Annotated in this window: 100 protein-coding genes and 2 pseudogenes (1 of these 102 running past the window's edge); 46 read left to right on the top strand and 56 right to left on the bottom strand. The window is 66.6% G+C overall.

Features of this window, described 5'->3' with window-relative positions; genetic code table 11:
- The first annotated feature begins 82 nt into the window (after nt 1–82).
- Together FEZ61_RS18440 and FEZ61_RS18435 are read left to right on the top strand one after the other, a co-directional pair.
- Complete coding sequence (locus tag FEZ61_RS18440; RefSeq protein ID WP_173149877.1) at nt 83–493, top strand: helix-turn-helix domain-containing protein; 411 nt, start codon at nt 83–85, stop codon at nt 491–493.
- The gene (locus FEZ61_RS18435; protein WP_017641696.1) at nt 477–1478 is read left to right on the top strand and encodes an LLM class flavin-dependent oxidoreductase; all 1002 of its coding nucleotides are present in this window, start codon (nt 477–479) and stop codon (nt 1476–1478) included. Before FEZ61_RS18440 ends, FEZ61_RS18435 begins: the two co-directional genes overlap by 17 nt.
- A gap of 428 nt (nt 1479–1906) precedes the next feature.
- On the opposite strand, the gene nfsB is transcribed toward FEZ61_RS18435, so the two are convergent.
- From nfsB to FEZ61_RS18420, 3 genes are read right to left on the bottom strand one after another with little or no spacing between them, the layout of a single operon-like run.
- The gene (nfsB, locus tag FEZ61_RS18430) at nt 1907–2554 is read right to left on the bottom strand and encodes an oxygen-insensitive NAD(P)H nitroreductase (RefSeq protein ID WP_064309162.1); all 648 of its coding nucleotides are present in this window, start codon (nt 2552–2554) and stop codon (nt 1907–1909) included.
- A gap of 18 nt (nt 2555–2572) precedes the next feature.
- Entirely contained in the window at nt 2573–3721 is a 1149-nt protein-coding gene (locus FEZ61_RS18425; RefSeq protein WP_173149875.1) for an L-dopachrome tautomerase-related protein, read from the bottom strand.
- The gene (locus FEZ61_RS18420) at nt 3721–4728 is read right to left on the bottom strand and encodes a zinc-binding alcohol dehydrogenase family protein (protein WP_173149873.1); all 1008 of its coding nucleotides are present in this window, start codon (nt 4726–4728) and stop codon (nt 3721–3723) included. The genes FEZ61_RS18425 and FEZ61_RS18420 overlap by 1 nt, the downstream gene beginning before the upstream one ends.
- Nucleotides 4729–4833: 105 nt before the next feature.
- On the opposite strand from FEZ61_RS18420, the gene FEZ61_RS18415 reads away from it, so the two are divergent.
- A complete protein-coding gene (locus FEZ61_RS18415; protein ID WP_017641700.1) occupies nt 4834–5742 on the top strand; it encodes a LysR family transcriptional regulator in 909 nt (302 codons plus the stop codon).
- Between the two features lie 50 nt (nt 5743–5792).
- Here the strand turns inward: FEZ61_RS18415 and FEZ61_RS18410 are convergent, their stop codons facing one another.
- Together FEZ61_RS18410 and FEZ61_RS18405 are read right to left on the bottom strand one after the other, a co-directional pair.
- Nucleotides 5793–6209 carry an organic hydroperoxide resistance protein gene (locus FEZ61_RS18410; protein ID WP_064309165.1) on the bottom strand — a complete coding sequence of 139 codons (417 nt, stop codon included), beginning with the start codon at nt 6207–6209 and terminating at the stop codon, nt 5793–5795.
- Between the two features lie 146 nt (nt 6210–6355).
- A complete protein-coding gene (locus tag FEZ61_RS18405; protein WP_064309166.1) occupies nt 6356–6790 on the bottom strand; it encodes a MarR family transcriptional regulator in 435 nt (144 codons plus the stop codon).
- Nucleotides 6791–6878: 88 nt separating this feature from the next.
- Here FEZ61_RS18405 and FEZ61_RS18400 point away from each other — a divergent pair, with 88 nt between their 5' ends.
- The gene (locus tag FEZ61_RS18400; protein WP_017641703.1) at nt 6879–8396 is read left to right on the top strand and encodes a sigma-54-dependent transcriptional regulator; all 1518 of its coding nucleotides are present in this window, start codon (nt 6879–6881) and stop codon (nt 8394–8396) included.
- Nucleotides 8397–8543: 147 nt separating this feature from the next.
- Here FEZ61_RS18400 and poxB read toward each other — a convergent pair whose 3' ends face one another.
- Nucleotides 8544–10268, bottom strand: coding sequence for a ubiquinone-dependent pyruvate dehydrogenase (gene poxB, locus FEZ61_RS18395; protein ID WP_173149871.1), 1725 nt, complete (start codon nt 10266–10268; stop codon nt 8544–8546).
- A 339-nt stretch (nt 10269–10607) separates the two neighbouring features.
- On the opposite strand from poxB, the pseudogene vapB reads away from it, so the two are divergent.
- The 5 genes and pseudogenes from vapB (at nt 10608) to gcvT (ending at nt 15764) form a co-directional block, all read left to right on the top strand.
- Nucleotides 10608–10834 (top strand): annotated as a pseudogene (vapB, locus tag FEZ61_RS18390) (type II toxin-antitoxin system VapB family antitoxin).
- Nucleotides 10786–10920 (top strand): annotated as a pseudogene (locus FEZ61_RS24710) (VapC toxin family PIN domain ribonuclease); the annotation flags it as partial. The pseudogenes vapB and FEZ61_RS24710, both read left to right, overlap by 49 nt.
- A 330-nt stretch (nt 10921–11250) precedes the next feature.
- Entirely contained in the window at nt 11251–11619 is a 369-nt protein-coding gene (gene gcvH / locus FEZ61_RS18385; protein ID WP_173149869.1) for a glycine cleavage system protein GcvH, read from the top strand.
- 7 nt (nt 11620–11626) lie between these two features.
- Nucleotides 11627–14482, top strand: a complete 2856-nt coding sequence (gene gcvP, locus FEZ61_RS18380; RefSeq protein WP_173149867.1) for an aminomethyl-transferring glycine dehydrogenase — start codon at nt 11627–11629, stop codon at nt 14480–14482.
- Between the two features lie 172 nt (nt 14483–14654).
- Nucleotides 14655–15764 (top strand): glycine cleavage system aminomethyltransferase GcvT, encoded by a 1110-nt coding sequence (gcvT, locus tag FEZ61_RS18375; RefSeq protein WP_173149865.1) that lies wholly within the window; start codon nt 14655–14657, stop codon nt 15762–15764.
- A 136-nt stretch (nt 15765–15900) separates the two neighbouring features.
- Here the strand turns inward: gcvT and FEZ61_RS18370 are convergent, their stop codons facing one another.
- Nucleotides 15901–16515 (bottom strand): glutathione S-transferase, encoded by a 615-nt coding sequence (locus FEZ61_RS18370; RefSeq protein WP_173149863.1) that lies wholly within the window; start codon nt 16513–16515, stop codon nt 15901–15903.
- 155 nt (nt 16516–16670) lie between these two features.
- Here FEZ61_RS18370 and FEZ61_RS18365 point away from each other — a divergent pair, with 155 nt between their 5' ends.
- Complete coding sequence (locus FEZ61_RS18365) at nt 16671–17576, top strand: LysR substrate-binding domain-containing protein (RefSeq protein WP_173149861.1); 906 nt, start codon at nt 16671–16673, stop codon at nt 17574–17576.
- An 18-nt stretch (nt 17577–17594) separates the two neighbouring features.
- On the opposite strand, the gene FEZ61_RS18360 is transcribed toward FEZ61_RS18365, so the two are convergent.
- Nucleotides 17595–17786 (bottom strand): hypothetical protein, encoded by a 192-nt coding sequence (locus tag FEZ61_RS18360; protein WP_133860042.1) that lies wholly within the window; start codon nt 17784–17786, stop codon nt 17595–17597.
- Nucleotides 17787–18029: 243 nt separating this feature from the next.
- On the opposite strand from FEZ61_RS18360, the gene FEZ61_RS18355 reads away from it, so the two are divergent.
- Nucleotides 18030–19982 (top strand): DNA topoisomerase III, encoded by a 1953-nt coding sequence (locus FEZ61_RS18355; protein ID WP_173149859.1) that lies wholly within the window; start codon nt 18030–18032, stop codon nt 19980–19982.
- A gap of 191 nt (nt 19983–20173) precedes the next feature.
- Here the strand turns inward: FEZ61_RS18355 and FEZ61_RS18350 are convergent, their stop codons facing one another.
- The 6 genes from FEZ61_RS18350 to phoB form a co-directional block, all read right to left on the bottom strand.
- Nucleotides 20174–20482: a hypothetical protein gene (locus FEZ61_RS18350; RefSeq protein WP_017642364.1), complete on the bottom strand. Its 309-nt coding sequence runs from the start codon at nt 20480–20482 to the stop codon at nt 20174–20176.
- Nucleotides 20483–20657: 175 nt separating this feature from the next.
- Complete coding sequence (locus FEZ61_RS18345) at nt 20658–21965, bottom strand: MFS transporter (protein ID WP_017642363.1); 1308 nt, start codon at nt 21963–21965, stop codon at nt 20658–20660.
- A gap of 171 nt (nt 21966–22136) precedes the next feature.
- Nucleotides 22137–23471 carry a sigma-54 dependent transcriptional regulator gene (locus tag FEZ61_RS18340; RefSeq protein WP_173149857.1) on the bottom strand — a complete coding sequence of 445 codons (1335 nt, stop codon included), beginning with the start codon at nt 23469–23471 and terminating at the stop codon, nt 22137–22139.
- A 154-nt stretch (nt 23472–23625) separates the two neighbouring features.
- Nucleotides 23626–25392 carry an ATP-binding protein gene (locus FEZ61_RS18335; RefSeq protein ID WP_173149855.1) on the bottom strand — a complete coding sequence of 589 codons (1767 nt, stop codon included), beginning with the start codon at nt 25390–25392 and terminating at the stop codon, nt 23626–23628.
- A gap of 55 nt (nt 25393–25447) precedes the next feature.
- Nucleotides 25448–26737 carry a phosphate regulon sensor histidine kinase PhoR gene (gene phoR / locus FEZ61_RS18330; protein WP_178121633.1) on the bottom strand — a complete coding sequence of 430 codons (1290 nt, stop codon included), beginning with the start codon at nt 26735–26737 and terminating at the stop codon, nt 25448–25450.
- Nucleotides 26738–26779: 42 nt separating this feature from the next.
- Nucleotides 26780–27469, bottom strand: coding sequence for a phosphate regulon transcriptional regulator PhoB (phoB, locus tag FEZ61_RS18325; RefSeq protein ID WP_007159925.1), 690 nt, complete (start codon nt 27467–27469; stop codon nt 26780–26782).
- Nucleotides 27470–27628: 159 nt separating this feature from the next.
- Here phoB and FEZ61_RS18320 point away from each other — a divergent pair, with 159 nt between their 5' ends.
- From FEZ61_RS18320 to FEZ61_RS18290, 7 genes are all read left to right on the top strand, one after another.
- The gene (locus FEZ61_RS18320) at nt 27629–28423 is read left to right on the top strand and encodes an IclR family transcriptional regulator (RefSeq protein WP_064309175.1); all 795 of its coding nucleotides are present in this window, start codon (nt 27629–27631) and stop codon (nt 28421–28423) included.
- Complete coding sequence (locus FEZ61_RS18315) at nt 28420–29373, top strand: 2-dehydro-3-deoxygalactonokinase (protein ID WP_173149851.1); 954 nt, start codon at nt 28420–28422, stop codon at nt 29371–29373. The genes FEZ61_RS18320 and FEZ61_RS18315 overlap by 4 nt, the downstream gene beginning before the upstream one ends.
- Entirely contained in the window at nt 29366–29986 is a 621-nt protein-coding gene (locus FEZ61_RS18310) for a 2-dehydro-3-deoxy-6-phosphogalactonate aldolase (RefSeq protein WP_173149849.1), read from the top strand. Before FEZ61_RS18315 ends, FEZ61_RS18310 begins: the two co-directional genes overlap by 8 nt.
- Nucleotides 29987–30104: 118 nt before the next feature.
- Nucleotides 30105–31253 (top strand): galactonate dehydratase, encoded by a 1149-nt coding sequence (gene dgoD, locus FEZ61_RS18305; protein ID WP_173149847.1) that lies wholly within the window; start codon nt 30105–30107, stop codon nt 31251–31253.
- Nucleotides 31254–31732: 479 nt separating this feature from the next.
- Nucleotides 31733–33058: an MFS transporter gene (locus FEZ61_RS18300; RefSeq protein WP_017642355.1), complete on the top strand. Its 1326-nt coding sequence runs from the start codon at nt 31733–31735 to the stop codon at nt 33056–33058.
- A 93-nt stretch (nt 33059–33151) separates the two neighbouring features.
- The gene (locus FEZ61_RS18295) at nt 33152–34204 is read left to right on the top strand and encodes an SMP-30/gluconolactonase/LRE family protein (protein ID WP_173149845.1); all 1053 of its coding nucleotides are present in this window, start codon (nt 33152–33154) and stop codon (nt 34202–34204) included.
- Between the two features lie 109 nt (nt 34205–34313).
- Nucleotides 34314–35714: a sugar porter family MFS transporter gene (locus FEZ61_RS18290; protein ID WP_173149843.1), complete on the top strand. Its 1401-nt coding sequence runs from the start codon at nt 34314–34316 to the stop codon at nt 35712–35714.
- Nucleotides 35715–35759: 45 nt separating this feature from the next.
- Here FEZ61_RS18290 and FEZ61_RS18285 read toward each other — a convergent pair whose 3' ends face one another.
- Nucleotides 35760–36197, bottom strand: coding sequence for a hypothetical protein (locus FEZ61_RS18285; protein WP_093255132.1), 438 nt, complete (start codon nt 36195–36197; stop codon nt 35760–35762).
- A 233-nt stretch (nt 36198–36430) separates the two neighbouring features.
- On the opposite strand from FEZ61_RS18285, the gene FEZ61_RS18280 reads away from it, so the two are divergent.
- Nucleotides 36431–37639 carry an aldose 1-epimerase family protein gene (locus tag FEZ61_RS18280; protein WP_201973628.1) on the top strand — a complete coding sequence of 403 codons (1209 nt, stop codon included), beginning with the start codon at nt 36431–36433 and terminating at the stop codon, nt 37637–37639.
- Between the two features lie 18 nt (nt 37640–37657).
- Here FEZ61_RS18280 and FEZ61_RS18275 read toward each other — a convergent pair whose 3' ends face one another.
- Entirely contained in the window at nt 37658–38059 is a 402-nt protein-coding gene (locus FEZ61_RS18275) for an acyl-CoA thioesterase (protein WP_026083995.1), read from the bottom strand.
- Nucleotides 38060–38546: 487 nt separating this feature from the next.
- Between FEZ61_RS18275 and FEZ61_RS18270 the strand changes: the two genes are divergently transcribed.
- The 5 genes from FEZ61_RS18270 (at nt 38547) to gltP (ending at nt 44431) form a co-directional block, all read left to right on the top strand.
- Nucleotides 38547–39854 carry an MFS transporter gene (locus FEZ61_RS18270; protein ID WP_338547509.1) on the top strand — a complete coding sequence of 436 codons (1308 nt, stop codon included), beginning with the start codon at nt 38547–38549 and terminating at the stop codon, nt 39852–39854.
- A 311-nt stretch (nt 39855–40165) separates the two neighbouring features.
- Nucleotides 40166–41365 carry a formaldehyde dehydrogenase, glutathione-independent gene (fdhA, locus tag FEZ61_RS18265; protein WP_007159913.1) on the top strand — a complete coding sequence of 400 codons (1200 nt, stop codon included), beginning with the start codon at nt 40166–40168 and terminating at the stop codon, nt 41363–41365.
- A 144-nt stretch (nt 41366–41509) separates the two neighbouring features.
- Nucleotides 41510–41872 (top strand): hypothetical protein, encoded by a 363-nt coding sequence (locus FEZ61_RS18260; RefSeq protein ID WP_173149841.1) that lies wholly within the window; start codon nt 41510–41512, stop codon nt 41870–41872.
- A gap of 67 nt (nt 41873–41939) precedes the next feature.
- The gene (locus tag FEZ61_RS18255) at nt 41940–42770 is read left to right on the top strand and encodes an aldo/keto reductase (RefSeq protein ID WP_173149839.1); all 831 of its coding nucleotides are present in this window, start codon (nt 41940–41942) and stop codon (nt 42768–42770) included.
- Between the two features lie 311 nt (nt 42771–43081).
- A complete protein-coding gene (gene gltP, locus FEZ61_RS18250) occupies nt 43082–44431 on the top strand; it encodes a glutamate/aspartate:proton symporter GltP (protein WP_093255125.1) in 1350 nt (449 codons plus the stop codon).
- A 51-nt stretch (nt 44432–44482) separates the two neighbouring features.
- On the opposite strand, the gene FEZ61_RS18245 is transcribed toward gltP, so the two are convergent.
- Nucleotides 44483–45328 carry an NAD-dependent epimerase/dehydratase family protein gene (locus FEZ61_RS18245; RefSeq protein ID WP_093255123.1) on the bottom strand — a complete coding sequence of 282 codons (846 nt, stop codon included), beginning with the start codon at nt 45326–45328 and terminating at the stop codon, nt 44483–44485.
- A gap of 151 nt (nt 45329–45479) precedes the next feature.
- Here FEZ61_RS18245 and FEZ61_RS18240 point away from each other — a divergent pair, with 151 nt between their 5' ends.
- The 3 genes from FEZ61_RS18240 (at nt 45480) to FEZ61_RS18230 (ending at nt 49954) form a co-directional block, all read left to right on the top strand.
- Entirely contained in the window at nt 45480–46412 is a 933-nt protein-coding gene (locus FEZ61_RS18240) for a hydrogen peroxide-inducible genes activator (protein ID WP_007159908.1), read from the top strand.
- A complete protein-coding gene (gene recG, locus FEZ61_RS18235; protein WP_017642345.1) occupies nt 46409–48484 on the top strand; it encodes an ATP-dependent DNA helicase RecG in 2076 nt (691 codons plus the stop codon). Before FEZ61_RS18240 ends, recG begins: the two co-directional genes overlap by 4 nt.
- 75 nt (nt 48485–48559) lie before the next feature.
- The gene (locus tag FEZ61_RS18230; protein WP_026083994.1) at nt 48560–49954 is read left to right on the top strand and encodes an aminoacyl-tRNA deacylase and HDOD domain-containing protein; all 1395 of its coding nucleotides are present in this window, start codon (nt 48560–48562) and stop codon (nt 49952–49954) included.
- A gap of 97 nt (nt 49955–50051) precedes the next feature.
- Here FEZ61_RS18230 and rpmG read toward each other — a convergent pair whose 3' ends face one another.
- Nucleotides 50052–50207, bottom strand: coding sequence for a 50S ribosomal protein L33 (gene rpmG / locus FEZ61_RS18225; protein WP_007159904.1), 156 nt, complete (start codon nt 50205–50207; stop codon nt 50052–50054).
- 11 nt (nt 50208–50218) lie between these two features.
- Entirely contained in the window at nt 50219–50455 is a 237-nt protein-coding gene (gene rpmB, locus FEZ61_RS18220) for a 50S ribosomal protein L28 (protein ID WP_007159903.1), read from the bottom strand.
- Between the two features lie 391 nt (nt 50456–50846).
- On the opposite strand from rpmB, the gene FEZ61_RS18215 reads away from it, so the two are divergent.
- Nucleotides 50847–52424: an ABC transporter substrate-binding protein gene (locus FEZ61_RS18215; RefSeq protein WP_017642341.1), complete on the top strand. Its 1578-nt coding sequence runs from the start codon at nt 50847–50849 to the stop codon at nt 52422–52424.
- A gap of 38 nt (nt 52425–52462) precedes the next feature.
- Here FEZ61_RS18215 and FEZ61_RS18210 read toward each other — a convergent pair whose 3' ends face one another.
- The 10 genes from FEZ61_RS18210 to FEZ61_RS18165 all read right to left on the bottom strand — a co-directional run bounded on the left by FEZ61_RS18210 (nt 52463) and on the right by FEZ61_RS18165 (nt 65736).
- Nucleotides 52463–52792, bottom strand: a complete 330-nt coding sequence (locus FEZ61_RS18210; RefSeq protein WP_093255117.1) for a Na+/H+ antiporter subunit G — start codon at nt 52790–52792, stop codon at nt 52463–52465.
- Nucleotides 52793–52806: 14 nt separating this feature from the next.
- Nucleotides 52807–53076 carry a K+/H+ antiporter subunit F gene (locus FEZ61_RS18205; RefSeq protein ID WP_007159900.1) on the bottom strand — a complete coding sequence of 90 codons (270 nt, stop codon included), beginning with the start codon at nt 53074–53076 and terminating at the stop codon, nt 52807–52809.
- Nucleotides 53061–53558 carry a Na+/H+ antiporter subunit E gene (locus FEZ61_RS18200; RefSeq protein WP_026083993.1) on the bottom strand — a complete coding sequence of 166 codons (498 nt, stop codon included), beginning with the start codon at nt 53556–53558 and terminating at the stop codon, nt 53061–53063. The genes FEZ61_RS18205 and FEZ61_RS18200 overlap by 16 nt, the downstream gene beginning before the upstream one ends.
- Nucleotides 53555–55054, bottom strand: coding sequence for a monovalent cation/H+ antiporter subunit D (locus FEZ61_RS18195; RefSeq protein ID WP_173149837.1), 1500 nt, complete (start codon nt 55052–55054; stop codon nt 53555–53557). Before FEZ61_RS18195 ends, FEZ61_RS18200 begins: the two co-directional genes overlap by 4 nt.
- Nucleotides 55051–55380 carry a Na+/H+ antiporter subunit C gene (locus FEZ61_RS18190; RefSeq protein WP_017642337.1) on the bottom strand — a complete coding sequence of 110 codons (330 nt, stop codon included), beginning with the start codon at nt 55378–55380 and terminating at the stop codon, nt 55051–55053. Before FEZ61_RS18190 ends, FEZ61_RS18195 begins: the two co-directional genes overlap by 4 nt.
- 1 nt (nt 55381) lies before the next feature.
- Entirely contained in the window at nt 55382–58189 is a 2808-nt protein-coding gene (locus FEZ61_RS18185) for a monovalent cation/H+ antiporter subunit A (protein WP_173149835.1), read from the bottom strand.
- 430 nt (nt 58190–58619) lie between these two features.
- Nucleotides 58620–60053, bottom strand: a complete 1434-nt coding sequence (locus FEZ61_RS18180; protein WP_173149833.1) for a TolC family protein — start codon at nt 60051–60053, stop codon at nt 58620–58622.
- Nucleotides 60050–63226 carry an efflux RND transporter permease subunit gene (locus FEZ61_RS18175; protein ID WP_173149831.1) on the bottom strand — a complete coding sequence of 1059 codons (3177 nt, stop codon included), beginning with the start codon at nt 63224–63226 and terminating at the stop codon, nt 60050–60052. The genes FEZ61_RS18180 and FEZ61_RS18175 overlap by 4 nt, the downstream gene beginning before the upstream one ends.
- A 174-nt stretch (nt 63227–63400) precedes the next feature.
- On the bottom strand, nt 63401–64618 hold the full coding sequence (locus FEZ61_RS18170) for an efflux RND transporter periplasmic adaptor subunit (RefSeq protein ID WP_017642333.1): 1218 nt from the start codon (nt 64616–64618) through the stop codon (nt 63401–63403).
- 197 nt (nt 64619–64815) lie between these two features.
- Nucleotides 64816–65736, bottom strand: a complete 921-nt coding sequence (locus FEZ61_RS18165; RefSeq protein WP_017642332.1) for a LysR family transcriptional regulator — start codon at nt 65734–65736, stop codon at nt 64816–64818.
- Nucleotides 65737–65886: 150 nt separating this feature from the next.
- Between FEZ61_RS18165 and FEZ61_RS18160 the strand changes: the two genes are divergently transcribed.
- Complete coding sequence (locus FEZ61_RS18160; protein ID WP_017642331.1) at nt 65887–66903, top strand: zinc-dependent alcohol dehydrogenase family protein; 1017 nt, start codon at nt 65887–65889, stop codon at nt 66901–66903.
- A 69-nt stretch (nt 66904–66972) separates the two neighbouring features.
- Here the strand turns inward: FEZ61_RS18160 and FEZ61_RS18155 are convergent, their stop codons facing one another.
- The gene (locus FEZ61_RS18155; RefSeq protein ID WP_017642330.1) at nt 66973–68034 is read right to left on the bottom strand and encodes an acyltransferase; all 1062 of its coding nucleotides are present in this window, start codon (nt 68032–68034) and stop codon (nt 66973–66975) included.
- A 304-nt stretch (nt 68035–68338) separates the two neighbouring features.
- The gene (locus FEZ61_RS18150) at nt 68339–68635 is read right to left on the bottom strand and encodes a YciI family protein (RefSeq protein ID WP_017642329.1); all 297 of its coding nucleotides are present in this window, start codon (nt 68633–68635) and stop codon (nt 68339–68341) included.
- 197 nt (nt 68636–68832) lie between these two features.
- Between FEZ61_RS18150 and FEZ61_RS18145 the strand changes: the two genes are divergently transcribed.
- Nucleotides 68833–69786, top strand: a complete 954-nt coding sequence (locus FEZ61_RS18145) for a sulfonate ABC transporter substrate-binding protein (RefSeq protein WP_173149830.1) — start codon at nt 68833–68835, stop codon at nt 69784–69786.
- Nucleotides 69787–69791: 5 nt separating this feature from the next.
- Here the strand turns inward: FEZ61_RS18145 and znuB are convergent, their stop codons facing one another.
- From znuB to FEZ61_RS18130, 3 genes are read right to left on the bottom strand one after another with little or no spacing between them, the layout of a single operon-like run.
- The gene (znuB, locus tag FEZ61_RS18140; protein WP_173149828.1) at nt 69792–70577 is read right to left on the bottom strand and encodes a zinc ABC transporter permease subunit ZnuB; all 786 of its coding nucleotides are present in this window, start codon (nt 70575–70577) and stop codon (nt 69792–69794) included.
- Complete coding sequence (gene znuC, locus FEZ61_RS18135) at nt 70570–71340, bottom strand: zinc ABC transporter ATP-binding protein ZnuC (protein ID WP_017642326.1); 771 nt, start codon at nt 71338–71340, stop codon at nt 70570–70572. The genes znuB and znuC overlap by 8 nt, the downstream gene beginning before the upstream one ends.
- Nucleotides 71337–71822: a Fur family transcriptional regulator gene (locus FEZ61_RS18130; protein ID WP_017642325.1), complete on the bottom strand. Its 486-nt coding sequence runs from the start codon at nt 71820–71822 to the stop codon at nt 71337–71339. Before FEZ61_RS18130 ends, znuC begins: the two co-directional genes overlap by 4 nt.
- 65 nt (nt 71823–71887) lie before the next feature.
- Here FEZ61_RS18130 and znuA point away from each other — a divergent pair, with 65 nt between their 5' ends.
- The 4 genes from znuA to FEZ61_RS18110 all read left to right on the top strand — a co-directional run bounded on the left by znuA (nt 71888) and on the right by FEZ61_RS18110 (nt 75990).
- On the top strand, nt 71888–72889 hold the full coding sequence (gene znuA / locus FEZ61_RS18125; protein WP_173149826.1) for a zinc ABC transporter substrate-binding protein ZnuA: 1002 nt from the start codon (nt 71888–71890) through the stop codon (nt 72887–72889).
- 518 nt (nt 72890–73407) lie between these two features.
- Entirely contained in the window at nt 73408–74085 is a 678-nt protein-coding gene (locus FEZ61_RS18120; RefSeq protein WP_017642323.1) for a response regulator transcription factor, read from the top strand.
- The gene (locus FEZ61_RS18115; RefSeq protein ID WP_026083992.1) at nt 74082–75476 is read left to right on the top strand and encodes an ATP-binding protein; all 1395 of its coding nucleotides are present in this window, start codon (nt 74082–74084) and stop codon (nt 75474–75476) included. The genes FEZ61_RS18120 and FEZ61_RS18115 overlap by 4 nt, the downstream gene beginning before the upstream one ends.
- Before the next feature lie 61 nt (nt 75477–75537).
- Entirely contained in the window at nt 75538–75990 is a 453-nt protein-coding gene (locus FEZ61_RS18110; RefSeq protein WP_017642321.1) for a thioesterase domain-containing protein, read from the top strand.
- A 251-nt stretch (nt 75991–76241) separates the two neighbouring features.
- On the opposite strand, the gene FEZ61_RS18105 is transcribed toward FEZ61_RS18110, so the two are convergent.
- Nucleotides 76242–77945 carry a penicillin-binding protein 2 gene (locus tag FEZ61_RS18105; RefSeq protein WP_017642320.1) on the bottom strand — a complete coding sequence of 568 codons (1704 nt, stop codon included), beginning with the start codon at nt 77943–77945 and terminating at the stop codon, nt 76242–76244.
- Nucleotides 77946–78074: 129 nt separating this feature from the next.
- Between FEZ61_RS18105 and FEZ61_RS18100 the strand changes: the two genes are divergently transcribed.
- Nucleotides 78075–78389 (top strand): YkgJ family cysteine cluster protein, encoded by a 315-nt coding sequence (locus FEZ61_RS18100; protein ID WP_017642319.1) that lies wholly within the window; start codon nt 78075–78077, stop codon nt 78387–78389.
- Between the two features lie 605 nt (nt 78390–78994).
- Here FEZ61_RS18100 and FEZ61_RS18095 read toward each other — a convergent pair.
- A complete protein-coding gene (locus FEZ61_RS18095) occupies nt 78995–79399 on the bottom strand; it encodes a YkgJ family cysteine cluster protein (RefSeq protein WP_160924246.1) in 405 nt (134 codons plus the stop codon).
- 3 nt (nt 79400–79402) lie between these two features.
- On the bottom strand, nt 79403–79975 hold the full coding sequence (locus tag FEZ61_RS18090; RefSeq protein ID WP_173149824.1) for a xanthine phosphoribosyltransferase: 573 nt from the start codon (nt 79973–79975) through the stop codon (nt 79403–79405).
- Between the two features lie 180 nt (nt 79976–80155).
- On the opposite strand from FEZ61_RS18090, the gene FEZ61_RS18085 reads away from it, so the two are divergent.
- Entirely contained in the window at nt 80156–82213 is a 2058-nt protein-coding gene (locus FEZ61_RS18085) for a methyl-accepting chemotaxis protein (RefSeq protein WP_173149822.1), read from the top strand.
- A gap of 52 nt (nt 82214–82265) precedes the next feature.
- Here the strand turns inward: FEZ61_RS18085 and FEZ61_RS18080 are convergent, their stop codons facing one another.
- The 11 genes from FEZ61_RS18080 to FEZ61_RS18030 all read right to left on the bottom strand — a co-directional run bounded on the left by FEZ61_RS18080 (nt 82266) and on the right by FEZ61_RS18030 (nt 93069).
- Nucleotides 82266–82532, bottom strand: a complete 267-nt coding sequence (locus tag FEZ61_RS18080) for a hypothetical protein (RefSeq protein ID WP_173149820.1) — start codon at nt 82530–82532, stop codon at nt 82266–82268.
- Nucleotides 82533–82621: 89 nt separating this feature from the next.
- Complete coding sequence (locus FEZ61_RS18075) at nt 82622–83734, bottom strand: hypothetical protein (protein WP_173149818.1); 1113 nt, start codon at nt 83732–83734, stop codon at nt 82622–82624.
- Nucleotides 83735–83811: 77 nt separating this feature from the next.
- A complete protein-coding gene (gene bioD / locus FEZ61_RS18070) occupies nt 83812–84483 on the bottom strand; it encodes a dethiobiotin synthase (RefSeq protein WP_173149816.1) in 672 nt (223 codons plus the stop codon).
- Between the two features lie 112 nt (nt 84484–84595).
- Entirely contained in the window at nt 84596–85429 is an 834-nt protein-coding gene (bioC, locus tag FEZ61_RS18065) for a malonyl-ACP O-methyltransferase BioC (RefSeq protein ID WP_173149814.1), read from the bottom strand.
- A complete protein-coding gene (locus FEZ61_RS18060; RefSeq protein ID WP_173149811.1) occupies nt 85410–86135 on the bottom strand; it encodes an alpha/beta fold hydrolase in 726 nt (241 codons plus the stop codon). The genes bioC and FEZ61_RS18060 overlap by 20 nt, the downstream gene beginning before the upstream one ends.
- Nucleotides 86136–86142: 7 nt before the next feature.
- Entirely contained in the window at nt 86143–87318 is a 1176-nt protein-coding gene (gene bioF / locus FEZ61_RS18055; RefSeq protein ID WP_064309207.1) for an 8-amino-7-oxononanoate synthase, read from the bottom strand.
- A gap of 83 nt (nt 87319–87401) precedes the next feature.
- Complete coding sequence (bioB, locus tag FEZ61_RS18050; protein ID WP_007159868.1) at nt 87402–88451, bottom strand: biotin synthase BioB; 1050 nt, start codon at nt 88449–88451, stop codon at nt 87402–87404.
- A gap of 389 nt (nt 88452–88840) precedes the next feature.
- On the bottom strand, nt 88841–90391 hold the full coding sequence (locus tag FEZ61_RS18045) for a phospholipase D-like domain-containing protein (protein ID WP_173149809.1): 1551 nt from the start codon (nt 90389–90391) through the stop codon (nt 88841–88843).
- Nucleotides 90388–91668 (bottom strand): FAD-binding oxidoreductase, encoded by a 1281-nt coding sequence (locus FEZ61_RS18040; protein ID WP_173149807.1) that lies wholly within the window; start codon nt 91666–91668, stop codon nt 90388–90390. Before FEZ61_RS18040 ends, FEZ61_RS18045 begins: the two co-directional genes overlap by 4 nt.
- A 36-nt stretch (nt 91669–91704) precedes the next feature.
- Nucleotides 91705–92514, bottom strand: coding sequence for a class I SAM-dependent methyltransferase (locus tag FEZ61_RS18035; protein ID WP_173149805.1), 810 nt, complete (start codon nt 92512–92514; stop codon nt 91705–91707).
- 66 nt (nt 92515–92580) lie between these two features.
- Nucleotides 92581–93069 (bottom strand): Lrp/AsnC ligand binding domain-containing protein, encoded by a 489-nt coding sequence (locus FEZ61_RS18030; protein ID WP_007159864.1) that lies wholly within the window; start codon nt 93067–93069, stop codon nt 92581–92583.
- 157 nt (nt 93070–93226) lie between these two features.
- Between FEZ61_RS18030 and dadA the strand changes: the two genes are divergently transcribed.
- The 4 genes from dadA to FEZ61_RS18010 all read left to right on the top strand — a co-directional run bounded on the left by dadA (nt 93227) and on the right by FEZ61_RS18010 (nt 96749).
- The gene (gene dadA, locus FEZ61_RS18025) at nt 93227–94525 is read left to right on the top strand and encodes a D-amino acid dehydrogenase (protein WP_173149803.1); all 1299 of its coding nucleotides are present in this window, start codon (nt 93227–93229) and stop codon (nt 94523–94525) included.
- Nucleotides 94500–94856: a RidA family protein gene (locus FEZ61_RS18020; protein WP_059313211.1), complete on the top strand. Its 357-nt coding sequence runs from the start codon at nt 94500–94502 to the stop codon at nt 94854–94856. Before dadA ends, FEZ61_RS18020 begins: the two co-directional genes overlap by 26 nt.
- A gap of 90 nt (nt 94857–94946) precedes the next feature.
- Complete coding sequence (alr, locus tag FEZ61_RS18015) at nt 94947–96017, top strand: alanine racemase (protein WP_173149801.1); 1071 nt, start codon at nt 94947–94949, stop codon at nt 96015–96017.
- 177 nt (nt 96018–96194) lie between these two features.
- Nucleotides 96195–96749 carry a cupin domain-containing protein gene (locus FEZ61_RS18010; RefSeq protein WP_064309213.1) on the top strand — a complete coding sequence of 185 codons (555 nt, stop codon included), beginning with the start codon at nt 96195–96197 and terminating at the stop codon, nt 96747–96749.
- A 225-nt stretch (nt 96750–96974) separates the two neighbouring features.
- On the opposite strand, the gene FEZ61_RS18005 is transcribed toward FEZ61_RS18010, so the two are convergent.
- Complete coding sequence (locus FEZ61_RS18005) at nt 96975–97526, bottom strand: DinB family protein (RefSeq protein WP_173149799.1); 552 nt, start codon at nt 97524–97526, stop codon at nt 96975–96977.
- A gap of 148 nt (nt 97527–97674) precedes the next feature.
- On the opposite strand from FEZ61_RS18005, the gene FEZ61_RS18000 reads away from it, so the two are divergent.
- Together FEZ61_RS18000 and FEZ61_RS17995 are read left to right on the top strand one after the other, a co-directional pair.
- Complete coding sequence (locus FEZ61_RS18000; protein ID WP_231357184.1) at nt 97675–98652, top strand: glycosyl hydrolase 53 family protein; 978 nt, start codon at nt 97675–97677, stop codon at nt 98650–98652.
- A gap of 284 nt (nt 98653–98936) precedes the next feature.
- A complete protein-coding gene (locus tag FEZ61_RS17995; protein ID WP_017641704.1) occupies nt 98937–101549 on the top strand; it encodes a cellulase family glycosylhydrolase in 2613 nt (870 codons plus the stop codon).
- 290 nt (nt 101550–101839) lie between these two features.
- Here the strand turns inward: FEZ61_RS17995 and rep are convergent, their stop codons facing one another.
- Together rep and FEZ61_RS17985 are read right to left on the bottom strand one after the other, a co-directional pair.
- Complete coding sequence (rep, locus tag FEZ61_RS17990) at nt 101840–103849, bottom strand: DNA helicase Rep (RefSeq protein WP_064306874.1); 2010 nt, start codon at nt 103847–103849, stop codon at nt 101840–101842.
- A 61-nt stretch (nt 103850–103910) separates the two neighbouring features.
- Complete coding sequence (locus FEZ61_RS17985; protein ID WP_173149797.1) at nt 103911–104603, bottom strand: hypothetical protein; 693 nt, start codon at nt 104601–104603, stop codon at nt 103911–103913.
- Nucleotides 104604–104776: 173 nt separating this feature from the next.
- On the opposite strand from FEZ61_RS17985, the gene FEZ61_RS17980 reads away from it, so the two are divergent.
- A complete protein-coding gene (locus FEZ61_RS17980) occupies nt 104777–105361 on the top strand; it encodes a flavin reductase family protein (protein ID WP_064306872.1) in 585 nt (194 codons plus the stop codon).
- Between the two features lie 38 nt (nt 105362–105399).
- Here FEZ61_RS17980 and FEZ61_RS17975 read toward each other — a convergent pair whose 3' ends face one another.
- The 5 genes from FEZ61_RS17975 to FEZ61_RS17955 form a co-directional block, all read right to left on the bottom strand.
- Nucleotides 105400–107325, bottom strand: a complete 1926-nt coding sequence (locus tag FEZ61_RS17975) for a methyl-accepting chemotaxis protein (RefSeq protein WP_173149795.1) — start codon at nt 107323–107325, stop codon at nt 105400–105402.
- A 137-nt stretch (nt 107326–107462) separates the two neighbouring features.
- The gene (locus FEZ61_RS17970; protein ID WP_173149793.1) at nt 107463–107792 is read right to left on the bottom strand and encodes an Arc family DNA-binding protein; all 330 of its coding nucleotides are present in this window, start codon (nt 107790–107792) and stop codon (nt 107463–107465) included.
- Nucleotides 107793–107821: 29 nt separating this feature from the next.
- Nucleotides 107822–108463, bottom strand: coding sequence for a LysE family transporter (locus FEZ61_RS17965; RefSeq protein WP_027597438.1), 642 nt, complete (start codon nt 108461–108463; stop codon nt 107822–107824).
- Between the two features lies 1 nt (nt 108464).
- On the bottom strand, nt 108465–109235 hold the full coding sequence (locus FEZ61_RS17960; protein WP_007159850.1) for a 2OG-Fe(II) oxygenase: 771 nt from the start codon (nt 109233–109235) through the stop codon (nt 108465–108467).
- A 35-nt stretch (nt 109236–109270) separates the two neighbouring features.
- Nucleotides 109271–109909, bottom strand: coding sequence for a hypothetical protein (locus FEZ61_RS17955; protein WP_064306870.1), 639 nt, complete (start codon nt 109907–109909; stop codon nt 109271–109273).
- Nucleotides 109910–110004: 95 nt separating this feature from the next.
- Here FEZ61_RS17955 and FEZ61_RS17950 point away from each other — a divergent pair, with 95 nt between their 5' ends.
- The 3 genes from FEZ61_RS17950 to FEZ61_RS17940 form a co-directional block, all read left to right on the top strand.
- Nucleotides 110005–110988, top strand: coding sequence for a LysR family transcriptional regulator (locus FEZ61_RS17950; protein ID WP_064306869.1), 984 nt, complete (start codon nt 110005–110007; stop codon nt 110986–110988).
- Between the two features lie 200 nt (nt 110989–111188).
- Nucleotides 111189–112589, top strand: a complete 1401-nt coding sequence (locus FEZ61_RS17945) for a sugar porter family MFS transporter (protein WP_064306868.1) — start codon at nt 111189–111191, stop codon at nt 112587–112589.
- Between the two features lie 78 nt (nt 112590–112667).
- Nucleotides 112668–113110 carry the 5' portion of a UPF0158 family protein gene (locus FEZ61_RS17940; protein WP_173149791.1) on the top strand. 46 nt of this gene lie beyond the right edge of the window, so the window shows 443 of its 489 coding nt (coding positions 1–443); the start codon lies at nt 112668–112670; its stop codon lies beyond the right edge, outside the window.

The following is a 113110-nucleotide window of genomic DNA, read 5'->3' as shown; positions in this document are numbered from 1 at the left end:
AGTGCCAGTCCTGACAGGTGGTTACTTTTAATAACCGCCCGAAAGGCGTAGGCTGGGAACCAGTTCTGCTTCGAGGATCGCCATGGACGCCGTGGTCAGTCGTATCTCCAGCCGTCGCCGCCTGCATGCCCATGCCTGTCCGATCAGGGATGTGCTGGACCGCATCGGCGATGCCTGGTCCTTGCTCACGCTCTTCACCTTGGAACCCGGTCCGCTGCGCTTCAACGAATTGCGCCGGCGGGTCGAGGGCATTTCCCAGCGCATGCTCAGCGTGACCCTGCGTCAACTGGAGCGCGATGGCCTGGTGTCCCGCACGGTGACCCCGACCAAGCCGCCCCAGGTGGAATACGCCCTCACCGAATTGGGCCAGAGCCTGATGGTACCGGTGGGTGCCCTGGCCGCCTGGGCCTCCGCGAAGCAGCCTCTCATTCAGCGCCACAGGGCGGCCTACGATCAGGCCGCCGAGGAGAATCCTGATGACCCGTCTCTCTAAGACCGCCCTGTCGGTCCTCGACCTGGTCCCCATCCGTGACGACGGCGATGCGACCCAGGCGCTGCACAATGCCCTGACCCTGGCGCGCCATGTCGAGCAGCTCGACTTTTCCCGCTACTGGGTAGCGGAGCACCACAACATGGACGGTATCGCCAGTTCCGCGACCAGCGTGTTGCTGGGCTATCTGGCCGCCGGCACCAGCACCCTGCGGCTGGGCTCGGGCGGCATCATGCTGCCCAACCACGCGCCGCTGGTGGTGGCCGAGCAGTTCGGCACCCTGGCCTCGCTGTATCCGGGCCGCATTGAACTCGGCCTGGGCCGCGCGCCGGGCTCGGATCAGCGCACCGCCTATGCCCTGCGCCGTGACCGCCTGGGCAGTTCCGACGACTTCCCGCGGGATGTGGAAGAGCTGCAGCACTATTTCGGGCCGCAGCAGCCGGGGCAGGGCGTGATCGCCATGCCAGGCGTGGGCACCGAGGTGCCGATCTGGCTCCTGGGTTCGAGCTTGTTCAGTGCCCAGCTGGCGGCGGCCAAGGGTTTGCCCTATGCCTTCGCCTCGCACTTCGCGCCGCGCTATGTGCATGAGGCGATCCGCCTCTATCGCGAGAACTTCAAGCCGTCCGCGGTGCTCGATCGTCCCTATGTGATGCTCGGGGTACCCCTGGTGGCGGCCGACAGCGACGACGAGGCCAATTACCTGGCCACCACCGTCTACCAGCGCATCCTGGCGCTGTTCCGCGGCGACAGCCTGCGCCTGCAGCCGCCGGTGCGCAGCATGGAAGGGGTGTGGTTGCCCCATGAGAAGGAATCGGTGTCGAGCTTTCTCGGCATGGCGGTGATCGGTGGACCGGACAAGGTCCGCGAGCGCCTGGAGCTGCTGCTGGAGAAGACCGACGCCGACGAGCTGATCTTTACCTGCGACGTCTACGAGCAGGCGGACCGGTTGCGCGCCTTCTCGATCCTGGCGGATCTGAAGGGCGGTTGATCGGGGATTGGGTCTGTTGGGCTTCGCTGCGCTCAGCCCAACCTACGTGTGCGCAGCGTTATCCACGTCGATGAGCCGTAGGTTGGGTTGAGACGGCTTCATCGTCGAAGCCCAACAGGCCCAAACGAAAAAGCCGACCCTTGCTAGCGGTCGGCTTTTTCTTGTCCAAGGAAGGGCAACGCTGCCGCCTTTGTTGGGCTTCGCTGCGCTCAACCCAACCTACGTGTGCGCAGCGTTATCCACGTCGATGAGCCGTAGGTTGGGTTGAGACGGCTTCACCGTCGAAGCCCAACAGGCCCAAACGAAAAAGCCGACCCTTGCTAGCGGTCGGCTTTTTCCTGTCGAGGAAGGGCAACGCTGCTGCCTTTGTTGGGCTTCGCTGCGCTCAGCCCAACCTACGCGTGCGTAGCGTTATCCACGTGGGCGTTCTACAGGAAGGTGAAGACCCGTTCGCGGGGCAGGCGGGACTTGGGCAGGGCGGCGTTGAAGTCGCTTTCGCCGCGATAGCCCAGGCCGACCACCACCAGGGCGGTATAACCCTGTTCGCGCAGACCCAGTTCCTGGTCCAGGCTGTTGGCGTCGAAGCCCTCCATGGGAGTGGCATCGATACCCAGCGCGGCGGCGCCCAGCAGCAGGGTGCCCAGCGCCAGGTAGGTCTGCTTCTCCATCCAGTGCTGCACATCCTGGCGCTCATGGCGATGCAGGTCGACGAAGTGGCGGCGGGTGCCGTCCTGGGTGGTGCGCGCCTCGGGTTTGGCGAAGCGGCCGTCCTGGGCTTCCTGCTCCAGCACCTGGGCCAGATGGCCTTCGGTCATCTCCAGGCGAGTGCAGAGCACGATGACGTGGGAGGCCGGCAGCACCTTGGGCTCGTTGTAGGGGCTCTGCATGCCACGGGCGACGCGCGCCTTGGCCTCGGCGCTGGCGGCGACCACGAAGTGCCACGGCTGGGAATTGACCGAGGAGGGCGCCTGGCGCAGCAGCTCCAGCAGTTCTTCGATCTGTTCGGCCGGGATGCTGCGGGAGCCGTCGAAGGCCTTGGTGGTGTAGCGGGTACGGGCGATCTGGGACAGCTGCATGGATAACTCCTGATCGGATCAGTGGGTAGGGGCCGGCTGGGCGTCGATCTTGACGCGGAACAGGCTGTAGGGTTTCTGGCGCAGGTCCTGGCCACCGTGGAACTGGGCCTGGCGATGGAGCTGATTGGCGGTGAAATAGAGATAGCCGTCCGGACCGATGCTGAAGGTGTCAGGCCAGAGCACACGCGGATCGTGGACCAGGGTCTTCCAGCTGCCGTCGGCCTGGCGCTGGCGTACGGCGTTGTGCTCGTAGTCGCCGGCATAGACGCGGCCCTGGGCATCGGCTTCGAGTCCGTCGGACGCGCCCTTTTCGCCGAGATCCTGCACCCCGGCGCGGACCTGGGCCTCGCTCGCCTTGGCATCACGCAACAGGGCGGTGGGTACGGCATAGAGATGACGACTGGACAGCGGGCTGAAGTAGAGGGTGCCGCCGTCCGGCGACAGGGCGATGCCGTCGCTGGCGATGGCCGGTCGGACCTTGCTGCCATCGGGGCGCTGCATCAGCAGCGGTTCGCCTTCCACTACCGGGACGAAGCTGGGATCGACGTTGGCCTGGGGCGCGCCGGTCAGGCGGCGCTGGGCCTGGCCGGTGGCGAGGTCGAGGATGATCAGTCCGCCCGGCGGCGCCGAGTCGGTGACATAGGCCACCCCGGCGCGACCGACGCGAAAGTCGAAGCGCACGTCGTTGACGTAGCTGTTGGGTTCGAGCACCGCCGCGGGGAAGACCAGCGTCCTGGCGACCTTGTTGGTTTTGAGATCGATGGCCACCAGCTTGACGCCGCCGGCCTTGGGCGCGGCAAAGCCCGGTGCGGCGGTATCCAACACCCAGAGGTGCCCGCGCCCATCGGCCACCACGCTCTGCACGCTGATGAAACCCTTGCCCGGCTGACCAGGCGTTTCCACGTTCAACGCGGCGTCCGGATAGGGTACCGCCTTGCCGTCCTTGAGTTCGGCCACGGTGAAGGGCACCGCATCGCCCCAGCGCGGATAGTTGACGAAGATCCGCCCGGTCTCGCTGACGGTGGCCCCGGTGGGCATGGCGTCCTGGAAGGCGAACACCGGCTCCAGCTGGCCCAGGGTGCGCTCCTGGGGCAGCGGAGCGGCCTGGGCGGTGAGGCTAGCCACGGCCAGGGCGACGGCGAGGGTCAGGGCACTGCAGCGAGGCATCAGAAACCCTCCAGCACGAGCTTGCCACGCGCCTGGTGACTCTCCAGCAGGGCATGGGCGCGGCGCAGGTTGGCGGCGTCGATACGGCCGAGGTGTTCACCCAGGGTGGTCTTGAGGATGCCCTGGTCGATCAGCCCGGCGACGCGTTCGAGGATCTCGTGCTGACGCACCTTGTCCGGGGTCTGGAACAGCGAACGGGTGAACATCAGTTCCCAGTGCAGCGACAGCGACTTGGCCTTCATCGGCACCACGTCCAGTTGCGCCGGATCGTCGATCACGCCGAGACGGCCCTGGGGCCGCAGGACATCCACCAACTGGGTGAAGTGCTCATCGGTGTGGGTGAGGCTGGCCACCAGGGTCACGCCGTCCAGACCCAGGGCTTCGAGCTGGGGCCGCAGGGGCTGGTGATGGTCGATGACGTGATGGGCACCCAGCTGGCGCACCCAGTCCTGGGTTTCCTGGCGCGAGGCGGTACCGATCACGGTCAGTTCGGTGAGCTGGCGGGCCAGCTGCACCAGCACGGAACCGACGCCGCCCGCCGCGCCCATCACCAGCAGCTGCTGGCCGGCGCCGCCGCCTTCGGTCGCACCGAGACGGTCGAACAGTAGTTCCCAGGCGGTGATGGCGGTCAGCGGCAGGGCCGCGGCCTGGGCATGGTCCAGACTCCTGGGCTTGTGCCCGGCCAAGTGTTCGTCGACCAGGTGCAGCTCGCTGTTGCAGCCAGGGCGGAACAGCTCGCCGGCGTAGTAGACCTCGTCACCCACGGCGAAGCGGCTGACGGCGCTACCCACGGCCCGCACCACACCGGAGACGTCCCAGCCCAGCACCTTAGAGTCACGCTGTACCAGGCCCTGACGCACCTTGGTGTCGACCGGATTGACCGACACGGCGCGGACTTCCACCAGGAGGTCATGGGCCTCGGGCGTGGGATCGGTGAGTACGGCGTCCTGCAGGGCGCGGGGATCGCTGGCGGGGAGGGTGACGTCACCATGGATGATGGCTTTCATGGACGGATTCCTTTGTACGATAAGAAGACATGGGCCCATGGTCGTCTTCATGCTCGACCGGAAAAAGCGGCAGAATCGGATAGCACCTTCACTGCAGGAGTGAAAATGATCCGCTTCGACGATCTCGGCCTCTTCGTCCGTTCCGCCGCCCTGGGTAGCTTTTCCCGCGCCGCCCGCGAGGCCGACCTGTTGCCAGGCCAGGTAAGCGCCGCCATCGGCCGGCTGGAGCGGGAGCTGGGTATCCGCCTGTTCGCCCGCTCGACGCGCAGCCTGAGACTGACCGCCGAAGGCGAGGCCTACCTGCCTTATGCCCGGGAGGTGCTGGAGACCCTGCGCGAAGGGCGCGAACGGCTGCAGGGTGAGAGCCCCGAGCTGCGCGGGGTGTTGCAGGTGGCGGCGCCGTCCGACCTGGGGCGCAATCTGCTGCTGCCGTGGCTGACCGAATTCCGTCAGCGGCATCCGGGGCTGACGCTACGGCTGTTTGTGTCGGACCAGCAGGCGGACGTCTACCGCGATCCCGTGGATATCGCCCTGCGCTACGGGCGCAGCCAGGACGACAGCCTGGTGGCCCTGCCGCTCGCCCCGGACAACCGCCGGCTGCTGGCGGCGGCGCCGGCCTATCTGGCCCGTCAGGGTACGCCGCGCAGCCTGGATGACCTGGGCAGGCACGCCTGCTTGCTCTACCAGCTGCATGGGCGCACCCATGACAAGTGGAGCTTTCCACAGGCCGACGGTGGCCTGCGCCAGGTGGCCGTCGGCGGACCCTTGCAGAGTGACGATGCCGAGGTGGTGCGGCGCTGGGCGGTGACGGGGGAGGGCATCGTCTACAAGTCCTGGCTGGACATGCGCGACGATCTCCAAACCGGTCGGCTGGTACGGCTGCTGCCCGAGCAGCCCGGCGAGCCGTTGCCGCTGCAGCTGTTCTGCCCGCACCGCCGGCAATTTTCGCCAGCCGTGCGGCAGCTGCATGGCTGGCTGGCGGAGCGCTTCTCGGCGTTGGGCGGACAGCCATGAAAAAGGGCGCGCATCCCTGGGGATGCGCGCCCGCTATCCAACTCCCGGACTCAGGCCAGGGTCAGGCGCACGTCCACATTGCCGCGGGTGGCGTTGGAGTAGGGGCAGACCTGGTGGGCCTTCTCGACCAGGTCTTCGGCCACGGCGCGCTCCAGGCCCGGCAGGCTGATGACGAGCTCGACGTCCAGGGCGAAGCCGGTGGGGATGGGGCCGATGCCGACCTGGGCGGTCACGCTGACGTCCGCCGGCACGGCGATCTTTTCCTTGGCACCGACGAACTTGAGCGCGCCGATGAAGCAAGCCGAGTAACCGGCGGCGAAGAGTTGCTCGGGATTGGTGCCGGCACCCCCGGCACCGCCCAGCTCCTTGGGCGTGGACAGCTGCACGTCCAGGGCCTTGTCGCTGCTGATGGAACGACCGTCACGGCCGCCGGTGCTGGTGGCGGAAGCGGTGTAGAGGATGTTCATGGCGTGCTCCTTTTTAGGTATCGCGATAACTGTTTGATCGGGCTTGGATCGCAAGGATTGCCCAGGTACGGATTTAAGTTATCGCGATACTTGTTATCGCGCAAATATATTTTCAGGGGCAGCCGACCAGCGGCGGTGGGGCGGGATCAGCGCTCCAGTTTGGCACGCAGGGTCATCAGGTTTTCCCGCAAGGCATTCATTTGCGCATCGCCCAGTGCGCAATAGCCGCTGATGGTGCCGTTGATCTCCCGGGCCCGCTCGCGCAGGGCCCGGCCAGCCTCGGTGAGCTCGATGGACAGGTTGCGCTCGTCCTCGGCATTGCGCTGTCGGGTCACGTAGCCCTCGGCTTCCAGGCGCTTGAGCACCGGGGTCAGGGCGCCGGAATCCTGGTGCAGCCGCCGTGCCAGCTCCTTGAGCGGCAGGCGGTCGTTTTCCCAGAGCACCAGCATCATCAGGTACTGCGGGTAGGTCAGGCCCACCTCCTCGAGCAGCGGCTTGTACACCTTGGTCATGGCCAGCGAGGTGGAGTACAGCGCGAAGCACAGCTGCTGATCGAGCAGAAGAGGGTCTTTGTTGGTCATGGCGGTCCCGCCTGGGTAAATGAGAAGTGATTCTACCCCGAGCATTTGGGTAGCATTAGCCCTTTCGCTTTCAGACCCCAGGGTTTCCATGCGTATCCATGTGTCGTTCATCGATCGTGTCGGCATCACCCAGGAAGTCCTGGCGCTGCTTGGGGCGCGCAATCTCAACCTGGACGCCGTGGAGATGGTGCCGCCCAACGTCTACATCGATGCGCCGACCCTGAGCGCGGCGGTGCTGGAGGAGTTGCGCGCCGCCCTGCTCACCGTGGTAGGGGTCGAGGCGGTGCGGGTGGTGGACATCCTGCCCGGCCAGCGGCGTTCCCTACAGCTCGATGCCCTGCTTGCCGCCATGGCCGATCCGGTGCTGGCGGTGGACGGCGAAGGGCGCATCCTGCTGGCCAATCCGGCCTTTGCCGCCTTGGCCGGTGAGGGCGCCGGCAATACCCTGGCCGAACTCTTCAACGATAGCGAATTGCCCAGTGAACTGCTGGACCAGGGCTTTCGCCTGCCCCTGCGCGAGGTGGTGCTGCGCGGCCAGGCGCTGTTGCTGGACGCCACCCCCATCGGCGAACCCGTGGGCGGACTGGCCGGCGGGCTGCTGACCCTCTATGCCCCCAGTCGCATCGGTGGCCGCCTCTCGGCGCTGCGCCACGACACCCCCGAGGGCTTCGATTCGCTGCTCGGCGACTGCGCCGCCATCCGCACCCTCAAGGCCCGGGCCCAGCGCCTGGCGGCCCTGGAGGCGCCGTTGCTGATTTTGGGCGAAACCGGTACCGGCAAGGAGCTGGTGGCGCGCGCCTGCCACGCCGCCAGTGCCCGCCGCGAGGCGCCCTTTCTGGCGCTGAATTGCGCTGCTCTGCCGGAGAGCCTGGCCGAGAGCGAACTGTTCGGCTATGCCCCAGGGGCCTTCACCGGCGCCCAGCGCGGCGGCAAGCCGGGCCTGCTGGAGCTGGCCGACCAGGGCACGGTGTTTCTCGACGAGGTCGGCGAGATGTCGCCCTATCTGCAGGCCAAGTTGCTGAGATTTCTCTCGGATGGCAGCTTTCGCCGCGTTGGCGGGGCCCAGGAAACCAAGGTCAATGTGCGCATTCTCGCCGCCACCCATCGTGACCTGCAGGCCATGGTCGCGACCGGCACCTTTCGCGAAGACCTCTTCTATCGCCTCAATGTACTCAGCCTGCAGGTGCCGGCCCTGCGCGAGCGCGGCCAGGACATCCTGCTGCTGGCGCGGCACTTCCTGCAGCAGGCCTGCGCCCAGATCGGTCGACCGCCGTGTCGCCTGGCGCCGGCCACCTATGGCGTGCTGCTGGGCAACGCCTGGCCGGGCAACGTCCGGCAATTGCAGAACATCCTCTTTCGCGCTGCCGCCATCAGCGAGAGCGGCCAGATCGATGTCGACGACCTCGACCTGGCCGGCACGGCGGTGGCGGGGCAGGTCGAAACCGAAGTCAGCACCCTGGAAGCCGCTGTCCAGGGCTACGAGGCGGCGCTGCTGGAGCGGCTCTATCCGCAGTATCCGTCCAGCCGCCAGCTGGCCGCGCGCCTGCAGACGTCCCACTCGGCCATCGCCATGCGCCTGCGCCGTTACGGCATCCCGCGGCGTTAAAGTTCTAGAGCCTGTTTAAAGGCTCGCGAGCTAGAGACAAGCAAGGCGAAAATGGCTGAGGAAGCGGAGTTTACGAGTGGTAAATGAGCATTCCGAAGCCATTTTCAACGCAGTTTGGCCGACGCGCAGCAGCCTTTAAATAGGCTCTCAGCGCAGGACGTTGGTCTTGGCCAGGTCCACCACCTCGCTACCGCGACCACTCATCACCGCGCGCAGCATGTAGAGGCTGAAGCCCTTGGCCTGGGCGGCCTCGATCTTCGGTGGCAGCGACAGCTCCTGCTTGGCGATGCGCACGTCCACCAGCGCCGGGCCGGGGTGGGCGAAGGCCTCCTCCAGGGTGGCGTCGAGCAGACTGGCCGATTCCACCTTCCAGCCGCGCACGCCGCAGGCCTCGGCGACCCGGGCGAAATCGACCTCACCCAGATCCGTGGTCTCGTCGAGCATGCCGGCGGCCTTCATCTCCATGGCGACGAAGCCCAGGGTGGCGTTGTCGTAGACGATGACCTTGACCGGCAGCTTTTCGCTGGCCAGGGTCGCCAGTTCGCCGAGCAGCATGGACAGCCCGCCATCGCCGGCCAGCGCCACCACCTGGCGATCGGGATAGGCCGCCTGCAGGCCCATGGCCTGGGGCAGGGCGTTGGCCATGGAGCCGTGGCTGAAGGAGCCAGCCAGCTTGCGTTCGAAATTCATCGCCAGGTAGCGCGCCGCCCACACCGTGGGGGTGCCGACATCGCAGGTGAAGAGGGCATCCGCCGCGGCCAGCTCACTGACCCGGGTGGTGAGGTACTGCGGATGCAACGGCTCGCCATCGGCGGTAGCGGTAGCCAGTTCGTCCAGCTCGGCGCGGGTCTTGCGGTAGTGCTGCTGGGCCTTTTCCAGGAAGCGGCTGTGGCTGTTGGGCGCAAGGCGCGGCAGCAGGGCGTCGAGGGTGGCGCGGACATCACCCACCAACCCCTTGAGCAGCGGGGTACGCACGCCCAGGTGGGCGCCCCGCACGTCGATCTGGACCACCCGGCCGTGCTCCGGGAAGAAGTTGCGATAAGGGAAGTTGCTACCCAGCATCAAGAGCAGGTCGCATTCCTTGAGCGCGTGATAGCCGGAGGAAAAGCCGATCAGTCCGGTCATGCCCACGCCATAGGGATTGGAATACTCGATATGGGCCTTGCCGCGTAGCGCATGGACCACCGGCGCCTGCAGCCGCTCGGCCAGGGCGACCACCTGGGCATGGGCACCGGCGCAACCGGCGCCGCAGAGCAGGGTGATGCGCTTCTCGCCAGCCAGCAACTCGGCCAGGGCATCCAGCTCGGCTTCCGGCGGGACCACCACCGGACGCACCGGCTCGCTCCACTGGGCTTCCTTGAGCGGCGCCTCGGCCAGGGCCACGTCGCCGGGAATCACCACCACCGACACCGAGCGATTGAGAATGGCCGAGCGCATGGCGGTCTCGAGGATGCGCGGCAGCTGCTCGGGATGGGACACCACCTCGCAGAAGTCGCTGCAGTCGCGGAACAGCCGCTCCGGGTGGGTCTCCTGGAAATAGCCCAGACCGATCTCGCTGGAGGGAATCTGGGCGGCGATGGCCAGGACCGGTGCGCCGCTGCGCTGGGCGTCGAACAGGCCGTTGATCAGGTGCAGATTGCCCGGACCGCAGGAGCCGGCGCAGACCGCCAGACGCCCGCTGGTGTCGGCCGCGGCACTGGCGGCGAAGGCGGCGGCTTCTTCGTGCCGCACGCCGCGCCAGCGGATGCGATCGCGCTTGCGCAGGCTTTCGGTGAGGCCGTTGAGCGAATCGCCCGGCAGGCCCCAGATGGTGTCCACACCAGCCGCTTCGAGGGTGGCGACGAGCAGATCGGCAACGGTTTTCACAGCCATGACAAAGACTCCAGGCAAGGGTGGGGGAGGGCAAAGCCGCTTGGCAGAGGTCTTGTTGTGCTTTCTTGGTCCGACAGAGCGGGACGGAAGTTCGCCTTGGGTGCTCCTGTCTGAATCTGGCATCCGGCTCCGCTGATGTTCCCGCCTCCAGCGTTCTTGCCCAAGCTTCGCTAGGTGGCATCCGCGAGCAGAGCGCTCTGCCAGCTGCGTCGCCCGCTGCCGAGAGCATGCCGATTGACAGATCTGGCCTTGCTCTCAATATGGGATATACAGCCGATACGTTCCGGGAGGCCGAGCTTGGATCAAGGTGCCGTGTTTCAGAGCAATCGCAGTTAGGCGGTGAGACTGCCCAAGGCGGTTGCCCTGCCCGAAGACGTGAAGCGTGTCGATGTGGTCGCCGTTGGCCGCGCGAGGATCATCGCTCCGGTCGGGGAATCCTGGGATTTCTGGTTCGAGGGGAGGGTGTCACGGCGGATTTCATGGCGGAACGTGGCCAGCCCACCGAGCGGGGGCGTGAGCCTTCACTCGACACCAGGGGCAGTTGTGCATCAGTACGATCACCCTGATGGAGCAGATCTAGGGCTTCGCCGTACGTCTGGACGTGTTGAAGTACGGTCAGGAAGCCGCGGCGCACACCAGGCAACGGCGTGCTTTGAAGACTGGCTACTGCCTAAGGGAATGGGTCGGCAAGGGCGTTCACGCTGGCCTTGTCTATCCTGTATGGATAAGGGACAGCAGCCTGCAACGCGTTCAGCCTGGCTGTCAGATCCAAGAGCCCAGCTAACATTGTAATGATTTCGATACGATGTTCGAAAATCGATACGGCTGCAGGCGGCTAATCTGTCAATCGTAACGATTTCGTTACAGAACGCCGTTATCTGACCTGCTAAGTCCCTGAAAATACTGAATTTTGTTCCTGGCATCGCCCTTGCACTAGCAGACCCATCTATCCAACAGGACAAAGGTCCGCAGGAGTCTGGCAATGGGTCTGCGCTATACCGAAGAACACGAATGGCTGCGTCAGGAAGCCGATGGCAGCATCACCGTTGGCATCACCGACTATGCTCAGGACTCGCTCGGCGACCTGGTCTTCGTGCAACTGCCGGAGCTGCGCAGCTACGCCCAGGGCGATGAGGTGGCGGTGCTGGAGTCGGTCAAGGCCGCCAGCAACATCACCATGCCGCTGGACGGCGAGGTCCTGGCCGTCAACGAGGCGCTCGACGATGCGCCCGAGACAATCAACAGCGATCCGCTGAACGCCGGCTGGTTCTTTCGCTTCCAGCCCGCCAATGCCGAAGCCTTCGCCGCGCTGCTCGACGAAGCCGCCTATCAGCAACTGATCAAGGGGTAAGACCGCCATGTCGCTGCACGACACCCTCAGCACCGCCGACGAATTCGTCCCGCGCCACATCGGTCCGCGCGAGCTGGACGAGATCGCCATGCTGAACCTGCTCGGCTACGAATCCCTGGACGCCATGACCGCCCAGGTGATCCCCGAGAGCATCAAGGGCACTAGCGTGCTGGACCTGCCCGCCGGACTGTCCGAAGCCGACGCCCTGGCCGAGCTGCGCACCATCGCCGGCAAGAATCGCCTGCTCAAGAGCATGATCGGTCAGGGCTACTACAACACCCATACCCCGGCGCCGATCCTGCGCAACCTGCTGGAAAACCCGGCCTGGTACACCGCCTACACCCCCTACCAGCCGGAGATCTCCCAGGGTCGCCTGGAAGCCCTGCTCAACTTCCAGACGCTGATCGGCGACCTCACCGGCATGCCGGTGGCCAATGCCTCGCTGCTGGACGAGGGCACCGCCGCCGCCGAGGCCATGACCTTCTGCAAGCGCCTGGCGAAAAACAAGGCCGGCGCCTTCTTCGCCTCCGTGCACTGCCATCCGCAGACCCTGGACGTCCTGCGCACCCGCGCCGAGCCCCTGGGCATCGAGGTGGTGGTGGGCGTGGAAACCGAAATCGAGGACCACGGCCGCTTCTTTGGCGCGCTGTTCCAATACCCGATGACCACCGGCGAGATCCGTGATTACCGGGAAAGCATCCAGGCCTTTCAGGCGGCCGGTGCTCTAGTGGCCATGGCCGCCGACCTGCTGGCCCTGACCCTGCTCACCCCGCCCGGTGAACTGGGCGCGGACGTGGCCATCGGCACCGCCCAGCGCTTTGGCGTACCGCTCGGTTTCGGCGGCCCCCATGCGGCCTACTTCGCCACCCAGGACAAGTACAAGCGTGACATGCCCGGTCGCGTCGTCGGCGTTTCCATCGACCGCCACGGCAACCCGGCCTATCGCCTGGCGCTGCAGACCCGCGAGCAGCACATCCGCCGCGAGAAGGCCACCAGCAACATCTGCACCGCCCAGGTGCTGCTGGCCAACATCGCCAGCATGTACGCGGTCTACCATGGTCCCGAAGGCCTGACCCGCATCGCCACCCGGGTGCAGCGGCTGACCAGCCTGCTGGCCGCCGGCCTGCAGCGCCTGGGCCACGAGACCCAGCACACTGCCTTCGACACCCTGACCCTGGTGTTCGGCGCGCGCACCGCCGCCCTGCACGAGGCCGCCCGTGCCCGTGGCTACAACCTGCGCGAGGTCAGCGCCGAGGCCCTGGGCGTGTCCCTCGACGAGACCAGCACCCTGGCCGACGTCCAGGCGCTGCTGGAGATCCTCGCCGACGGCAAGGCCGCGCCCCAGGTCGCCGAGCTGGGCGATGCCCAGGGCGTGGAAGTGCCCGCGGCGTTGCGGCGCCAGTCGGCCTTCCTGACCCATCCGGTATTCGCCAGCCATAGATCCGAGACCGAGCTGATGCGCTACCTGCGCAAGCTGGCGGACAAGGACCTGGCGCTGGATCGCACCATGATCCCGCTGGGCTCCTGCACCATGAAGCTCAACGCCGCCAGCGAGATGATCCCGGTCACCTGGGCCGAGTTCGGCGGTATCCACCCCTTCGCCCCGGCCGACCAGACCGAGGGCTATGCCCAACTCACCACCGAGCTGGAGGCCATGCTCTGCGCCGCGACCGGCTACGACGCCGTCTCCCTGCAGCCCAACGCCGGCTCTCAGGGCGAGTACGCGGGCCTCCTGGCCATTCGCGCCTATCACGCGAGCCGCGGCCAGGGTGAGCGCGATGTCTGCCTGATCCCGGCGTCGGCCCACGGCACCAACCCCGCTACCGCCAGCATGGTCGACATGCGCGTGGTGGTGGTGGCCTGCGACAAGCGCGGCAACGTCGATCTCGACGACCTGCGCGCCAAGGCCGAGCAGCACAGCGAGCGCCTGGCCGCGCTGATGATCACCTATCCCTCCACTCACGGGGTGTTCGAGGAAGCCATCCGTGAGATCTGCCAGGTGGTCCATGACCATGGTGGCCAGGTCTACATCGATGGTGCCAACATGAACGCCATGGTCGGCCTCTGCGCCCCGGGTCAGTTCGGCGGTGACGTCTCCCACCTCAACCTGCACAAGACCTTCTGCATTCCCCATGGCGGCGGCGGTCCGGGTGTCGGCCCCATCGGCGTCAAGGCGCACCTGGCGCCCTTCCTGCCCGGCCATGCCCGGCTGGAACGCAAGGAAGGCGCGGTCTGCGCGGCGCCCTATGGCAGCGCCAGCATCCTGCCGATCTCCTGGATGTACCTGAAGATGATGGGTAGCGCCGGTCTGACCCGCGCCTCGCAGATCGCCATCCTCAGCGCCAACTACATCGCCCGCCGGCTGGAAGAGCACTATCCGGTGCTCTACAGCGGCACCGGGGGCCTGGTGGCCCACGAGTGCATCCTCGACCTGCGCCCGCTCAAGGACAGCAGCGGCGTGACCGTGGACGACGTGGCCAAGCGCCTGATCGACTTCGGCTTCCATGCCCCGACCATGTCCTTCCCGGTGGCCGGCACCCTGATGATCGAGCCCACCGAGAGCGAGTCCAAGCAGGAACTGGATCGCTTCTGCGACGCCATGATCGCCATCCGCGAAGAGATCCGCGCTCTGGAGGCCGGTACCCTGGATCCCCAGGACAACCCGCTGAAGAACGCGCCCCATACCGCGCGCGAGGTGGCGGGCGAGTGGACTCACCCCTACAGCCGCGAGCAGGCGGTATTCCCGCTGCCGAGCCTGGTGGACGGCAAGTACTGGCCGCCGGTGGCGCGCATCGACAACGTCTACGGCGACCGCAACCTGGTCTGCTCCTGCCCGCCGATCGAAGCCTACGGCGAGGCCTGACCCTCACCCCCGGCCCCTCTCCCCCTGGGAGAGGGCTAGAGTGAGGGCAAGCCCGAATCACCCAAGTCGCGCCCGCTTCCAACAGCAGGGCGCGATCAACCAGATCACCGCTTCCCCGTTCGTCCTCGCTGAACAGAGGACCAGAGCGAGAAAGCCGACACGGAGCCCCACCATGTCCCTGCTCAAGACTTCGCTGCACGCCCTGCACCTGGAACTCGGCGCCCGCATGGTGCCCTTCGCCGGCTACGAGATGCCGGTGCAGTACCCGCTCGGCGTGCTCAAGGAGCACCAGCACACCCGTGCCCAGGCCGGGTTGTTCGATGTGTCGCACATGGGCCAGGTCCTGCTCGAAGGCGAGGAAGCCGCTGAGGCGCTGGAGACCCTGGTACCGGTCGACATCATCGACCTGCCCAGCGGCATGCAGCGCTATGCCCTGCTGACCGACGACAACGGCGGCATCCTCGACGACCTCATGGTCGCCAACCTGGGTGACTGCCTCTACCTGGTGGTCAACGCCGCCTGCAAGGAAGCCGATCTCGCCCACCTGGAAAAGCACCTGGGCGACCGCTGCCAGGTGCTGCCGCAATTCGACCGCGCCCTGCTGGCCCTGCAGGGCCCCGCCGCTGCCGCGGTGCTGGCGCGACTGGCGCCGGAAGTGGCCGAGATGACCTTCATGCAGGTCCGCCGCGTCAAGCTGCTGGACCAGCCCTGCATCGTCAGTCGCAGCGGCTACACCGGCGAAGACGGCTACGAGATCTCGGTGCCGAGTGCTGCCGCCGAAGCCCTGGCCCGCCGCCTGCTGGCCGAGCCGGAAGTCGAAGCCATCGGCCTGGGTGCCCGGGATTCCCTGCGCCTGGAAGCGGGCCTCTGCCTCTATGGCCACGACATGGATGCCGGCACCACGCCGGTGATGGCCAACCTGGGGTGGGCGCTGTCCAAGGTGCGCCGCGAAGGCAACGGCCGCGCTGGCGGTTTCCCTGGTGCCGAGCGCATCTTCACCGAGCAGCGTGAGGGTGTGACGCGCAAGCGCGTCGGCCTGCTGGTGCAGGAGCGGGTGCCGGTGCGCGAGGGCGCGGAGCTGGTGGATGCCAATGGCGCCAGCATCGGTCGCGTGACCAGTGGCGGCTTCGGCCCGACCCTGGGGGCGCCGGTGGCCATGGGGTATGTCGACAGCGACTTCGCCGCCCTGGATACCCAGCTGTTCGCCGTGGTGCGCGGCAAGCAGGTGCCGGTCAAGGTCGCCAAGACGCCCTTCGTGCCGCAGCGGTATTACCGCGGGTAAGTAGTTGCCAAGAGCATCGCGGCCATGGGCCGCTCCTACAAAAGCATCACCCTCTGTAGGAGCGGCCCATGGCCGCGATAAACCGGTAAGACGTAGGAGCAGTCGCCTCGGCGTACCGCCATGGCCGCGATGCTCTTTAGGCCACCGGATAATCCCGAAACACCGACAAGGCCTCCGCTTCGGCAGTCAGGGCCTCCAGCGTCGGGTAGTTACGCCGCTCGATCAGTCCCGGCAGGGCGAAGTGCAGGAAGGTCCAGGCCACGGCGGTGTCGATGGCGTCCTGGCCGATGCTGTCCTCGCCCAGCGGCGGACGCGGGCCCAGCCAGGCCTTGTCCAGGGCGCCACAGGCCGCGCGCAACTGCCCCTCCACCCGTTGCTGCCAGGGCGCATGGCGCTTGTCTTCCGGCCGCAGGTCGCGCTCGTACACCAGCTGCACCGCCTTCTCGGACAGGGCCAGCGCCAGGCCGCTGCGACTGAGGGCGGTCGCCCGCGCGGCATGGCCAGCGGGTCGCAGTTGGCGACTGCCGCAGGCGAGATGCTGGGCGTAGTCCAGGATCAGCGACGAATCCATCAGCCGCTGGCCGTCCAGGCAGATCAGCGTGGGCGCCTTGAGCACCGGGTTGAAGCTGCGAAAGCGCTCGACTTCGCGAAACAGCGACACTTGGCGCAGTTCGAAAGGCAGTACCAGCAGGCGTAGGGAGATCGCGACTCGCCGCACATAGGGGGAGTCGAGCATGCCGATGAGTTGCATGGGGGCATCCTGTCAGAAAGAGTGAATCCTGTTTCACGTGGAACGTCACCCTTGTCGTGTGTTTCACACTGGGTGCCGCTCTGGACAGGACATTAAGCATTCAGCGAAGCTGCCACCAGCGAGAAATTCTGACCGGATCGTTAAGGAAAACTTACATGTCCCGCGTGCCGCCCTTGAATGCCCTGCGCTGCTTCGAAGCGGTTGCCCGCCTGGGCAGCGTGACCCGCGCCGCCAATGAATTGCACCTCACCCATGCCGCGGTCAGTCAGCAGGTAAAGGGGCTGGAGCATCAACTGGGCATGGTGCTGTTCGAGCGCCAGGGGCGCGGGATCGAGGTCACCGGCGACGGTCGCGTCTATGCCGAGCAGGTCCGCCAGTTGCTCGACGATCTGGGCGAGGCGACTCGGCGCCTGCAGGCCCGCCCGCGGCGCAACGAGCTGGTGTTCGCCACCTTTCCCTCCTTCGCCACTCACTGGTTGCTGCCGCGACTGCCACGTTTTCGCGCCCTGCACCCGGAATACCGCATCCGCATCCAGACCAGCCTGGATTTCCAGGATCTGCGCCAGGGCATGGTGGATATCGGGGTGCGCATGGGGGAGGGACAGTGGGATGGTCTGACAGCGTTACGGCTGTTTCAGGACGATGTGCTGCTGGTAGCGGCGCCTGGTTACAACGGTGGGCAACTGCCGCGCAGTCTAGACGAGGCCCTCGCGCAGCCGCTATTGCACACGGAGGAAACCTGGCAGCACTGGGGCGAAACGGCTGGTCTGGGCGAAGCGGCGCCCAATCGCGGCATTAGCGTGAACGACTCCAATGTGGTGCTGGAGGCGCTGCGCCTTGGACAGACGTTGGCGCTAGAGCGGCGCAGCCTGGTGCAGGCCGCCCTGGACGAAGGTCGCCTGGTTCAGCTCAGTCCGGTGGTGGCGCCTTATCCCTATGCCTACTGGCTGGTCTGGCCGGAACGCGCCGAATCGGCGGAAAAGCAGGAGCGCTTCACCACCTGGATCCAGGCCGAGGTCGCGACCTATCTGGCCGCGCTGGAGGCGCCGACGCCCGCTTAGGGCGTCGGGCGGAGCGTCTTAGCGCAGCAGCAGCTTGCGACGGCCGTCCGGCCAGACTTCCCAGAGTTGATCGTTGATGCGCTGCACCTGGCTAGTGGTCCGGCGCATGGCCGAAATGCTGGCGCGCAGGGCCTGGCCGCTGGCGGTGTCGACGAAATTTCCGGCGCCGGTGCTCTCGGCCGTGGCGCGATCCATAGCTACAGTGTTCATTGACGCCTCCCAGAGCTCGGCTAAAGACGGCGAAAGTGCCGTAGCCCAAGGACCGGCCGTCACGGGCAAGATTCCGCTCCCCCGGTAGCAGCCGTTCAAGCTGTGATCCACGTCCTAAGGGCGCTGTGGCCTGTTGGGCGAATTTGCGCCAAGACCGTTTTCTGTACGGATGTACAGATTAGTTCTTGCGCAGGTCGCGCAGGCTTTGCATCCTGTGGCGATTCCCCTCGCGTGACGCCCGCCATGCAGCTGTATCTCTGCGAAAAACCTTCCCAGGCCAAGGACATCGCCCGTGTCCTCGGCGCCACGCGCCGTGGCGAGGGCTGCCTGCAGGGGCAGGGTGTGACCGTCACCTGGTGTATCGGTCATCTGCTGGAAACGGCGCCACCGGATGCCTATGACGCCCGCTACAAGCGCTGGTCGCTGGACGACCTGCCCATCGTCCCTGAGCAGTGGAAGCTGCAGGTCAAGAAGACCACCGGCAGCCAGTTCAAGGCGGTCAAGCGCCTGCTCGGCGAGGCCAGCGAATTGGTGATCGCCACCGATGCCGACCGCGAGGGCGAGATGATCGCCCGCGAGCTGGTGGAACATTGCCGCTATCGCGGGCCGATTCGCCGGCTGTGGCTGTCGGCGCTGGACGACGTCTCCATCCGCCGCGCCCTGGCCGCGCTCAAGCCCGGTGCCGAGACCTATGGGCTCTATCAGTCCGCCCTGGGACGCTCGCGCGCCGACTGGTTGATCGGCATGAACATGAGCCGATTGTTCACCCTGCTGGGGCGTCGCTCCGGCTACCAGGGCGTACTCTCGGTCGGGCGGGTGCAGACCCCGACCCTGCGCCTGGTGGTGGACCGCGACCGCGCCATCGCCGCCTTCGTGCCAATGCCTTTCTGGACCGTGGAGGCGACCCTGGAGGCCTCGGGCAGTCGCTTTCAGGCCCAATGGCAGCCGCCAGAGGACGTCTGTGACGACCAGGGGCGCTGCCTCAAGCCCGAGGTGGCCCAGACCGCGGCGCGGGCCATCGAGGCGGCCGGGCAGGCACGGCTGGTCAAGCTGAAGACCGAACGCATCCGCGAGGCGGCGCCCTTGCTCTTCGACCTGGGCACCCTGCAGGAGGTCTGCTCCAAGCGCCTCAACCTGGGCGCCCAGCAGACCCTGGACGTGGCCCAGGCGCTCTATGAGAAGTACAAGCTGATCACCTATCCACGCAGCGACTGCGGCTACCTGCCGCTGTCCCAGCACGCCGAGGCGCCGGCGCTGCTGGCCGCCTTGCTGGGCGCCGACAACAGTCTCGCCCCCCTGCGCGATCACCTGGACGCCAGTCGCCGCTCGCGGGCCTGGAACGACGCCAAGGTCAGCGCCCACCACGGCATCATCCCGACCCTGGTGACCCGCGACCTGGGGCGTTTGAGTCCGCAGGAGCGCAACGTCTATGGCCTGATCCGTGCCCGTTACCTGGCGCAGTTCCTGCCGCAGCACGAATTTGATCGTACCCAGGCCGACTTCGAGGCCGGTGGCGAACGCCTGCGCGCCACCGGCAAGCGGCTGGTGGAACCGGGCTGGCGGCGCGCCTTGCCCGAGTCGCTCACGCCGCCCAAGGGCCGCGAGGCGCCGCCGCCCCAGGCGCTGCCCGAGTTGCGCGAGGGGGAGTCCTATCCGGTGGTCGAGGTGCGCTGCCGGGATCAGCTGACCCAGCCGCCCAAGCCCTTCACCGAGGGTGATCTGATCAAGGCGATGAAGAACGTCGCCAAGCTGGTGGAGGATCCGGCCCTCAAGCAGAAGCTCAAGGACACCACCGGCATCGGCACCGAGGCGACCCGCGCCAGCATCATCCAGGGCTTGCTGGACCGCGGCTATCTGGTCAAGCAGGGCAAGGCCCTGGCGGCGACACCGGCGGCCTTCGGGCTGATCGACGCCGTGCCCCGGGCCATCGCCGATCCGGGCACCACGGCGCTCTGGGAGCAGGCACTGGATCGGGTGCAGGAAGGCGAATTGAGCCTCGCGGAATTCGTCACCAAGCAATCGGCCTGGATGGGCAAGCAGGTGGAGCGCTGCCTCGGCCTGACCCTGACCATCAGCGGTCCGCCGCCCGCAGGCAAGGGCGCGCCCTGGAAGAAGAAGCGGCGTACGGGCGGGGCCAAGGCCAAGCCGGGTGGCGCACCAGCGCGGGTGCGCAAGCCGAGGGTCAAGCCTGGCTGAGGGCGGTGTGGAGATCAGGAGGTATAGTCACCGGAGCTGGTCTTAGCTTGGGTATCGCTAATCGCTATCGCGGTAACACTGGAACAACATCGAGGCCCATGTCTGGAGGAAGAGCCCACTACCGCTCCAGACCGCCCCCTCTCCCCAGGGGAGAGGGTTGGGGTGAGGGCGCAAAGCCCCGTGCCCGCGTCTTATTTCTTCTCGAACGCCGCTGCCGCCGTGGCGTAGGCCGCTTCGTGATAGTCGAATTCGGCGGACTGCACCAGCAGGGTTTCCTCGTCCTCGGTGAAGGCGATCACCGGGCGATAGGAGAGGCCGTCGGCCTTGATCTCGGCTTCATCGATGAGCTTGGAGAGATCGAAGGCGAAGTCACCGCAGATGGCCTTGGCCTGGGCGTCGGTGATGCCGTGCTTCTTCAGGGCATCGCGCAGCAGGGTGCTCCACTGGTATTGAAACTGGATACCCAGTTTGGCGTAGCTGGGACCGTAGTCGATTTCCATGAGTGTGTAACCGGGGCTTGGGAGGAGGGGACGAACTCGCCACAGCGGCCAGCGAAATGACCGTTGTGAGCGCTGCCGGTGGCACTACGATGGCGTGCCCCAAAGCCCAGGCAAAGGGGGGCGGGCCGGACGGCCAAATCTAATGACCGAGAGGCCCGCACCCAGGGACGAGCGGTTATTCGTGGACGATGCGCGAGTGGTCGCGGGTGTCCTTCATGAAGACGTAGACCAGCAGCGAGCAGGCGATGCAGCCGGTCACGTACCAGTAGTAGCCGCTCTCCATGCCGATGCTCTTGAACCACAGCGCCAGGTATTCGGCGGTGCCGCCGAAGATGGACACGGTCAGGGCATAGGGCAGGCCGACGCCCAGGGCGCGGATCTCGGTGGGGAACAGCTCGGCCTTCACCACGGCGTTGATCGAGGTGTAGAAGCTGACAATCACTAGCGCCACCATGATCAGGCCGAAGGCGCCCCACCAGCTGGTGACGCTGCCCAGGGCGGTCAGGATCGGATAGGTGAACAGGGTGCCGAGCACGCCGAAGGCGATCAGCACCGGGCGCCGGCCGACGCGGTCGGAGAGGGCGCCAACGATGGGCTGCAACAGCATGAACAGGAACAGCGTCGCCGCCGAGATGGAGGTGGCGTCGGTCTTGCTCATGCCCACCGAGTTGACCAGGTACTTCTGCATGTAGGTGGTGTAGGTGTAGAAGGCCAGGGTGCCGCCCATGGTCAGGCCGACCACGGTGAGAAACTCCTTGGGATGCCGCGCCAGAGTGCGCATCAGGGATTCCTTGGGCTTCTCGGCCTTCTTGAAGGAGCTGGTCTCTTCCATGCCGCGCCGCAGGTAGAGTGCGGTCACGGCACAGGCGGCGCCGATCAGGAAGGGAATGCGCCAGCCCCAGCTTTCCAGCTGTTCGACGGTGAGGGTCTGCTGCAGCACGATCAGGGTGGCCAGGGCCAGCAGCTGGCCGGAGATCAGGGTGACGTACTGGAAGCTGGAGTAGAAACCGCGGCTTTCCTTGGTCGCCATCTCGCTCAGGTAGGTGGCGGAGGTGCCGTATTCACCGCCCACCGAGAGGCCCTGCAGCAGCCGCGCCAGCACCAGCATGATGGGCGCGGCGACGCCGATGGTGGTGTAGCTGGGGGTGAGGGCGATGATCAAGGAGCCTGCGCACATCATGATCACCGAGACCATCAGCGCGGATTTGCGGCCGGCCTTATCGGCGTAGAGGCCCATCAGCCAACCGCCGATGGGGCGCATCAGGAAGCCCACGGCAAAGATGGCGGCGACGTTGAGCAACTGGGCGGTCTGGTCGCCCTTGGGAAAGAAGGCCTTGGCGAAATACAGCGAGAAGGCGGCGTAGACGTACCAGTCGTACCATTCGACCAGGTTGCCGACGGAGCCGCTGAAGATGGACTTGATGCGCTGCGAGGTGGTCTTGGGCGCGGTCTGGCCGGCCGCGAGGGTAGCGGTGCTATCCACAGGGTGTTCCTCTCTTGTCGTTGTTATTAGGGCGCTCGGGGCGTCGACAAGGGCTATAGCAGGGCGCGTGCCAGGTCGCGAAGCCGCATTCTGACTGGGTTTTGCCAGGGACGATCGGCGAAAGATCGCCGAAAGCCGGTGGGTAATGAGCGGATTTCCGCCTATGGCCGGTCAGTCATCCTCGAGACTGTCGCGGAAGTCGGCACGCACCAGGCCGTGACGCTGCATCTTCTCGTTGAGGGTACGCCGCGGCAATTGCAACTCGTCCATCACCGCCTTGATCTCGCCACCATGACGGGCCAGGGCGGCGCGCAGGCACTGGGCTTCGAAGGCTTCCAGCTGATCGGCCAGGGAATTGCCCTGGGCGGTCGGCGGCGCGCCCAGGCCGAGGACCTCGCGTTCGGCGGCGTTGGCCAGTTCGCGGACATTGCCCGGCCAGCCGTGACCCAGCAGCTGGGCCAGTCGCGCCGCGCCGGGCGGGGTGACCGGGCGCCCCAGGCGGGCGCCGGCCTCGGCGAGAAAGTGATCGAACAGCAGCGGGATGTCTTCGCGTCGCGCCCGCAGCGGCGGCAGGTGCAGCTCGGCGACATTGAGGCGATAGGCCAAGTCTTCGCGAAAGCGCCCGGCGCGCGCCTCTTCCAGCAGGTCCGGCTTGGTGGCGGCGACGATGCGCAGGTCCAGGGCGATGCTCTGGTTGGAGCCGAGGCGCTCCAGGCGTTGCTCCTGCAGCACCCGCAAGAGCTTGACCTGCTGCGCCAGGGGCATGCTTTCGATCTCGTCGAGAAACAGGGTGCCGCCGTTGGCGTATTCCAGCTTGCCGATGCGCCGGCCCTGGGCACCGGTGAAGGCGCCGCTCTCATGGCCGAACAATTCGCTCTCGAACAGCTGCTCGGGGATGGCCGCGCAATTGAGCGCGACAAAGGCCTTGCCGGCCCGGGGACCGAAGTCATGCAGGCAACGGGCGACCAGTTCCTTGCCGCTGCCGGTCTCGCCGCGCAAGAGCACGTTGACCGGGGTCGGTGCCAGGTCGAGGATCTGCTGGCGCAGGCGGACGATGCCGGGCGAGACGCCGAGCAGCCGACGGGCGAGGGCGCTCTGGTCATCGACCCGGCGGTGCAGCTGGCGGTTCTCTAGCACCAGCCGGCGCTTTTCCAGGGCGCGGCCGAGATCGCCGAGCAGTGCCTCGGGGCTGAAGGGCTTTTCCAGGAAATCGTAGGCGCCCTGACGCATGGCGCTGACCGCCAGAGCGACGTCGCCATGGGCGGTGAGCAGGATCACCGGCAGGTCGGCATCCAGGGCCTGCAGCCGGCCCAGCAGGGCCAGACCGTCCATGCCGGGCATGCGCACGTCGCTGACCACCACGCCGGCGAAATCCGGGGTCACGGCCGCCAGGCAGTCCTCGGCGCGGGCGAACAGCCGCACCTGATGCCCCGACAGCTCCAGCCACTGGCGCACCGCTTCGCGGATGCTGGCTTCGTCGTCGACCAGATAGACCTGGGCTTGCATGGGGGCGTCCTCTCGCGGCCGGTGCGCGGTTACCTTGCCCGAACGGCACGGGGCGGTCGAGTCATCCGAAGGAATGAACGTAGCGGGCAGCGGAACAGACCCGAGGGGCTGCTCAGTGATTTCAGCTTGGGCCAGTGCGGCAAGCCGCAGGCGACTAGGGGGAGGGAGACGCTTCTTGGCCGCAGTAGGCTACCGGCAGCCGAAGCCTGAAGACCGCGCCTTCGGTATCGTTCGCGGCCGTCAGGCTGCCGCCCTGGGCCTGGACGATGGCCGAGGACACCGCCAGCCCCAGCCCCAGGCCTTCGCCGATCGGCTTGGTGGTAAAGAAGGGATCGAATACCTGGCCCAGGTGTTCAGCGGCGATGCCGCCACCGTTGTCGGCCACCTCCAGCAACCAGCTGTCCCCCTCTTGCACGAGGCTGACCGCAACCTGCGGCTTCGGTCGTTCGGCCACGGCGTCCAGGGCATTGCGCAGCAGATTGACCAGCACCTGCTCCAGGCGAATCGGATCGCCCAGCAGCCAGGCCGGGCGCGGCAGTTCCAAGTTCAATTCGACAGCCAGCTCGGCGCGCCGCGCCTCCAGCAACTCCAGCGCCTGATCCACTACCCGGGCCAGATCGACCCGCTCGCGCAGACCGGCAGGGGTCTTGCGGGCATAGGTCTTGAGGTGGGCGGTCAAGCCGCTCATGCGGGTGAGCAGGCCATCGAGGCGTTCCAGGGCGGCGCGGGCCTCGTCCAGCCGGCCGTGGTCCAGCAGCAGCCGCAGACTGGCCAGGTGCATGCGCTGGGCGGTGAGCGGCTGGTTGAGTTCATGCACCAGGGCTGCCGACATCTGCCCCAGGGCGGCCAGCTTGGCGGCCTGCACCAGGCCATCCTGGGCGGTGCGCAACTCGGCGGTGCGGGCTTCCACCAGTTGCTCCAGCTCCAGTCGACTGCGCTGGCGCAGGCGTAGCAGCCGCCGCCGCTGCACCAGCAGCAGGCCGGCGCAGACCAGCAGCAGCCAGGCGCAGCCGGCGGCCAGGGCGGCGCCCAGGCCGCTGCCCTGCAGCTCCCGGGTCGGTCTGATCAGGTGCAGGGTCCAGCCTTCGCTGGGCAGCGGCAGGCTGTCCCAGAGGTAGTCGGCGCTGCCTTCGGGCGCCTCGATACGGGCCACCTGGCGCTGGTCGTCCAAGACCACCTGTTGGCTATGAAGCAGCGGTTGCAGGGTGCGTCTGTCGTACTGCCGGGTGGTGGCCAGTTCGGCGCGTTCGGCGGGCGTCAGCTCGCGCAGCAGGCGATAGCGCCAGGCCGGCCGGTTGGCGGCAAAGACCACGCCGCGCGCATCGCTCACCAGCAAGACCTCGGGGTGCTCGCCCCAGCGCGCCTCGATGGCGGGAAATTCCAGCTTGACCACCACGGCGCCGAGAAAGCGGCCCTGGGCGTCCAGCACCGCGTGGGAGAGGAAATAGCCGGGAATGCCGGTGGTGACCCCCACGGCATAGAAGCGGCCGCTGCCGCCCGCGAGGGTCTCGCGGAAATAGGGCCGGAAGCCGTAGTTATGGCCGACGTAGCTGGTGGGCAGCCGCCAGTTGCTGGCGCCGATGGCCAGGCCGCTGCGATCCAGCACCTCCAGGGTCGACGACTGGGCAGCGGCATTGAGTCGTTCTAGCTTGAGATTGAGGCGCTCGGTGGCAGCGGCATCGGGTGGCGTGGTGAGGGCGGCGATCAGCTCGGGATCCTGGGCCAGCACCGCGGGCAGGGCGCGAAAGCGATCGATCAGGGTCTGCAGGCTGCTGGCATGCAGGCGCAACTGTTCCTGGCCGAGCAGGCTGGCCTCGGCCAGGCTCGCCCGTTCGGCGCGCTGCCAGGCCAGCACGCTGACCAGCAGACCGCCGAGCAGGGCGAGCAACAGGACCGGCAACAGGCGCAGGGCAGGGGGCATGGCAGGAGACCGTGGCAGGAGTGGCCGGACGATAGCATGGCTGCGCGGGGGCAGCTCAGGCCGAGGCAGCGGTGCGCGTGGCGATCTGCTCGGGCTGGAAATGGCAGGTGAAGCAGCTGCCCTCGCCGGGCACGCTGTGGATGTCCAGGCCGCCGCGGTGGCGGATCAGCACGTGCTTGACGATGGCCAGGCCCAGGCCGGTGCCACCGGTGCTGGAGGCGCGGCTGGCGTCGATGCGATAGAAGCGTTCGGTCAGGCGCGGCAGGTGGCGGGCATCGATACCGGGCCCGGTGTCCTGCACCGCGACGTGGGCGCCTTCGGCGTCCTGCCAGGCGCGTACCCGCACCTCGCCGCCCTCGGGGCTGTACTTGACCGCGTTGAACACCAGGTTGGAAAAGCAGCTGCGCAATTCCGTCTCGCTGCCCAGCAGCGCCAGGTCCGGGGCGCAGTCCAGGCTCAGGCGGTGGCCGATGGCGCCGGACAGGGCGCGGCCGTCCTGCAGGATGGAGGCGAGCAGGGGTTCCAGGGCTACCGGGCGATTGTCAGCGGGGTAGTCGGTGGCTTCCAGGCGGGCCAGCAGCAGGAGGTCGTCGATGGTGTGCTGCATGCGCCCGGCCTGCTGCTGCATCTGTCCCAACGCCCGGCGCCAGCGCGGGGTGGCATGCTCGGCGTTGTCCAGCAGGGTTTCCAGGTAGCCGGTGATCACCGTCAGCGGGGTGCGCAGCTCATGGGAGACGTTGGCGACGAAATCCTTGCGCATCTGTTCCAGCTGGTGGATACGAGTCACGTCACGCACCAGCAGCAGGCGATCGCCCTCGCCGAAGCGGGTGATCAGGATGTGCAGGTACTGGTCGTCGTTGAGCGGCGAGGCCAGTTCCAGCGGCTCGCCATAGTCGCCGCCGAGAAAGTAATCGGAAAAGCGCGGATGGCGCACCAGGTTGGTGATGGGTTGGCCGAGGTCCTGGGGCTGGCGCAGACCCAGCAGGGTTTCCGCGGCGCGGTTCCACCATTCCAGGTTGCCATGACGATCCACCAGGATGATGGCATCGCGCAGGGCCTCGGTGGAGGCCTGGGCGCGGCCGATGACGGCGAGCAGTTCTTCACGCTGGCGCTGCTCGTGGCGTTGCCGGCGATAGAGCCGATCCAGGACATCGCCCCACAGGCCTTCGGCTTCGGGTGGCGCGCCTGGCGCCTCGCTCAGCAGCCAGGCATGCAGGCGCAGCAGGTGTTTCAGGGTGACCGCCAGATAGACCGCCAGTCCCAGGGCCACCGCCAGGCCGACATGGCCGAAGGGCCAGCCGGCCAGGGCGCAGCCGCCGACCACGATCGACAGCTGGGTGGCCAGACGGGAGCGCCAGTTGATGTTCACGGCGGCGGTGATCCCGCGTCAGAGTTTGGTGGAAAAGCGATACCCGGTGCCGCGCACCGTCTGTACCAGATTCTCGTAGGTCTCGCCCAGGGCCTTGCGCAGGCGACGGATGTGCACGTCCACGGTGCGTTCCTCGACATAGACGTTGCCGCCCCAGACCTGGTCGAGCAACTGGCCGCGGGTGTAGGCGCGTTCCTGGTGGGTCATGAAGAACTGCAGCAGGCGGTACTCGGTGGGCCCCATCTCGGCGGGCGCGCCATCGATGGTCACCCGGTGGCTGATCGGATCCAGGATCAGGCCGTTGACCTCCAGCGGACCGTCGTTCTCCAGGTGGCCGGTACGGCGCAGCACGGCTTTCAGCCGAGCCACCAGCTCGCGGGGCGAGAAGGGCTTGGTGATGTAGTCGTCGGCACCGGTCTCCAGGCCCTGGACCTTGTTGTCCTCGTCGCCCTTGGCGGTGAGCATGATGATGGGAATGGCGTCGGTCAGCTCGTCGCGCTTGAGGCGCCGAGCCAGCTCCAGGCCGGAGGTGCCGGGCAGCATCCAGTCGAGCAGGATGAGATCGGGCTTGCGATCGACGATCAGGGCGTGGGCGTCCTTGCTGTTGTCCGCCTCCAGGCATTCATAGCCCGCCATTTCCAGGGCCACGGCGATCATTTCGCGAATGGGGGCCTCATCGTCGACGATCAGGATGGATTTACCCGTCATGGAGCGCTCTGCCTCTCGAGTCCTTGCAATGTGCCGTGCATTAGATAGCGCCAATATTGCAGCTATGTGACAAGGCTGTCATATCTAACTTCAATCCCACAATATGGGATGACGTATCACATATTGAGATTTGCCAGCGAGGCTTCTAGAGTGAAGGCCATGAACGACAACAATTCCAACAAGGGCGAAGCGCCCAGCGGGGCCCAGGCGCTGTTTCGCGGCCTGGCGGTGCTCGAAGCCGTGGCCGCCGGGGCCGACAACCTGGCCCAGGTCGGCGCCGCCATTGGCTGCACCCGCAGCACCACCCATCGCCTGGTCGCCGCCCTGACCCAGGCCGGCTACCTACGCAGCGATGGCGGTCGACTGATCTTGGGCAGCCACCTCATCGCCCTCGGCTACCAGGCCCGCGAACAGCTGCCGCTGACCGGCGTGGCCCGGCCCCATCTGCAACGCCTGGCCCAGCACTGCGGTGACACCGTGCACCTCGGCGTGCGCGAGGGCGGCGATGTCCTCTATCTGGACAAGCTGCCGGGCAGCCGGGGCCTGGAGATGAGATCCCGGGTCGGCCTGCGCATGCCGCTGGCGCTGACCGGGGTCGGCAAGGCGCTGATGCTGGATCTCGCCGAAGTCGAGTGGGAAGCCCTCTATGGCGAAGGCGTGGCGCGGCGTAGCGGCCAGCCCGGCCTGCGCGAGGACTTCCTGCCCTGGGCCGACTATTGCGCGCGCCTGCGCCGCCATGCCGCCGAAGGCTATGCCCTGGATCTGGAAGAGAACGAACTGGGCATCCGCTGCGTGGCCGCGCCCATCCGTGGTGCCGACGGCGCCATCGTCGCGGCCCTGAGCGTGGCCAGTGCCATCCCCTATATGCCCGAGGCGCGGCTGCACGAGTTGCAGCCCGAGGTCAGTGCCTGCGCCCGGGCCATTTCCCGCGAACTCGGCTGGAGCCCTGCATGACCGCCACCCCGCACCTCATCGGCCTCGACTGGGGCACCTCGTCCCTACGCGCCCAGCTGTTCGACGCCCAGGGCGCCGTGCTGGAAACCCGCAGCCGGCCCTGGGGCATCATGCATGTGCCCGATGGCGACTTCGCCGCGGCCTATCGCACCCTGGTGGGCGACTGGCGCGAGGCCCAGCCGGACCTGCCCGCCATCGCCTGCGGCATGGTCGGCAGTCGCGGTGGCTGGCGCGAGGTGCCCTATGCCGATTGCCCCGCCGACGTCCACAGCCTGGCTGCCGGTCTGCTGCGCCTGGACAGCGGCTGCGGCGAGCTCCATCTGGTCCCCGGCGTGATGCAGCGCGGCGCCTTGCCCAACGTGCTGCGTGGCGAGGAAACCCAGGTGTTCGGCGCCCTCGAACTGGAGCCGGACCTGGCCGCCGAGGCCCTGCTGGTGCTGCCCGGCACCCACAGCAAGTGGGTGCGGGTGCGTGACGGTCGCCTCACCGATTTCGCCACCTACATGACTGGCGAGCTGTTCGCCGTCCTGCGCGAACATTCCATCCTGGGGCGTCCGGCCACCGAGGCCGGTCCCGAGGCCAGTGCCGAGGCCTTCCGCCTGGGCCTGGTCACCGCCCGCGACGCCGGGGCCGAGGGCCTGTTCGGCCGGCTCTTCACCGCCCGCAGCCGGGTGCTGGCCGGCGAGCTGGGCGCGGCGCACAGCCTCGACTACCTGTCCGGTCTGCTGATCGGCGAAGAATTGCGCAGCCAGGTCGCCGCGCTCAAGGGCGCCCCCTGCCCACCCCTGGTGCTGATCGGCGACGCGGCGCTCTGCCAGCGCTATCGCGACGCCCTGGCGCTGTTCGACATCCACCAGGTCCGCCTGCTGGAGCAGGCCACCCGGGCCGGGCTCTGGCGCCTGGCCCAGGCCGCCGGCCTGCTCCCCACCTCTGGAGGCTCCCATGCTTGATACCTACCTCAAGGACCTGCCGCTGATCGCCATCCTGCGCGGCGTCACCCCGGACGAGATCGTCCCGGTCGGTCGTGCCCTGTACGACGCCGGCTTTCGCGTCATCGAGATCCCGCTCAACTCGCCGCAGCCCTTCGAAAGTATCCGCCGACTGACCGCGGAGCTGGATGAAAGCTGCCTGATCGGCGCCGGCACCGTGCTCACCGAGGCCCAGGTGGCCGAGGTGGACGCCGCGGGCGGCCGGCTGGTCGTCTCGCCCAACGCCAACCTGGCGGTGATCCGCGCCAGCAAGGCCGCTGGCCTGGTCAGCGCCCCGGGCGTGGCCACTCCGTCGGAAGGCTTCGCCGCCCTCGACGCCGGGGCCGACAGCCTCAAGCTGTTTCCCGCCGAGCAACTCGGCCCGGCGGTGGTCAAGGCCTGGCGCGCGGTCTTCCCCAAGGAGCTGGCGCTCCTGCCGGTGGGTGGCATCACCCCGGACAACATGGGCCCCTACGTGGCGGCCGGCGCCAACGGCTTCGGACTCGGCTCGGCGCTGTATAAGCCGGGCCTCACGGCGGTCCAGGTGAGCGCCAACGCCCAGGCGTTTGCGGCCGGGTGGCGGTCCGTTTCCTAATTCAATCGCGGTCATGGACCGCTCCTACAGATACCCGGTGCCTCCGTAGGAGCGGTCCATGACCGCGATTTGCCCAATCCCCCTCGATTCCAATAATTACTGTCGAGATTTCCACACCATGAAGATCACCAAACTCACCACCTATGTCGTCCCGCCGCGCTGGTGCTTTCTCAAGATCGAGACCGACGAGGGCATCCACGGCTGGGGCGAACCCGTGCTGGAAGGTCGCGCCCACAGCGTGGCGGCGGCGGTCGAGGAACTGGCCGACTACCTGATCGGCAAGGACCCGCGCAACATCGAAGACCATTGGACGGTGCTCTACCGGGGCGGCTTCTATCGCGGCGGCGGCATCCACATGAGCGCCCTGGCCGGCATCGACCAGGCCCTGTGGGACATCAAGGGCAAGGCCCTGGGCGTACCGGTGCACGAGCTGCTCGGCGGCCAGGTGCGCGACAGCATCCGCGTCTATTCCTGGATCGGCGGCGACCGCCCGGCGGAGACCGCAGCCCAGGCCCTGGAGCGTCAGGCCAAGGGCTTCACTGCGATCAAGATGAACGCCAGCGAAGAGATGCAGTTCGTCGATACCTACGACAAGGTCGACCAGGTGATCGCCAACGTCGCCGCCATCCGCGACGCCTGTGGTCCGCACTTTGGCATCGGCGTTGACTTCCATGGCCGGGTGCACAAGCCCATGGCCAAGGTGCTGGTCAAGGAGCTGGAGCAGTTTCGCCTGATGTTCATCGAGGAGCCGGTGCTCAGCGAGCACCATGAGGCGCTCAAGGAAATCGCCCTGATGAGCAACACGCCCATCGCCCTGGGCGAGCGGCTCTACTCGCGCTGGGACTTCAAGCGCATCCTCCAGGAAGGCTACGTCGACATCCTGCAGCCCGATCCGTCCCACGCTGGCGGCATCACCGAAACACGCAAGATCGCCAACATGGCCGAGGCCTATGACGTGGCCATCGCCCTGCATTGCCCGCTCGGCCCCGTCGCCCTGGCGGTCAACCTGCAGCTGGACGCCAACTGCTACAACGCCTTCATCCAGGAGCAGAGCCTGGGCATCCACTACAACCAGGGCAACGACCTGCTGGACTACATCAGGAATCCCGAGGTGTTCGACTACGCGGATGGCCACGTGAAGATTCCTCAGGGGCCAGGACTGGGCGTCGAGGTCAACGAGGAATTCGTCAAGGAACAAGCCGCTATTGGCCACCGCTGGCGCAACCCGATCTGGCGGCACAAGGACGGCAGTTTCGCGGAGTGGTAAATCTTCGATTCAACGCTGCTGCGCTTGCCGGAGCGGCGTTGAAAGCCGGTTCGAAATGCTCATGCACTCGATGTGCACTCCGCTTTCTCACCGGCTTTCGCCTTGCTCCGCCTGCGCTCGCGACGCGTTGCTTTCGAAGATTGGCGCCGCTGCTCCCTCACCCCAACCCTCTCCCCAAGGGAGAGGGGGCAAGAGCAGGAGCTCCGGCCCCGACGCTCGCACTGACCGTCCCCTCTCCCTCTGGGAGAGGGCCAGGGTGAGGGAAAAGCAACGCCACTGTTAATGGCCAGACACACCGCTGGCCCCTCACCCCAACCCTCTCCCCAAGGGAGAGGGGCAAGAGCAGGAGCGCGGGACTCGACCTCCGCACCGACCATCCCCTCTCCCCTTGGGAGAGGGCCAGGGTGAGGGCCGCCACGGCGCCCTGACCCCTAGACATCGACAACGCTCGCCACAACGTCAATTACAGGACCCGAGCCATGCCAACCCCTACCCAGGCCTCCCCGGCGGCGGCCACGGTTGCCCCGACCCTGGCCAAGCCCAGCCGGGCGCGCTTCTTCATCATGATGCTGCTGTTCGTCACCGTGGTGATCAACTACCTCGACCGCAGCAACCTCTCCATCGCCGCCCCGCACCTGGCCCAGGACCTGGGCATCGAACCGGTGCACATGGGGCTGATCCTCTCGGCCTTCGGCTGGACCTACGCCGCCATGCAGATCCCCGGCGGCTGGCTGGTGGACAAGGTCGCTCCGCGCATCCTCTATCCGGTAGCCATCGCGCTCTGGTCGCTGGCCACCATCGGCCTGGGTTTCGTCGGCAGCTTCATCGGCCTGATCATCCTGCGTCTCGCCGTGGGCGCCCTGGAGGCACCGGCCTATCCGATCAACAACCGGGTGGTCACCACCTGGTTTCCCGAGCGCGAGCGGGCCACCGCCATCGGCTTCTACACCTCCGGCCAGTTCGTCGGCCTGGCCTTTCTCACCCCGGTGCTGATCTACCTGCAGCAGACCTTTGGCTGGCACATGGTCTTTGTCGTCACCGGCGGTGTCGGCATCCTCTGGGCCGCCATCTGGTATCTGGTCTATCGCGAACCCAAGGATTTCCGCGGCGCCAATGCCGCCGAGGTCGCGCTGATCCAGGAGGGTGGCGGTCTGGTCGATCTGGAGCAGAAGAACCGCAGTCGCGCCGCCTTCCAGTGGCGTGACCTCTGGAGCGTGCTCAACAAGCGCAAGCTCTGGGGCATCTACATCGGCCAGTTCTGCCTCAATTCCACCCTCTGGTTCTTCCTCACCTGGTTCCCCACCTACCTGGTGAAATACCGCGGCATGGACTTCATCAAGGCCGGCTTTCTCGCCTCGTTGCCGTTCCTGGCCGCCTTCCTCGGCGTGATCTGCTCGGGCCTGCTGTCGGACTGGCTGGTCCGTCGCGGCGCCTCCGTGGGCCTGGCGCGCAAGCTGCCGATCATTGGTGGCCTCTTGATCTCCACCAGCATCGTCGGCGCCAACTTCGTCGACTCCCCGGCGCTGATCATCGCCTGCCTGGCGCTGGCCTTCTTTGGCAACGGCCTGGCCTCCATCACCTGGTCGATGGTCTCGGCCATGGCGCCGGAGCGGCTGATCGGCCTCACCGGCGGCATGTTCAACTTCATCGGCAACCTCTCGGCCATCTGCGTGCCCATCGTCATCGGCTTCCTGGTCAAGGACGGCAGCTTCGCCCCGGCCATCGCCTTCATTGGCGTGACCGCACTGATCGGTGCTCTCTGCTATGGCCTGGTGGTGGGCAAGGTGGAACGTCTGCCCGAATAAGGGCGACTAAGGAAGCACCGCGTGCCTGTCCCGGTACGCGGCGCTCTGCCACCGGCCTTGCCGGACCCATAACGACAACAAAGGAGTCTCCCCATGCCGCTCGCCCGTCGCACCTTTCTCGGCGTGTCCCTGGCCGCTTCGGCCGGTCTGGTCGCCAGTCGCGCCCTCGCCGACGACAAGTTCGGTCTCACCCGTAACTGGGAGGGCAAGCCGCCCATCGTCATGCCCGATCCCGCCTGGGAGATCCATGACCAGGCCTTCAAGGGCCGCCTGGGCAATGCCTTCGTCGAGCGCCTCTGGTCCGGTGGTCTGTGGACCGAAGGGCCGGTGTGGATGGCCGACTGGCGCTGCCTGCTGTTCAGCGACATCCCCAATGCCCGGGTGATGCGCTGGAGCGCCGACGACGGCCACGTCAGCGTCTATGACGACCAGTCCCACAACGCCAATGGCCACACCCGTGACCGCGAGGGCCGGTTGATCAGCTGCGAGCACGACAGCCGCCGCGTCACCCGCCGCGAGTTGAACGGCAGCGTCACGGTGCTGCTCGACCGCTTCGACGGCAAGCCACTGAACGCCCCCAACGACGTAGTGGTCGGGGCCGATGGTGCCATCTGGTTCACCGATCCCGGCTACGGCATCCTCGGCGCCTACGAGGGCCACAAGGCCGAATTCGAGCTGCCTACCAACGTCTATCGCATCGATCCCCAGGGCAAGGCCACGGTGGCGGCGGGCGACTTCGGCCGGCCTAACGGCCTGGCCTTCGCCCCCGATGGCAAGCGCCTCTACATCAGCGACACCGCTGGCGGCGGCAATCCCGGCAAGCCCAACCATCTGCGTGCCTTCACGCTGAAGGACGACGGCACCCTGGGCGGTGGCGAGGTGCTGATCGATGCCAAGGAGCAGGGCGTGATCGACGGTTTCCGCGTCGACAGCGACGGCAACCTCTGGTGCAGTTGGGCCGGCTCGGCCGAGCAGAACAGCGTGCGGGTCTTCAATCCGAGCGGCCAGCCGCTGGCCACCCTGCACCTGCCGGAAACCGTGTCCAACGTCGAATTCGGCGGCCTCAAGGGCAATCGCCTATTCATCACCGGCGGCGGTTCGCTCTATGCCACCTATGTGAACGCCCAGCCGGCGCGGCTCTGGTAAGGGCCTCTCATCGGCCGAACCAAGGGTCGTTAGACGGGTCTGTAACAAGCGGATACGGAACGACCTGCGACAACAAGATCGCCCACAAGGCGAGCGAGGAGCCTCAGTCATGAGCAACACCACTACCAACGCCGACGGTCACGTCACTGAAAAGGCCCAGCCCAAGGCAATCTTCGCCTGTTTGATGGCCGCCCTGGCCGGTCTGATGTTCGGCCTCGACATCGGCGTCATTTCCGGCGCCACCAAATTCATCCAGCAGGAATTCCAGATCTCCGATCAGGTGATCGAGTGGATCGTCTCCAGCATGATGGCCGGTGCTGCCCTGGGCGCTCTGGGCGCGGGTTCGCTGTCGGCCAAGCTGGGTCGCAAGAAATCGCTGATGCTGGGCGCCATCCTGTTCGTGATCGGCTCGATCCTCTGTGGCCTGGCCACTTCGCCGACCATGCTGATCTTTGCCCGCTTCCTGCTCGGCCTGGCCATCGGCATCGCGTCCTTCACCGCGCCGCTGTACCTGGCCGAGGTCGCTCCGGAAAACATCCGTGGCTCGATGATCTCGCTGTACCAGTTGATGATCACTGCCGGCATCCTGCTCGCCTTCCTCTCCAACACCGCCTTCAGCTACTACGAGGCCTGGCGCTGGATGCTCGGCATCATCGCCATCCCCGGGGTGCTGTTCCTGATCGGCGTCTTCGCGCTACCCGACAGCCCGCGTTGGCTGATCATGGCGGGTCGCCGCGAGGAAGCGATCAAGGTCCTGCACCGGCTGCGCGGTGACGAAAAGGTCATCCAGCAGGAAGTCGCCGAGATCGAAGAGCAGCTCAAGGTCCCGCAAAAGGGCTGGTCGCTGTTCAAGGAGAATGCCAACTTCCGCCGCTCGGTAGGCCTGGGCGTACTCCTGCAGGTGGTGCAGCAGTTCACCGGCATGAACGTGGTGATGTACTACGCGCCGCGCATCTTCGAAGGCATGGGCTACGACACCGCCGCCCAGATGTGGTTTACCGCCGCGGTCGGTCTGACCAACGTGCTGGCCACCTTCATCGCCATCTTCCTGGTCGACAAGTGGGGCCGCAAACCCATCCTCTATACCGGCTTCGTGGTCATGGCGGTGGGCCTGGGCGTGGTCGGCACCATGCTCGGCATGGGCAACCTGAGCCACGGCCAGCAGACCTTTACCGTGGTCATGCTGCTGATCTTCATCGTCGGCTTCGCCATGTCGGCCGGTCCGCTGATCTGGACCCTCTGCTCGGAAGTGCAGCCGCTCAAGGGCCGCGACTTCGGCATCGGCTGCTCCACCTTCACCAACTGGATCGCCAACATGATCGTCGGTGCCACCTTCCTGACCATGCTGGGCACCCTGGGACAGGGCACCACCTTCTGGATCTATGCCGGTCTGAACGTGGTGTTCATCTTCCTGGTGTTCCTGCTGGTGCCGGAGACCAAGGGTGTCACCCTGGAACGCATCGAACGCAATCTGATGCAGGGCAAGCGCCTGCGCGATCTCGGTCAGTAGCTTCGCGCGCAACAAAAAAACGCCCGGCAATGCCGGGCGTTTTTATTAGCGATCCCAGCGCTTATGTCTGTGCTTGGCGTGCTTCCAGCCCTTGCCGGGATGGTCGCGATAGCGGCGATCGTCGCGGCCGCTGTCGCCCAGATTGTTGCCCAGGGCACTGCCGGCACCGCCACCCAGGGCCGCGCCGACCAGGCCACCGGTGCTGCCACCGACTCTATTGCCGATCACGTTGCCGCCCGCCGCGCCCAGACCGCCGCCGATGGCGGCCTCGGTCCGATTGCGCCGGTCAGCGCCCAGTACACCACCTGCTGCACCGCCCACGCCGGCACCGATGGCCGCACCGGTACTGCCGCCGACCTGCTGGCCGACCAGGGTACCGAGTACGCCACCCACGGCGCCGCCGAGTCCGGCTTCGGTATTGCCCGCATAGGCCGGGGCAACGCCCGCCAGGGCAAGCAACAAGAACAGGGCTGAAGGTTTCATGGAGTCCACTCCGTGGTAGAGACGAGCCGATCCTCGGCAAAAATCGCTGCCCTGGCAAGTACCGAACGGTCGTTTGAATGGTAAAGGTTGTCTTTACCCATTCCTTTGATTTCCTTGAACAAACCTATACGGGAATAAGGGGTCTTGTCCCTCTGGTCGCGTCTGGAGCGGGGGTCTGCAGGCCGGCGCGGGCTGGTCTAGACTCAGGTCGACCGCGCTGCCAAGGGGACTTCATGATCCACGCTCGTCTGTTGTCTGGCTGTCTCCTGCTCCTTGCCAGTGTCAGCGCCTCGGCCTGGGAATACACCCTCATCGCTCCCGACAAGCCGGTGCAGAACTGGAGCATCAGCAGTGACCGCCTGGGTCTGCGCGATGGCCTGGCCTTCGCCGTCGGTGTGCATCGCCTGAGTGGCGGGCGCCAGGAGGGTTCGGTGCTGATCGAGATCGATACCGGCGCCCTGCAGCTGACCGTGGTGGCCACCCGAGGCATGAACGTCCTGCGCGCCCAGGCCGGCACCCTGCGACTGGGCTGGGATTCTCCGGTACGCGAGGTGGTCAATCCGGCCTTCGTCAATCTGGAAAGCCGTAACGGGCTGGGCTGGCTGGAAGGCTTCAACGAGCTGGTGGCGCGCGCCGGCTTCGAGTGGGTCGGCCACCCGGGAATGGACCGGGGGCAACTCCTGACCCTGCACGGACGGGCCAGTTATTTGCCGGCCAGTCAGGTGGTGCTGACCATCGACGAACAGCCGCCGCACCGCATCAGCCTCAAGGGCGTGCTGCACGAAGAGGCCTTCAAGCAGGCCAACTTTCGCATCGACACCGAACTGGTCACCCACGCCGGGGCCACCGGCTTCACGCTGCACGACCGCTTGACCAACCAGGGGGCGCATACCGCCGAGTACCAGGTGCTCTATCACAGCAACTTCGGTCCGCCGCTGCTCGGCCAGGGCTCACGGTTCGCCGCTCCGGTGCGGGAGGTGTCACCCTTCGATGCGCGGGCGCGTCAGGAACTGGGCGAATGGCAGACCTATCGCGCACCCACGCCGGGCTATGGCGAGACGGTCTACAACCTCTACCCCTGGGGCGACGATCAGGGGCGCAGCCTGGCGGTACTGCACGATCACAGTGCCCACCAAGGGGTGGCGCTGGCCTTCAATGTGCGGGAATTGCCGGTCTTCACCCTGTGGAAGCACACCGATGCCAAGGCCCAGGGCTACGTCACCGGTCTGGAGCCGGGCACCAGCTTTTCCTACAACCGCAGCCAGCAACGGGCCCTGGGACTGGTGCCGCGCATCGAGGCGGGCGGCACGCGCGACTTCACCCTCGACTATCGGTTGCTGGCCACCGCCGCGGAGGTCCGGCAGGCGCTGGAGCAGGTCGAAGGCATCCGCTACGGCCGACCGACCAAGATGCGCGAGGCGCCGCTGGCCCAGGAGCCTTAGTGGCCTGGCGAGGCCGCGCTAGCGCCGCGCGGGCAACGGGCGGGTGCGACCGCTACCGTCGATGGCGACGAAGACGAACACCGCCTCGGTGACCTTGCTCCACTCGCTGGACAGCGGATCGTCGCTCCAGACCTCGATGAGGATCTGGATGGAGCTACGGCCCACTTCCAGCGTGTTGGTATAGAAGGAGAGCTGTGCGCCCACGGGCACCGGCGTCATGAAGGCCATGCGGTCGATGGCTACCGTGGCCACCCGACCAGCGGCCAGACGACTGGCCATGGCACTGCCGGCCAGGTCCATTTGGGCCACCAGCCAGCCGCCGTAGATGTCGCCGAAGCCGTTGGTCTCGCGGGGCAGAGCGGTGATCTGCATGGCCAGGTCGCCCTGGGGGATGGGATCTTCTTGTTCGAGCTCTTCGATCATGACAGGGCCCTCGGGAGCCCGGATAGGTAGGTAACGTTCAGCATCTGCACGCAAGAATGCTGCCAATCTCTCTGGGGAGATCGTTAGGGGGCTACAGTATAACGCCTGGGGCAGGGCGGCTCGACCGCTTTTGCACCAGGATGGAACAGGCATAGCTCGGCAGATGAGCCCTGAATGGGCACTGAATGAATAGCGGAAATTCCTTGCGGATTTGCTATCGTGGAGACCGTGCACGGCCAGGCAATCCAGAGGGTCGTGCACGTCCGATGATCAGGTAATGATCGGTAGACCTGCTGCTGCCGTGCTCCACAAGAGCGCAGGCGGCGCGGTGCAGGTCCGGCGCCCATCCGGCGACCCGCCCGATCCCTGCCAGCCGCCCCAGGCGGACGGTCACTCGGGGCCGCGTCTTGTCCGCTACACCCGGAGGGATGCCAGAGGCCGAATTTCCTTTGCGCTCCTCTCTTGTCCGGGATCCTCGATGAAACTGCAATCCGCCTCCGCGCCGCTCACGTCGCGCCCTCTGGGCCGCAACGACTACAAGACCCTCTCGCTGTCCGCCCTGGGCGGCGCGCTGGAGTTCTACGACTTCGTCATCTTCGTCTTCTTCGCCGCAGTGGTGGGGAAGCTGTTCTTTCCCGCCGACATGCCCGACTGGCTGCGGCAGATGCAGACCTTCGGCATCTTCGCCGCCGGTTACCTGGCCCGCCCGCTGGGCGGCATCATCATGGCCCACTTCGGCGACCTGCTCGGGCGCAAGAAGATGTTCACCCTGAGCATCTTCATGATGGCGCTGCCGACCCTTGGCATGGGCCTGATGCCCACCTACGCCCAGATCGGCGTGGCCGCCCCCATCCTGCTGCTGGTGCTGCGCATCATCCAGGGCGCGGCCATCGGCGGCGAGGTGCCCGGGGCCTGGGTGTTCGTCTCCGAGCACGTGCCCGGCAAGCACGTCGGCTATGCCTGCGGCACCCTGACCGCCGGTCTCACCTTCGGCATCCTGCTCGGTTCGCTGATGGCGACCCTGATCAACACCGTCTTCACCCCGGTGGAGGTAGCCGACTACGCCTGGCGCTTCCCCTTCCTGATCGGCGGGGTCTTCGGCCTGTTCTCGGTCTATCTGCGCCGCTGGCTGCACGAGACGCCGGTGTTCGCCGAGCTGGCGATCCACAAGTCGCTGGCCGAGGAAGTGCCGCTTAAGGCGGTGCTGCGTGACCATCGCAGCAGCGTGGTGCTGTCGATGCTGCTGACCTGGATGCTCACCGCCGGCATCGTGGTGGTCATCCTCATGACCCCGACCCTGCTGCAGACCCAGTACGGTTTCTCCGCCGCCCTGGCGCTCAAGGCCAACAGCCTGGCCATCGTATTCCTGACCCTGGGCTGCATCGTCTCCGGTGCCCTGTCCGATCGCTTTGGCAGCGGTCCGGTGTTCATCGTCGGCGGCCTGATCCTGGCGGTGGCCAGCTGGGCGCTCTATGCCGGTCTGAAGATCCACCCGGAGTGGCTATTCCCGCTCTATGCCCTGGCCGGCGCCGCGGTCGGCGTCATCGGCGGCGTGCCGCGAGTGATGGTGCTGGCCTTCCCGCCCAAGGTGCGCTTCTCGGGCCTGTCCTTCTCCTACAACGTGGCCTACGCCATCTTTGGCGGCCTGACCCCCATGGTCGTCACCCTGATGCTCAAGCAGCATCCGCTGGGCCCGGCCTGGTACGTCATGGGGCTGGCCCTGCTGGGCGTGGGCATCGGCTGCTACCTGCTCAGCCGCGAGCGCCGCGCCGCCGCCTTGGCGCCCGCCTGACCCCGGCCGTTCACGCCGTCTGCACCGGCGGCGTGAACGGGTTCGCCAGGACGACCCGCCAGGGCGACCTCGGCATGGCCAAAAACGCCATCCCCACAGACGCCACGCTTCGCGAGGACTAGGCTCGAACCGCTACGGCTTGTTTGAAAAGTCGCCGAGCGAAGGTGAGGCAAGGAAAAAATCGGCGAGGAAGCGGAGTTTACGACCGGTAAATGAGCATTCCGAGCTGATTTTTGACGCCGCATCGCCGAGGCGCAGGCACTTTTCCGACAACGCCCAGAGCCAGTTCAACAAAAATAGCGAGGTGCAACATGTCCGGTAATCGTGGCGTCGTCTATCTGGGCGCGGGCAAGGTCGAGGTGCAGACCATCCCCTATCCGAAGATGGAAACCCCGCAGGGCAAGCGTATCGACCACGGCGTCATCCTGCGCGTGGTGTCCACCAATATCTGTGGTTCCGACCAGCACATGGTGCGCGGCCGGACCACTGCCCCCGAAGGTCTGGTGCTCGGCCACGAGATCACCGGTGAGGTCATCGAAGCGGGCCGCGACGTCGAGACCCTCAAGGTCGGCGACCTGGTCTCGGTGCCCTTCAACGTCGCCTGCGGTCGCTGCCGCACCTGCAAGGAGCAGGACACCGGGGTCTGCCTGACCGTCAACCCCTCGCGTGCCGGCGGTGCCTACGGCTACGTCGACATGGGCGGCTGGGTCGGTGGCCAGGCCGAATACGTGCTGGTCCCCTATGCCGACTTCAACCTGCTCAAGCTGCCGAATCGCGACGCGGCCATGGAAAAGATCCGTGACCTGACCTGCCTGTCCGACATCCTGCCCACCGGCTATCACGGCGCCGTCACCGCCGGCGTCGGTCCGGGCACCAGCGTCTATGTAGCGGGTGCCGGTCCGGTCGGCCTGGCCGCTGCCGCCTCGGCTCGCCTGCTGGGCGCCGCCGTGGTCATCGTCGGCGACGTCAACCCGGTGCGCCTGGCCCACGCCAAGGCCCAGGGCTTCGAGATCGCCGACCTGTCCCTGGACACCCCGCTGCACGAGCAGATCGCCGCGCTGCTGGGCACCCCGGAAGTGGATTGCGCCGTCGATGCCGTTGGCTTCGAGGCCCGTGGCCATGGTCACGAAGGCGCCAAGAGCGAGGCCCCGGCCACCGTGCTGAACTCGCTGATGGGCATCGTGCGGGTGGCTGGCAAGATCGGCATCCCCGGTCTGTACGTCACCGACGATCCGGGCGCCGTCGACGCCGCGGCCAAGCAGGGTGCCCTGAGCATCCGCTTCGGTCTGGGCTGGGCCAAGTCCCACAGCTTCCACACCGGCCAGACCCCGGTGATGAAGTACAACCGTCAGCTGATGCAGGCCATCATGTGGGATCGCATCAAGATCGCCGATATCGTCGGCGTGCAGGTGATCACCCTGGACGAGGCACCCCGCGGCTACAGCGAATTCGATTCGGGCGTACCGAAGAAATTCGTCATCGATCCGCACAAGCTGTTCAGCGCGGCCTGATCATTGCGCTAAGGGTTTTGTCCGGGAATGCTGGCCATTTGGCATTTCTCGGGCAAAGCCTGCAGTCGTTTGCCACACCAAGGGGTCTACCCTCGCAGCGTCCGATTCGGGCGCTGTTTTTTTGGTGCCACAGACGAGGCCTGCATGACCCCGAATGTCCTTTCGACCCTTCGCCGTATCCTCCCCTCACTGCTCGTGGCGTCCGTGCTGCTGCTGGGCAGCAACCTGGCGCGCGCCGAGGGTGGGGTGTCCTTTCGCTTCGCCGAAGAAGGGCAGGGCTGGATGCTGCGCGGTCCGGTCGATGTCCTCAGGTGGCCCTTCGTCTACGACCGTAGTCGCGAGCGCGCCCGCAACACCCTGGTACGGCTGGACGGCGATACCCAGGTGCGGGTGATCGAGACCCGTTCCTTCCAGCGTTGGAAGCGCATTGAGCTGCAGCGGGATGGCCGTACCGTGCTGGGCTGGGTGGAAAGCTACAGCGTGCCTGAGGCCATGCGCCTCGACTGATCGGGAGCAAAAGGCCACCGCCGCCAGTCACACCTCTGGTACCCCATCCATTCCAGAGGAGCGACGCATGTCCGCGATCACCCGTCTTCAGCTCAACGACGGTCACCACATTCCGCAATTCGGTCTGGGGGTCTGGCAGACTCCGGCCGAAGAGACCGCCCAGGTGGTCAAGACGGCCCTCGACCTGGGTTATCGACATATTGATACCGCCGCCATCTATGGCAACGAAGAGGGCGTCGGCCAGGCCATCGCCCAGGCCGGTCTGCCGCGTGACGGGCTGTTCATCACCACCAAGCTGTGGAATGCCGACCAGGGCTACGACAGCGCCCTGCGCGCCTTCGACACCAGTCTGGCCAAGCTGGGCCTGGAGCATGTCGATCTCTATCTGATCCACTGGCCGCTGCCGGAAAAGGGCCTGTTCCTCGACAGTTGGAAGGCGCTGATCGAATTGCGCAACCAGGGTCGGGTGAAGTCCATCGGTGTCTCCAACTTCCGCCAGGCCGACATCGAGACCCTGCTGACCGAGACCGGCGTGGTGCCGGTGGTCAACCAGATCGAGTGCCATCCGCTGCTGCAGCAGCAGGAGCTGCGTGACTTCAACACCTACAAGGGCATCGCCACCGAGGCCTGGAGTCCACTGGCCCAGGGCGGCGAACTGCTCGGTAGCCCGGTACTGCAACAGCTGGCAACCAAGCACGGCAAGACGCCGGCCCAGGTGGTGCTGCGCTGGCACATCCAGCTGGGCAACATCATCTTTCCCAAATCCAAGACGCCCAAGCGCATCGAAGAGAACATGCAGATCTTCGACTTCACCCTGGACGACGATGACCTGCGGCAGATCGCCGGGCTGAATCAGGACAAGCGTCTGGGTCCGGATCCTTCCACCTTCAACGGCTGACGTGCACGGGACGCCGCGATGAGCGGCGTCTCCGTATGCCTGGCGTGCAAGGCGCCAGTGCCTGTATGCTGCGCGGCCCTTTCGGGACCTCTCATGCCGGATCGGCATAGGGCAGGCTACAGCGGCATTAGACATACCCCGTTACCCTCTGGCAAAAGTGTGACGCCTTGGTGCTCCTCGTCCTTTTCGAGCACCGTTTCCGCAGCCTGAACGCACCTTTTGGTTGGGCGTTGCATGCGCTTTGCGCATCACGACCCGGCACGGTGACGTTCGTCCCGAACTCCATCCAAATAGAACAAAGGTGTCGGTACATGACCAAGCCCAAGCTCAGCCTCGCGTGGCAGATTCTCATCGGCCTCGTGCTGGGGATCGCCGTCGGCGCACTGCTCAACCACTTCAGCGCCGAGAAGGCCTGGTGGATCGCGAACGTTCTCAAGCCGGCCGGCGACATCTTCATCCGGCTGATCAAGATGATCGTGGTGCCCATCGTCATCGCCACCCTGGTGGTCGGTATCGCCGGCGTCGGCGACTCCAAGAAGCTCGGTCGCATCGGTCTCAAGACCATCCTCTACTTCGAGATCGTCACCACCCTGGCCATCGTCGTCGGCCTGTTCTTCGCCGACAGCGTGCAGCCCGGTGCCGGTATCGACATGAGCACCCTGGGCACCACCGACATCTCCCAGTACCAGAAGACCACCGCGGAAGTGCAGCATGACCACGCCTTCATCGCGACCATCCTCAACCTGATCCCGTCCAACGTCTTCGCCGCCGTCGCCCGTGGCGAGATGCTGCCGATCATCTTCTTCGCGGTGATGTTCGGCCTGGGCCTGGGCGCCCTGCCGGAAGCCACCCGCGAGCCGGTAGTGCGCGTGTTCCAAGGCATTTCCGAGGCCATGTTCAAGGTCACCCACATGATCATGAATTACGCCCCCATCGGCGTCTTCGCGCTGATCGCGGTGACCGTGGCCAACTTCGGCTTCGCCTCCCTGCTGCCGCTGGCCAAGCTGGTGGTGCTGGTCTACGTGGCCATCGGCTTCTTCGCCCTCGGCGTGCTGGGCCTGGTGGCCAAGCTGTTCGGCTTCTCGATCTTCCGCATCATCCGCATCCTCAAGGACGAGCTGATTCTGGCCTATTCCACTGCCAGCTCGGAAACCGTGCTGCCGCGCATCATCGAGAAGATGGAGGCCTATGGCGCGCCCAAGGCCATCACCAGCTTCGTGGTGCCCACCGGCTACTCCTTCAACCTGGACGGTTCCACCCTCTACCAGAGCATCGCGGCGCTGTTCATCGCCCAGCTCTATGGCATCGACCTGTCGCTGAGCCAGCAGCTGCTGCTGGTGCTGACCCTGATGGTCACCTCCAAGGGCATCGCCGGCGTGCCGGGTGTCTCCTTCGTGGTCCTGCTGGCCACCCTGGGCAGCGTCGGCATTCCGCTGGAAGGCCTGGCCTTCATCGCCGGCGTGGATCGCATCATGGACATGGCGCGCACCGCTCTGAACGTGATCGGCAACGCCCTGGCCGCCCTGGTCATCGCCAAGTGGGAAGGCCTCTACGACGCCGAGAAGGGCGCCGCCTACTGGGCCGCCCTGCCGCACCTGAAGAGCACCGCCAAGGTCGAGGAGCGTCCTCAGGCCACGCGCGGTGAAGCCCTGCGTGACTGAGTGGATCGTTAGCTGAGAACGGAGCCCGGCCTTGTGTCGGGCTCTGTCGTTTCAGCGGTCGAGAATGGCCGCGTAGCCTTCGCGATAGCTGGGGTAGCGGGGCGTCCAGCCCAGCGCCCGGGCGCGGGCGTTGCTGCATCTCTTGCTGCCGGCGCGACGCAACTGGGCTTCGTCGGACCAGAAGGTGATGCCCAGCCGTGCCCGCAGCCAGTCGACCACCTCGTCCAGCGGCGCCGGATCGTCGTCCACGCCCAGATAGAGCGCTTCCAGGGCGACCCCTTCGCGATCCCGTTGCAGCAGCAGTGCCAGCAGGCCGGCGGCGTCCTCGACATGGATGCGATTGCCATACAGCGGCGGCTCGCGGGTCACCCGGGAGCCTTCGCGCACCTGCCGCAGCAGCGCCTCGCGCCCCGGGCCGTAGATGCCGGTCAGGCGGACCACGGTGGCGGGCAGGCCGCTGCCCAGCGCCAGGTCCTCCGCCTCGCGCAGGAGGCGTCCGGAAAAGCGCTCGGGTTCGGCAGGGGCGGTCTCGTCGACCCAGGCGCCGTCGCCCTGGGCATAGACGCCGCTGCTGGAAACGAACAGCAATCGCTGCGGACGCTGGTCGCAGGCGGCCAGCCAGTCCAGCAGGTGGCGTAGGCCGTCGACATAGGCGGCGCGATAGCCGGCTTCGTCATGGTGAGTCGCAGCGGTGGCATAGACCACCTGGTCGATGGGCTCTCGCGGCCAGGCCGCCGGTGGCATGGCGTCGGCCAGATCGCCCGCCACCGGCAGCAACGCGGCGGGGAGGGCGGCGACGTTGCGCCTGAGGCCGAAGACCCGGTGGCCCTGGGCGACCAGTTGCAGGCCGAGACGGCTGCCGACATCGCCGCAACCGGCGATCAGGATGGTGCTCATCGGTGTTTCCCTCTGCAAAGGCCTGGACAGACGGCCAGGGTAGCCTGAGCGTACCCGCGGTCCAACCAGAAGGCGCAGGCAGCTGCCCGTCGCGCTTGGCCGTTGATAGAGACAGCCGCTAAGATTGCCTGGCCACCCATGGAATTTGACTATGACCCTGACTGAACTGCGCTATATCGTCACGCTCGCCCAGGAACAGCACTTTGGCCGAGCTGCCGAGCGTTGCCACGTCAGCCAGCCGACCCTGTCGGTCGGCGTCAAGAAGCTCGAGGACGAGCTGGGCATTCTGATCTTCGAGCGCAGCAAGAGTGCCGTGCGCCTCACCCCCACCGGCGAGGGCATCGTCGCCCAGGCGCAGAAGGTGCTGGAGCAGGCCCAGGGCATCCGCGAACTGGCCCAGGCCGGCAAGAACCAGCTCACCGCGCCGCTGAAGATCGGTGCCATCTATACCATCGGGCCCTATCTCTTTCCGCACCTCATCCCGCAACTCAACCGGGTGGCGCCGGAGATGCCGCTGTACATCGAGGAAAACTTCACTCACCTGCTGCGCGACAAGCTGCGCACCGGTGAGCTGGACGCCGTCATCCTCGCCCTGCCGTTCAACGAGCCGGACGTCCTGACCCTGCCGCTGTACGACGAGCCCTTCTACGTGATGATGCCGGCGCGGCACCCCTGGACCAAGCTCAAGGCCATTCCGCAGAACCAGCTCAGCGACAAGAGCCTGCTGCTGCTGGGCGAGGGTCACTGCTTCCGCGACCAGGTCCTGGAAGCCTGTCCGACCGTGCGCAAGCACGAGGAAAACAAGAATTCCACGGTGGAATCCTCCTCGCTGGAAACCATTCGCCACATGGTGGCCTCGGGTCTGGGCGTCTCGGTGCTGCCGTTCTCGGCGGTGGAGAGTCACCACTATGCCCCCGGGATCATCGAGGTACGGCCTTTCGAGCGGCCGGTGCCCTATCGCACCGTGGCCATCGCCTGGCGCGCCAGCTTTCCGCGGCCCAAGGCCATCGAGGTGCTGGCCGACTCGGTCCGCCTCTGCTCGGTGGCGCGGCCTGAAGCCAAGGGCGTCGTGCAGCCGGCATGAGTGAACTGGCCGCGACGCCGGTCACCGCCCTCAAGGGGGTCGGCGCCGCCCTGCAGGAAAAGCTCGCGCGGGTCGGTCTGGAAACCTTGCAGGACGTGCTCTTCCACCTGCCGCTGCGCTACCAGGACCGCACCCGCATCGTGCCCATCGGCGCCCTGCGGCCCGGTCAGGACGCGGTGGTGGAGGGCATGGTCGCCTCCGCCGAGGTGCTCATGGGTCGCCGGCGCAGCCTGCTGGTGCGGCTGCAGGACGGCAGCGGCACCCTGTCGCTGAGGTTCTTCCACTTCAGCCAGGCGCAAAAGGACGGGATGGCTCGCGGCACCCTGCTGCGCTGCTATGGCGAGGTGCGTCCCGGTGCTTCCGGCCTGGAGATCTATCACCCCGAATACCGCGCCCAGGACGAGAACGCCCCGGCGCCGGTCGAGCAGACGCTGACGCCCATCTACCCGACCACCGAAGGCCTCACCCAGCTGCGCCTGCGCCAGCTCAGCGCCCAGACGCTGGAACGGCTCGGGCCCGAATCCCTGCCCGACTGGCTGCCGCCGGAGATGGCCGAGCACTATCGCCTGGGGCCGCTGGCCGATGCCTTGCGCTATCTGCACCGACCGCCGCCGGATGCGGACCTGGAAGAACTGGCCGAAGGTCGCCACTGGGCCCAGGAACGGCTGGTCTTCGAAGAATTGCTGACCCACCAGCTGTCCCTGCAGCGCCTGCGCGAAACCCTGCGCGCCCAGCGCGCGGTGCCCCTGCCGGCGGCCCGGCGCCTGCCACAGCTTTATCTGGACAACCTCGGCTTCAAACCCACCGGTGCCCAGCAGCGCGTCGGGCGCGAGATCGCCCATGACCTAGCCCAGCCCGAGCCCATGCTGCGCCTGGTGCAGGGCGACGTGGGCGCGGGCAAGACGGTGGTCGCCGCCCTGGCCGCCCTGCAGGCCATCGAGGCCGGCTACCAGGTGGCGCTGATGGCGCCCACCGAGATCCTCGCCGAGCAGCACTTCCTCAACTTCCAGCGCTGGTTCGCCGCTCTGGACATCGAGGTGGCCTGGCTGGCCGGCAAGCTCAAGGGCAAGGCCCGTGCCAGCTCCCTGGAGCGCATCGCCGCCGGGGCACCCATGGTGGTGGGCACCCATGCGCTGTTCCAGGACGAGGTACGCTTCGCCCGCCTGGCCCTGGTGGTGATCGACGAACAGCACCGCTTCGGCGTGCAGCAGCGCCTGGCCCTGCGCCAGAAGGGCGTCGACGGCCGTCTCGCGCCGCACCAGCTGATCATGACCGCCACCCCCATCCCGCGCACCCTGGCCATGAGCGCCTATGCCGACCTGGACACCTCGGTGCTCGACGAGCTGCCGCCGGGGCGGACGCCGGTCAATACCGTGAGCGTCACCGACAGTCGCCGCGAGGAAGTGGTGGAGCGGGTGCGCGCCGCCTGCCACGAAGGCCGTCAGGCCTACTGGGTCTGCACCCTGATCGAGGAATCCGAGGAGCTCACCTGCCAGGCGGCTGAGACCACCTACGAGGAATTGCAGCTGGCCCTGGCTGAATTGCACGTCGGCTTGATCCACGGGCGCATGAAGCCAGCGGAAAAGGCCGCGGTGATGGCCGAGTTCAAGGCCGGCAACCTGCAGCTGCTGGTGGCCACCACGGTGATCGAGGTGGGGGTGGACGTGCCCAACGCCAGTCTGATGATCATCGAGAATCCCGAACGCCTGGGTCTGGCCCAGTTGCACCAGCTGCGTGGCCGCGTCGGGCGGGGCAGTGCGGTCAGCCATTGCGTGCTGCTGTTCCATCCGCCGCTGTCGCAGATCGGCCGCGAACGCCTGGCCATCATGCGCGAGACCAACGACGGCTTCATCATCGCCGAGAAGGACCTGGAGTTGCGGGGGCCCGGCGAGATGCTCGGCACGCGCCAGACCGGCCTGCTGCAATTCAAGGTGGCCGATCTGATGCGCGATGCCCACTGGCTGCCGGCGGTACGCGACGCCGCCCAGGAGCTGCTGGCACGCTGGCCAAGCCATGCCGCTCCGCTGCTGGAGCGCTGGTTGCGCCATGGGCAGCAATACGGCCAGGTTTGACAAAGCTTATACAGACGACGCTACCTACGGAGCCGAATGGTTATACTCCAAGGCGTACGTGAGGAAGAAAATGCCATGACCGATGTAGCGCTCGCTTCGCCCCTCCCTGAGGTCCCTCCTTCGATCCAGCAGTTGCTCGCCCAGTTGAACCTGGCCTATCGGCCGGTCCCGGCGACGACGCGTCAGCCGCAGGCGAACCGGGTGCACACGGTGCTCTTGAGCGACAGCGTCGGCATGCTGCTGGTGCTGTTGCCCGAGAATCAGCTGCTGGACCTGCGCCGGCTGGTGGAATTCACCGGGCGGCAACTGGCGGTGGTGGCGCCGGAGCGGCTGATGCGGACCCTGGAGCGCTACGAATTGGACGTCCTGCCAGGGTTGCCGTCGCTGACCAATTCCCCCTGCCTGTATGACGAGCGCCTGCTGGAGGCACCGCGCCTGCTGTTGGAATCCGGTGAGCGCTCGCTACTGTTGGAAGTGGAAACATCTGACTATCGCTGTCTGCTGAGTCAGGCGACCGCGGGCAGCTTCGGCATCCCGGCGGCCGGTATCCAGCCGAATCTGCGGCAACCGGAGCGAGACGAAGCGGAAATCCTCCATGCCGCCACCGCCTTTACCGCGCGGCGCATCCGCCAGCGTCTGGAAGAGACCCTGGAGATTCCGCCCCTGTCCAAGACCGCGGAAAAGGTCATCAAGCTGCGCGTCGATCCCGAGGCCACGGTGGACGATCTGGCCAATGTGGTGGAGACCGATCCGGCCCTGGCGGCCCAGGTGATCAGCTGGGCGGCTTCGCCCTACTATGCCGCGCCCGGCAAGATCCGCTCGGTGGAAGACGCCATCGTGCGGGTGCTGGGTTTTGACCTGGTGATCAACCTGGCCCTCGGTCTTGCCCTGGGCAAGACCCTGAGCCTGCCCAGCGACCAGGCCCAGCAGGAAACGCCCTACTGGAAACAGGCTATCTACACTGCTGCCCTGATCGAGGGCCTGGCGCGCGCCATGCCGCGCGCGGAGCGGCCGGAAATGGGCCTGGCCTACCTGGGCGGCCTGCTGCACAACTTCGGCTACCTGGTGCTGGCCCATGTCTTTCCGCCGCACTTCTCGCTGATCTGCCGCCACCTGGAGGCCAACCGCCAGCTGGATCACCAGGTCATCGAGCATCACCTGCTGGGCATCACCCGCGAGCAGATCGGCGCGGCCCTGATGCGCTGCTGGGAGATGCCCGAAGAGGTGGTGACGGCGCTGCGCTTCCAGGGCGACCCGGCCTACCAGGGCGAGCAGGCGGTCTATCCCAACCTGATCTTTCTCGCGGTGCAGCTGCTGCGCGGCGAAGGCATCGGCAACGGCCCCGCGCAGGCCATTCCTGAGGATCTCTATGCGCGGCTGAACATAGATCCGGCCAAGGCGCGGGAGTGCATGCAGAAGATCCTCGGTGCTGAGGCCGCCCTGCGCGAGCTGACCGGCCAGTTCAAGTGACCGTCTGGCTGGCCTCCGGCGCTCCAGGCGCCTGAGCCGCAAACGCCAGGCAACAAAAAACCCGCCGAGGCGGGTTTCTTGTTCAAGGGGCGACCAATTACTTGATCTTGCCTTCCTTGTACATGACATGCTTGCGCACGACCGGATCGAATTTCTTGATTTCGATCTTTTCGGGCTTGGTGCGCTTGTTCTTGTCAGTGGTGTAGAAGTGACCGGTGCCGGCACTGGAAATCAAACGGATCAATTCACGCATGACGAATCCCCTTAGAATTTTTCGCCGCGGCTACGCAGCTCGGACAGTACGGTTTCGATACCGCGCTTGTCGATGATACGCATGCCCTTGGCAGAAACGCGCAGACGCACGAAGCGCTTCTCGGATTCTACCCAGAAACGGTGATGCTGCAGATTCGGCAGGAAACGACGACGGGTTTTGTTGTTAGCGTGGGAAACGTTGTTCCCAGTAATCGGACCCTTACCGGTTACTTGGCAAACTCTCGACATGGCTCAGCCCTCATAAACCTCATGCCAAACCCGGCATGGGTTGGCCGCTTGTAACTGTATTGATTCCTGTTTTGACGGGGAGAGCCGGCAAACGCCGGGGACCTGAAGCGGCCATACCCCGAAAAAAGAGCGCTGTTTTATACCAGAAGCACCCAGGGATAACAAGGTAGGGCGACGGATGAAATGCCTACGGACCGGCCGCCGTGTGGGCCTGGCCGGAATGTCAACCGTTCGTCGGTGAGAAGCATTGTGACGGACGGACGGGTGGTCTAGTTTAGAGCGCGTGCCACACTCAATCCACGTCCGCCAGACGGCCGCCCACAGCGCCCTGTCAGCCGCTGCCCGCTAAGCGCGTGTCGTCTGCCCACCTCGGATCTACAAGGAATCGTTCATGCGTTTCGCCGCCTTGCCTCTGCTCTTCGCGCCCCTGCTGGCTCAGGCCGCCACGCTCAGCGTCTGCACCGAAGCCAGTCCGGATGGATTCGACGTGGTGCAATACAACTCCCTGACCACCACCAACGCCTCGGCCGATGTGCTGATGAACCGGCTGGTGGAATACGACGCCAGCGAAGCCAAGCTGGTGCCGAGCCTGGCGCAGAGCTGGACGATCTCCACGGACGGCCTGACCTACGACTTCGCCCTGCGCCCGGACGTGAAGTTTCACCAGACCGACTACTTCACCCCCAGCCGTACCCTGACGGCCGACGACGTGGTGTTCAGCTTCCAGCGCATGCTGGACAAGGATCATCCCTGGCACGCGGTGGCCAAGAGCGGCTATCCCCATGCCCAGTCGATGCAGTGGCCCAAGCTGATCAAGCGCGTGGAAAAGACCAGCGACCTCGGCGTGCGCATCGTGCTCAACAGCCCGGACGCCACCTTCCTGCCGACCCTGAGCATGGGCTTCGCCTCCATCTATTCCGCCGAATACGCCGCTCAGCTGCTCAAGGCCGGCAAGACCGCCCAGCTCAACGACGAGCCCATCGGTACCGGTCCCTTCGTCTTCAAGCGCTATCAGAAGGATGCCGTGGTGCGTTACGCCGCCAATCCGGACTACTTCGCCGGCAAGCCCAAGCTGGATGGCCTGATCTATGCCATCACCCCCGACTCGGCGGTGCGCCTGCAGCGACTCAAGCGCGGCGAATGCCAGATCGCCCTGTCACCCAAGCCCCAGGATCTGCAGAGCGCCCATGAGGACAAGAGCCTGCAGGTGCTGCAGACGCCGGCCTTCATGACCGCCTTCGTGGGTATCAACACCACCCATCCGCCGCTGGACAACATCAAGGTGCGCCAGGCCATCAACCTGGCCTTCGACAAGCAGAGCTATCTGAAGGCGGTGTTCCAGGACACCGCGGTGGCGGCGGACAATGTCTATCCACCCACCACCTGGGGCTACGCCAAGGACGTGCCGGCCTATCCCTATGACCCGGCCAGGGCCAAGGCCTTGCTGGCCCAGGCGGGGCTGAAGGATGGCTTCAAGACCACCATCTGGACGCGCCCCAGCGGCAGCCTGCTCAATCCCAATCCGCAGTTGGGTGCCCAGATGCTGCAGGCCGACCTGAAGAAGATCGGCGTCGATGCCCAGATCCAGGTGATCGAATGGGGCGAATTGATCCGCCGCGCCAAGACCGGCGAACACGATCTGCTGTTCATGGGCTGGGCTGGCGACAATGGCGACCCGGACAACTACCTGACACCGCAATTCTCCTGCGCCTCGGTGCAGTCGGGGCTGAACTTCGCCCGTTATTGCGACAAGACCCTGGATGGCGCCATCAGCAAGGGCAAGACCCTGTCCGACCAGATGGCCCGGGCCACGGTGTACCACCAGGCGCAGCGCATCATCCACGACCAGGCGCTGTGGCTACCGCTGGCTCATCCGACGGTAACGGTGCTGGCCAAGAACGGCGTCGAGGGCTATCAGCCCAATCCCTTCGGGCGGCAGGACTTCAGCAAGGTCAGCGGCGGTCGCTAAAACCGCTTTTGGCGAGCGGTGCGAGGTGCGCGGTCAGCCTAGCGCCAGGGCTGGCCGTCGGTGCGCTCCACCTGCTTGACCTTCTGCTGGATGGCGGCGCGCGCCAGCATATGGGCGCTGACCGGCGCGGTGATGAAGATGAACAGGGCGATCAGCAACTCGTGCAGGCTGAGACCTTCGCCCTGGCTGCTGAAGAACAGCATCGAGGCGATGATGGTGCTGCCCACGCCCAGGGTGGTGGCCTTGGTCGGACCGTGCAGGCGCATGAAGAAGTCCGGCAGCCGGTACAGGCCGATGGCGCCGATGAGGGCGAAGCTGCTGCCGATGAGCAGCAGGGCGCAGATCAGGAGTTCGAGCCAGAAGGGCATGGGGTAGCTCCCTGTTAATCGATGATTTCGCCATGCAGCATATGCTTGCCCAGCGCCACGGTGCCGACGAAACCGGTTACGGCGATGAGCAGCGAGGCTTCGAAGAAGACGTCGGTGGCCAGCCAGATACCGAACAGGATGATGATCGCCAGGACGTTGATGTAGAGGGTATCCAGGGCCAGCACCCGATCCGGGATGTCCGGTCCCTTCACCAGGCGATAGACGTTGAGCACGGCGGCCACGCCCATCATCCCCATGCACAGCAGGGTCACGTAGGTGAGCATTCGAAGATCTCCTTGAGCGGGGCTTCATAGCGCGTCTTGACCTGATGGATCACCGCGTCCTTGTCCGCGACATCGAGACCATGCAGCAGCAGGGTCTTGCGATCACCGCTGAGGCCGGAGGAAACGGTGCCGGGGGTGAGGGATACCACGCAGGCCAGCAGGGTGAGCAGGAATTCGTCCTCGATGTCGATGGGCACCTCGATGAACGCCGGCTTGAGCGCCTCGGTCCGGCCCAGCACCAGGCGGGCGACGTGCAGGTTGGCGACGATGATGTCGTATACCACCATCAGCATGTAGCGCAGCAGGAGGACCGGGCGGCGCAGCCGGGGCGCGTGCAGCAGGAAGTCCTGGCACAGCAGCGGGATGCCCCAGCCAAGCAGCAGACCCAGCAGCAGCTGGCCCAGACTCAGGCTGTTGTTGAGCAGCAGCCAGGTCAGGGTCAGCAACCCGGTGAGCAGTGGGTGCGGTAGCCAGCGTTTCATGGGCCAACCCCCCGGACGATGTCGAAGTAGGGTGTGACGTCCAGCAATTGCCGGGCGGTTTCCAAGGCGTAGCCGTGCAGCGGCGCGGCCAGCGCCATCAGCAGCGGGCTGCCCAGCAGCAGGCCGAGGGTGGCGACGAGCTGGACCGGATCGAGGCGGACGTCCAGGGCGGCGCTGTTGCCGCGCCAGAACAGCGTGGTGCCGGCGCGGGACAGGGCGATGATCATGCCCAGGCCGCCCAGCAGCACCACCGGCCAGATGATCAATGCCGGCCAGGCGGTGCCGGTAGCCTGCAAGAGCATCACCTTGCCGAGAAAGCCGGGGAAGGGCGGCAGGCCGGCGACGGATACCGCACCGAGAAAGAACAGGCCGCCGAGCAGTCGTGGGTGAGCCAGCTGCGGACCGCTGTTGAGGGTATCGCCCTGCGCCCCGCGCTGCTGGGCGATGAGATCCGCCAGCAGGAACAGGGCACCGGCGATCCAGGTGCTGTGCACCAGGTAGAAGAAGCTGGCGGCCAGGCCCGCGACGCTGCCCAGGGCCACGCCGGTCAGCAGCATCCCTACCGAGATGACCACCAGGTAGCCAAGCAGGGCCTTGAGGTGATGGGCCGCCAGGGCGCCGAACACCCCGGCCGCCAGGGTGACCGCCGCCAGCGGCCAGAGCCAGGGCAGGACATAGTGGGCCAGGGGTCCGGCGGCCGTGCCGAATACCAGCAGGAAGACGCGGACGATGGCGTAGAGCCCGACCTTGGTCATGATGGCGAACAGCGCCGCGACCGGGGCGCTGGCGGCGGAATAAGCACTGGGCAGCCAGAAGTACAGCGGCAGGATGGCGCCCTTGAGACCAAAGACCACCAGCAGCAGAAAGCCCGCGGCGGCCAGCAGCGGTGCCTGTTCGGGATCGGCGTTGGCGACCCGGAGGCCGAGGTCGGCCATGTTCAGGGTGCCGAGCAGGCCATAGAGCAGGCCGATGCCGATCAGGAACAGCGCCGAGCCCACCAGGTTGAGCACCACGTAGTGCAGGCCGGCGCGGACCCGGGCGGGGCCGGCGCCATGCACCAGCAGGGCATAGGAGGCGATCAGCAGGATCTCGAAGAAGACGAAGAGGTTGAACAGGTCGCCGGTGAGAAAGGCGCCATTGATGCCCAGCAGCTGGAACTGGAACAGCGCATGGAAATCCGGGCCACGCTTGTCGTCGCCGCGGCAGGCATAGAGCGCCGCCCCGGCGGCCAGCACCGCCACGCTGACCAGCATCAGCGCGGCCAGGCGATCCAGCAGCAGGACGATGCCGAAGGGCGCCGGCCAGTCGCCCAGGGCATAGACCTCCAGCTGACCGCTGTTGGCTCGCTGCAGGAGCAGCAGTGCCAGCGGCAGCAGGGTCCAGGTGGCCAGCAGCGACAGCCCGCGCGCGGTGCTGGCGGACAGCCGCGGACGCATGAGCAGGAAGGCGCCCATGAACAGCGGTACGAGAATCGGCAGGATGATCAAGTGCTTCATCGGCGCGGCTCCTCGCCATCCACGTGGTCGGTACGCAACTCGCCGAGGGCGCGCAGCGACAGGGCCACCACGAAGGCGGTCATGGCGAAGCCGATGACGATGGCGGTGAGCACCAGCGCCTGGGGCACCGGATCGGCTTGCTCGGCGGCCTTGCCGATCACCGCCGGCACGCCGGTGCGCAGGCGGCCCATGGCGAACAGGAAGAGATTGACCGCGTAGGAGAGCAGGGTGAGGCCGAGCACCACCGGATAGAGGCGCGCCCGGAGCAGCAGGTAGACGCCGCTGGCGGTGAGGACCCCAAGGGCCGTGCAGAACAGGATTTCCATGTTAGAGCACCTCCTGGCTGGAGCCGTCCTTGTCCGTCTCGTCCCGGCTGACATGGCCGAGGTTGGAGAGGATCAGGAGGGTGGCGCCGACGACGGCGAGGTAGACGCCGAGATCGAAGATCAGGGCGGTGGCCAGTTCGGTCTTGCCGATCAGGGGGATGGCGAAGTAGTCGAAGGCGGTGGTGAGGAAGGGGTGACCGAAGGCCAGCGAACCCAGTCCGGTCAGGGCGGCGATCAGCACGCCGAGGCCGCAGATGGCGTGGTAGCTGATCGGCAGGCGCCGCTGGGTCCAGGTCACGCCATGGGCCACGTACTGCAGGATCAGGGCGATGGCGGTGATCAGGCCGGCGATGAAGCCGCCGCCGGGCAGGTTGTGGCCACGCACGAAGATGAAGGCCGATACCAGCAACGCCAGCGGCAGCAGCACTCGCGCCACGTTGTTGAGGATCATCGGGTGGCTGTCGCGCGACCAGGGCGTGCCCTTGGGGTCGACCAGCGGATGCGGCAGGTGCAGGTGCTTGAGCAGGCCGTAGACGCCGGCGGCGGCGATGGCCAGCACGGTGATCTCGCCGAGGGTGTCGAAACCACGGAAGTCCACCAGGATGACGTTGACCACGTTGTAGCCACCACCCCCGGACACCGAGTTAGCCAGGAAGAAGTCGCCGATGCCCTCGTAGGGGCGGGTCAGCACGGCATAGGCCAGCAGCGCCACCAGCAGGCCCAGGCCGCCGGCCAGCAGGACGTCGCGCAGGCCGCGCAGGCTGCTGGATTCGATGGGGGTGCGATCCGGCATGAAGAACAGCGCCAGCACCAGCAGGATGACCGTCACCACCTCCACCGACAGCTGGGTCAGGGCCAGGTCCGGAGCCGAGTAGCGGGCGAACAGCAGCGAGACGATCAGGCCCACGGTGCTCAGGGTCATCAAGGCCTTGAGCCGGTTGCGGTGGAAGAACACCGTCAGCACCGCGGTCAGCATCAGGATGCCCAGGCCCAGGGCGGTGAGCGGATCGAAGGGCGACAGCGCGACCGGACCGTGGAGGCTGTCCAGCCCCGACAGTGCCGCCACCAGCAGCACCAGGGTGGCCGCCAGCATCAGCGCGATGTAGCCCTGCAGCGAGCCGCTTTCCAGGCGCCCGGTGAGCCGCTGGGCGAAGCCGATCAGCCGGTTCAGGCTCTGCTCGAAGACCAGGCGGGCGTCGACGTCGGGCAGTCCCTCCTGCCAGCGGAACAGGGGCTGGCGGAAGGCATAGACCAGTACGCCGCCGACCATGGCCAGGATGCTCATCACCAGGGCGGTGTTGAAGCCGTGCCAGATGGCCAGGCTGTAGTCGGGCAGGCTGCCGCCAAGGGCGGCGCTGGCACCTGCGGCCAGCAGCGGCGCCACGGTGTAGCCCGGTACTACGCCCACCAGCAGGCAGAGCAGCACCAGGATCTCCACCGGGATCTTCATGTAGCGCGGCGGTTCATGAGGCGGGTAGTGGGGCAGGTCGCGTGGCTCGCCGTTGAAGAAGACGTCGTGGATGAAGCGCAGCGAATAGGCCACCGAGAAGACCCCGTAGAGCACCGCCACCGCCGGCACGACCCAGCTGAAGCTGCCGAACAGGCCGTGATTGAGGGTCTCGTTGAAGAACATCTCCTTGCTCAGGAAGCCGTTGAGCAGGGGCACCCCGCCCATGGCCGCGGCGGCGACCATGGCCAGCACCGCGGTATGCGGCATGTAGCGCCAGAGCCCGGCCAGGCGGCGCATGTCGCGGCTGCCGGTCTCGTGGTCGATGATGCCGGCGGCCATGAACAGCGAGGCCTTGAAGGTGGCGTGGTTGAGGATGTGGAACACCGCCGCCACGGTGGACAGCTGGGTGTCGAGGCCGAACAGCAGGGTGATCAGGCCGAGATGGCTGATGGTGGAGTAGGCCAGCAGGCCTTTGAGGTCGTGCTGGAACAGCGCCAGGATGGCGCCCACCACCAGGGTGGTGAGGCCGGTGAGGGTGACGATGTAGAACCACCACTCCGAATCGGCCAACGCCGGATAGAGCCGCGCCAGCAGGAAGACCCCGGCCTTGACCATGGTCGCCGAGTGCAGATAGGCCGATACCGGCGTCGGCGCGGCCATGGCCTGGGGCAGCCAGAAGTGGAAGGGAAATTGCGCGGACTTGGTGAAGACGCCCAGCAGCACCAGGATCAGCGCCAGCGGATAGAGGGCATGGCCGGTGATCAGCGGGCCGGCGGCGAGCACGTCGGTCAACTCGAAGCTGCCGACGATATGGCCGATCAAGAGGATGCCGGCGAGCAGGGCCAGGCCGCCGCCGCCGGTGACGGTCAGGGCCATGCGCGCGCCCTGGCGGGCTTCCTTGCTGTGGCTCCAGAAGCCGATCAGCAGAAAGGACGACAGGCTGGTCAGCTCCCAGAACACCATCAGCAGCAGCAGGTTTTCCGCCAGCACCACGCCCAGCATGGCGCCCATGAACAGCAGCAGGTAGGCGAAGAAGCGGCCGACCGACTCGTCCTTGCCCAGGTAATAGGTGGCATAGAGGATCACCAGCAGGCCCATGACCAGGATCATCAGGGCGAACATCAGGCCCAGGCCGTCCAGGCGCAGGCTGAGGTTCAGGCCCAGGGCCGGCAGCCAGTCCAGTCGCTGCAGCAGCACGGCGCCGTCGAGCACGGCCGGCAATTGCGTGGCCAGCAGGGCCAGGGCTACGGCAGGCGCTATGGCGGTACCCAGGGCACAGGCACGCCGCCCGAAGCGATTAGTCGCCAGCGATAGCAGTGTTCCTAGAAAGGGCAACGCGATGATCAGCGCCAATACCATGCCTGCATCCTTTAGCTGAGCGCCTCACGGCGGTGGATAGATGGGGCTCCCTCGAGACCTCGAGCGGCATTCGATGCGTCCACGCAGAGATCGCCAAGACGGCGAGAGGTGTCGGAATCGATCTTCGAGTTTCGTACAAGAACCGAAGGTTTAATAACCTAAGGTGATAATAAAAGAGAGACCACAAAATCCTAGCCCTGTCTCCCTTACAAAATATTAGGAAACAGGCACGCCGTGTCCAGCACGGGTCTCAAACACCTGGCAGGCGCTGTGCGGGTGTCACTAAGACCTCTAATACGGGCTTTTGCTCAGATCTGTGCGGAGGAGGGCACCCGGTGCGGCACCCTGGGCGCCGCACCGGGTAGTGCGAAGAAAAAACCCGACACGCCAAAGGAGCAAGAGAACACGCGTGTCGGGGTAAGCGCCAGCGTCAGAGCGCCGGCGCGGGGGAAGCGTTACCCTGGGCGAGACGGGCGGGCTGCACGTCCCAGCCGCCACCCAGGGCCTTGTAGAGGGCGACGATGCCGCGATAGAGCTCGATCTCGCCTTGGGCCTGCTGGTCCTCGGCGGCCAGGCGTTCGCGCTGGGCATCGAGCAGTACCAGGAAGTCGGTGCCGCCTTCGCGGTAGCGGATCTCGGCCTGGTCGGCGGCGGCGCGACTGGCCACCGACTGGCGGATCAGCGCCTGCAGGCGTTCCTGGCGACGGCCATAGTCGCTGAAGGCGTTGGCGCTCTCTTCCAGGGCGGTCAGCACCTGCTGCTCGTAGTTGGCCAGGGCCTCGTCGGAACCGGCACGGGCGCCGCGCAGGCGGGCGCGCACGCTGCCCAGGTCGAAGGCGGCCCAGCTGATGCTCGGGCCGAGGCCCCAGGCGCGGGCGGCACTACTGCCGATCTGCGAGCCGCGTCCGGCGGTGAAGCCGAGAAAGCCCGAGAGGCTGACCCGCGGGAAGAGGTCGGCGGTGGCCACACCCACGTCGGCGGTGGCGGCGGCCAGCCGGCGTTCGGCGGCCGCCACGTCCGGACGGCGGCGCAGCAGTTCGCCGGGATCGCCGATGGGCAGGCGCTTGGCGATGGCCGGCAGGGCCTTGGGTGAGAGATCCACGCTGAGGGCATCCGGGCGCTGGCCGAGCAGGGTGGCGATGCGGTTGCGCGCGCGGGTGGCCTGGGCCTGGAATTCCGGCAGGCTGGCTTCGGTGGCCGCCAGGCGCGCTTCGCTGCGCTGCACGTCCAGGTCGCTGCCCATGCCTTCGTCCCTCAGGGTCACGGTCAGACGCCGGGCCTCGCGCTGGTTACCCAGGTTGTCACGGGCGATGCGTTCGCGCAGCTGGGCGCCGCGCAGGTCGCCATAGGCGTCCACCAGTTCGGCGATCAGACTGACCTGCAGGCCAGCGAGGTCGGAGGCCGCGGCTTCGGCGCGGGCATCGCTGGCTTCCAGGGTATGCCGGACGCGACCGAACAGGTCCAGCTCCCAGGCCATGTCCAGGCCCAGGTCATAGCGCTCGCTGTTGACGCGCTCTTCGGTCAGACCGGGCTGCTGCGCCTTGCCGAGCTGGCTGCTGGCGCGGCTGGTGACCGTGGGGTAGAGATCGTTGGCGTCGTCATCGCGCAGGGCGCGGGCGGCACGCAGCCGGGCGAAGGCGGCGCGCAATTCACGGTTGCCGTCCAGGCTGCTGGCGACCAGGGCGTTGAGGGTCGGGTCCTCGAACTGGCGCCACCAGAGCGTCTCGAAGCGACCCTGGTCATAGACCGCGGATTGCTGACTGGCCTTGAGTTGGGCCGGTGCCGGGGTAGGCGCCTGGTAGTGCGGGCCGACGGCGCAGGCGGAAACCGCCAGCGCCAGCAGCAGGGGAGCGAAAGCCTTCATGCCTGGGCCTCCTGAGCAACGGCGGAACGGGCCTGGCGACGCTCGACGAAGGCGCGCACCAGCACATAGAACAGCGGCGTGAGCAGCAGCCCGAAGAAGGTCACCCCAAGCATCCCGGAGAACACCGCGACGCCCATGGCATGACGCATCTCGGCGCCGGCACCAGTGGAGGTCACTAGGGGCACCACACCCATGATGAAGGCGAAGCTGGTCATCAGGATGGGTCTCAGGCGCAGGCGGCAGGCCTCCAGCACCGCGGCGACGCGGTCCTTACCGGTGGCCTGCTGGTCCTTGGCGAACTCGACGATGAGGATGGCGTTCTTGCACGCCAGGCCCACCAGCACGATCAGGCCGATCTGGGTGAAGATGTTGTTGTCGCTGCCGGCCAGGATCACCCCGGTGATGGCCGAGAGCAGGGTCATGGGCACGATCAGGATCACCGCCAGCGGCAGACTCCAGCTCTCGTACTGGGCGGCCAGTACCAGGAAGGCCAGCAGCACGCAGAGCGGGAAGACCAGCAGGGCGGTATTGCCGGAGAGGATCTGCTGGTAGGTCAGCTCGGTCCATTCGAAGGTCATGCCGTTGGGCAACTCCTGCTTGAGCAGCGCCTCGATGGCCGCCTGGGCCTGGCCGGAGCTGTAGCCCGGGGCCGGCGCGCCGTTGATCTCGGCGGTCAGGAAGCCGTTGTAGTGCATCACCCGGTCAGGCCCCGCGGTATCGCTGATCTTGACGAAGGTGGACAGGGGCACCATCTCGCCGCGGTCGTTGCGCACCTTGAGCTGGCCGATCTGCTCGGGCTCCAGGCGGAAGCGCTGGTCGGCCTGGACGTTGACCTGGAAAGTACGGCCGAAGCGGTTGAAGTCGTTGGCGTAGACCGAGCCCAGGTAGGCCTGCAGGGTGTCGAAGATGGCGTCTATGGGCACCCCGTGGGTCTTGGCTTTCTCGCGATCGATGTGGGCATCAATCTGCGGCACGTTGACCTGGTAGCTGGTGAACAGCGACTCCGGTGCCAGTTGCGGCAACTGCCGCGCCTTGGCCAGCACGCTCTGGGTCTGGGCGTAGAGTTCTTCGTAACCCAGGTTGCCGCGGTCCTCCACCTGCAGGCGGAAGCCGCCGATGCTGCCCAGTCCCTGCACTGGTGGCGGCGGGAAGATGGCGATGATGGATTCCTGGATGGCGGCGAACTCCCCGTTCAGCTGGGCGGCGATGGCGCCGGCCGACAGCGAGGGATCACGGCGCTCCTCGAAGGGCTTCAGGGTCACGAAGACGATGCCGCTGTTGGGGCTGTTGGTGAAGCCGTTGATGGACAGGCCGGGGAAGGCCACGGTGCTTTCCACGCCCGGGTGCTTGAGGGCGATGGCCGACATGCGGCGGATGACCTCTTCGCTGCGATCCAGGGTGGCGGCGTCGGGCAGCTGGGCGAAGGCCACCAGGTACTGCTTGTCCTGGGGCGGCACGAAGCCGGTCGGCGTCTTCACCAGGCCCAGGCCGGTCAGGCCCAGCAGCACCACATAGAGCACCAGCACGATGGAGCCGCCGCGCAGCACCCGGCGCACGGCGCCGACGTAGCCGTGGCTAGCCTTGTCGAAGAAGCGGTTGAAGGGGGCGAACAGCCAGCCGCCGAACAGCCGGTCGAGCAGCCGCGAGAAGCGGTCCTTGGGCGCGTCGTGGCCCTTGAGCAGTACCGCGGCCAGGGCCGGCGACAGGGTCAGGGAGTTGAAGGCCGAGATCACCGTGGAGATGGCGATGGTCAGGGCGAACTGGCGATAGAACTGCCCGGTGAGACCGGAGATGAAGGCGGTCGGCACGAACACCGCGCAGAGCACCAGGGCGGTGGCGATGATCGGACCGGTGACCTCGCCCATGGCGCGCCGGGTGGCGGCCACCGGATCGAGGCCGAGGCCGATGTTCCGCTCGACGTTTTCCACCACCACGATGGCGTCGTCCACCACGATACCGATGGCCAGCACCAGGCCGAACAGCGACAGCGCATTGAGCGAGAAGCCGAAGGCGTGCATCACCGCGAAGGTGCCGATCAGCGACACCGGCACCGCCGCCAGCGGAATGATGGAGGCGCGCCAGGTCTGCAGGAACAGGATCACCACCAGCACCACTAGGATGATGGCTTCGAACAGGGTGTGCACCACGGCCTCGATGGAGCCGCGCACGAAGATGGTCGGGTCGTAGACGATCTCGTAGTCCATGCCCTGGGGGAAGCTCTGCTTGAGCTCGGCCATTTTGGCGCGCACCTGGTTGGACAGGTCGATGGCGTTGCTGCCGGGGCGCTGGAAGATCGGGATGGCCACCGCCGGCTGGTTGTTCAGCAGGGATCTCAGGGCGTACTGGTTGGAGCCCAGTTCGATGCGGGCGATGTCGCGCAGCCGGGTGATCTGGCCGTCGCTGCCGGCGCGCACGATGATGTTGGCGAATTCTTCCTCATCCACCAGGCGGCCCTGGGTGTTGATGGCCAGCTGGAAGCTGGTGCTGCCGGGGGCCGGCGGTGCGCCGAGGGCACCGGCGGCGACCTGACGGTTCTGCTCGCGGATGGCGGTGACCACGTCGCTGGCGGTCAGGCCGCGCGAGGCCACCTTGTCCGGATCGAGCCAGACGCGCAGGGAATAGTCGCCCATGCCGAACAGCTGGACATCGCCCACGCCGTCCAGTCGCGCCAGTTCGTCCTTGACGTTGATCAGGGCGTAGTTGGACAGATAGAGCATGTCGTAGCGCTGATCCGGCGAGGTCAGGTGCACCACCATTGCCAGGTCCGGCGAGGCCTTGTCGGCGGTCACGCCGAGGCGCTGCACCTCTTCCGGCAGCTTGGGCAGGGTGCGGGTGACGCGGTTCTGCACCTGCACCTGGGCGGTATCCAGGTTGGTGCCCAGGGCGAAGGTGATGGTCAGGGTCAGCTTGCCGTCGGCGGTCGACTGGGACGACAGGTAGAGCATGTGCTCCACGCCGTTCATGGCCTGCTCCAGAGGCGCGGCGACGGTCTCGCCGATCACCTTGGGGTTGGCGCCGGGGAAGGTGGCACGCACCACCACGGTGGGCGGGACTACCTCGGGGTATTCGCTGATCGGCAGCTGGAACAGAGAGATGGCCCCGCCGATCAGGATGATCAGCGAGAGCACGGCGGCGAAGATCGGCCGGCGGATGAAGAACTGGGAGAAGTTCATCGGAGCAGTCCTTGAGCGAAAGGCGTGCAGAGGCGCAGCCATCGCGGCCATGGGCCGCTCCTACAGGTACGGATGCCACTGTAGGAGCGGTCGCAGTGGCGAACCACCATGACCGCGATACCGCGATGCCTGGACGGGTGAAAGTCTGAAACGGGTCGGGGTGGAGCCTGGGGTCTAGCGACTACCCACCTTGAGCGGCTGGGTGGGCGCCGGCAGGCTGGCCAGGACCGCGTCACGCTGGCGCTTGAGGGCGGCCAGGGTGGTGGCATCGGCCATGGGCACCGACTGGGCGTCGACGGTCATGCCCGGGCGCACCCGCTGCAGGCCGTTGACCACGATGCGATCGCCGGCTTCCAGCCCCTTGCGCACGATGCGCAGGCCTTCCAGGCGCGGACCCAGGTCGACGGTGCGATAGGCCGTCTTGCTCTGGCCATCCACCACCAACACGAATTTCTTGCCCAGGTCGGTGCCTACGGCGGCGTCCTGGATCAGGGTGCCTTCGTAGGTGCCGCTGCCCACCAGCCGCAGCCGGGCATAGAGCCCCGGGGTGAAGCGGCCGTCGGCGTTGTCGAACACGGCGCGGCCATGGATGGTGCCGGTGCGTGGATCGAGCTGGTTGTCCATGAAGTCCATGTGGCCTTCGTGGGAGAACGCGTCCTCGTTGGACAGTGCCATGTAGACCGGGCTGGCCGCGCCGCGTTGACCCTGGCGGGCGAGGGCCTGCTGCTTGAGGAAGACGCGCTCGTCGGCGTCGAAATAGGCATAGACCTTGTCGGTGGAGACCAGGGTGGTGAGGCGGGTGTCGCCGGCGTTGACCAGGTTGCCGGCGGTGACCTCGGCACGGCCGACGCGGCCGTCGATGGCGGCGCGCACCTCGGTGAAGCCCAGATTCAGGCGCGCGGCGTCCAGTTGCGCCTGGGCGGCGGCGACGCTGGCCTTGGCTTCCTGGGCGGCGCTGCGGCGGGCCTCGACGATTTCCGCGGAGATGGCGTTGCTGCTGCGCAGACGTTCGCCGCGGGCGGCTTCGTCGGCGGTGCGGCTGGCGTTGGCGCGGGCCTGTTGCAGCTCGGCTTCGAGGCGCTTGACCTCGGCCTGGAAGGGCCGCGGATCGATCTGCAGGAGGAGGTCGCCGCGCTTGACCCGGGCACCCTCGTGGAAGAGGACGCGGTCGACGTAGCCGGAGACGCGCGGACGCACCACCACGGATTCCGGCGCTTCCAGCCGGCCGGTCACCTCGTCCCATTCCACCACCGGCTGGCGCAGCACCTCGGCGGCGCTCACCTTGGGCGCGGGCGGCGCGGCGCTGGCCTGGGGATGGGAATCGCCGCAGGCGGCGAGGAATAGCGTAGAGGTCAGGGCCAGGGGGCCGAGGGTTTTCGCGAAAAGATCCATGTTCGAGTCCGCCCGAGGTGGAAAGAGGTCAGGGAGGCGAGTCTGCCGCCGGGTAAGGTCGGCGACGAATCGAAGGGCTCGAACTTATTTATCGATGGCGATGATGGTTTTGCTGTAGGTATCGCTGGCGGTGATGGCCCTTGCTGGAAAGGGCCGCGGTTGAGCCCTTCTGCCGAATCAAGAGCAGAATCCGTTTCTCAAAGGCTGTCCGGATCGCCAATGAACATCTGGATGCGCGACCTCAGCCAGCGCTCGCCGGGGTCGTGATCCTGGGCACCGCTCCAGGCCATGGGCAATTCATGGCCGCCGTCGTTCAGCTCGGCGGGCGGGTCTTCGTAGCGAAGGCCGCCGGTGCTGGCCAGCAGGCGTGCGGTGTAGTCCGGCACCATCACCAGCAGATCGGTTTCCGCCAGCAGCGAGCCCAGGCCGTTGAACTGGGGCACCGCCAGCACCACCCTGCGCTGGCGGCCGAGCTTGTCGAGCAATTCGTCGATATAGCCGGTGAGGTCGCCGGCATAGGACACCAGGGCATGGGGGCGGGCGCAGTATTCGTCCAGGGTCAGGCGCCCGGGCTTGCTGTCGGCGCGCAGTACCTTGAAGCCGAAGCGGCGCACCGGGCGGCGCTTGGCATTGGCTGGCAATTCCTCGGTATAGCCCACCGCCACGGTGATCTCGCCGGAGGCCAGCATGCCGGCGGCGGTCAGGTAGTTCATTCGCCGCACCACCAGGGTGGTGCCCGGCGCCTCGATGCGGATGCGCCTGAGCAGCGGCGGCAGCAGGGCGAATTCGACGTCGTCGGATAGGCCGACGCGAAACACCCGGTCGGCGCTGGCCGGCTCGAAACTCTGGGTCCGGCTCACCGCGCTGGAGATTTGGTCAAGGGCCGGCGACAGCAGGGCGGCGATCTCCTGGGCCCGGGGGGTCGGCTCCATGCTGCGCCCGGTACGCACGAACAGCGGATCGTCGAACAGGGTGCGCAGTCGCGCCAGGGCGGCGCTGATGGCCGGCTGGCCGAGAAACAGCTTTTCCGCGGCACGAGTGACGCTGCGCTCGAGCATCAGGGTCTCGAACACGATGAGCAGGTTGAGGTCGACGCGGCGCAGATCGGTACGGTTCATTCAGGCCCCGATAGGGAGTGGATCGATACCCCCGATGTCCATTATCGATGGGGATGCATAGAATCCTAAGGCAAGGCTGGTTAGAGTCCTAGCCATAAGCAGTCCGCCTCGGCAACGGTTCCGGGGTCGGCATCAACGCGAGGTAGTGCCATGTCCCGCCTGATCCAGTTCACCCAATTCGGCCCGCCGGAGGTGCTCGCCTGCATCGACCGGCCCACGCCCGTGGCGGGGCCAGGCGAGGTGCTGGTGCGGGTAGAGGCCATCGGCGTGAGCTGGTACGACGTGCTCTGGCGGCAGAATCTGGCTCCTGAGCAGGCCGTGCCCCCGGCCGGTCTCGGCTGCGAGCTGGCCGGGGTGGTCACCGCCCTGGGCGAAGGCGTGGCCGACCTGGCGGTGGGCGATCGCGTGGCCAGCTTTCTCGGCCACGACATCAATCGCTATCCGGCCTATGGCGACGACCTGGTCTATCCGGCCACCTCCCTGGTGCGCTACCCGGACGTGCTCACCCCGGTGGAAGCCGCGGTGCACTACAATCCGCTGCTCACCGTCTATACCGCGCTGATGCACCAGGCGCGGCTGCAGCCCGGCGAATGGGTGCTGATCACCGATGCCAGTCGCTGTTGCGGTCCGGCCTCCATCCAGCTGGCCAAGGCCCTGGGTGCCCGGGTCATCGCCAGCACCCACGACGCCGCCGACCGTGACTACCTGCGCGAACTGGGCGCGGAAAGGGTCATCGCCGCCGAGGAAGAGGATCTGGTCAGCCGCATCGCCAGCATCACCGACGGCGTTGGCGTGCACGTGGCCCTGGATGCCCTGGGCGGTCCGCAACTGGCGCTGCTCGGCGAGGCCATGGCGCCCCGCGGCCGGTTGCTGCTCTACGGCCTCAATGGGGGCAACCAGACCCCGCTGCCGGCCTGCGCGGCCTTCAAGAAGAAATTCAAGCTCTACATCCACTGCGTGCAGGATTTCACCGGCCAGCCGGAGATGGGCCTGGAAGCCGATTGTGCCGCGGTGCGGGAAGCCTTGCAGCACATCGACCAACTGACCCGTGATCGCCTGCTCAAGGCGCAGATCAAGCAGGTCTTTCCCTTCGCGCAGTTCGTCGAAGCCCATCGCTGCATGGAGCAGTGCCCTACCCGCGGTCGCGTCGTCCTCAGCGTCGAGTGACGGGCCAGGCAATAAAAAACCCACGCCAAGGCGTGGGTTTTTTCATGGCCGGTCGCCCTTGCAGGTCGCCTAGGCCGTGGCTTTCTTTTGCAGCGGCGGCGTGGCGCGATTGACTCGCGTCTTGGCGCCAAAGAAGGCCACGCTGAGGAAGTGCAGCGGACTGATCCGTTCCAGCACCAGCTTGAGCGCCACCGGCAGGAACAGACCCATGACCATGCTGACGGTGAACACCACCCAGGTGTCGTGCACCTGCAGCTTGTTCAGCACGATGCGAGCCCCGGCGGTGCCGAAAACGTGGAACAGGTAGATCTCGAAGGAGAAGTACCCTAACCAGGCCAGCGGCTTGAAGTAGAAGCGGCGGGCGATCAGCAGGCTGATGGCGGCAAGACCCAAGGCGGTACCGATGATGGCCATGTCGGTCTCGTCGAGATCGACCAGTTCGAACAGATAGGCCTGGTCCATGGCCACCAGGATCACCAGGGCCACGGCCATGGTCACGACATTGCGTTGGGTGATGAGCTGCGCGCCGAAGCGGTAGAGACCCAGGCCCAGCAGGAAGAAGGGGAACAGCTGCACCGCTTTGTAGAGGCTGAACAGGTCCGGGAAGCTCTCCCAGGCGAAGGACGCCGCCAGGGCCACGGCGAACACCAGGCCGAAGTTGCGCAGGGTCAGCAGCAGTCCGGCCTTTTCCAACAGGGCGATCACCACGAAGATGCAGAAGATCGACTGCAGGAACCAGAAGTGCGCGTAGCTGAAGAAGTAGATGCTGAAGATGTCGGTCAGCTGCGGCTTGTAGTTGGTGTTGGGCACCGCCATCTGCAAGGCGAAGAACAGCGTCGACACCACCAGCAGAGGAATGCCGATGCGTTTGAACTTACCCTGGTAGAAGCGTGACAGGTCGCTGCCGGTATTCACCGGGCGCAGCGCATAGACGTAACCGGAGATGGCGGTGAACAGCGGCATCCGTACGTAGACGAGAGAATCGTAGAGATAGCGCAGCACGGAGTCGTCCGGCACCTTCATGCCAAGGGTGGACGAACTGCCGATCACGTGGCCCGCTACCATCAGAAACAGCGCCAGTCCGCGGATCGTCTCGATGCGCAGATCCTTTTCAGGCGTGGTCTTGGTCATGCTGAGTCCTCTGTACTAGCTAAGCGAGACAGCGTCTCCACGGGCGTGGGGAACGGATGTCGGCGCATCAGATCATCTGAGCCCGGTGAGCTTAGGCTAGTTCGTTAGCTTCCTTGCTGTAGCGGCGGGAAAACTCCGGCTTTTCTTGCGCTGCATCACTTTTCTGTGAAGCGATTACTAGAAGTGTGAACTTGCAACGGCGGCGAACAACGTTGATTCAGATGGCATTGTGCCAGGCTTAAGGTGTTCTTAAGCCAGCTTGCGCTAGGCCAGCGGCGGCCAGGGCAGGCCGCCGTGGCTTGGCTCAGACGAAGGCCTTGCCGTCCAGAATCGCCTTGCGCCAGCGGGTGATACGCACTTCGCCAGGCAGCCCGGCAGTGGTGAAGGGATCGCGGGCGATGAAGGCTTCGGCCTCGGCGCGGGTTTCCACATCGACGATATAGACGCTGCCGCTGGCGGTCTCGCCGTCATCGCTGAGCTTGGCACCGCAGGCCAGCAGGGCGGCGGCGTTCTCGCGCAGGAAATCCAGGTGAGCCGGGCGATGCTGCTGGCGCAGGGCCAGGCTGTCCGGCTTGTCGAAGGTCTCGATCAGAAAAGGCATGGCGGGCTCCGATAGGCTCGGCGGCCCCGATGGCCGCCGCTGGCGCAGGGTGGCGCGATCCTGGGGCCAGCGTCAATCGGACCTTGGCCGGCCATCGATGCCTGGCCTGGGCATAGCCTTAGCAGAGAAATGTATTAAACATTCAGGTCTAGATAGGCCAGGCTGACCTTTCCAAATGGAATATAAGGAAGGTCACCATGGTTCGTTCCTCTCTCCGACGATGGCTGGCGCAGGGCGCCGTTCTGCTAGCCGCGCTCGGTGTGCTCGCTCCGGTACAGGCCGCCGACCAGCCATTGCGCATCGGTTATCAGAAGGGCGGCGGTCTGCTGGCCGTGCTCAAGGCCCAAGGCACCCTTGAGCAGGCCCTAGGGGCCCAGGGCTATCAGGTGAGCTGGCGCGAGTTCCAGGCTGGGCCGCAATTGCTGGAAGCCCTCAATGCCGGCAGCATCGACGTCGGTTATACCGGCTCCCCGCCACCGATCTTCGCCCAGGCGGCGGGGATCGATCTGGTCTACCTGGGCGCCGAACCGGCCAGCGAGGCGGTGGAGGCCATCCTGGTGCCGGACGGTTCGCCGATCCGCGACGTCGCCGAACTCAAGGGCAAGAAGGTGGCCGTGCAGAAGGGGTCGAGCGCCAACTTTTTGCTGGTCGCGGCCCTGGAGAAGGCCGGGCTGAGCTTCAAGGACATCCAGCCGGTCTATCTGCCGCCGGCCGATGCCCGCGCCGCCTTCGTCAACGGTTCGGTGGACGCCTGGGTGGTCTGGGATCCCTATCTGGCGGCCATCCAGCAAGGCCAGCCGGTGCGAGTGCTGGCCGACTATAAAGGCCTGCTGCACGCCAACAGCTTCTATGAGGGTTCGCGGCGCTTCGCCGATGCCCATCCCGAGGCGATCCGCCTGTTGCTGGCGGAACTGGCCAAGGCCGGTGCCTGGGCCAATGCCCACAAGCCGGAAGTGACGCGCATCCTGGCCGAGCAGATCGGGCTGCCGGAAGCGGTGATCGCCACCTGGCAGGCACGCACCCGCTACGGGGTGACGGCGCTGACGCCGGAAATCATCGCCACCCAGCAACAGACCGCCGACATCTTCAAGGCCCAGGGGCTGATTCCCCGGGCGGTGGATGTCAGTCAGGCGGTCTGGCAGGCGCCCTAGGACGGCTAGGCGCGACGAGGCAGCAGGTAGCCCAGCAGAAACATCCCGGCGGCGGCCACCACCACCGAGGGTCCGGCCGGGGTGTCCTGGTACCAGGATAGGGTCAACCCCAGGCACACGGCGGCCATGCCCAGCAGGCTGGCGCCACAGGCCATCTGCTCGGGACTGCGGGCGTGGCGCTGGGCCGTGGCGGCGGGGATGATCAGCAGCGAGGTGATCAGCAGAACCCCGACGATCTTCATGGCCACGGCGATGACGATGGCCACCAGCAGCATCAGCGCCAGGCGGATCCAGGTCACCGGCAGGCCTTCGACCTGGGCCAGTTCCTCGTGCACGGTGATGGCCAGCAGCGGGCGCCACAGACAGGCCAAAGCCACCAGCACCACGGCGCTGCCGCCGAGGATCCAGCGCAGATCACTGGGTCCCACGGCCAGCAGATCACCGAACAGATAGCTCATCAGGTCGATCCGCACCTCGTGCATGAACGACAGCGCCACCAGGCCCAGTGACAGGGTGCTGTGGGCGAGGATGCCGAGCAGGGTGTCGGCGGCCAGGCCGCGACGGCGCTGCAACACCACCAGCACCACCGCCAGCGCCAAACAGCCGACAGTGACGGTCAGGGTCGGGCTGACATCCAGCAGGAAGCCCACGGCGACCCCGAGCAGGGCGGCATGGGACAGGGTGTCGCCGAAGTAGGCCATGCGCCGCCAGACCACGAAGGAGCCGAGGGGGCCGGCGACGAGGGCGAGGGCGAGACCGGCGAGCAGGGCATACAGCAGGAAATCAGCCATGCTTGCAGTGGGCTCCATGGACGTGCGGCGTCTTGATCACGCTGCCATGCAGGTCGTGGGCGTGATCGTGGTGGTGGTGATAGACGGCGAGGTTGCGCGCGCTCTGGCCGAACAGTGCCTGGTAGGCCGGATCGCCGCTGACCTGCTCGGGGTGCCCGGAGCAGCAGACGTGGCGATTCAGGCAGATCACCTGATCGGTGGCGCCCATCACCAGGTGCAGATCGTGGGAGACCATCAGCACGCCGCAACCATGACGCTCGCGCAACTGGCCGATCAGCCGGTACAGCTCGCTCTGGCCATTGATGTCGACGCCCTGCACGGGTTCGTCGAGCACCAGCAACTCGGGTTGGCGGAGCAGGGCGCGGGCCAGCAATACCCGCTGCAACTCGCCGCCGGAAATGCTCTGCAAGGGGCTGTCGATGACGCCCTCGGCGCCCACTTCGCCCAGGGCGGCCAGGGCGCTGGCGCGGGTCACCCCCGGCACCAGGCGCAGGAAGCGCAGCACCGACAGCGGCAGGGTGGCGTCCACCTGCAGTTTCTGCGGCATGTAGCCGATGCGCAGCCGCGGGCGGCGCCAGACGCTGCCGCGATCGGGCGTGAGCAGCCCGAGCACGCTGCGCACCAGGGTGGTCTTGCCGGCGCCATTGGGGCCGATGAGGGTGACGATGCGGCCGGGATCCAGGGTCAGGCTGACCTGATCGAGCACCGGCTGCCCGGCAAAGGTCACACCGACATCCTGCAGCCGGATCAGCGCCTCGCTCATGCCTGCTTCCGGCAGGCGGCGCACTGACCGACCACTTCCACGGTCTGGCCTTCCACCTGGAAGCCCACGGCGCTGGCGCCGTCGAGGATGGCCTGGTGCACGGCGGGCTGTTCCAGTTCGATGCTCACCTGGCAGCTGCGGCAGATCAGGAACTGCCCCTGGTGGGCCTCGCCGGGATGATTGCAGCCGACGAAGGCGTTGAGCGAGGCGATGCGGTGCACCAGGCCGTTCTCGACCAGGAAATCCAGTGCCCGGTAGACGGTGGGCGGCGCCGCGCGGCGACCGTCCTGCTCGCTGAGCACGGCCAGGATGTCGTAGGCGCCGAGCGGCTTGTGGCTTTGCCAGACCAGCTCCAGCACCCGCTTGCGCAGCTCGGTGAGGCGCACGCCGGCGCGGCTGCAGAGTTCGTCGGCCTCGGCCAGGGCGTGGGCGACGCAGCGCGAATGATCGTGGGGCCGAAAGGCCAGGGGGGCGTCGGACATGAAACGGTACCTTGGGAGCCAGGACGTTATTATATTGCACCTCTCCTAAGAATCGGGATTTTCACGTGCCACGCCTCCTACCCCTCGTCGCTTCCCTGCTGCTCGCCTGCACCCTGTTGCCCGCCCAGGCCGAGGTGAAGGTGTTGACCAGTATCAAACCCCTGCAACTGATCGCCGCGGCCATCCAGGACGGCGCCGGACAGCCCGCCGTGCTGCTGCCGCCGGGCGCCTCGCCGCACCATTACGCCCTGCGGCCCTCGGACCTGCGCCAGGTACGCGAGGCCGGGCTGGTCTACTGGATCGGCCCGGATCTAGAGACCTTCCTGCCGGCGGTGCTCAAGGAACGCCAGGGCCCCAGCGTGGCCATCCAGGACTTGCCGGGCCTGCACCTGCGTCGCTTCGGCGCCGAGCACGCCCATGAGTCGGGCGACGATCATGACGAGCACGAGCACGAGCACGAGCACGAGCACGAGCACGAGCACGAGCACGAGCACGAGCACGGTGCGGCGCCCGAGTACGCCCACGACCATGACCACCGCCCCGGTAGCCTGGATGCCCACCTCTGGCTAACCCCGGCCAATGCCCGGGTGATCGCCACGCGTCTCGCGGCCGACCTGAGCCAGGCCGATCCGGCCAATGCCAGTCGCTACGCGGCCAACCTCAAGGCCTTCGAAAGTGGACTGGCCGCCAAGGACCAGGCCCTGCGCGCCCAGCTGGCGCCGCTGGCCGGCAAGCCCTATTTCGTTTTCCACGAGGCCTTCGACTATTTCGAGGAAGCCTATGGCCTGGGGCATCGTGGCGTCTTCGCCCTGGGCGCCGACGTCCAGCCCGGCGCGCGCCATGTGGCCGCCATGCGTGAAGAGCTCAAGGCGGCCGGTCCGACCTGTGTCTTCACCGAACCGCCGCTGCAGCCGAAGATCGCCACCACCCTGAGCAGCGGCCTGCCGGTGACCCTGGTGGAGCTCGATCCCCTGGGGGCCCGCATTCCGGTCGATAGCCAGGGCTATGCGACCCTGCTGCAACAGGTGGCCGACACCCTCGGCGGCTGCCTCGGCAAGCTCCCCTGAGCCACCCGGGATAACGATTCGGCAAGGGCTACCGTTCGTCGCCCTTGACCTGCCCTGGTGATCGTTCAGCTGGCGTTCAGGACGAGTTCAGGCAGCGTTCAGGGCCACTGGCCTAATCTGCAACTGTCAGATCAGCAACGCCGAGGTCGCCCGGATATGTTCACCCTAGCGCAGCTCCCGCTAAGGCAGATCGTCCGGACACTTCGACCCGACCTGGCGATGTTCATCCTTGTAACTCCACTGCAGGGTCACCAAGTCAGCTCTGGTCCCCTGTAGCCGTCTCACGACGGAGCCGTCCCCCAACGGCAGTTTCCGATCCCCATGAAGTGCTCCTTACCTCTCCAACCGGAGAGGTTTTTTTTGCCTGGAATAAAGTAAGTGTCCCCATCCATCCGCTCCCTGCTCTCGCCGTCAGCCGGCTCCAGGCGCCATAATCGGGCCCAGGGCGCTGCTGCGCGACGTACGCGACAGATGCAGTCGCAGCCACAGAAAGTCTCGTTAGCTGTTCAGGAGTCTGCATGAAGATCCTCGTCGTCGAAGACGAAAACCTGCTGCGCCACCACCTCAAGGTGCGTCTGGGTGAAGCCGGTCATGTCGTCAATGCCGTGGCCGATGCGGAAGAAGCGCTCTACAGCGCCCGCGAATTCCATCACGATCTCGCCATCATCGACCTGGGCCTGCCCGGCATGAGCGGTCTCGATCTGATCCGCCAGCTGCGCAACCAGGGCGCCACCCTGCCGATCCTCATCCTCACCGCCCGTGGCAGCTGGCAGGACAAGGTCGAAGGCCTGGGTGCCGGGGCGGACGACTATGTGGTCAAGCCCTTCCAGTTCGAAGAACTGGAAGCCCGCCTCAATGTGCTGTTGCGTCGCTCGGCGGGCTTCGTCCAGCCGAGCATCCGCGCCGGCTCGCTCAAGCTGGACCTGGGGCGCCAACAGGCCTTCAACGAAGACCAGCCGCTGCAGCTGACCGCCTACGAGTACCGGCTGCTGGAATACCTGATGCGCAACCATCAGCAGGTGATCACCAAGGAGCGGCTCATGGAGCAGCTCTACGACGATGACGGCGAGCACGACAGTAACGTCATCGAGGTGCTGGTGGGGCGCCTGAGGCGCAAGCTGGAAGCCAACTGCCAGATGCAACCCATCGAAACGGTCCGGGGCCGCGGCTACCTGTTCACCGAGCGCTGCCAGTGATCCGTTCGTTCCGGGTACGGTTGCTGCTCAGCGCGGCGCTGCTGGTCATCGTCTGCCTGGCGTTGATCGTGCCGGCGATCCGCAATGCCTTCGACCGTACCGTGGAAAACTTCGTCGCCGCGCGCCTGGAGGCCAACGCCAACACCCTGATTGGGGCGGCGCGGGCCATCGACGGGCGCCTGGCGATGCCGGAGATGATCGCCGAAGAGGTCTTCGACCGACCCGGTTCGCCCATCCTCGGCTACGTCTACGACCAGAACGGTCGCCTGCTCTGGCGCTCGCGCTCGGCGATCAAGGAGCGGCCCAACTACCGGCCGACCTTCGACGGCGGCGGGGTCAAGCTGGTCAAGGCCACCGACGACCAGGGCCAGGGTTTCTTCGTCTTCGATCGCGAGGTGCTGCTGGGTAATCCGCCGGTCGCCGGCTTCAGCGTGGTCACCATGCAGCCGGCCGAGGAGTACGAGCGGTTGCGCGCGACCTTCGTCCACCAAGTGATCCTCTGGCTGGTCGGGGTGCTGGGTGCGCTGCTGGTCCTGCTCGCTCTGGTCATGCAATGGAGCCTGCGACCGCTGCGCCGCCTCAGCCAGCAGCTGGACGCGGTGGAAACCGACCAGCGCGAGTTGCTCGACGAAAACAACGTACCCAGCGAGATCAGTCGCCTGATCCGTTCGCTGAACCGCCTGCTCGATCACGAACGCCTGCAGCGCGAGCGCTACCGCGACACCCTGGGCGATCTGGCCCATAGCCTGAAGACGCCGTTGGCGGTCTTGCAGGGAGTGACCGAGGAATTGCGCCGTCGGCCGCAGCTCGACCAGGAGGTCGGCACCCTGCAGACCCAGATCGAGCGCATGAACCAGCAGGTGATGTACCAGCTGCAGCGGGCCACCCGCCAGGGCGGCGCGGTGCTCAGCCGGCCGCTGGAGCTGGCGCCGCTGGTGGAGTCGCTGTTCAGCACCCTGGACAAGGTCTATGCCGAGAAACGCGTGCAGGCGGAAATGGATTTACCGCCGAATCTGCGGGTGCAGGCCGAAGAAGCCGCCATGCTGGAGGTGTTCGGCAATCTCCTGGAAAACGCCTATCGCCTGTGCCTGACGCAGGTGCGGGTCAGCGCCCGCCGTCATACCGAGCACTGGATCCTCGACATCGAGGACGACGGCCCCGGCATTCCCGCCGAGCGCCGCGAAAGCGTGCTGCGTCGCGGCATGCGCATGGACAGCCGCCATCCTGGGCAGGGCATCGGCCTGGCCGTGGTGCAGGACATCCTGGAAGGCTACCGCAGCAGCCTGACCATCGATGAATCCAGTCTGGGCGGCGCCCGTATCCGCTTCCGCCTGCCGGCGGCGATTTCCCCGGAGCGGCCTTCCTTGGTGCACAATGGGGCCAAGACGTGACCCATGGGTCATGGCTTGCGTCTGCTCCTGATAGTGAAATTCTGTCTGTAAGGACCCCGGCATGAGCCGCGACTGCCGTCACCTCGAATCCCTGTTGCACCACGATATTCCCATCACCAAGGCCCTGGGCCTGGAAGTCCGCGACTGGAGCGAGCAGCGCCTGCAGCTGCATGCCCCGCTGGATGCCAACATCAACCACGCCAGCACCATGTTCGGCGGCAGCCTCTACTGCGTGGCCGTGCTGGCCGGTTGGGGCTGGCTGTACCTGCGCCTGCGCGAAGCCGGCATCGAGGAAGGCCACATCCTCATCCAGGAAGGCCAGATCAGCTATCCGCGGCCCATCACCGCCGATGCCCTGGCCTATGGCGAGCCGCCCGAGGCACGGGCCTGGGAGCGCTTCGAGACCACCTTCCGCCGCCGTGGCCGCGCGCGCATCACCCTGCAGTCGCGCATCGTCACCGAGAGTGGCGAGGATGGGGTGCGCTTTACCGGTCAATACGTGCTGCACCGCTGAGAGCTTGTCCAAAGTCTGCTGCGCGTCGGCCAAACTGCGTTGAAAAGACCCTGGGCCGCCAGCCCGGTCGGAATGCTCATTTACCACTCGTAAACTCGCACGCGAGTCCGATCCGCTTCCTCAGGTCTTTTCGCGGGGCCGCCCAGGCTTTGTTTGGCTCTAGCTCGCGAGCCTTTGAATAAGCTCTGGCCAGGTAGCGCGGTACGCAAAGGGCGACCCTAGGGTCGCCCTTTTTCGTTTCCGTTATCCGCTCAGCCGTGGGAGTGAGACTCGGCTTTCGCCTGCTGTGCGGTATTGGTGTCGGGCAGGTTGTCCGGCGGTACCGCCAGGGCACGCAGGGCGCCGGACATGATCTCGCTGAAGGTCGGCGCCGAGACCAGACCGCCGAAGTAGCCTTCCTTGGTCGGGGTATCCAGCATCACCGCCAGCACTAGCTTGGGATCGGCCGCCGGTGCCATGCCGACGAACAGCGAGCGATAGGCGTGCTCGGTGTAGCTGCCGGCGCCGGCCTTGCGCGCGGTACCCGACTTGCCGGCCACGTGATAGCCGGGCACCCGGGCGCGGATCACGCCGCCTTCGTCTTCCACCACGTGGTTGAGCATGGCGCGCAGGCGCCGGGCGATGGCCGGGTCCATGGCCTGGACGCTCTGCTGCTTCTGGTCCTTGAGCAGGGTCAGGGGGGTGAGCAGGCCGTCGTTGGCGATCACCGAATAGGCCTGGGCCAGCTCGGCGACGTTGACCGCCAGGCTGTAGCCAAAGGACATACTGGCCGTGGCGATCTGCGACCACTTGGTGTGGCCGGGCAGGTAGCCGGCGTTCTCGCCGGGAAAGCCCAGGGCCATCGGATTACCGAAGCCGACACGGCTGAGCTGCTCGTAGATGGGCAGCGGCCCGATCTGCAGCGCCACCTTGCTCATGCCGATGTTGGAGGAATTGAGCAGCACCCCGGTCATGGTCAGGACACCGCGCCGGGCCACGTCGTGGATGGTGTGACCGTCGATGGTCATCCAGCCCGGCGCTACGTCCACAGTGCTGTTCTCGTTGAACTTGCCCGAGGCCAGGGCCACCGACATGCTGAACGGCTTGATCACCGAGCCGGGCTCGAAGGCGTCGGTCAGGGTGCGGTTGCGCATGTTGGGGATCTGCAGCGTGGCGCGGTTGTTGGGGTTGTAGGAGGGGAAATTGGTCATCGCCAGGATCTGGCCGGTCTTGGGGTTGACCAGCACGGCGGACCCGGACTGGGCGCCGAACTTTTCCACCGCGGTCTGCAGCGCGCGATAGGCGATGAACTGCAGGCGCAGGTCGATGGACAGCGCCACGTCCTTGCTCGGTTGCGGCTGGCGCACCACGCGGATGTTCTTGACCACCGAGCCACGCGGATTGATCAGCACCTCGCGCACCCCGCCACGGCCGGCCAGCCAGTCTTCGAAGCCCAGTTCCAGGCCCTCCTGGCCATGGCCGTCGATGTTGACCATGCCGATCACCTGGGCCACCAGGTCGGAACTGGGATAGTAGCGCTTGTATTCCTTGATCTGGCGCACCCCGGGTACGCCGAGGGCCATGATGTTCTCGCCATCGATGGGCGACAGCGCCCGGGCCAGGTAGAGGAAGTGCTTTTCCGGATGGCCGAGGATCAGGTTGCGGAGTTCGGCTTCGGGCTTGTGGATGGCCTGGGCCAGGCGCCCCAGCTGGTCGGCGCTGTCCTGCATCTCCGATGGATTGCACCAGATGGTCACCACCTCGGTGGAAACCGCCAGGGGCGCGCCGTTGCGGTCGGTGATCATGCCGCGGGTGACCGGAATGGGAATGTGGCGCACCGAACGGCGATCGCCCTGGTCACCCAGGAAGGCGGCATCGATCAGCTTGAGGTAGGTGATGCGGCCAGCGACCACGCAGGTCAGCAGGACCAGCACGACGACCACGACATAGAAGCGATAGCGGGGTGCGGCCGTCATGGCGGCTCCTGCGCGAGAAGAGGGCTTGGGCATGGTCACAACTGGTTACAACCGTCAGGGACGCGCATGGTAACTGCTCCAGCTATCGGCCGGAAACCGCTGGGCGGTCGAGGGCGGTACACTGCGCACATGAGCGACATCCCCCTGCACGATCTTTCCACCCCTGCCGTGACCTGCGAGAGCTGTCAGGCCTGGTGCTGCCGCCAGGAAGTCCTGCTGTTCGACGATGCCGGCGTGCCCGCCCGCTACATCGAGGAAGACTGGACCGGCACCCGCATGAAACGCCTCGACGACGGCTGGTGCGCCGCCCTGGATCGCGAGCAGATGAATTGCAGCATCTACGAGGTGCGGCCCTGGGTCTGCCGGATCTTCGACATGGCCGGTCCGGAATGCCTGGAAGAGCGGGCGGACATGAAAAGGGCGATGGAGAGTGGCGAGTTCTAGCGTCGCCCTGGCCAACCCTGTTGGGCTTCGCTGCGCTCAACCCAACCTACACGTCCAGCCTTGAGGCACCCGTAGGTTGGGTTGAGACGGCTGTTTCGTCGAAGCCCAACAAGGCAGGCATGCGGTGATACGTCCCGTTGGGCTTCGCTGCGCTCAACCCAACCTACGCGCCTAGCCTTGAGGCACCGTAGGTTGGGTTGAGACGGCTGTTTCGTCGAAGCCCAACGATGCAGGCATGCGGTGATACGTCCCGTTGGGCTTCGCTGCGCTCAACCCAACCTACACGTCCAGCCTTGAGGCACCCGTAGGTTGGGTTGAGACGGCTGTTTCGTCGAAGCCCAACAAGGCAGGCACGCCGGGGCACGCCCTGTTGGGCTTCGCTGCGCTCAACCCAACCTACGCGTCCAGCCCTGAGGCACCCGTAGGTTGGGTTGAGACGGCTTTTTCGTCGAAGCCCAACAAGGCAGGCAGGCGGTGACACGTCCCGTTGGGCTTCGCTGCGCTCAACCCAACCTACGCGCCTAGCCTTGAGGCACCGTAGGTTGGGTTGAGACGGCTGCTTCGTCGAAGCCCAACAAGGCGGGCATGCCTCGGCGGACCGCCGTCTAGCGTAGCTTCTGCGGCTTGTAGGCGCAGTAGTTCGGCCGGGGGCCGACCCTTGGGTGGTTGCGGCAGGTTTCCGGGCGCTGGTCGTAGATGGTGCACAGCCGCGTCTTGGGATGCAGATAGACGCAATCGTTGTTGGACAGTCGCACCAGGGTGAACAGCCCGGTCTTGGCGTTGAGGCGCTCGACCACGCCGTCCTTCTTGAGTCGCTTGGCGATGTCCTTGAGCGGCTCGCCCTTCTCGAATTCGTCCACCACGCCCATGCGGATCAGATCGGACAGGCGGGCTTCCACCGGCAGGGTGCAGCAGCTGGACACGCAGTCCAGGCACATGGCCTTGTCGTAACGGATCCAGGTTTCGGTGCGATCGAGATCGGCACCGAGAATGCGCAATATCTGAGCCATGACTTACTCGGCGAAGGTGACCTGACCGTCGGCCAGGGAGGCGACGCGGGCCAGGGATTCGACGCGATAGCCCTGGGCGTCGAGTTCGGCGCGGCCGACCTGGAAGGACTTCTCGATGACGATGCCGAGTCCGGCGACCTGGGCACCGGCCTGACCGATGATGGAGATCAGCGCCTTGGCCGCCTTACCGTTGGCGAGGAAGTCGTCAATGATAAGCACCCGGTCGTCGGACGCCAGATGCATGGTCGAGACGGCTATGGTGCTCTCGGTCTGCTTGGTAAAGGAATAGACACTCGCGACCAGTAGATTGTCGGTAAGCGTCAGTGACTGATGCTTGCGCGCGAAGATCACCGGTACGCCCAGCTCCAGACCGGTCATCACCGCCGGGGCGATGCCCGAGGCTTCGATGGTCACGATCTTGGTGATGCCGACGTCGGCGAAGCGGCGGGCGAACTCCTGACCGATGTCCCGCATCAGCGCCGGGTCGATCTGGTGGTTGAGGAAGGCATCGACCTTGAGCACCTGCTCGGAGAGTACTTGGCCTTCGCTGCGAATCTTGGCTTTGAGGCGTTCCACGCGGACGGTCCTTTAACGGCAACGCCCGGGCCTGAATGCAGGACCGGGTCTGGGAATACGGGAGGGCGGCGATTGTGCCCTATCTTTCAAGAAAGTCGTTAGTTTGCCGACAAATCGTCCTATAGGTATCCGCAACGGATAGCCGACGCTTGCCGGTGGCTGGCACAGGAGTGGTCGAACATGGGTGTTTTGTTGTCACCGGGGATTCGCGTGCTGAGCCAGTTCGGCTTCGCCCGCAAGTTCGCCCTGCTGCTGGTGCTGTTCATCCTGCCCCTGGCGGTCAGTCTCTGGCTGCTGGGCGCCGATTTCCAGGCCAAGCTGGCCACCGTCAGTGGCGAGCGCAGTGGCGTGCGGCTGCTGCAACGGCTCGACGCCGTGGAGGAAGAACTCACCCTCCGGCGCAACCTGACCGCGCGCTGGAAGGCGATCGACACCAGTCGCCAGGAGACGCCGGCCGTGCAGGCCGCCATCGCCGCCCTGGAAAGTCGCAACGACAGCCGGCGCGAGCGGCTCGCCCTGCTTGAACAGCAACTGGGGATCGAAGGGGCCGGCGCGGATGTACAGGCGCGCTTCAAGACCCTGCAGCAGGCGCTCGCCGGGCTCGAGGTCGCGGATCTGCGCGGCCTGGGCTGGTGGCCGGACGGCTACGACAGATTCACCGCCGCCCTCGGTGCCGTCCAGGCGCTGCGCGAGGAAATCGCCCTGGACAGCGGCCTCATCCTCGATCCCTGGATGGAAACCTATCTGCTGATGCAGATCGGCACCACCCAGTCGGTCGAGTTGTACGAACGCCTGGGCCGCCTGGCCAGCGTCGGCCAGGCCAGCGTGGTCTCCGGCCAGTTCAGCCTGCAGAGCCGCCTGCAGCTGCGCGACCTGCGCGCCCGTGTCGGCGACTCCAGCGAAAGCCTGGCCAAGGTCGCCGTCCTGCTCGGCAACAAGCTGCCCGCCGACATGGCTGGCTGGAAGGACGACTACCAGAAGGTCAGCAGCCAGCTGGACGCCAGTCTCAAGACCCTCGATCAGGGGATATTCGGCGGCGAGATCACGCTCAGGCCGGAGCAGTTCGAAGCCACCCTGGACGGCGTCCTGCAGGGGCTGCAGACCTTCCGCCAGCAGACCCTGAAGAACCTGGATCAACGGCTGCAATACTATGGCGCCGATGCCGTGCGCAGCTTTGGCGCCATTGCCGCCGGCTTCGGTCTGCTGCTGGTGGTGACCTGCTATCTGCTGCTGTGCATGCAGGCCGCCATTCGTGGCAGCGCCCGGCGCATCACCACCCTGGCCGAAGGCCTGCGCGACGGCGATCTGACCCGCTCGGCGCAGGTGAGTGGCCAGGACGAACTGGCCGAGATCGGGCGCGCCCTTGACCTGGCCGTGGTGCAGTTGCGGGGCAGCCTGCAGGCGGTCGAACAGGAGAGTCGCCAGGTGGGCACGGCTTCCGGCGAGCTGGGTCAGCAGGCCGAGGCGGCGCTGGACGCCGTGGAGGCCCAGCGCCAGCAGATCACCCAGATCGCCACCGCCGCCACCGAACTGGCCGCCACCGCCCAGGGCGTGGCGCGGAGTTGCGAAGAGGCCGCCGGGCGCGCCGAGCAGATGCGCGGCATCGCCGAGGCCAGCCAGAGCGACAGTCGCCAGACCACGGCCAGCATCCAGCGGCTCAACCAGCGCCTGGACGAGACGGCTGCGGCCATGGCCCAGGTCGACGCCCAGGCCGGACAGATCCAGCAGGTGGTGGATGTCATCCGCGGCATTGCCGAGCAGACCAACCTGCTGGCGCTCAACGCCGCCATCGAGGCGGCCCGGGCGGGTGACCAGGGACGGGGCTTCGCGGTGGTCGCCGACGAAGTGCGCTCGCTGTCGCAACGCACCCAGGCCTCCACGGCGCAGATCGCCGGCACCGTTGGCAGCCTGAGCAGCACCGTGGCCCAGGCCGTGGCGCTGATGCAGGAGGCCTGTGGTCAGGCCGCCAGCGACGCCCAGTCCATCACCGGGCTGGGGCAGCGGCTGGAAGCGATCGCCGAATCGGTGCAGGGCGTCTCCGACACCCTGGCGCAGATCGCCACCGCCGCCGAGCAGCAGGCGGTCACCGCCGATCAGGTCAGCGGCAACATCCAGCAGGTCGATGGGGCCGCGGCCGATCTGCTCGGCAACGCGCGCACGGTGCAGAGCACGGCGGTGGGTCTGGAGGCGGGCAGTCGCACCCTGACGGCCAACACCACCCGTTTCCGCCTGGGCTAGAACGCAGAAGGGGCGCCTCGCAGGGCGCCCCTTCCACTCACATAATTGCTGATCAGGCCCGAGTATCGAGCAGCCGGCCCAGGGTTTCCTGGGAGGCCTGCATGACCTTGGTACCGGCCAGCGCCTGGTACTTGCCGATATCCAGATTGACCAGTTCGCTGGCCAGATCGGCCTGGCTGTTGGTAGTCGCGCCCAGGGCTTGCTGTTCGTTGCGCGCCGTCTGGGAGGCAAGGGCGGCACCGGCCTTTTCGACCGTGCGGCTGCCGTTCTGGTAGGCCTGCACGCCGGCATAGAGCGAATTGCTTGAAGTCACGTTCATGGACAGCGTCCTCGACGGTGATGTCAAAGGGCTATTGAAGCAGCTTTGACGCCAAAGAACCAGCAGCCCGTGTCACCGCCTGTGTCCAGCTATTGCTGGATCGTCGCCCGGTTGCCCTGGCCGCTCTGGCGCAGGTCGACGTGGTTACCCGCGCCGATCTGACTGATCGAGGCGTACTGGCCAGCCCCCTGCTGACTGGCGCTGACCTGGGCGTCGCTGCCCAGACCGGCAGAGAAGGAGTGACCATCGCCCAACTGCTCGACGCCGAGTTCGATGTGGTCGCCGAGCCAAACCGCACTGACCTCGTTGTCGTTGCCCTGGGAGACCAGGTTCAAGCGGGAATCGTCGCCGCCGATCAGGACGCCAACCCTGTTGCGATCGCCCTGCTGGTGCAGGTCGAGGCGGTTGCCGTTGCCGTTCATGATCGCCTGGACGGCGTTGTCGTCGCCCAGCTGCCGCGCGCTGACGCTCTGGGCGCCGCCCTCCGGACCGGTCTGCTGCACCGCCGCGCTGTTGCGATTGCCGATCTGGACCAGCCGGACCTCTTGCTGCCGCGAGCCCTGGCGGGCGCCGGCCTGGTTGTCGTCGCCCCGCTGCTCGACCACCGCCCGGTTGGCGCCGCCGCCCTGCAGCAGATTGACCTCGTTGCGCGCGCCCAGACTCAGCACGTCCTGCACATGATCGTCGCCCACCTGCCTGAGTCGCGAGTGGCTACCGCTGTCGCGACCGTCCTGGAACAGGTTCAGCTGGTTGCGCGCGCCCTGCTGCTCGATGAGCATCCGCTGGTCGTCGCCACCCTGGCGCACCAGGGCTTCGTTCTGCAGACCGCTCTGCAGGATGTCCACCCCATCGCGCTGGCCGTGGCCCTGGTAGACATAGGCATGGCTCTGGCTGGCCTCGCGCTGGTCGATGACGATCTCGCGCGCGCCGCCGGCGGCCTGGCTGACATTGGTGAAGTTGCCGACACCGCCCTGCTCGACGCGGGTGCGGTCGCCCTGGGAGTCGCGCTGGGTGAGATAGGCCTGGCTGGCGCGACCGGTCTGGACGACTTCCAGGCTGCCCTGGCGGGTATCGGGTTCCTGGGTGAGGAAGGCGCCGAGGCGCTCGCCGCGCTGATCCACTAGTGTCTGGTTGTCCAGCGCCCAGGCGGTGCTGGTCAGGCCGAGCAGGCCCAGGCAGGTCAGAAACGTTGAGGTAGACACTAGGGCTGGTCCGGCGGCGAAAGACAGGGCAGTCTGCCGCCGGCCTGGCCCTGCGGCCATCGCCCGAAAGACTGATATCAGCGGGGCAGGCGCAGGTGCGCGGCGACCGCCGACGGCGTGACCGCAGCCAGGTGCGGCACCGTGCCCAGGCAGGGCGCCGGCAGGCGCTCGTGCAGGGTGGCGAGGTTGTCGTCCAGGCGCAGGGTGGCCGGCGCGACCAGATTGGCTACCCAGCCGGCCAGCGGCAGGCCATCGGCGAGGATAGCCTCGGCGCTGAGCAGGGCGTGGTTGATGCAGCCCAGGCGCACCCCGACCACCAGGATCACCGGCAGGCCCAGTTCGCGGGCGAGGTCGGAGAGCGACTCGCGCCCGGCCAGGGGCACGCGCCAACCGCCGGCGCCTTCCACCAGGGTGAAGTCGGCCTGCAGCGCCAGGATCCGCCGTACCGGCGCGGCCAGAGTGGCGACGGTCAGATCGATGCTGGCTTCGCGGGCCGCCAGGTGCGGCGCGATGGCGGGTTCCAGGGCGATGGGATTGATGTCGGCATAGCCGAGCGGTAGCGAGGTCTCGCCCAACAGCGCCAGGGCATCACCGTTGCGCAGGCCGTCGGCGGTGCGTTCGCAACCGGAGGCCACCGGCTTGACCCCGGCGGTGGCGAGGCCCTGCTGGCGGGCCCGATGCAGCAGGCCGGCGGCGATGGTGGTCTTGCCGATCTCGGTATCGGTGCCGGTGACGAAATAGGCGGGCATGGCGGTCATTCCTTAGAGCCTGTTCAAAGTCTCGCGAGCTAGAGCCAAACAAGGTGAAAATGGCTGAGGAAGCGGAGTTTACGAGTGGTAAATGAGCATTCCGAAGGCATTTTCAACGCCGTTTGGCCGACGCGCAGCAGCCTTTGAACAGGCTCTTGCGCAGCAGAACGTGGATCACCTGATAGGTGGCCGGCAGGCCGGCGGGCTGGCGCAGGCTTTCATAGGCGCGGGTAAAGGCCGCCAGCCGCTGGCGCCCGGTGAGGCCCTGGGGGCGACCCTGGTTGAGGTTGTGGGCACCGATGGCCTTGAGGTGCTGGGTCAGGGCGCGCAGATCGGGGAAGTGCAGGCGTTCGGGCTCGACGTCCAGCGCCAGCACCTGCAGGCCAGTGGCCGCGGCGGCGTCGGCATAGGCCGCCTGGCGGCGGAAGCGATTGACGTGCACCTGGTCGTCCACCTGGGCCCAGCTCTGGCGCAATTCGTCGAGGGTGCCCTCGACCAGGCTGCTGAAGGCCAGTACACCGCCCGGGCGCAGGATGCGGCGCGCCTCGGCGAGCACGGCGGGCAGGTCCGGGCACCACTGCAGGGCCAGGCTGGACAGGACGAGGTCGCAGCAGGCGTCGCGCAGCGGCAGGCGTTCGGCGTCGGCGGTCAGGTAGTGGCGGGCGCCGGCGCCTTGCGTACGGGCGTGGCGAAGCATGCCGGGGGCCAGGTCGAGGGCCAGACCTTCCGCCTGTGGATGGCACCGGGCCAGGGCCCGGCTGCAATAGCCGGTGCCGCTGCCCAGGTCCAGCCAGCGTTGCGGGGCCTGGAGGGGCAGCCGACTGAGTAGGCGATCGGCGACCCGACGTTGCAGCAGGGCGGCGCCGTCGTACTGCGCGGCGGCGCGGGAAAAGGACAGCGCCACCTGGCGCTTGTCGGGCAATACGTCAGCCATCGCGTCCTGCATAGATGAATTCACGGATACGGGTGGCCACCTCGTCCGGGCGCTCCAGCGGCAGGCCATGGCTGGCATGTTCCAGCACCTCGACCTGGGCGGTGGGCAGCTCGTCGCTCAAGGCCTGGGCGGCGGTAGCCGGGACCAGGGCGTCATGGGCACCGAACAGGTGCAGCTGGGGACCGCTGAAGGCCTGCAGGGCGGCGCGGGTGTCCAGGCGGGCGAGCAGCTCCAGACCGGCGATGACCGCCTCGGGATCGACCTCGGGCAGGGTCACCTGCAACTGGCGGGCGAGGGTGCGGCTGTCGCGCGCGCCCTGGGCCACCAGCAGGGTGAAGCGCTTGAGGGTCAGCTCGGCGTCCAGCGAGCAGGCCTCGAAGAAATCGGTGAAGACGCTGCGCGCCATGGCGGTCTGCCAGCCGGCGCGGGCGACGAAGCAGGGATTGCTGGCCAGGGTGATGAGACCGTGCACGCCCTCGGGGCGGCGCAGGGTGAATTCGCTGGCGAGCATGCCGCCCAGCGACCAGCCGCCCAGCCAGACGCCCTCGGCGATGCGGGCTTCCAGGTCGGTGAACCAGTCCTGGGTGTCGGCCAGGGTTGGCAGCGGCTCGATCAGGACGTCGAGAAAGGGTGCCTGCTCGACGAGTTCGTCACGCAGGGGTTCCAAGGGAGCATTGCCCAGGCCCCAGCCGGGCAGCAAGATCAGGGTATCGCGCATGGGTCGGTCACTTATCCGCGTCGGGCGGTAATTCGGCCATGGCCTGGGCCAGAGCGTCGAGCAAGAGGTCCACGTGCGCTTCGCGATGGGCCGCCGTCAGGGTTACCCGCAGGCGGGCACTGCCGGCCGGTACGGTGGGCGGTCGGATGGCGGTGACCAGGATCCCGCGTCGGCGCAGGGCGGCGGAGAGTGCGAGGGCGCGCGCGCTGTCGCCGACCAGGATCGGCTGGATCGGCGTGGCGCTGAGCATAAGGTCCAGGCCGAGAGCCGTCGCGCCCCTGCGGAATCTCTGGATCAAAGTGTGCAGAAGCTCACGGCGCCAGCCCTCTTCGCGGACGAGCTGCAGGGCGGCCAGGGTGGCGCAGGCCACCGCCGGCGGCTGGCTGGTGGTGTAGATGTAGGGGCGGGCGAACTGGATCAGCGTCTCGATCAGTTCCTCGCTGCCGGCGACGAAGGCCCCGGCGGTGCCGCAGGCCTTGCCCAGGGTGCCGACCAGCACCGGGACCTGGCTCTGGTCCAGGCCGAAGTGCTCGACGATGCCGCCGCCGGTGGCGCCCAGGGTGCCGATGCCGTGGGCGTCGTCCACCAGGGTCCAGGCGCCGTGACGCTGGGCGACCTGGCAGAGCTCGGGCAGGGCGGCCAGATCGCCGTCCATGCTGAAGACGCCGTCGGTGACCACCAGGGTGTCACCCGCGGCCTTGGCCAGGCGCGTGGCCAGGCTGGCCGGATCGTTGTGCAGATAGCGGCCGAAGCGCGCGCCGCTGAGCAGGCCGGCGTCGAGCAGGGAGGCGTGGTTGAGACGGTCTTCCAGCACGGTGTCGCCACGACCGACCAGGGCGGTGACCGCCGCCAGGTTGGCCATGTAGCCGGTGGAGAACAGCAGGGCGCGCGGCCGACCGGTGAGTTCGGCCAGGGCCTCTTCGACCTGGTGGTGCGGGCCGCTGTGGCCGATCACCAGGTGCGAGGCGCCACCGCCCACGCCCCAGCGCTCGGCGCCATTGCGCAGGGCGGCGATCACCTGGGGATGATTGGCCAGGCCCAGGTAGTCGTTGCTGCAGAAGGCCAGCAGGAGCTCGCCATCCACCACTACCTCGGGACCCTGGGGCGCCTCCAGCAGCGGGCGGCGCCGATAGAGGTGCTCGGCGTGACGCTGGGCCAGGCGGGCGGCGAGATCGAAGGCCATGGGATGGGTATCTCAGTGGTCGTTAGAGCCCCTCACCCCAGCCCTCTCCCGAGGGGGAGAGGGGGAAGAACGGGGCGTGAGGGTCAGGCGGTGGCGGCGTCGTAGAAGAGCTCGCTGTTGCGCTGTTCCACCAGGGCCTGCTCGATGGCGGCTTGGTGCACCTCGTCGGCATGCTCTTCGCGGGCTTCGGGCTGGATGCCGAGACGGGCGAACAGCTGCATGTCCTTGTCGGCCTGGGGGTTGCCGGTGGTCAGCAGTTTCTCGCCGTAGAAGATGGAGTTGGCGCCGGCCAGGAAGGCCAGGGACTGCATCTGCTCGTTCATCTGCTCACGACCGGCGGACAGGCGCACGTGGGACTTGGGCATGAGGATGCGTGCCACCGCCAGGGTGCGGATGAAGTCGAAGGGATCGACGTCCTTTTCCTCGGCCAGCGGGGTGCCCTGGACCTTGACCAGCATGTTGATCGGCACCGACTCGGGGTGCTCGGGCAGGTTGGCCAACTGGATCAAGAGGCCGGCGCGGTCATCCACCGATTCGCCCATGCCGAGGATGCCGCCGGAGCAGATCTTCATCCCGGCTTCGCGGACGTAGGCCAGGGTCTGCAGGCGCTCGCCGTAGGTGCGGGTGGTGATGATGTTGCCGTAGAACTCCGGCGAGGTGTCCAGGTTGTGGTTGTAGTAGTCCAGGCCAGCGTCGGCCAGGGCGCGGGTCTGCTCCTGGTCCAGGCGGCCCAGGGTCATGCAGGTTTCCAGGCCCAGGGCCTTCACGCCCTGCACCATCTGCAGGACGTAGGGCATGTCCTTGGCGGAGGGGTGCTTCCAGGCGGCGCCCATGCAGAAACGGGTGGAGCCGATGGCCTTGGCCTCGGCGGCCGCCTCCAGCACCTTCTGCACCTCCATCAGCTTTTCCTTTTCCAGGCCGGTGTTGTAGTGGCCGGACTGGGGGCAGTACTTGCAGTCTTCCGGACAGGCGCCGGTCTTGATCGACAGCAGGGTGGAAACCTGCACGCGATTGGGATCGAAGTGCTGGCGGTGCACGCCCTGGGCCTGGAACAGCAGGTCGTTGAAAGGCTGCTGGAACAGGGCGCGGACTTCGGCAAGAGTCCAATCGTGACGCAGGGCGGTAGCGCTCATGGGAGATCCTCAAGGCATTGGACGGCCAGTACTGGAGCGAGGCCGGTGAATGCGGTCGACCTTAGCCGAAGTGTTGGTCGACTACTGCTCATAAAATGACCAATTACCGGATTTTTTGCAGGGGGATTGACCGAGTCGTAGGTTGGGTTGAGCGCCAGCGAAGCCCAACAACAGGCACCGTGCTGGTTGTTGGGCTTCGACGATGGAGCTGTCTCAGCCCAACCTACGGGCGTCCAGCCGTTGGCTCGCGTAGGTTGGGCTGAGCGGCAGCGAAGCCCAACGGGGTTGGCACGGTGCCTGTTGTTGGGCTTCGACGATGGAGCTGTCTCAGCCCAACCTACGATCCAACCCCCTCTCCCTCTGGGAGAGGGTTAGGGTGAGGGCGAAGCCTAGAGCATCCGCTCCAGCCCCACCGCCTTGACCACCCAGGCGTTGAAGCGGCGCCAGGCGCTACCGGGTTCGTGGTGCAGCACCCGGGGCTCGCCATTGCGCTCGCTGACCCACTCCAGCCGCACCTGCCCCCGGTCCTCGATACGCTTGACCGCGTAGGAGACGCTGGGGTCCATGCCCTGCAGCATCAGCTGCCGCAGGCGACCGGTGAGGGCCGGGCTGTCCACCAGCACCCCGACCTCGGTGTTCCACAGCACCGAGCGCGGATCGAAGTTGAAGGAGCCGATAAAGGACCAGCGCCCGTCGATGGCCATGGCCTTGCTGTGCAGGCTGGATTCGGATTCGCCGAAGCTGTAGGGCAGGGCGGATCGTTTCTGGTCCGGGCGGGCACGCAGCTCGAAGAGTTTGACGCCCTGGGCCAGCAGGGCCGTGCGATAGGGCGCGTAGCCGGCATGCACGGCGGGCACGTCGGTGGCTTCCAGGGCGTTGGTCAGCACCCGGACATCGACCCCTCGGGCGGCCAGGCCGCCGAGATAGGCGACCCCCTGATTCATGGGCACGAAGTAGGAGGAGACCAGCAGCAGCTCGTGCTGGGCGCCATCCAGGGTCGGTTGCAGCTGGCGGGTCAGCAGCAGCTGCCAGTCCGGCTCGTCGTCGGCCAGCACCTTGCGCGGTGCATCCCAGAACGCCTGGGCGTGAGCCCAGGTCAGCTCCTGCAGCCAGCCGTCGAGCTGGGGCGCGGTGGCATAGCGGCGCAGGCGGTTGTACAGCGCCAGGTCGCGGGTACGCTCGCTGTCGAGATAGTGGTGCAGCCGTGCGCGCAGCCGCACCAGGGCAGAGGTCGAAGGCGCGAACCAGCGCAGCCGCCGGGCCGGCTGGCTCAGGGGGCTGTTCCAGTACTGGTCGAAGCTGGTGCCCAGTTGCCGCGCCACCGGGCCAGCGGCGAGCAGGTCGAGATCGGTGAAGTTCATCTCCGGGCGGGCATCGAAGTACTCGTCGCCCAGGTTGCGGCCGCCGACGATGGCCACGCTGTCGTCGGCCAGCCACAGCTTGTTGTGCATGCGTCGATGCTGGTGGTTGAGATCCACCAGCCGACCCAGGGCCCGGGTCGGACCGGTGCTGCGGCCCAGGTGCAGCGGATTGAAGACGCGGATCTGCACGTTGGGATGGGCGGCCAGTACGGCGATCTGGTAGTCGTTGCCGTCGCTGCTGGTGTCATCGATGAGAAAGCGGATGCGCACGCCGCGATCCGCCGCCTTGAGCAGTTCGTTGACCAGCAGGCGTGTGGTCAGGCCGTCGTGGACGATGTAGTACTGGATGTCCAGGCTGCGCTGGGCCTTGCGGATCAACTCGGCGCGGGCGGTGAAGGCATCGGTGCTGGTTTCCAGCAGGCGCAGGCCCGAGAGGCCCGGGTGGGTGGCGCCGGCCGCGCGTACCTGGCTGTCCAGGACAGTGCCGGCGACCGGCAGGACTTTGGAGGCTTGGCGCGGGATAGGCGTGGCGCAGCCGGCCAGCAGCGCCAGCAGCAGGGGGACGACCAGGCGGATCACAGGCGGTCCTTGAGGCGGTACCAGAGCATGCCCAGGGCCAGCAGTGGCGAACGCAGGTGGCGACCGCCGGGAAAGCGCGCATGGGGCACCTGGGCGAAGAGGTCGAAACCGGCCGATTGGGCCAGGATCGCCTCGGCCAGCAGATGGCCGGCCAGGTGGGTGGCATTGACCCCATGGCCGGCATAGGCCTGGGCGTGGAAGACGTTGGGCTGCTCGCGCAGCCGACCGATCTGCGGCAGGCGATTGGCGCCGATGCCGATCATGCCGCCCCAGGCGTAGTCCACCCGCACGTCCGCGAGTTCGGGGAAGACCTCCAGCATCTTCGGCCTCATGTAGCCGGCGATGTCCTTGGGGTCGCGCCCGGAATAGTGGCAAGCGCCGCCGAACAGCAGGCGGCGGTCGGCGGACAGGCGGAAATAGTCCACCGCCACGTTCTGGTCGCAGACCGCCCGGTTGCCCGGCAGCAGGCGCGCGGCACGCTCGGCGGACAGCGGTTCGGTGGCGATCACATAGCTGCCAGCCGGCAGCACCTGGGCGGCGAGATCGGGTTGCAGGTCGTCGATGTAGGCGTTGCAGCAGAGCACCAGGGTGTCGGCCGAGACCCGGCCGCGGGCGGTATGCACCCGCACCTTGGAGCCGTATTCCAGGCGGGTGACCTGGCTGTCTTCGTGCAACTGCACGCCCAGCGCCCGGGCCGCGTCGGCTTCGCCCAGGGCCAGGTTGAGCGGATGCAGGTGACCGGAGCCCTCGTCCACCAGGGCACCCTGGTAGCGATCGGAACCGACCACCTCGGCCAGTTGCGCCTTGGGCACCAGTCGCAGCGGATGGGGATAGCCCAGGGCCTGGAGCGCGGCCTGTTCTTCCTGCAGGTGCTGCCAGTGGCGCGGCTTGTTGGCCAGGTCGGCGAAGCCCCAGGTGAGATCGCAGTCGATGCCGTGGCGGACGATACGCTGGCGGACCAGCTCCACCGCCTCGAAGCCCAGCCGCTTGAGCTCGCGCACCCCCTCGGCACCGATGACCGATTCGAACTGCTCGACGTCATGGCCGACGCCGCGGATCAATTGGCCACCGTTGCGTCCACTGGCCCCCCAGCCGATCCGCCGGGCCTCCAGCAGCACCACCCGGGCGCCGCGCTCGGCCAGTTCCAGGGCGGTGTTGAGCCCGGAAAAGCCACCGCCAACCACGCAGACATCGGCCTGAACCTCGCCCTCCAGGGGCGGAAAGCTCAGCGTCTGGTTGGCGGTGGCGGCGTAGTAGGAGGGCGCGTGGGGCTGCATGGAGGATAGGCGGCTGATAGGAACAAGGGGAGCATGCTAAGCCGTCGGGCGTTGTGCCACCAGGGTAAAGCTCATCGGCAACTGGGCGGCTTGGTCGCTGTAGCGGTCATAGTCGGCCTCGCGATTGGAGTGTGGATGCTCCTCCAGCCGTTGCAGAATCAGGCCGGCGTCCAGGCTGGCGGTGACGATGGCGCCCAGGGTGTGGATATGCCAGTAGCTCGTTGCGCCCTGCCCATGAGATTCGCCGTCATAGGCGATGAGCGCCTCGCTGACCAGGGGCTCACGGCGGAAGTAGCTGTAGTGGGGCAGCAGCGGCTGGTCCGCGTGGGGCTCGAACATTTCCAGGAACGGATGGGTCTCGTAGATCACCAGGCGCCCACCCGGGGCCAGCAGACCGGCCACCGCGGCGAAGAAGGCCGGCAGATCCGGCATCCAGTTCAGCACGCCGATGGTGATCAGCACCAGGTCATGCTGGCCGAGATCCTCGGGCAGCGCATAGATGTCGGCGGCTACCAACCGGGGCGTCAGGCCTGCCGCCGCGGCCAGTTGCTCGCCCTGAGCGAGGAAGGCGGGCGACTGGTCGATGCCCAGTGCGGGCCGGGCGCCGAGGGCAGCCAGGGAGAGCAGTTCGCGGGCGTTGTTGCAGCCGACCTGGGCGCAGCTCAGGCCGCGAATGTCAAGGTCGCTGAGGGTGGCGGTCAGGCAGGCATCGAGGACCGAAAAGCCCGGTTGCCGGGCCTGTTCCAGCAAGCGCGGCCAGTCCTCACCCTGGGCATGGAGCGGCGCCGACACCTCCCAGGCCTGACGATTGGCGGCGGTGATGAGCTGACGCTGGCGTGGGTCCATGGGCGGCTCCTTGGCCATCAGGCGAAAGACCGCAGCCTAGACGCCCAGCGCCGGGATCGCCAGCCCTTAGTCCGGCACCGGCAGGCTCAGGGTCTCCTTGATCTCTTCCATCACGATGTAGCTCTTGGATTCGCGCACGTGGGGCAGCTTGAGCAGGATGTCGCCCAGTAGCTTGCGATAGGAGGCCATCTCGGAGATGCGCGCCTTGACCAGGTAGTCGAATTCGCCGGAGACCAGGTGGCATTCCAGCACCTGGGGCAGCTTGAGCACGGCGCGGCGGAATTCCTCGAAGGTATCGCCGGACTTGTAGTCCAGGCTCAGTTCGACGAACACCAGCAGACCGGCCTTGAGATGCTGCGGATTGAGGCGGGCGTTGTAGCCCTGGATGATGCCTTCGCGCTCCAGGCGGCGGACGCGCTCGGTGCAAGGCGTGGTGGACAGGCCCACGCGCTCGCCCAGTTCGGTGAAGGAGATGCGGCCATCGTCCTGGAGGATGCGCAGGATGTTGCGGTCGATCTTGTCCAGCTCGCGTCTGGCCTGGTGATGGGTACGCATCGCGGAGGTCTCTGCCAAAGGGGTCTTTACCGGAAAATTACTTCGAATATAGGCAATTCTTCAGTGATTAGCACTGCGTGCGGCTTTCTATACTTGCCGTATCTGCCTTCATTCCGACGAAAGCCGGCGAAATCCTCTCACCGGCCAGGAGCTAGCGATGCGTGTACTGGTTTTGGGTAGCGGCGTCATCGGCACGACCAGCGCCTACTATCTGGCCCGTCAGGGTTTCGAGGTGGTCGTGGTCGATCGCCAGGCCGGTCCCGCCCTGGAGACCAGCCATGCCAACGCCGGTCAGGTCTCCCCTGGCTATGCCTCGCCCTGGGCTGCGCCCGGCGTGCCGCTCAAGGCATTGAAGTGGCTGTTCCAGAAGCACGCGCCCCTGGCTATCCGTCTGACCGGCGACAGCAGCCAATACCTGTGGATGGCGCAGATGCTGCGCAACTGCACCGCGGCCCGCTATGCGGTGAACAAGGAACGCATGGTGCGGCTGTCCGAATACAGCCGCGACTGCCTGGACGAGCTGCGCCAGGACACCGGCATTGCCTACGAAGGCCGCCAGCTGGGTACCACCCAGATCTTCCGCACTCAGCAGCAGGTGGAGGCCGCGGCCAAGGACATCGCCGTCCTGGAGCGTTCCGGCGTGCCCTTCGAACTGCTCGACCGCGACGGTGTGGCCCGGGTCGAACCGGCGTTGGCGGCGGTCAAGCACAAGCTGGCCGGCGGCCTGCGCCTGCCCAACGACCAGACCGGTGACTGCTTCCTGTTCACCAATCGCCTGGCCGAGGAAGCCCGCCGCCTGGGCGTGGAATTCCGTTTCGGCGCCGAGATCCAGCAACTCAGCGCCAGTGGCGACCGTATCGATGGCGTCAAGGTCGATGGCGAACTGCTCACCGCCGATCACTATGTGCTGGCTCTGGGCAGCTATTCGCCGCAATTGCTGGCACCCCTGGGCATCCGCGCGCCGGTCTATCCGCTCAAGGGCTATTCGCTGACGGTGCCCATCGTCGATGCCGCCATGGCGCCGACCTCGACCATCCTCGACGAGACCTACAAGGTCGCCATCACCCGCTTCGACGACCGCATCCGCGTCGGCGGCATGGCCGAGATCTGCGGCTTCGATCTGAACCTGGATCCGCGGCGCCGTGCGACCCTGGAAATGATCACCGGGGACCTCTATCCTCGCGGTGGCGACCTCGCCCGGGCCAGCTTCTGGACCGGCCTGCGACCCGCCACCCCGGACGGGACCCCCATCGTCGGCGCCACCCGCTATCGCAACCTGTTCCTCAACACCGGGCACGGGACGCTGGGCTGGACCATGGCCTGCGGCTCCGGTCGCCTGCTGGCCGACCTGATCGCACGCAAGCAGCCGCAGATCAGCGCCGAGGGTCTCGACATCTCCCGCTATTCCGCCACCCAGGAGTCCCCGCGCAATGCCCGTACAGCGTCTGCACACTGATCGCCGCCTGAGCGAAATCAATATCCATAACGGCACCGTCTATCTGGCCGGTCAACTGGCCGACGACTTTTCCGGCGACATCTACCAGCAGACCCGCGAGACCCTGGCCAATGTCGACAAATTCCTCGCCGAGGCCGGCAGCGACAAGGAACACATCCTGGTGGTGACCATCTTCCTGCGCGACATCGCCCTGCATTTCGAGGGCATGAATCGCGCCTGGGACGAGTGGGCCGCCCAGGGCGCCACCCCGGGTCGCACCACCGTCGAAGCCAAGCTGGCCAAGCCGGACATCCTGGTGGAGATGAACGTCATCGCCGCCGTCAAGGCGTAAGACCGCTATTCCCCCTCTCCCTCTGGGAGAGGGCCGGGGTGAGGGTGTTTCACGCCCCCCAAACTTTCCCTCTCTCTGCCGAGACCTCCCATGCGTCCCGCCCGCGCCGTCATCGACCTTGCCGCCCTGCGCCAGAATTATCGCCTGGCCCGTGAACTCTCCGATGCCCGTACCCTGGCGGTGATCAAGGCCGATGCCTATGGGCACGGCGCGGTGGCAGTGGCCAAGGCCCTGGCCAGCGAGGCTGACGGCTTCGCCGTGGCTTGCATCGAGGAGGCGCTGGAGCTGCGCGCCGCGGGGATCCGCGCGCCCATCCTGCTGCTGGAAGGCTTCTTCGGCATCGACGAATTGCCGCTGATCGCCGAGCACGATCTCTGGACGGTGATCCACGCCGACTGGCAACTGGAGGCGCTGGAGCGGACCGCCCTGGCGCGCCCGCTGCAGGTCTGGCTGAAGCTGGATTCGGGCATGCACCGGGTCGGCTTCTTTCCCCAGGACTACGCCGCCGCCTATCACCGGCTGCTGGCTAGCGGCAAGGTCAGCGGCATCGTCAAGCTCACCCACTTCGCCCGCGCCGACGAACCGGACAGCCCCGCCACCAGCGTGCAGATCGCCACCTTCCGCGCCGCCACCGAGGGCCTGCCGGGCCCCACCAGCCTGCGCAATTCCCCCGCGACCCTGGGCTGGCCCCAGGCGGCTGGCGACTGGGTGCGGCCGGGGCTGATGCTCTATGGCGTGACGCCTTTCGCCACGCCCCAGGCCGCCGCCGAGCGGCTGCAACCGGTGATGCTCCTGACCTCCCGGGTGATCGCCGTGCGCGAATTGCCGGCCGGCGAACCGGTGGGTTATGGCGCGCGCTTCGTCACCGCCGGGCCGACCCGAGTCGGGGTGGTTGCCTTGGGCTATGCCGACGGCTATCCGCGCCATGCGCCCAATGGCACCCCGGTGGCCATCGAAGGGCGTCCCGGCCAGCTGATCGGCCGGGTATCCATGGACATGCTCACCGTCGACCTCACCGATCATCCCCAGGCCGGGGTGGGCAGCGAGGTGGAATTCTGGGGCCGCCAGGTGTCGGTGGCGGACCTGGCCGAGCGCTGCGACACCATCCCCTACCAGTTGCTGTGCAACCTCAAGCGGGTACCGCGCAGCTATCGCGACTAGCCCCTGGGCGGTCTTTGGCCGCTATCCAAGCCAGGTGAGGGCGGCAAGGCCGCACGTCCGCCCTGGTGTTGTAAATCTCGAACAGCGTTGCCATGATGCCGAACACCGTGCCGCGGCACGCCTATCGCGCGTGGCCTGGCCACGTCTCACCCGCCTGCTCGAGGAGTCTTCTCCACCTTGGACGTCGGTGCCCGCCTGCAAACCATCCGTACCCTCAAGGGCCTGTCCCAGCGCGAACTCGCCAAGCGTGCCGGGGTGACCAACAGCACCATCTCGATGATCGAGAAGAACAGCGTCAGCCCCTCCATCAGCTCGCTGAAAAAGGTGCTGGCCGGCATCCCCATGTCTCTGGTGGAATTCTTTTCCCTGGACCTGGAACAGGACGCGCCGACCCAGGTGGTCTATCGCGCCAATGAGCTCATCGACATCTCCAGTGGCGCCCACACCGTGCGCATGCGCCTGGTCGGCCGCGCCCATCCCAGTCGCGCCCTGGCCTTTCTCGACGAGACCTATCCACCGGGCGCCGACACCGGCGAAGAGATGTACGCCCATGAGGGCGAGGAGGCCGGCCTGGTGGTGGAAGGCCGGCTGGAACTGACCGTGGGCGGTGAGGTGCACATCCTCGAACCGGGCGACAGCTACTACTTCGAAAGCAGCCGCCCGCATCGCTTCCGCAATCCCTTCGAAGCCCCCGCCCGGCTGATCAGTGCGACCACGCCGGCGAACTTCTAAGCACTTGCGTTATGGCGGTCGTAAGGTGGAAAACGGCGCAGCCTTTTCCACCTGGAGGCCGGTGTCCGGGGCGGCCCTCACCCCAACCCTCCCCCCGCGGGAAAGGGGGCGGTCCGAGTGGGCGCTCGAGACCGTAGGTTGGGCTGAGACAGCTCTATCGTCGAAGCCCAACATCGCCGCCACGTTGAGGCAAGGCCTGTTGGGCTGCGCGGCGCTCAACCCACGCTACGGGGCGATTCCCCACAACTCCCCTTCAACGATCCCCAACGCCGCCAGCTCCGTCCGGCGCAGCGGTTCGTCCTGGGCGAGAAAGAATTCGTCCAGTTGCGGCGGGGCGACGCCGCTGGCCAGGAGCAGGGCGTGGGCCTGGCCGCGGTGGTGCAGCTGGTGCACGAAGAGATGCTGCAGGGTGCGCAGTCGCTGTTCCCGTACCGGGCCGCTGGCGCGGGGCAGGGTGATGAATCCGGTCAGCTGCTGGGGAGCGAGGCCGCGACACAGGTCGATCAGGCGCTGGTCGCTGGCGATCTGGGCCGCACGCAGCGTCGCCAGATCAGGCCAGTCCGTGTCCTGGTAAGGCCGGGGCTGGTCATGTAGCGCATCGAGATAGAAGCGGTCGACGTCCAGCAGATGGCCGAGCAGGGCCCAGAGCGAACCAAAGAAGGCGGCGGGTTGGGCTGCGTGCAGGGCAGCGGCCGGCAATGTGGTGCAGGTGACCAGCAGGCGGTGGTTCGACCAGCGATTGTTGCAGGCCTGGGCCAGCAGCAGGTTGGCGGTCATGGGCAGGTCCTCGACACGGCGCGCGGACACCTACTGTAACGCGCCTGGTTGTGCGGGGGGTCGCAGCCTGGAGTCATCCATGATTGAGGCACTGGCGGCGCTTTGCCATGCTCCGCCGCTCTGCTGCCCACCTGCAAGGATGCGTCTGATGCCTCGAATGTCGCCCTGGTTCGGCCTGGTCGCTGCCCTGTGCCTGGGTGGCACGGTCCGGGCCGCCGAGCCTGTCACCCTGCCCGAATTGCCCTACATCCCCCTGGGGGTGGTCGGTCACGACAACAACGCCGCCTATCCCGATGCGCAGATGGAAAAGCGCCTGCAGCTGCTCGACCGCTACAACCTGCGCAGCTACCGCTCCGGCGAATTCCTGCTGCTGGATCTGCCGCGCCTGGATCGCCTGGTGGCCCTGGCCCGCCAGTACCACATCACCCTGAGGCCGGTGATCACCCAGCAACTGACCCAGGCCCAGGCCTATGCCCTGGCCAAGCGCTATGCCAACGACATCAAGATCTGGGAAATCGGCAATGAGCAGGATCACTCGCGGATCGGCGCCAGCATCCGCATCAGTCGGCTGGTGGATATCTATCGGGGCATCCGGCGCGCCTCCGACGAGCTGAACGCCGATCTCAAGACCACCATCAACGTGATGTCCTGCAATTCCTACGACACCGGGCCCAAGGCGCGCTGCCCGGGCGATCGCCTGGGCTCCATGTGGTTTCTCGATCAGGCCAAGGCCGCCGGTTTCGATTTCGACTACATCAGCTTCCACTACTACCCGCATTACCACGACCGCGGTCACTGGATGGATCTCTACCTGGGGCAGATGCGCGCCATGGCGGCCAAGTACCGGACGCAGATCTTCTACAACGAGGTCAATTGCGCGGAGATCTACAAGGGCACCACCGACGGCGGTCGGCCGGGCGATCGCAGCTGTTATGACAGCCTCGAGTACATCCTCTCCGAGCTCAATGGGCGCTATCGCGACATCGTCCGCGAGATCAACGTCTATGAACTGCTCGACGAGCCGACCCATCCGGTTGCCCATGAGCGTCACTTCGGGCTGATGTACGACCTGGATCGGCCCAAACCGGTCATGGAACTGGTCCGCCGCTATGCCGGAGCGCCTTGAGCCGCCAGAAAGCAGACAAGTCTGACTTTTGCCTGGGGATCGGATCTTTGCGTGACCAGGCAGTCAGCGACGAGTGGTAGCGAAAGTGCCATCATCGGCACCGTACATCTGGCAAAACACCGCGTTCACCCCTGCTTCGTGATGGCACGGGTTCTTCTTGGTCTAGCGCTTGCACTAGGCTTCGCAGGTGCTGGGGAAACGATCTTCCCCGGCAGTTTTCCTGCTGTACCGAGGTGGGATGCACGGATCGAATCGCGCACCTCGGCCTATCTGGTTCCTTCTTGATGACAATCCTTAGCTCCATCTCCCGCCGCCTGCCGCGTCAGGCGCTGCTCTTGCCTGCCCTGTTCGCCACCGCTTCGCTTGCCACCTCCGCCCAGGCCGTTGACCTGGTCGGTCTCAACTTCTCCGGCGCCACCTTCGCCGCCCAGGTACTGCCCGGTGTCAACGACCGCAATTTCATCTTTCCGGCCGAGAGCCATTTCCAGCAGTGGAGCGCCAAGGGCGTGAAGCTGGTGCGCTTCCCCATTCTCTGGGAGCGCCTGCAACCGTCCATGGGGGTCAATCTCGATCCCACCTACGCCGGCCTGGTCGATCGCACCCTGGGCTACGCCCAGAAGTACGGCGTCAAGGTCATCCTCGATCTGCACAACTACGCCCGCTATCAGGGCAAGGTCATCGGCGCGGGCGAAGTCCCCTACGAGGCCTTCCAGAATCTCATGACCCGTATCGCCCAGCGCTGGGGCACCCATGCGGCGCTCTATGGCTACGACATCATGAACGAGCCCCACGACGCCGTGAGCAACTGGCCGATCGCCGCCCAGTACGGCATCGATGGCGTGCGCGCGGTCGATTCGACCCATCCGATCTTCATCGAGGGCAACGGCTGGGCCGATACCACCCGTTGGCCGCAGTGGAACGACGCCCTGCTCAAGCTCAACGATCCGGCCAACAACCTGATCTTCATGGCCCAGGCCTTCTTCGACGGCAGCCTGAACGTGGCGACCCTCTCGCCCAGCTATGGCGTCGAGCGGCTGAAGCCCTTCGTCGCCTGGCTCAAGGCCAACAACAAGCGCGGCTTCATCGGCGGCTTCGGCGTACCTGACACGGATGCGCGCTGGTTGCCCATTCTCGACGGCATGCTGGCCTATCTGAAGCAGAACTGCATTCCGGCCACCTACTGGGCCGCCGGGCCGGGCTGGGGTACCTACAATCAGGCGGTCGAGCCGATCAATGGCAAGGAGCGTCCGCAGTGGGCGGTGCTGGCCAAGTACCTGGACAAGGACAGCTGCGCCGCCATCGGCCCGCAGGTAGCACCGACCGCCGCCACACCACCCAAGACCGGGACCGCCACCAGCGGTGCGACCGCGGGCACCACCGGCGGTACCGGCGCCACGGGCACCACTGGCACCACCACTGGCACCACCACCGGCGTCGCGCCGACCACGGGTACCGGCACCACGGGGACCGCCACAGGTAGCACCGCCACGGCAGGGGCGACCACCGGCGCCGTCACGGGCACCGCAGGCAATGCCGCCAATGCCACCAAGCTGACCACCGTCGAGCAGCTCTACCTGGCCTACTATGGCCGGGCGGCCGATGCCGGTGGCCTCAACTACTGGGCCTCGCGACTGGCCAGCGACCTGAGCGTCGAGCAACTGGCGGCCACCTTTGCCGCCAATGGCGAGTCGACCACGCTTTACGGATCCCTGAGCGGCGCCGCCCTGGTCAACAAGGTCTATCAGACCCTCTATGGCCGGAGCGCCGACAGCAGTGGCAGCGCCTATTGGAGCAGCCGGCTGGCCAATGGCGTCACCTCCCGGGCCAACCTGCCGCTGGAAGTCCTGCGCGCCGCTGCCGGCGACGACAAGGCCGCCTTCGACAAGAAGGTGAGCGCGGCGCTGGCCCAGGGCACCACCACGACCACGCCGACCCCTGCGGCCAGCGTGCAACCGGTGCAGAACGTGGTCCAGCCAGTCACCGGCGGGGCGGTCGCCTCGGCCCCGCTGAGCGGCTACAAAAACATCCCCCTGGGGGTGGTCGGCCACGACAACAGCGCTGCCTATCCGCCGGCCGAGATGGAAGCCCGGTTGCAGGTCCTGGCGGCGCGCAACCTGCGTACCTATCGCTCCGGCGAGTACCTGGTGATGAACCTGCCCGAGCTGGATCGTCTGGTCGCCCTGGCCCGCAAGTACAACATCACCCTGCGGCCGGTCATCACCCACAAGCTGACCCAGGCGCAGGCCTATGCCCTGGCCAAACGCTACGCCAACGACATCAAGATCTGGGAGGTCGGCAACGAGCAGGACTATTCCAAAGCGGGTGCCCAGGAGCGCATCAATACCCTGGTCGGCATCTACCGCGGGATCAAGCAGGCTTCGGATGAGCTGGGCGCCAACCTCAAGACCACCATCAACGTGATGGCGTGCAACTCGGACGACCGCACCGCCACCGCCCGTTGCCCGGGTGATCGCAACGGTGCCATGTGGTTCCTCGACCAGGCCCGGGCGTCAGGCTTCAACTTCGACTACATCAGCTTCCACTACTACCCGTACTTCGACGACAAGGGCTACTGGATGGACATGTACCTGGGGCAGATGCGCGCCATGGCCACCAAGTACAGGACCAAGGTGTTCTTCAACGAGATGAACTGCGGCAACGTCTACCAGGGCAACACCGATGGCGGCCGTGACGGCGACCGGGCCTGCTACGACAGCGTCAAGCAGATGCTCACGGTGCTCAACACCAGCTACAAGGATGTGGTGGCCGAGATCAACGTCTACGAATTGCTCGATGAGCCGAGTCTCTCGGTGATCCACGAGCGCCACTTCGGGATGATGTACGACCTCAAGCGACCCAAGCCGATCTTCGACATGGTGACCAACTTCGCCAAGTAAGCGCCCGGCGCGACCATAGCACCGCCCCCGTTGCCTGACCGGCAGCGGGGGCGGTGTCGTTTTGGGGGTAGGGATCTAGGCTGGGCGGGCCCTCACCCCGGCCCTCTCCCAGGGGGAGAGGGGGAAGAGCGGCGTGGGGAGGTGCGAGGGTGTCAGGCTGGTGCGGTGCCGGCCCTCATCTCGGGGAGAAGGGATTGATCGGCGTATGGCGAAACCCGGTGGTGACTGCGGACGCCCCCTCTCCCTCCGGGAGGGCTGGAGTGAGGGTGAACCTAGTGAAGGCCTTCCCCTCAACGCTTGAGCATCGCCCGCATCGCCGCCAGGGCATCGTTGCCGCGGGCGGCCTTCTGCTCCTGGGGGGCTTCTTCCAGGCCTTCCCATTGCAGGTCCTCGGGCGGTAGCTCGTCGAGGAAGCGGCTGGGCGTGCAGTCGATCAGCTCGCCGTACTGCTTGCGCCGGGTGGCGTAGGTGAAGGCCAGGGTCTGGCGCGCGCGGGTGATGCCCACGTAGGCCAGGCGGCGCTCCTCCTCGATGGTGTCGGCCTCGATGCTGGAGCGGTGCGGCAGGATCTCTTCCTCCATGCCCATGATGAACACATAGGGGAATTCTAGGCCCTTGGAGGCGTGCAGGGTCATCATCTGCACCCCGTCGGCGCCTTCCTCTTCCTCCTGCTGGCGTTCGAGCATGTCGCGCAGGACCAGCTTGGCGATGGCGTCCTCGATGGTCATCTGGCCTTCTTCGTCCTTTTCCAGGATGTTCTTCAGCGCATCCATGAGGAACCAGACGTTGCCCATGCGGAAGTCGGCGACCTTGTCGGAGCTGGCGTTCTGGCGGATCCAGTTCTCGTAGTCGATGTCCATCACCATGCTGCGCAGGGCGCCGATGGGATCATCGCCGGCGCAGTTCTGGCGGACCCCGTCCATCCAGCGCTTGAAACGCCCCAGGCGCTCGGTGAAGCGGGCATCCAGGTGCTCGCCCAGACCGATCTCGTCGGCGGCGGCGTACATCGACAGGTCGCGGCTGCCGGCATAGTTGCCGAGCTTTTCCAGGGTGGTGGAGCCGATCTCCCGACGCGGTACGTTGATCACCCGCAGGAAGGCGTTGTCGTCGTCCGGATTCACCAGCAGGCGCAGGTAGGACATCACGTCCTTGACCTCCTGGCGGGCGAAGAAGCTGGTGCCGCCGGAGAGCCGGTAGGGGATCTGATGGTGCTGCAGCTTGAGCTCCATCAGCTTGGCCTGGTGGTTGCCGCGATAGAGGATGGCGAAGTCCGCGTAGGGCCGCTGGGTCTTGAGGTGCAGGGTGAGGATTTCCAGGGCGATGCGCTCGGCCTCGCCGTCCTCGTTCTTGCAGCGCAGCACCCGGATCGGGTCGCCGTGGCCCATCTCGCTCCACAGCTGCTTCTCGAACACGTGGGGGTTGTTGGCGATGAGCACGTTGGCGCACCTGAGGATGCGACTGGTGGAGCGGTAGTTCTGCTCCAGCATCACCACCTTGAGCGAAGGGAAGTCGTCCTTGAGCTGCATCAGGTTTTCCGGTCGCGCGCCGCGCCAGGCGTAGATCGACTGGTCGTCGTCGCCCACCACGGTGAACTGGGCGCGCTCCTGCACCAGCATCTTCACCAGCAGGTACTGGCTGGTGTTGGTGTCCTGGTATTCGTCCACCAGCATGTAGCGGATGCGGTTGCGCCAGCGCTCCAGCACCTCGGGATGCTCCTGGAACAGCTTCACCGGCATCAGGATGAGGTCGTCGAAGTCGACCGCGTTATAGGCCTTGAGGGTGCGCTGGTAGTGCAGGTAGACCACCGCAGCGGTCTGTTCCTTGGGCGTGCGCGCCTTTTCCAAGGCCTCTTCCGGCAGGATCAGGTCGTTCTTCCAGTTGCCGATGTAGTTCTTGATCTCGTCCAGGCCGTCGTCGCCCTGGTACTCCTTCTGCATGATGTCGGTGAGCAGCGCCTTGATGTCGCCCTCGTCGAAGATGGAGAAGCCCGGCTTGTAGCCCAGGTGCACGTACTCGCGGCGAATGATGTTCAGCCCGAGGTTGTGAAAGGTCGAGACGGTCAGGCCGCGGCCTTCGCCGGCCTTGAGCAGGCTGGCCACCCGCGCCTTCATCTCGCGCGCCGCCTTGTTGGTGAAGGTCACGGCGCAGATGTACTGGGCGCGGATGCCGCACTGCTGTACGAGGTAGGCGATCTTGCGGGTGATGACGCTGGTCTTGCCGGAGCCGGCGCCGGCCAGCACCAGCAGGGGGCCGCTGATGTAGGCCACGGCTTCGGCCTGGCGGGGGTTGAGCTTGGACATGGCGGACCGAGGGGTGACGACGCTGGGCGGGGGATTCTACCAGCGCCGGTCCGCCTCGGTCTCAAGGCTTGGGCGGTGGCGCGACGAAGGTCAGCTGGCGCGGATAGCCGTACTTCTCCCCGGGCAGCGCCGGGCTGTCGAGAAACACCGCCATGCTGCGGCCGAATTCGTTGACGTAGGTGACGGCATAGTCCTGGCCGTCGGCCAGGCGGACGATGGCGCCGGTCTTGAATTCTTCGCGATTGCGCTCGGTGACCGGGATGGAAATGCCGGCGGCCTTGCGGTAGACGCCCTTTAGCCAATCCTGGTTGGTGAAGTCGTTGATCGGGGTGCTGAAGCGCCCTGGCAGGCGCTGCAGGTGCCGACCGGTGCCGGGGGCGTCATCCACCGCCAGCCGCCGCGGATAACCCACGGTCTCGGCATCCAGCGGCTTGCCCTCAAGGAACACTGCCAGATTGTCGCCGACGCGCTGGACATCGGTGATGGCACGCCACTCGCCGTCGCCCAGCTGCGCCTGACGACCGCTGATGAAGCCCTCGACGTTGGCTGGCGTAGCGGGAATGGTCAGACCAGCCACGCGGCGCAGCACACCGCGATCCCAGTCTTCGTTGCTGAAGTCGTTGATGGAGCTGGAGAGGAGTGGCTGGGTGGCCGGGGCGCTGTGCGGCGGTTTGGCGTTCTCGGCATGGGCCAGCGGCAGGCCGAGATAGCAGGCGCAGAGCAGCAGAAGGGAGCGAGCCAGGCAGGTGGGCATAGCGGTCATCCTTAACGCAGGTTTCTTGTCGATCCCATACCGGGAGTGGGCGATAGACCCCTGATGTCTCCCGGCGTTTGGCGAGCGCGATGCAAAGCGGCAATTTTTTTCCCGCTCGGCGCCGGACGGCAAGGGCTGCGTTACCCTGGGGCTTTTCCCACCGGAGTCCATCCATGAATTCGACCCTTGCCGCCGTCCCCCTGGCCAAGGCCTATCGGCTGCTCAACCATGGCCCCACGGTGCTGGTCAGCGCCGCCCACGACGGCCGGCGCAACGTCATGGCCGCAGCCTGGGCCATGGCGGTGGATTTCGAGCCGGGCAAGGTGGCGGTGGTGCTGGACAAGCAGACCTGGACCCGCGAACTGTTGGAAGCCGAGGGCAGCTTCGTGCTCAGCGTGCCCTGCGCGGCCCAGGTGGATCTGGTGCAGACGGTGGGCAACACCACCGGCCGGGAGCTGGACAAGTTCGCCGCCTACGGCATCGAGACCCTGGCTGGCGAAAGGGTCGGTGCGCCTTTGATCGCCGGCTGCGTGGCCTGGCTGGAATGCCGGGTGCTGCCCGAGGCGCACAACCAGCAGGGCTACGACCTGTTTCTTGGCGAGGTGGTCGCCGCCCGGGCCGATACCCGGGTGTTTCGCGAGGGGCGCTGGGATTTCCGCGGTCAGGACAGCCTGCGCACCCTGCATCACGTCGCCGGTGGTCACTTCCTGGTGATCGGCGACGGTATCCAGGGGCAGCTGCTGACGCCCAGGATCTGAGACCGACGACGCCAGCGCTGGCGTCGTCGGGGCCGGGGTCAGACGCGGAAGCGCGCGACCATCTGCTGCAGATCGCCGCCCAGGCGGGCCAATTCGTTGACCGAAGCCGCGGCATGGGCGTTGGCAGTGGCGGACTCCTCGGCCAGGCCACTGACCTTGACCACGTTGCCGTTGATCTCCTCGGCTACCAGGCTCTGCTCTTCCACCGCGGTGGCGATCTGCTGGTTGAGGCTCTGGATCTCCGCCACCGTCTGGTAGATGACGTCCAGGGCGCGCTCGGCGTCCTGGGCCAGGGTCACGGTGCCCAGGGTGCGGTCACGACTGGCCTGCATGCGCGCACTGGCTTCGGTGGTGCCCTGCTGCAGGGTGGCGATGAGTTCGCCGATTTCCTGGGTGGATTCCTGGGTCCGCTGCGCCAGGGATCTGACCTCGTCGGCCACCACGGCGAAGCCGCGGCCCTGCTCACCCGCGCGGGCGGCTTCGATGGCGGCATTGAGCGCCAGCAGGTTGGTCTGCTCGGCGATCGCCTTGATCACGTCGATGACGCTGCCGATGCGACCGCTGGCGGCGTCCAGACGCTCCATGGCAGCGCCCAGGCCCTGCACCTCTTCGGCGGCCAGGGTGATTTCCTGGGCCGCGCGCTTGACCGTACGGCTGCCTTCGCGCGCCATGCTGTCGGCGTTCTGCGCGGCGCTGGAGGCGTTGGCGGTGTTTTGCGCCACGTTGTGTACCGTGGCCGCCATCTCGTTCATGGCGGTGGCCACCTGGTGCATCTCGTCGCGCTGCTGGGTGACGCCGCGGCTGGTCTGGACGCCAAAGGCCGAGAGTTCGTCGGCCGCGCTGTTGAGCTGCCCCACACCGTTGGCGATGCCCCCGACCAGCTGACGCAGATCGTCGGCCATGGCCTGGGTGGTGCGTTGCAGTTCGCCCAGTTCGTCGCGGCGGCTCACCTCGTTGCGCTGGGTGAGATCGCCGGCAGCGACGCGCTTGAGCATGGCCATGGCGGTCGCCAGCGGCTGGGTGATCTGGCGGGCGATCAGCCAGGCGGCGGCGATGCCGATGAGCAGGGCGACCAGGCTGGTCAGCAACAGCTTGAGCAGGGCCGCCTGGCGCTCGGCGGCGGCGGATTTGAGCTGACCCTCGCCCAGCTGATCCAGCAACTGCACCAGCTTGTTGCCCTGCTCCTGCAGGCTGGCGACGGCGGCCTGGGCCTGGCGATTCTGGGCAACGATGGATTCGAAGAAGGCGCGATAGCGGGTCACGTCCTGGGTGGCGCTGTAGAGGCGGGCGGCGGTGTCGCCGTCGATCTGCTTCTGGGCAGTGGCCAGGGTCTTGAGCAATCCGTCGATGACCTTGAGGGTCGCCTGGGACTTGCTGTCGTCGGGGGTGCCGAGGAAACGGCGGATGGCCAGGCGCACGCTGACCATCTGCGCCTTCATTTCGGCCACGGCCCTGAGATCGGCGGTGTTGTAGCCGCCGCCGGAGGCGAAGACCAGATCGAACAGCTGGTCGAAGGTCTCGGTGACGTTATCGGAGACCTTGGTCAGCTCCTTTTGCGCCTCGGCGCTGGTCTGGTTGGCCTGTTGCAGGGCGGTGAAACGCTCCTGATAGGTTTTCATCTCCTGCTGGATGTTGTGCAGGATGGCGACGTTGGACGGGTTGGTCAGCAGCACCAGACCCTTGGCGACGTCGTCCGCTACCACGGCCAGGTCGGCCTGCTGCTGGGCGGAACTGGCTGCGCTGGGATCGAGCAGGTAGTTCTTCTCGTCGATCCGGACGTTGAGGATATGGGCCTTGAGCTCGCCGCTGTAACGTGTCTTGTTGATGCGCTCGAGCAGGGTATTGGCGGTGAAATAGCCGAACAGGGCCACCACCGTCACCATGACCAGCAGGGCGCCGAAGCCCAGGGCCAGCTTCTTGGAAATGCCGAGATTGCTCAGCCAGGAGGCTTTGGATACAGACATGGGGATTCCGGAAGAGAGTACGAAGATCCCCTTCATCGGCTGTCCCGATCGATACTTGAAAGCCGCACGTCAGGGCCGCCTGGTGGGCGGCCCTGCTGCCGACGGTCGGTTCCCTGCGGGACCCGGACCGGCCGGACTCAGGCGGTTTCGCGCGCGTGCACCGGCACGGGCAACTCCAGCTCCAGGACCGAGATCAGCGCATTCTGCTGACGCTCGTTGAGCTGGCGAAAGCGCTGCAGCAGCAATTGTTCGCTGGCATTGAGCAACTCGTCGTCCGCGTCGACCTGCTGCTGTTCCAGGACCCCGTCCTGCACCAGGCTGCGTTCCAGCCAGGCGACGATCTCGGTGTTCATGCTGTGGCGATGGGAGCGGGCCACGGCGGCGATGCGTTCACGCATTCCATCGGGCAGGCGGACGACGAACTTTTCCGTGGGAATACCAGCGGGAGCGCGGTGGACGTAGGGCATGGAGGACCTCCAATACGAATGGACTGACGTCAAAGCGCCGACAACAGCAGTCGACCGGCGAAGAAAACCAGCACCAGGCCCATGGTTCGTTCGAACCAGTGGCCCAGGCGCAGGAAGGTCTGGCGAACGCGCGGACTGGAAAACAGCAGGCTGACCAGGGCGAACCAGCCGGCGTTGACCGCGCACATCCACAGGCCATAGAGGCCCTGGACGGTCAGCGGCGTACTGCCGCTGACCACGGTGGTGAAGATGGCCAGGAAGAACAGGGTGGCCTTGGGATTGGTGGCATTGGTCAGGAAGCCGGTGAGGAAGGCCTTGCCGGGCGACTGCCGTTGCAGATCGGCCTGCTGCCACTGGCTGTCGTCCAGCGGCGCGGCGGTGGGCTTGCTGCGGATCAGGTTGAAGCCCAGCCAGAGGATGTAGGCGCCACCGACCACCTTGGCGACGCCCAGCAGCCAGGGCGTGGCGTGCATCAGGGCACCGATGCCGAGCAGGGTGTAGAGCACGTGCACCGAGATGCCGGCGCCGATGCCCAGGGCGGTACAGAGGCCGATCAGGCGGCCGAATCTCACGCTCTGGCGCACGGTCACGGCGAAATCCGGACCGGGCGCCAGCACGGCGAGGAAGTGGATGGTCGCCAGGGCGAGGAATTCGCTCAGGTAGGGGGACATGTCAGCTCCAGTACGTGAGGGGTTCGGCCGCCCCGCGATAGCCGACGAAGCACGACAGCGACAGGCGCGGCTGGTCGTTGCCGGGGGTCACGGCGTGCATGCGGCGGGAATTGAAGAGGATCAGATCGCCCGGCTCGGGGCGGATGGTCAGGCAGGGCGGGCCGAGGCGGTCGGGTTCGATGCCGTAGCTGTCGCCGCGCATGGCGTCGAAGGCCTCCGGCGACAGCTCGCGCGACCAGAGCTGCAGTTCGCCGCCGACACTGGGCATGGTCAGGTATACGTTGCAGGCCAGCTGGGCGACCAGACTTTCGGCTTCCTCGCTGCCCGGCGCGTCCTTGGCGAAGATGTCGTGGTGGGCGAGAAAGCGCACCCCCGGCTTCACCACCCGCGACAGGCCGACGTACATCTTGCGGCCCCAGAGGGTCTGCAGGCGGGCCCCGGCCGGCCAGACCTCGTCGAGGGTGCAGCGCACCAGGTCGATGGGATTGAGGTAGGGGCGGCAGCGGCGGCGCAATTCTTCCAGGTTGCTGGTGACGCTGGCGAAATAGTCGTCCATCTGCGCGCGCTGGTGCTCCGCCTCGTAGAAGGCCATGCCGATGCGGCCGATGCTGGGGGCGTTGGTGTAGGTGGCGAAGCCGTTGCCGAGGATCTGCTGGCCGAGGTCGTCGGCCAGCGGACGCGGCACGAAGTGGCGCACCCGCACGGCCAGCAGGCGTTCATCGGTGAGACGGAGCAGACTCTCGGTGTCGAGAGCGTCGAGTTCGAGCAGCATGGCGCCTCCTTTCGACGGGTGAGGTGGGCGGTGGATCAAGCGCCAGCCATGTCGTAGCTCACCAGCAGGCGCCCCTTCTTTTCCTTGACGCCCAGGGCGCTCAAGGCCCCGACGCTGCGCAGGGAGCGCACATGGGTCCCGCCACAGGCATAGCGCGCCACATCCTCGCCAAAGCGCACCTGGCGCTGGCCGTCGGCCTGCACCTCGATCTGCAGCGGCAAGTCTTCTTCCACCAGGGCGTCGAAGTGCGCCTGCAGGGATTCGGCGTCCAGCGCGACGGTTTCCTCGCCCGGGACGAATTCGATGCGGCCTTCACCCGGCCAGTGATGGGCCTTGACCGGCTTCCAGCCATGGGTCTCGCCGATGTGGCCGAGCAGATGCCCGGCGGAATGCAGCCGCGAATGCAGCAGGCGGCGGCCTTCGTCGACCCGCGCCAGCACGCGGCCCGGCGCCAGGGGACGGTTGGTGTGGTGCAGAATGCGCTCGCCGTCCTGGACCACCCGGGTCACCTCGGCCGTGCCGATCCAGCCGGTGTCGCTGGGCTGGCCACCCCCCTGGGGATGGAAGGGTGTGGCCTGCAGTTCAACGACATAACCGTCCCCGTCGGCGGTACAGGCATGGACCTCGACCTCGGCGATCAGGCTGTCGCTCAGGAAATACAGGCGCTCGGTCATTCGTCTTACTACTCTTGGAGAACGAGAAACGTCCTCATTCTAAAGAGTGCGCGCAAGGGTGATAATCCACCCTCTCTCCAAAGGAATTTTGCGCTGTGAGCATAAATCTTCCCCTGCCACTGTTCAGCGAGATGGCCATCTTCGTGCGGGTGGTGGAGAGCGGCAGCTTTTCTGCGGCGGCCCGCCAGCTGGGTCTGACCCCGTCTTCCACCAGTCGCAGCGTGGCGCGCCTGGAGAAGGCCCTGGGCACCCGCTTGCTCAATCGCAGCACCCGCAAGCTGCGGCTGTCGGAGGCGGGGGAGGAGGTCTATCGGCGTTGCAGCGACATGGTTGGCGCCGCCCGGGCGGTACTGGAGGTCAGCGGTCAGTTCAACCAGGCACCGGCCGGCATCGTCCGGCTGTCGGTGCCCAAGGCGGTGGGCAGCACGGTGATCCATCCGCACATGGCCGAGTTCCTGCGCCGCTACCCGGCGGTGGACGTGCAACTGCTGCTGGAAGACCGCCAGGTCGACCTGATCGACGAGAACGTCGACCTGGCCATCCGCATCACCGACCGCCCGCCGCCCGGGCTGGTGGGTCGCCAGCTGCTCACCATCGAGCACCTGCTCTGCGCCACGCCGCAGTACCTGGCCGAGCACGGCCAGCCGGCCCACCCGCGCGACCTGGCTGGGCACAGCTGCATCTACCTGGCGGAAGAGCCGGCCGATTCGCGCTGGAAATTCCGCCAGGGCGCCAAGGTGGTTCACGTCAACGTGCGCGGGCGCTACGCCGCCAACCACACCGGGGTACGGTTGGACGCGGTGCTCAACCACATCGGTATCGGCAGCCTGCCGCTGTTCACCGCCCAGGCGGCCCTGGCCCGCGGCGAGATCGTCCAGGTGCTGCCGGACTGGTCCTTTCTACCGCACTACCAGGGTGGCGCCTGGCTGCTCTATCCGGCGACGCGCCACCTGCCGCCCAAGCTCAAGGTGTTCATCGACTTCCTGGTCGAGCGCCTGGGCGATCAGGCGCTGCGCCCGGGGCAGGGCGCGGCCGCGCTGCCCGAGCAGCGCTTCCAGGAATTGACCATCGGCAGCTAGGGCGCTGCCGATCCGCCTTTCGTGATGCTTTTCACAAGTCCTGTTACAACTGGCATCATTAGGTGAAACGATTCACCTAACGTTTCTCTGCCTGCCACATCGCGCTTTTCCCTGGGCCATGCTCCCGACGGCCCGCCCGCGCGGGTGGATCTGGCCGCTGCCGCGATCCTTGCCCTGGCAAAACAAGAAAGGATTTCCCCATGCTCGCTTCATCACCTACGCTCGCCACTCCCGTGGCGGCCACCCCGCGCAAGGGGCTGGTCGTGCTCATCGCCGTGATCGCCGCCCTGGGCGGCCTGCTGTTCGGCTACGACACCGGCATCATCGGCGTCGCCCTGCTCGGCCTCGGCCGCGAATTCGCCATGGACGACACCGTCAAGCAGCTGGTGACCGGCGCCATCATCTTTGGCGCCCTGTTCGGTTGCCTCGGCACCGGGCCGATCTCCGACCGCCTCGGCCGGCGCAAGACCATCATCGGCGTGGCCCTGGTATTCGCCCTGGGGTCGGTGCTCTCGGCACTGTCGCCCAACGTCACCCTCTTGATCCTGTCGCGCTTCCTGCTCGGCCTGTCGGCCGGCAGCTCCACCCAGATCATCCCGGTGTACATCGCCGAGGTGGCGCCGCCGGAGCACCGCGGCAAGCTGGTGGTGCTGTTCCAGTTCATGGTGGTGTTCGGCATCACCGTGGCCTATTTCACCGGCTTCGCCCTGGACGAGCACTGGCGCTGGATGTTCGGCCTCGGCCTGGTGCCGGCGCTGATCCTGCTGGCGGGCATGGCGGTGCTGCCGGAGAGTCCGCGCTGGCTGCTGGTCAAGGGGCGTGAACAGGATGCCGTGGCGGTGTTGGAACGGGTGCGCGGTGGCAAGGCCGCGGCCGAGGCCGAACTGGCCGAGATCAAGACCGTGAGCAACGCGCCGGAGGGCAGCTGGAGCGATCTGTTCTCGCCCTGGGTGCGACCGGCGCTGCTGGTGGGGGCAGGCATCGCCATGTTCTCGCAGATCACCGGCAACAACGCCCTGATCTATTACGCACCCACCATCCTCACCCAGGCCGGTTTCTCCGACCAGACCGCGGTGCTGGCCACCGGCTGCAGCACCATCCTGGTGGTGATCATGACCGTGGTGGGCAGCTTCCTGGTGGATCGCATCGGTCGTCGTCGCTACCTGCTGACGCTGATCCCCGGCTCCATCATCGCCCTGGCCATCATGGGCTACCTGTTCCAGGGCGCCGGTCCCCAGACCGAGGTCGAGCGCTGGACGGTGGTGGCCTGCCTGGCCGCCTACCTGATGCTCAACTGCGGCGGCTTCGGCGTCTGCATCTGGCTGATCAACGCCGAGGTCTATCCATTGTTCGTGCGCGGCAAGGGCGCCAGCGTCGGCGCCTTCAGCCACTGGGGCTTCGACCTGCTGGTGACCCTCACCACCCTGAGCCTGGTGACCCAGCTGGGCGCCGCCCACACCTTCTGGCTCTATGCCGGCATTTCCCTGGTGGCCCTGCTGTTCATCTGGCGCCTGGTACCGGAGACCAAGGGCAAGAGCCTGGAGCAGATCGAGCACGACCTGCGCGAACGGCGCTTCTTTCCCTATCAGCGGAAGGGCTGAACGCCAGCTCCGGTGCTAGGGTCGCAACAGGAGCGGAGCTCTATCTCCGCTCCTGTTCGCCTGTGCCGGAGTCCTGCCATGCGCCCCCTGACCCTCGACCTCGATCTACTGGCTGCCGCCCTCGACAGCCGGGAGCGAGGTACTCACTTCCTCGATCTCGAAAGCGGCGCCCTGCGCCTGCTCGACCCGGACGACCTCAGTCTGGAAGAGCGCGAGGAGCTGGAAGATCCCGAACGCTACCTGCCGCTGCCGCGGCTGACCCAGGACGACCGCCTGGAGCTGCGCGAAGCCTTTCTGCACCAGTTGCGCCATCCCCACGCCCAGCCACTCTTGCGTGCCGCCCTGGAGAGCCGGCGGCCGATCCGCACCTTCGACTACGAGCTGGAGCTCTTCCCCTCGGTACGCGAGGCCTGGCAGGCCTTCGCTCTGAGTCGGCTCAAGGAGGAGGTGCTGGTGCTGCTGGACGAAGCGGGCCTGGAGGCCCTGCCGGCGGATGGTCGGATGCCGCTGCCGGAAGACAT

It is taken from the genome of Pseudomonas sp. MS15a(2019) (assembly GCF_013277805.1).
GTDB lineage: Bacteria > Pseudomonadota > Gammaproteobacteria > Pseudomonadales > Pseudomonadaceae > Chryseomonas > Chryseomonas benzopyrenica.
Note: the sequence above shows the minus strand (reverse complement) of the source record. Positions and strands in the feature narration are given on the sequence as shown.

Excerpts from the sequence above, each read along its gene's own strand:
- FEZ61_RS18425 (WP_173149875.1), bottom strand. The coding sequence starts at position 3,721 with ATGCCTCGCTGCAGTGCCCTGACCCTCGCCGTCGCCCTGGCCGTGGCT.
- fdhA (WP_007159913.1), top strand. The coding sequence starts at position 40,166 with ATGTCCGGTAATCGTGGCGTCGTCTATCTGGGCGCGGGCAAGGTCGAG.
- FEZ61_RS18365 (WP_173149861.1), top strand. The coding sequence starts at position 16,671 with ATGTCCCGCGTGCCGCCCTTGAATGCCCTGCGCTGCTTCGAAGCGGTT.
- FEZ61_RS18005 (WP_173149799.1), bottom strand. The coding sequence starts at position 97,526 with ATGACCGCCAACCTGCTGCTGGCCCAGGCCTGCAACAATCGCTGGTCG.
- rep (WP_064306874.1), bottom strand. The coding sequence starts at position 103,849 with ATGTCCAAGCTCAACCCCCGCCAGGCCGAAGCCGTGGCCTACATCAGC.
- FEZ61_RS18295 (WP_173149845.1), top strand. The coding sequence starts at position 33,152 with ATGCCGCTCGCCCGTCGCACCTTTCTCGGCGTGTCCCTGGCCGCTTCG.
- dgoD (WP_173149847.1), top strand. The coding sequence starts at position 30,105 with ATGAAGATCACCAAACTCACCACCTATGTCGTCCCGCCGCGCTGGTGC.
- FEZ61_RS17965 (WP_027597438.1), bottom strand. The coding sequence starts at position 108,463 with ATGTCCCCCTACCTGAGCGAATTCCTCGCCCTGGCGACCATCCACTTC.
- FEZ61_RS18255 (WP_173149839.1), top strand. The coding sequence starts at position 41,940 with ATGTCCGCGATCACCCGTCTTCAGCTCAACGACGGTCACCACATTCCG.
- phoB (WP_007159925.1), bottom strand. The coding sequence starts at position 27,469 with ATGACGGGTAAATCCATCCTGATCGTCGACGATGAGGCCCCCATTCGC.
- FEZ61_RS18160 (WP_017642331.1), top strand. The coding sequence starts at position 65,887 with ATGTCCCGCCTGATCCAGTTCACCCAATTCGGCCCGCCGGAGGTGCTC.
- FEZ61_RS18210 (WP_093255117.1), bottom strand. The coding sequence starts at position 52,792 with ATGCCCTTCTGGCTCGAACTCCTGATCTGCGCCCTGCTGCTCATCGGC.
- FEZ61_RS18190 (WP_017642337.1), bottom strand. The coding sequence starts at position 55,380 with ATGGAAATCCTGTTCTGCACGGCCCTTGGGGTCCTCACCGCCAGCGGC.
- FEZ61_RS18320 (WP_064309175.1), top strand. The coding sequence starts at position 27,629 with ATGAACGACAACAATTCCAACAAGGGCGAAGCGCCCAGCGGGGCCCAG.
- FEZ61_RS18230 (WP_026083994.1), top strand. The coding sequence starts at position 48,560 with ATGACCGATGTAGCGCTCGCTTCGCCCCTCCCTGAGGTCCCTCCTTCG.
- bioD (WP_173149816.1), bottom strand. The coding sequence starts at position 84,483 with ATGCCCGCCTATTTCGTCACCGGCACCGATACCGAGATCGGCAAGACC.
- FEZ61_RS18195 (WP_173149837.1), bottom strand. The coding sequence starts at position 55,054 with ATGAAGCACTTGATCATCCTGCCGATTCTCGTACCGCTGTTCATGGGC.
- FEZ61_RS18440 (WP_173149877.1), top strand. The coding sequence starts at position 83 with ATGGACGCCGTGGTCAGTCGTATCTCCAGCCGTCGCCGCCTGCATGCC.
- FEZ61_RS18280 (WP_201973628.1), top strand. The coding sequence starts at position 36,431 with ATGATCCACGCTCGTCTGTTGTCTGGCTGTCTCCTGCTCCTTGCCAGT.
- FEZ61_RS18215 (WP_017642341.1), top strand. The coding sequence starts at position 50,847 with ATGCGTTTCGCCGCCTTGCCTCTGCTCTTCGCGCCCCTGCTGGCTCAG.
- znuB (WP_173149828.1), bottom strand. The coding sequence starts at position 70,577 with ATGGCTGATTTCCTGCTGTATGCCCTGCTCGCCGGTCTCGCCCTCGCC.
- FEZ61_RS18020 (WP_059313211.1), top strand. The coding sequence starts at position 94,500 with ATGCCCGTACAGCGTCTGCACACTGATCGCCGCCTGAGCGAAATCAAT.
- FEZ61_RS18415 (WP_017641700.1), top strand. The coding sequence starts at position 4,834 with ATGATCCGCTTCGACGATCTCGGCCTCTTCGTCCGTTCCGCCGCCCTG.
- FEZ61_RS18245 (WP_093255123.1), bottom strand. The coding sequence starts at position 45,328 with ATGAGCACCATCCTGATCGCCGGTTGCGGCGATGTCGGCAGCCGTCTC.
- FEZ61_RS18205 (WP_007159900.1), bottom strand. The coding sequence starts at position 53,076 with ATGCTCACCTACGTGACCCTGCTGTGCATGGGGATGATGGGCGTGGCC.
- FEZ61_RS18200 (WP_026083993.1), bottom strand. The coding sequence starts at position 53,558 with ATGAAACGCTGGCTACCGCACCCACTGCTCACCGGGTTGCTGACCCTG.
- FEZ61_RS18285 (WP_093255132.1), bottom strand. The coding sequence starts at position 36,197 with ATGAAACCTTCAGCCCTGTTCTTGTTGCTTGCCCTGGCGGGCGTTGCC.
- gcvP (WP_173149867.1), top strand. The coding sequence starts at position 11,627 with ATGTCGCTGCACGACACCCTCAGCACCGCCGACGAATTCGTCCCGCGC.
- FEZ61_RS17955 (WP_064306870.1), bottom strand. The coding sequence starts at position 109,909 with ATGACCGAGCGCCTGTATTTCCTGAGCGACAGCCTGATCGCCGAGGTC.
- gcvT (WP_173149865.1), top strand. The coding sequence starts at position 14,655 with ATGTCCCTGCTCAAGACTTCGCTGCACGCCCTGCACCTGGAACTCGGC.
- bioC (WP_173149814.1), bottom strand. The coding sequence starts at position 85,429 with ATGCAGGACGCGATGGCTGACGTATTGCCCGACAAGCGCCAGGTGGCG.
- alr (WP_173149801.1), top strand. The coding sequence starts at position 94,947 with ATGCGTCCCGCCCGCGCCGTCATCGACCTTGCCGCCCTGCGCCAGAAT.
- FEZ61_RS18350 (WP_017642364.1), bottom strand. The coding sequence starts at position 20,482 with ATGGAAATCGACTACGGTCCCAGCTACGCCAAACTGGGTATCCAGTTT.
- FEZ61_RS18130 (WP_017642325.1), bottom strand. The coding sequence starts at position 71,822 with ATGTCCGACGCCCCCCTGGCCTTTCGGCCCCACGATCATTCGCGCTGC.
- nfsB (WP_064309162.1), bottom strand. The coding sequence starts at position 2,554 with ATGCAGCTGTCCCAGATCGCCCGTACCCGCTACACCACCAAGGCCTTC.
- FEZ61_RS18085 (WP_173149822.1), top strand. The coding sequence starts at position 80,156 with ATGGGTGTTTTGTTGTCACCGGGGATTCGCGTGCTGAGCCAGTTCGGC.
- FEZ61_RS18035 (WP_173149805.1), bottom strand. The coding sequence starts at position 92,514 with ATGGACCCACGCCAGCGTCAGCTCATCACCGCCGCCAATCGTCAGGCC.
- FEZ61_RS18105 (WP_017642320.1), bottom strand. The coding sequence starts at position 77,945 with ATGACGGCCGCACCCCGCTATCGCTTCTATGTCGTGGTCGTCGTGCTG.
- FEZ61_RS18240 (WP_007159908.1), top strand. The coding sequence starts at position 45,480 with ATGACCCTGACTGAACTGCGCTATATCGTCACGCTCGCCCAGGAACAG.
- FEZ61_RS18110 (WP_017642321.1), top strand. The coding sequence starts at position 75,538 with ATGAGCCGCGACTGCCGTCACCTCGAATCCCTGTTGCACCACGATATT.
- FEZ61_RS17945 (WP_064306868.1), top strand. The coding sequence starts at position 111,189 with ATGCTCGCTTCATCACCTACGCTCGCCACTCCCGTGGCGGCCACCCCG.
- FEZ61_RS18360 (WP_133860042.1), bottom strand. The coding sequence starts at position 17,786 with ATGAACACTGTAGCTATGGATCGCGCCACGGCCGAGAGCACCGGCGCC.
- rpmB (WP_007159903.1), bottom strand. The coding sequence starts at position 50,455 with ATGTCGAGAGTTTGCCAAGTAACCGGTAAGGGTCCGATTACTGGGAAC.
- FEZ61_RS18000 (WP_231357184.1), top strand. The coding sequence starts at position 97,675 with ATGCCTCGAATGTCGCCCTGGTTCGGCCTGGTCGCTGCCCTGTGCCTG.
- bioB (WP_007159868.1), bottom strand. The coding sequence starts at position 88,451 with ATGAGCGCTACCGCCCTGCGTCACGATTGGACTCTTGCCGAAGTCCGC.
- FEZ61_RS18180 (WP_173149833.1), bottom strand. The coding sequence starts at position 60,053 with ATGAAGGCTTTCGCTCCCCTGCTGCTGGCGCTGGCGGTTTCCGCCTGC.
- poxB (WP_173149871.1), bottom strand. The coding sequence starts at position 10,268 with ATGGCTGTGAAAACCGTTGCCGATCTGCTCGTCGCCACCCTCGAAGCG.
- FEZ61_RS18260 (WP_173149841.1), top strand. The coding sequence starts at position 41,510 with ATGACCCCGAATGTCCTTTCGACCCTTCGCCGTATCCTCCCCTCACTG.
- FEZ61_RS18310 (WP_173149849.1), top strand. The coding sequence starts at position 29,366 with ATGCTTGATACCTACCTCAAGGACCTGCCGCTGATCGCCATCCTGCGC.
- FEZ61_RS17985 (WP_173149797.1), bottom strand. The coding sequence starts at position 104,603 with ATGCCCACCTGCCTGGCTCGCTCCCTTCTGCTGCTCTGCGCCTGCTAT.
- FEZ61_RS18400 (WP_017641703.1), top strand. The coding sequence starts at position 6,879 with ATGCGTATCCATGTGTCGTTCATCGATCGTGTCGGCATCACCCAGGAA.
- FEZ61_RS18185 (WP_173149835.1), bottom strand. The coding sequence starts at position 58,189 with ATGGTATTGGCGCTGATCATCGCGTTGCCCTTTCTAGGAACACTGCTA.
- FEZ61_RS18340 (WP_173149857.1), bottom strand. The coding sequence starts at position 23,471 with ATGCAAGCCCAGGTCTATCTGGTCGACGACGAAGCCAGCATCCGCGAA.
- FEZ61_RS17970 (WP_173149793.1), bottom strand. The coding sequence starts at position 107,792 with ATGCCCTACGTCCACCGCGCTCCCGCTGGTATTCCCACGGAAAAGTTC.
- FEZ61_RS17995 (WP_017641704.1), top strand. The coding sequence starts at position 98,937 with ATGACAATCCTTAGCTCCATCTCCCGCCGCCTGCCGCGTCAGGCGCTG.
- gltP (WP_093255125.1), top strand. The coding sequence starts at position 43,082 with ATGACCAAGCCCAAGCTCAGCCTCGCGTGGCAGATTCTCATCGGCCTC.
- FEZ61_RS18095 (WP_160924246.1), bottom strand. The coding sequence starts at position 79,399 with ATGGCTCAGATATTGCGCATTCTCGGTGCCGATCTCGATCGCACCGAA.
- FEZ61_RS18040 (WP_173149807.1), bottom strand. The coding sequence starts at position 91,668 with ATGCAGCCCCACGCGCCCTCCTACTACGCCGCCACCGCCAACCAGACG.
- znuC (WP_017642326.1), bottom strand. The coding sequence starts at position 71,340 with ATGAGCGAGGCGCTGATCCGGCTGCAGGATGTCGGTGTGACCTTTGCC.
- FEZ61_RS18290 (WP_173149843.1), top strand. The coding sequence starts at position 34,314 with ATGAGCAACACCACTACCAACGCCGACGGTCACGTCACTGAAAAGGCC.
- FEZ61_RS18120 (WP_017642323.1), top strand. The coding sequence starts at position 73,408 with ATGAAGATCCTCGTCGTCGAAGACGAAAACCTGCTGCGCCACCACCTC.
- rpmG (WP_007159904.1), bottom strand. The coding sequence starts at position 50,207 with ATGCGTGAATTGATCCGTTTGATTTCCAGTGCCGGCACCGGTCACTTC.
- FEZ61_RS18300 (WP_017642355.1), top strand. The coding sequence starts at position 31,733 with ATGCCAACCCCTACCCAGGCCTCCCCGGCGGCGGCCACGGTTGCCCCG.
- FEZ61_RS18155 (WP_017642330.1), bottom strand. The coding sequence starts at position 68,034 with ATGACCAAGACCACGCCTGAAAAGGATCTGCGCATCGAGACGATCCGC.
- FEZ61_RS18060 (WP_173149811.1), bottom strand. The coding sequence starts at position 86,135 with ATGCGCGATACCCTGATCTTGCTGCCCGGCTGGGGCCTGGGCAATGCT.
- FEZ61_RS18165 (WP_017642332.1), bottom strand. The coding sequence starts at position 65,736 with ATGAACCGTACCGATCTGCGCCGCGTCGACCTCAACCTGCTCATCGTG.
- FEZ61_RS18150 (WP_017642329.1), bottom strand. The coding sequence starts at position 68,635 with ATGCCTTTTCTGATCGAGACCTTCGACAAGCCGGACAGCCTGGCCCTG.
- FEZ61_RS18100 (WP_017642319.1), top strand. The coding sequence starts at position 78,075 with ATGAGCGACATCCCCCTGCACGATCTTTCCACCCCTGCCGTGACCTGC.
- dadA (WP_173149803.1), top strand. The coding sequence starts at position 93,227 with ATGCGTGTACTGGTTTTGGGTAGCGGCGTCATCGGCACGACCAGCGCC.
- FEZ61_RS18030 (WP_007159864.1), bottom strand. The coding sequence starts at position 93,069 with ATGCGTACCCATCACCAGGCCAGACGCGAGCTGGACAAGATCGACCGC.
- FEZ61_RS18370 (WP_173149863.1), bottom strand. The coding sequence starts at position 16,515 with ATGCAACTCATCGGCATGCTCGACTCCCCCTATGTGCGGCGAGTCGCG.
- FEZ61_RS18145 (WP_173149830.1), top strand. The coding sequence starts at position 68,833 with ATGGTTCGTTCCTCTCTCCGACGATGGCTGGCGCAGGGCGCCGTTCTG.
- FEZ61_RS18435 (WP_017641696.1), top strand. The coding sequence starts at position 477 with ATGACCCGTCTCTCTAAGACCGCCCTGTCGGTCCTCGACCTGGTCCCC.
- FEZ61_RS17960 (WP_007159850.1), bottom strand. The coding sequence starts at position 109,235 with ATGCTGCTCGAACTCGACGCTCTCGACACCGAGAGTCTGCTCCGTCTC.
- gcvH (WP_173149869.1), top strand. The coding sequence starts at position 11,251 with ATGGGTCTGCGCTATACCGAAGAACACGAATGGCTGCGTCAGGAAGCC.
- recG (WP_017642345.1), top strand. The coding sequence starts at position 46,409 with ATGAGTGAACTGGCCGCGACGCCGGTCACCGCCCTCAAGGGGGTCGGC.
- FEZ61_RS18420 (WP_173149873.1), bottom strand. The coding sequence starts at position 4,728 with ATGAAAGCCATCATCCATGGTGACGTCACCCTCCCCGCCAGCGATCCC.
- FEZ61_RS18170 (WP_017642333.1), bottom strand. The coding sequence starts at position 64,618 with ATGGATCTTTTCGCGAAAACCCTCGGCCCCCTGGCCCTGACCTCTACG.
- FEZ61_RS18355 (WP_173149859.1), top strand. The coding sequence starts at position 18,030 with ATGCAGCTGTATCTCTGCGAAAAACCTTCCCAGGCCAAGGACATCGCC.
- FEZ61_RS18175 (WP_173149831.1), bottom strand. The coding sequence starts at position 63,226 with ATGAACTTCTCCCAGTTCTTCATCCGCCGGCCGATCTTCGCCGCCGTG.
- FEZ61_RS18405 (WP_064309166.1), bottom strand. The coding sequence starts at position 6,790 with ATGACCAACAAAGACCCTCTTCTGCTCGATCAGCAGCTGTGCTTCGCG.
- FEZ61_RS18410 (WP_064309165.1), bottom strand. The coding sequence starts at position 6,209 with ATGAACATCCTCTACACCGCTTCCGCCACCAGCACCGGCGGCCGTGAC.
- FEZ61_RS18315 (WP_173149851.1), top strand. The coding sequence starts at position 28,420 with ATGACCGCCACCCCGCACCTCATCGGCCTCGACTGGGGCACCTCGTCC.
- FEZ61_RS17980 (WP_064306872.1), top strand. The coding sequence starts at position 104,777 with ATGAATTCGACCCTTGCCGCCGTCCCCCTGGCCAAGGCCTATCGGCTG.
- FEZ61_RS18335 (WP_173149855.1), bottom strand. The coding sequence starts at position 25,392 with ATGCCCCCTGCCCTGCGCCTGTTGCCGGTCCTGTTGCTCGCCCTGCTC.
- FEZ61_RS17975 (WP_173149795.1), bottom strand. The coding sequence starts at position 107,325 with ATGTCTGTATCCAAAGCCTCCTGGCTGAGCAATCTCGGCATTTCCAAG.
- FEZ61_RS18080 (WP_173149820.1), bottom strand. The coding sequence starts at position 82,532 with ATGAACGTGACTTCAAGCAATTCGCTCTATGCCGGCGTGCAGGCCTAC.
- bioF (WP_064309207.1), bottom strand. The coding sequence starts at position 87,318 with ATGGCCTTCGATCTCGCCGCCCGCCTGGCCCAGCGTCACGCCGAGCAC.